The sequence below is a fragment of the Flaviramulus sp. genome (assembly GCF_982512915.1).
On sequence record NZ_CEWOCJ010000003.1, the window covers coordinates 1 to 115,343 of the forward strand.

Annotated in this window: 90 protein-coding genes, 3 tRNA genes and 2 pseudogenes (1 of these 95 running past the window's edge); 35 read left to right on the forward strand and 60 right to left on the reverse strand. The window is 31.4% G+C overall.

Going from position 1 to position 115,343, the window contains the following annotated elements:
• A partial coding sequence (locus AC1XJX_RS02745) for a hypothetical protein (protein WP_482002433.1) occupies window positions 1-313 on the reverse strand: 313 nt, incomplete at its 3' end.
• 95 nt (window positions 314-408) lie between these two features.
• On the opposite strand from AC1XJX_RS02745, the gene AC1XJX_RS02750 reads away from it, so the two are divergent.
• From AC1XJX_RS02750 to AC1XJX_RS02760, 3 genes and pseudogenes are all read left to right on the forward strand, one after another.
• Window positions 409-1,377, forward strand: coding sequence for a hypothetical protein (locus tag AC1XJX_RS02750; RefSeq protein WP_482002434.1), 969 nt, complete (start codon window positions 409-411; stop codon window positions 1,375-1,377).
• A gap of 80 nt (window positions 1,378-1,457) precedes the next feature.
• Window positions 1,458-1,601 carry a hypothetical protein gene (locus tag AC1XJX_RS02755; RefSeq protein ID WP_482002435.1) on the forward strand — a complete coding sequence of 48 codons (144 nt, stop codon included), beginning with the start codon at window positions 1,458-1,460 and terminating at the stop codon, window positions 1,599-1,601.
• Window positions 1,598-2,371, forward strand: a pseudogene (locus tag AC1XJX_RS02760) (recombinase family protein); the annotation flags it as partial. The gene AC1XJX_RS02755 and the pseudogene AC1XJX_RS02760, both read left to right, overlap by 4 nt.
• A 730-nt stretch (window positions 2,372-3,101) precedes the next feature.
• Here the strand turns inward: AC1XJX_RS02760 and AC1XJX_RS02765 are convergent.
• The 3 genes from AC1XJX_RS02765 to mutS form a co-directional block, all read right to left on the reverse strand.
• Window positions 3,102-3,188 (reverse strand) — tRNA-Leu (locus AC1XJX_RS02765).
• A gap of 29 nt (window positions 3,189-3,217) precedes the next feature.
• A tRNA-Gly gene (locus tag AC1XJX_RS02770) sits at window positions 3,218-3,289 on the reverse strand.
• 98 nt (window positions 3,290-3,387) lie between these two features.
• Window positions 3,388-5,967: a DNA mismatch repair protein MutS gene (mutS, locus tag AC1XJX_RS02775; RefSeq protein ID WP_482002436.1), complete on the reverse strand. Its 2,580-nt coding sequence runs from the start codon at window positions 5,965-5,967 to the stop codon at window positions 3,388-3,390.
• Window positions 5,968-6,130: 163 nt separating this feature from the next.
• Between mutS and AC1XJX_RS02780 the strand changes: the two genes are divergently transcribed.
• The 4 genes from AC1XJX_RS02780 to AC1XJX_RS02795 all read left to right on the forward strand — a co-directional run bounded on the left by AC1XJX_RS02780 (window position 6,131) and on the right by AC1XJX_RS02795 (window position 9,211).
• The gene (locus AC1XJX_RS02780) at window positions 6,131-6,661 is read left to right on the forward strand and encodes an RNA methyltransferase (RefSeq protein WP_482002437.1); all 531 of its coding nucleotides are present in this window, start codon (window positions 6,131-6,133) and stop codon (window positions 6,659-6,661) included.
• Window positions 6,662-6,698: 37 nt separating this feature from the next.
• Window positions 6,699-8,237 (forward strand): phospholipase D family protein, encoded by a 1,539-nt coding sequence (locus AC1XJX_RS02785; protein WP_482002438.1) that lies wholly within the window; start codon window positions 6,699-6,701, stop codon window positions 8,235-8,237.
• 78 nt (window positions 8,238-8,315) lie between these two features.
• Window positions 8,316-8,735, forward strand: coding sequence for a hypothetical protein (locus tag AC1XJX_RS02790; protein WP_482002439.1), 420 nt, complete (start codon window positions 8,316-8,318; stop codon window positions 8,733-8,735).
• A 26-nt stretch (window positions 8,736-8,761) separates the two neighbouring features.
• Entirely contained in the window at window positions 8,762-9,211 is a 450-nt protein-coding gene (locus AC1XJX_RS02795; RefSeq protein WP_482002440.1) for a hypothetical protein, read from the forward strand.
• Between the two features lie 84 nt (window positions 9,212-9,295).
• On the opposite strand, the gene folK is transcribed toward AC1XJX_RS02795, so the two are convergent.
• The gene (gene folK, locus AC1XJX_RS02800; RefSeq protein WP_482002441.1) at window positions 9,296-10,426 is read right to left on the reverse strand and encodes a 2-amino-4-hydroxy-6-hydroxymethyldihydropteridine diphosphokinase; all 1,131 of its coding nucleotides are present in this window, start codon (window positions 10,424-10,426) and stop codon (window positions 9,296-9,298) included.
• Between the two features lie 73 nt (window positions 10,427-10,499).
• Between folK and AC1XJX_RS02805 the strand changes: the two genes are divergently transcribed.
• From AC1XJX_RS02805 to rpsU, 4 genes are all read left to right on the forward strand, one after another.
• Entirely contained in the window at window positions 10,500-11,204 is a 705-nt protein-coding gene (locus AC1XJX_RS02805) for a queuosine precursor transporter (protein ID WP_482002442.1), read from the forward strand.
• Between the two features lie 122 nt (window positions 11,205-11,326).
• Complete coding sequence (locus AC1XJX_RS02810; protein WP_482002443.1) at window positions 11,327-14,005, forward strand: AsmA family protein; 2,679 nt, start codon at window positions 11,327-11,329, stop codon at window positions 14,003-14,005.
• Window positions 14,006-14,153: 148 nt separating this feature from the next.
• Window positions 14,154-15,017: a sigma-70 family RNA polymerase sigma factor gene (locus AC1XJX_RS02815; protein ID WP_482002444.1), complete on the forward strand. Its 864-nt coding sequence runs from the start codon at window positions 14,154-14,156 to the stop codon at window positions 15,015-15,017.
• Window positions 15,018-15,051: 34 nt separating this feature from the next.
• The gene (gene rpsU, locus AC1XJX_RS02820) at window positions 15,052-15,246 is read left to right on the forward strand and encodes a 30S ribosomal protein S21 (protein ID WP_482002445.1); all 195 of its coding nucleotides are present in this window, start codon (window positions 15,052-15,054) and stop codon (window positions 15,244-15,246) included.
• A gap of 57 nt (window positions 15,247-15,303) precedes the next feature.
• Here rpsU and AC1XJX_RS02825 read toward each other — a convergent pair whose 3' ends face one another.
• Window positions 15,304-16,098 (reverse strand): DUF2797 domain-containing protein, encoded by a 795-nt coding sequence (locus AC1XJX_RS02825; protein ID WP_482002618.1) that lies wholly within the window; start codon window positions 16,096-16,098, stop codon window positions 15,304-15,306.
• Between the two features lie 43 nt (window positions 16,099-16,141).
• On the opposite strand from AC1XJX_RS02825, the gene AC1XJX_RS02830 reads away from it, so the two are divergent.
• Both AC1XJX_RS02830 and AC1XJX_RS02835 read left to right on the forward strand, forming a co-directional pair.
• A complete protein-coding gene (locus AC1XJX_RS02830; protein WP_482002446.1) occupies window positions 16,142-17,656 on the forward strand; it encodes a GH3 auxin-responsive promoter family protein in 1,515 nt (504 codons plus the stop codon).
• A gap of 212 nt (window positions 17,657-17,868) precedes the next feature.
• On the forward strand, window positions 17,869-19,488 hold the full coding sequence (locus AC1XJX_RS02835) for an OmpA family protein (RefSeq protein ID WP_482002447.1): 1,620 nt from the start codon (window positions 17,869-17,871) through the stop codon (window positions 19,486-19,488).
• 290 nt (window positions 19,489-19,778) lie between these two features.
• Here the strand turns inward: AC1XJX_RS02835 and clpX are convergent, their stop codons facing one another.
• The 6 genes from clpX to AC1XJX_RS02865 form a co-directional block, all read right to left on the reverse strand.
• Entirely contained in the window at window positions 19,779-21,011 is a 1,233-nt protein-coding gene (gene clpX, locus AC1XJX_RS02840; protein ID WP_482002448.1) for an ATP-dependent Clp protease ATP-binding subunit ClpX, read from the reverse strand.
• A gap of 75 nt (window positions 21,012-21,086) precedes the next feature.
• Complete coding sequence (gene clpP, locus AC1XJX_RS02845; RefSeq protein WP_482002449.1) at window positions 21,087-21,761, reverse strand: ATP-dependent Clp endopeptidase proteolytic subunit ClpP; 675 nt, start codon at window positions 21,759-21,761, stop codon at window positions 21,087-21,089.
• Window positions 21,762-21,900: 139 nt separating this feature from the next.
• Window positions 21,901-23,229 carry a trigger factor gene (tig, locus tag AC1XJX_RS02850; protein ID WP_482002450.1) on the reverse strand — a complete coding sequence of 443 codons (1,329 nt, stop codon included), beginning with the start codon at window positions 23,227-23,229 and terminating at the stop codon, window positions 21,901-21,903.
• 196 nt (window positions 23,230-23,425) lie between these two features.
• Entirely contained in the window at window positions 23,426-23,791 is a 366-nt protein-coding gene (locus tag AC1XJX_RS02855) for a phage holin family protein (protein WP_482002451.1), read from the reverse strand.
• 14 nt (window positions 23,792-23,805) lie between these two features.
• Entirely contained in the window at window positions 23,806-24,573 is a 768-nt protein-coding gene (locus tag AC1XJX_RS02860; protein ID WP_482002452.1) for an alpha/beta fold hydrolase, read from the reverse strand.
• Window positions 24,573-25,286, reverse strand: a complete 714-nt coding sequence (locus tag AC1XJX_RS02865; RefSeq protein WP_482002453.1) for a pyridoxine 5'-phosphate synthase — start codon at window positions 25,284-25,286, stop codon at window positions 24,573-24,575. Before AC1XJX_RS02865 ends, AC1XJX_RS02860 begins: the two co-directional genes overlap by 1 nt.
• A gap of 89 nt (window positions 25,287-25,375) precedes the next feature.
• On the opposite strand from AC1XJX_RS02865, the gene AC1XJX_RS02870 reads away from it, so the two are divergent.
• The 8 genes from AC1XJX_RS02870 (at window position 25,376) to murI (ending at window position 33,578) form a co-directional block, all read left to right on the forward strand.
• Window positions 25,376-26,035 carry a CBS domain-containing protein gene (locus AC1XJX_RS02870; RefSeq protein ID WP_482002454.1) on the forward strand — a complete coding sequence of 220 codons (660 nt, stop codon included), beginning with the start codon at window positions 25,376-25,378 and terminating at the stop codon, window positions 26,033-26,035.
• A 3-nt stretch (window positions 26,036-26,038) separates the two neighbouring features.
• A complete protein-coding gene (locus AC1XJX_RS02875) occupies window positions 26,039-26,923 on the forward strand; it encodes an NAD kinase (RefSeq protein ID WP_482002455.1) in 885 nt (294 codons plus the stop codon).
• Between the two features lie 99 nt (window positions 26,924-27,022).
• Window positions 27,023-27,709, forward strand: coding sequence for a type IX secretion system protein PorG (gene porG / locus AC1XJX_RS02880; protein ID WP_482002456.1), 687 nt, complete (start codon window positions 27,023-27,025; stop codon window positions 27,707-27,709).
• A 1-nt stretch (window position 27,710) separates the two neighbouring features.
• Window positions 27,711-28,451, forward strand: a complete 741-nt coding sequence (locus AC1XJX_RS02885; protein ID WP_482002457.1) for an isoprenyl transferase — start codon at window positions 27,711-27,713, stop codon at window positions 28,449-28,451.
• Window positions 28,384-31,038 carry an outer membrane protein assembly factor BamA gene (bamA, locus tag AC1XJX_RS02890; protein WP_482002458.1) on the forward strand — a complete coding sequence of 885 codons (2,655 nt, stop codon included), beginning with the start codon at window positions 28,384-28,386 and terminating at the stop codon, window positions 31,036-31,038. The genes AC1XJX_RS02885 and bamA overlap by 68 nt, the downstream gene beginning before the upstream one ends.
• Window positions 31,039-31,210: 172 nt before the next feature.
• Window positions 31,211-32,206 carry an OmpH/Skp family outer membrane protein gene (locus AC1XJX_RS02895; RefSeq protein WP_482002459.1) on the forward strand — a complete coding sequence of 332 codons (996 nt, stop codon included), beginning with the start codon at window positions 31,211-31,213 and terminating at the stop codon, window positions 32,204-32,206.
• 31 nt (window positions 32,207-32,237) lie between these two features.
• Window positions 32,238-32,738, forward strand: coding sequence for an OmpH/Skp family outer membrane protein (locus AC1XJX_RS02900; protein ID WP_482002460.1), 501 nt, complete (start codon window positions 32,238-32,240; stop codon window positions 32,736-32,738).
• 60 nt (window positions 32,739-32,798) lie between these two features.
• Window positions 32,799-33,578, forward strand: a complete 780-nt coding sequence (gene murI / locus AC1XJX_RS02905; protein ID WP_482002461.1) for a glutamate racemase — start codon at window positions 32,799-32,801, stop codon at window positions 33,576-33,578.
• Between the two features lie 99 nt (window positions 33,579-33,677).
• Here murI and AC1XJX_RS02910 read toward each other — a convergent pair whose 3' ends face one another.
• From AC1XJX_RS02910 to AC1XJX_RS02920, 3 genes are read right to left on the reverse strand one after another with little or no spacing between them, the layout of a single operon-like run.
• Entirely contained in the window at window positions 33,678-34,193 is a 516-nt protein-coding gene (locus AC1XJX_RS02910) for a gamma carbonic anhydrase family protein (protein WP_482002462.1), read from the reverse strand.
• Window positions 34,194-34,241: 48 nt separating this feature from the next.
• Window positions 34,242-34,976: a LytR/AlgR family response regulator transcription factor gene (locus AC1XJX_RS02915; RefSeq protein ID WP_482002463.1), complete on the reverse strand. Its 735-nt coding sequence runs from the start codon at window positions 34,974-34,976 to the stop codon at window positions 34,242-34,244.
• A gap of 22 nt (window positions 34,977-34,998) precedes the next feature.
• A complete protein-coding gene (locus AC1XJX_RS02920) occupies window positions 34,999-37,173 on the reverse strand; it encodes a tetratricopeptide repeat-containing sensor histidine kinase (protein ID WP_482002464.1) in 2,175 nt (724 codons plus the stop codon).
• Between the two features lie 223 nt (window positions 37,174-37,396).
• Here AC1XJX_RS02920 and AC1XJX_RS02925 point away from each other — a divergent pair, with 223 nt between their 5' ends.
• Together AC1XJX_RS02925 and AC1XJX_RS02930 are read left to right on the forward strand one after the other, a co-directional pair.
• Window positions 37,397-38,104 (forward strand): SIMPL domain-containing protein, encoded by a 708-nt coding sequence (locus tag AC1XJX_RS02925; RefSeq protein ID WP_482002465.1) that lies wholly within the window; start codon window positions 37,397-37,399, stop codon window positions 38,102-38,104.
• 12 nt (window positions 38,105-38,116) lie between these two features.
• Complete coding sequence (locus AC1XJX_RS02930; RefSeq protein ID WP_482002466.1) at window positions 38,117-39,274, forward strand: VWA domain-containing protein; 1,158 nt, start codon at window positions 38,117-38,119, stop codon at window positions 39,272-39,274.
• A 37-nt stretch (window positions 39,275-39,311) separates the two neighbouring features.
• On the opposite strand, the gene AC1XJX_RS02935 is transcribed toward AC1XJX_RS02930, so the two are convergent.
• Window positions 39,312-40,316: a PorP/SprF family type IX secretion system membrane protein gene (locus AC1XJX_RS02935; protein ID WP_482002467.1), complete on the reverse strand. Its 1,005-nt coding sequence runs from the start codon at window positions 40,314-40,316 to the stop codon at window positions 39,312-39,314.
• Between the two features lie 174 nt (window positions 40,317-40,490).
• Here AC1XJX_RS02935 and AC1XJX_RS02940 point away from each other — a divergent pair, with 174 nt between their 5' ends.
• The 4 genes from AC1XJX_RS02940 to AC1XJX_RS02955 all read left to right on the forward strand — a co-directional run bounded on the left by AC1XJX_RS02940 (window position 40,491) and on the right by AC1XJX_RS02955 (window position 44,769).
• Window positions 40,491-41,396, forward strand: coding sequence for a NifU family protein (locus tag AC1XJX_RS02940; protein ID WP_482002468.1), 906 nt, complete (start codon window positions 40,491-40,493; stop codon window positions 41,394-41,396).
• Window positions 41,397-41,479: 83 nt separating this feature from the next.
• The gene (locus AC1XJX_RS02945) at window positions 41,480-43,582 is read left to right on the forward strand and encodes a thioredoxin domain-containing protein (RefSeq protein WP_482002469.1); all 2,103 of its coding nucleotides are present in this window, start codon (window positions 41,480-41,482) and stop codon (window positions 43,580-43,582) included.
• On the forward strand, window positions 43,582-43,935 hold the full coding sequence (locus AC1XJX_RS02950) for a DUF1304 domain-containing protein (RefSeq protein WP_482002470.1): 354 nt from the start codon (window positions 43,582-43,584) through the stop codon (window positions 43,933-43,935). The genes AC1XJX_RS02945 and AC1XJX_RS02950 overlap by 1 nt, the downstream gene beginning before the upstream one ends.
• An 18-nt stretch (window positions 43,936-43,953) precedes the next feature.
• Entirely contained in the window at window positions 43,954-44,769 is an 816-nt protein-coding gene (locus tag AC1XJX_RS02955; RefSeq protein WP_482002471.1) for a mechanosensitive ion channel family protein, read from the forward strand.
• On the opposite strand, the gene tsaB is transcribed toward AC1XJX_RS02955, so the two are convergent.
• The 35 genes and pseudogenes from tsaB to AC1XJX_RS03130 all read right to left on the reverse strand — a co-directional run bounded on the left by tsaB (window position 44,766) and on the right by AC1XJX_RS03130 (window position 92,525).
• A complete protein-coding gene (gene tsaB / locus AC1XJX_RS02960) occupies window positions 44,766-45,437 on the reverse strand; it encodes a tRNA (adenosine(37)-N6)-threonylcarbamoyltransferase complex dimerization subunit type 1 TsaB (RefSeq protein ID WP_482002472.1) in 672 nt (223 codons plus the stop codon). The genes AC1XJX_RS02955 and tsaB overlap by 4 nt on opposite strands.
• A 1-nt stretch (window position 45,438) precedes the next feature.
• On the reverse strand, window positions 45,439-46,758 hold the full coding sequence (locus AC1XJX_RS02965; protein ID WP_482002473.1) for a TolC family protein: 1,320 nt from the start codon (window positions 46,756-46,758) through the stop codon (window positions 45,439-45,441).
• A gap of 16 nt (window positions 46,759-46,774) precedes the next feature.
• Entirely contained in the window at window positions 46,775-47,899 is a 1,125-nt protein-coding gene (locus tag AC1XJX_RS02970; RefSeq protein WP_482002474.1) for an efflux RND transporter periplasmic adaptor subunit, read from the reverse strand.
• A 12-nt stretch (window positions 47,900-47,911) separates the two neighbouring features.
• Window positions 47,912-49,156 (reverse strand): ABC transporter permease, encoded by a 1,245-nt coding sequence (locus AC1XJX_RS02975; protein WP_482002475.1) that lies wholly within the window; start codon window positions 49,154-49,156, stop codon window positions 47,912-47,914.
• A 2-nt stretch (window positions 49,157-49,158) separates the two neighbouring features.
• Window positions 49,159-50,388, reverse strand: a complete 1,230-nt coding sequence (locus AC1XJX_RS02980) for an ABC transporter permease (protein ID WP_482002476.1) — start codon at window positions 50,386-50,388, stop codon at window positions 49,159-49,161.
• The gene (locus AC1XJX_RS02985) at window positions 50,381-51,082 is read right to left on the reverse strand and encodes an ABC transporter ATP-binding protein (protein WP_482002477.1); all 702 of its coding nucleotides are present in this window, start codon (window positions 51,080-51,082) and stop codon (window positions 50,381-50,383) included. Before AC1XJX_RS02985 ends, AC1XJX_RS02980 begins: the two co-directional genes overlap by 8 nt.
• Window positions 51,083-51,171: 89 nt before the next feature.
• On the reverse strand, window positions 51,172-51,390 hold the full coding sequence (locus AC1XJX_RS02990; protein ID WP_482002478.1) for a hypothetical protein: 219 nt from the start codon (window positions 51,388-51,390) through the stop codon (window positions 51,172-51,174).
• A 2-nt stretch (window positions 51,391-51,392) separates the two neighbouring features.
• Window positions 51,393-51,920: a DUF420 domain-containing protein gene (locus tag AC1XJX_RS02995; RefSeq protein ID WP_482002479.1), complete on the reverse strand. Its 528-nt coding sequence runs from the start codon at window positions 51,918-51,920 to the stop codon at window positions 51,393-51,395.
• Between the two features lie 44 nt (window positions 51,921-51,964).
• A complete protein-coding gene (locus tag AC1XJX_RS03000) occupies window positions 51,965-52,708 on the reverse strand; it encodes an SCO family protein (RefSeq protein ID WP_482002480.1) in 744 nt (247 codons plus the stop codon).
• Complete coding sequence (locus tag AC1XJX_RS03005; protein WP_482002481.1) at window positions 52,695-53,417, reverse strand: hypothetical protein; 723 nt, start codon at window positions 53,415-53,417, stop codon at window positions 52,695-52,697. Before AC1XJX_RS03005 ends, AC1XJX_RS03000 begins: the two co-directional genes overlap by 14 nt.
• A gap of 97 nt (window positions 53,418-53,514) precedes the next feature.
• Complete coding sequence (locus tag AC1XJX_RS03010; RefSeq protein WP_482002482.1) at window positions 53,515-53,895, reverse strand: cytochrome C oxidase subunit IV family protein; 381 nt, start codon at window positions 53,893-53,895, stop codon at window positions 53,515-53,517.
• Window positions 53,896-53,914: 19 nt separating this feature from the next.
• Window positions 53,915-54,895, reverse strand: coding sequence for a cytochrome c oxidase subunit 3 (locus AC1XJX_RS03015; protein WP_482002483.1), 981 nt, complete (start codon window positions 54,893-54,895; stop codon window positions 53,915-53,917).
• Between the two features lie 139 nt (window positions 54,896-55,034).
• Entirely contained in the window at window positions 55,035-55,616 is a 582-nt protein-coding gene (locus tag AC1XJX_RS03020) for a cytochrome c oxidase subunit 3 (RefSeq protein ID WP_482002484.1), read from the reverse strand.
• 2 nt (window positions 55,617-55,618) lie between these two features.
• A complete protein-coding gene (cyoE, locus tag AC1XJX_RS03025) occupies window positions 55,619-56,473 on the reverse strand; it encodes a heme o synthase (RefSeq protein ID WP_482002619.1) in 855 nt (284 codons plus the stop codon).
• Window positions 56,474-56,630: 157 nt separating this feature from the next.
• A complete protein-coding gene (locus AC1XJX_RS03030) occupies window positions 56,631-58,730 on the reverse strand; it encodes a gliding motility protein RemB (RefSeq protein ID WP_482002485.1) in 2,100 nt (699 codons plus the stop codon).
• Between the two features lie 115 nt (window positions 58,731-58,845).
• Window positions 58,846-59,628, reverse strand: coding sequence for an energy transducer TonB (locus AC1XJX_RS03035; RefSeq protein WP_482002486.1), 783 nt, complete (start codon window positions 59,626-59,628; stop codon window positions 58,846-58,848).
• Window positions 59,629-59,826: 198 nt separating this feature from the next.
• Window positions 59,827-60,546: an energy transducer TonB gene (locus AC1XJX_RS03040; protein ID WP_482002487.1), complete on the reverse strand. Its 720-nt coding sequence runs from the start codon at window positions 60,544-60,546 to the stop codon at window positions 59,827-59,829.
• A gap of 63 nt (window positions 60,547-60,609) precedes the next feature.
• The gene (locus AC1XJX_RS03045) at window positions 60,610-60,984 is read right to left on the reverse strand and encodes a VanZ family protein (RefSeq protein ID WP_482002488.1); all 375 of its coding nucleotides are present in this window, start codon (window positions 60,982-60,984) and stop codon (window positions 60,610-60,612) included.
• Window positions 60,977-61,357 carry a glycine cleavage system protein GcvH gene (gcvH, locus tag AC1XJX_RS03050; RefSeq protein WP_482002489.1) on the reverse strand — a complete coding sequence of 127 codons (381 nt, stop codon included), beginning with the start codon at window positions 61,355-61,357 and terminating at the stop codon, window positions 60,977-60,979. The genes AC1XJX_RS03045 and gcvH overlap by 8 nt, the downstream gene beginning before the upstream one ends.
• 67 nt (window positions 61,358-61,424) lie before the next feature.
• On the reverse strand, window positions 61,425-68,720 hold the full coding sequence (gene sov / locus AC1XJX_RS03055; RefSeq protein WP_482002490.1) for a T9SS outer membrane translocon Sov/SprA: 7,296 nt from the start codon (window positions 68,718-68,720) through the stop codon (window positions 61,425-61,427).
• A 6-nt stretch (window positions 68,721-68,726) separates the two neighbouring features.
• On the reverse strand, window positions 68,727-69,308 hold the full coding sequence (gene ruvA / locus AC1XJX_RS03060) for a Holliday junction branch migration protein RuvA (protein ID WP_482002491.1): 582 nt from the start codon (window positions 69,306-69,308) through the stop codon (window positions 68,727-68,729).
• 58 nt (window positions 69,309-69,366) lie between these two features.
• Window positions 69,367-71,661 carry an NADP-dependent malic enzyme gene (locus AC1XJX_RS03065; RefSeq protein WP_482002492.1) on the reverse strand — a complete coding sequence of 765 codons (2,295 nt, stop codon included), beginning with the start codon at window positions 71,659-71,661 and terminating at the stop codon, window positions 69,367-69,369.
• 55 nt (window positions 71,662-71,716) lie between these two features.
• Window positions 71,717-72,643, reverse strand: a complete 927-nt coding sequence (gene queG, locus AC1XJX_RS03070) for a tRNA epoxyqueuosine(34) reductase QueG (RefSeq protein ID WP_482002493.1) — start codon at window positions 72,641-72,643, stop codon at window positions 71,717-71,719.
• The gene (gene ruvB / locus AC1XJX_RS03075) at window positions 72,640-73,662 is read right to left on the reverse strand and encodes a Holliday junction branch migration DNA helicase RuvB (RefSeq protein ID WP_482002494.1); all 1,023 of its coding nucleotides are present in this window, start codon (window positions 73,660-73,662) and stop codon (window positions 72,640-72,642) included. The genes queG and ruvB overlap by 4 nt, the downstream gene beginning before the upstream one ends.
• A 194-nt stretch (window positions 73,663-73,856) precedes the next feature.
• Window positions 73,857-75,746: an OmpA family protein gene (locus tag AC1XJX_RS03080; protein WP_482002495.1), complete on the reverse strand. Its 1,890-nt coding sequence runs from the start codon at window positions 75,744-75,746 to the stop codon at window positions 73,857-73,859.
• A 19-nt stretch (window positions 75,747-75,765) separates the two neighbouring features.
• The gene (locus AC1XJX_RS03085; protein ID WP_482002496.1) at window positions 75,766-76,722 is read right to left on the reverse strand and encodes a PorP/SprF family type IX secretion system membrane protein; all 957 of its coding nucleotides are present in this window, start codon (window positions 76,720-76,722) and stop codon (window positions 75,766-75,768) included.
• A 114-nt stretch (window positions 76,723-76,836) separates the two neighbouring features.
• Entirely contained in the window at window positions 76,837-81,003 is a 4,167-nt protein-coding gene (locus AC1XJX_RS03090) for an Ig-like domain-containing protein (RefSeq protein WP_482002497.1), read from the reverse strand.
• 231 nt (window positions 81,004-81,234) lie between these two features.
• A complete protein-coding gene (locus AC1XJX_RS03095) occupies window positions 81,235-83,028 on the reverse strand; it encodes a cytochrome c oxidase subunit I (protein ID WP_482002498.1) in 1,794 nt (597 codons plus the stop codon).
• Window positions 83,029-83,052: 24 nt separating this feature from the next.
• Window positions 83,053-84,120 (reverse strand): cytochrome c oxidase subunit II, encoded by a 1,068-nt coding sequence (locus tag AC1XJX_RS03100; protein WP_482002499.1) that lies wholly within the window; start codon window positions 84,118-84,120, stop codon window positions 83,053-83,055.
• Between the two features lie 26 nt (window positions 84,121-84,146).
• Complete coding sequence (locus AC1XJX_RS03105) at window positions 84,147-85,514, reverse strand: quinol:cytochrome C oxidoreductase (protein ID WP_482002500.1); 1,368 nt, start codon at window positions 85,512-85,514, stop codon at window positions 84,147-84,149.
• Between the two features lie 13 nt (window positions 85,515-85,527).
• Complete coding sequence (locus AC1XJX_RS03110) at window positions 85,528-86,079, reverse strand: c-type cytochrome (protein ID WP_482002501.1); 552 nt, start codon at window positions 86,077-86,079, stop codon at window positions 85,528-85,530.
• Window positions 86,080-86,086: 7 nt separating this feature from the next.
• Window positions 86,087-86,617: a DUF3341 domain-containing protein gene (locus AC1XJX_RS03115; RefSeq protein WP_482002502.1), complete on the reverse strand. Its 531-nt coding sequence runs from the start codon at window positions 86,615-86,617 to the stop codon at window positions 86,087-86,089.
• A 21-nt stretch (window positions 86,618-86,638) separates the two neighbouring features.
• A pseudogene (gene nrfD, locus AC1XJX_RS03120) lies at window positions 86,639-88,078 on the reverse strand (NrfD/PsrC family molybdoenzyme membrane anchor subunit); the annotation flags it as partial.
• Window positions 88,079-88,106: 28 nt separating this feature from the next.
• Window positions 88,107-91,199 (reverse strand): TAT-variant-translocated molybdopterin oxidoreductase, encoded by a 3,093-nt coding sequence (locus AC1XJX_RS03125; RefSeq protein WP_482002503.1) that lies wholly within the window; start codon window positions 91,197-91,199, stop codon window positions 88,107-88,109.
• A gap of 33 nt (window positions 91,200-91,232) precedes the next feature.
• Window positions 91,233-92,525: a c-type cytochrome gene (locus tag AC1XJX_RS03130; protein WP_482002620.1), complete on the reverse strand. Its 1,293-nt coding sequence runs from the start codon at window positions 92,523-92,525 to the stop codon at window positions 91,233-91,235.
• 215 nt (window positions 92,526-92,740) lie between these two features.
• On the opposite strand from AC1XJX_RS03130, the gene AC1XJX_RS03135 reads away from it, so the two are divergent.
• Complete coding sequence (locus AC1XJX_RS03135; protein WP_482002504.1) at window positions 92,741-93,133, forward strand: SPOR domain-containing protein; 393 nt, start codon at window positions 92,741-92,743, stop codon at window positions 93,131-93,133.
• Between the two features lie 70 nt (window positions 93,134-93,203).
• Here AC1XJX_RS03135 and infB read toward each other — a convergent pair whose 3' ends face one another.
• Genes infB through rimP form a run of 3 tightly spaced genes read right to left on the reverse strand, consistent with a single transcriptional unit; the run spans window position 93,204 to window position 97,702 of the window.
• Complete coding sequence (infB, locus tag AC1XJX_RS03140; RefSeq protein ID WP_482002505.1) at window positions 93,204-95,966, reverse strand: translation initiation factor IF-2; 2,763 nt, start codon at window positions 95,964-95,966, stop codon at window positions 93,204-93,206.
• Window positions 95,967-95,994: 28 nt separating this feature from the next.
• The gene (gene nusA / locus AC1XJX_RS03145; RefSeq protein WP_482002506.1) at window positions 95,995-97,227 is read right to left on the reverse strand and encodes a transcription termination factor NusA; all 1,233 of its coding nucleotides are present in this window, start codon (window positions 97,225-97,227) and stop codon (window positions 95,995-95,997) included.
• A gap of 13 nt (window positions 97,228-97,240) precedes the next feature.
• Complete coding sequence (gene rimP, locus AC1XJX_RS03150) at window positions 97,241-97,702, reverse strand: ribosome assembly cofactor RimP (RefSeq protein WP_482002507.1); 462 nt, start codon at window positions 97,700-97,702, stop codon at window positions 97,241-97,243.
• A gap of 222 nt (window positions 97,703-97,924) precedes the next feature.
• On the opposite strand from rimP, the gene AC1XJX_RS03155 reads away from it, so the two are divergent.
• On the forward strand, window positions 97,925-98,107 hold the full coding sequence (locus tag AC1XJX_RS03155) for a universal stress protein (protein WP_482002508.1): 183 nt from the start codon (window positions 97,925-97,927) through the stop codon (window positions 98,105-98,107).
• On the forward strand, window positions 98,104-98,748 hold the full coding sequence (locus tag AC1XJX_RS03160; protein WP_482002509.1) for a universal stress protein: 645 nt from the start codon (window positions 98,104-98,106) through the stop codon (window positions 98,746-98,748). The genes AC1XJX_RS03155 and AC1XJX_RS03160 overlap by 4 nt, the downstream gene beginning before the upstream one ends.
• A 132-nt stretch (window positions 98,749-98,880) precedes the next feature.
• Here AC1XJX_RS03160 and AC1XJX_RS03165 read toward each other — a convergent pair.
• A tRNA-Gln gene (locus tag AC1XJX_RS03165) sits at window positions 98,881-98,953 on the reverse strand.
• Window positions 98,954-99,103: 150 nt separating this feature from the next.
• On the opposite strand from AC1XJX_RS03165, the gene AC1XJX_RS03170 reads away from it, so the two are divergent.
• Both AC1XJX_RS03170 and AC1XJX_RS03175 read left to right on the forward strand, forming a co-directional pair.
• Window positions 99,104-102,409 carry a glycosyltransferase family 117 protein gene (locus AC1XJX_RS03170; RefSeq protein ID WP_482002510.1) on the forward strand — a complete coding sequence of 1,102 codons (3,306 nt, stop codon included), beginning with the start codon at window positions 99,104-99,106 and terminating at the stop codon, window positions 102,407-102,409.
• Between the two features lie 12 nt (window positions 102,410-102,421).
• Window positions 102,422-103,060, forward strand: coding sequence for a polysaccharide deacetylase family protein (locus AC1XJX_RS03175; RefSeq protein WP_482002511.1), 639 nt, complete (start codon window positions 102,422-102,424; stop codon window positions 103,058-103,060).
• Here the strand turns inward: AC1XJX_RS03175 and AC1XJX_RS03180 are convergent.
• The 5 genes from AC1XJX_RS03180 to AC1XJX_RS03200 form a co-directional block, all read right to left on the reverse strand.
• Window positions 103,057-103,353, reverse strand: coding sequence for a thioredoxin family protein (locus tag AC1XJX_RS03180; RefSeq protein ID WP_482002512.1), 297 nt, complete (start codon window positions 103,351-103,353; stop codon window positions 103,057-103,059). The genes AC1XJX_RS03175 and AC1XJX_RS03180 overlap by 4 nt on opposite strands.
• Before the next feature lie 54 nt (window positions 103,354-103,407).
• Window positions 103,408-104,643, reverse strand: coding sequence for a metallophosphoesterase (locus tag AC1XJX_RS03185; RefSeq protein WP_482002513.1), 1,236 nt, complete (start codon window positions 104,641-104,643; stop codon window positions 103,408-103,410).
• A gap of 69 nt (window positions 104,644-104,712) precedes the next feature.
• Window positions 104,713-107,190: a beta-mannosidase gene (locus AC1XJX_RS03190; protein WP_482002514.1), complete on the reverse strand. Its 2,478-nt coding sequence runs from the start codon at window positions 107,188-107,190 to the stop codon at window positions 104,713-104,715.
• Complete coding sequence (locus AC1XJX_RS03195; RefSeq protein ID WP_482002515.1) at window positions 107,187-107,891, reverse strand: copper homeostasis protein CutC; 705 nt, start codon at window positions 107,889-107,891, stop codon at window positions 107,187-107,189. The genes AC1XJX_RS03190 and AC1XJX_RS03195 overlap by 4 nt, the downstream gene beginning before the upstream one ends.
• Before the next feature lie 2 nt (window positions 107,892-107,893).
• Window positions 107,894-110,164 (reverse strand): glycoside hydrolase family 20 protein, encoded by a 2,271-nt coding sequence (locus AC1XJX_RS03200; protein ID WP_482002516.1) that lies wholly within the window; start codon window positions 110,162-110,164, stop codon window positions 107,894-107,896.
• Window positions 110,165-110,207: 43 nt separating this feature from the next.
• On the opposite strand from AC1XJX_RS03200, the gene AC1XJX_RS03205 reads away from it, so the two are divergent.
• The 3 genes from AC1XJX_RS03205 to polA all read left to right on the forward strand — a co-directional run.
• On the forward strand, window positions 110,208-113,147 hold the full coding sequence (locus tag AC1XJX_RS03205) for a GH92 family glycosyl hydrolase (RefSeq protein WP_482002517.1): 2,940 nt from the start codon (window positions 110,208-110,210) through the stop codon (window positions 113,145-113,147).
• Window positions 113,148-113,152: 5 nt separating this feature from the next.
• Window positions 113,153-114,154 (forward strand): isoaspartyl peptidase/L-asparaginase family protein, encoded by a 1,002-nt coding sequence (locus AC1XJX_RS03210; protein WP_482002518.1) that lies wholly within the window; start codon window positions 113,153-113,155, stop codon window positions 114,152-114,154.
• A 70-nt stretch (window positions 114,155-114,224) separates the two neighbouring features.
• On the forward strand, window positions 114,225-115,343 hold the beginning of the coding sequence (polA, locus tag AC1XJX_RS03215; RefSeq protein WP_482002519.1) for a DNA polymerase I. 1,731 nt of this gene lie beyond the right edge of the window; the window shows 1,119 of its 2,850 coding nt (coding positions 1-1,119); its start codon is at window positions 114,225-114,227; the stop codon falls past the right edge of the window.

Sequence of the window (115,343 nt, forward strand, 5' to 3'; positions counted from 1 at the left end):
GATTTATTTGTACTTTATTGCCGTTGTCGTCTATTTTAACAACAGCACCATGGTAAGCATCAAAATCAAATCCATGGCTTAAAAGTGTTTGCTCCGAAAGCGGTCCTAGATTAAAATCTCTTAACTTTTTCAGGATTCTATAATTTTTCTTGGTTGCTTTATCCGTTTCCAAAAGGTGCCCTTCTTCAATTGTTCTTTTTAAATAGGCACTTCTATTTTTGCAAGTATCATCACAATACAAGCGTTTAGAACTCTTGTAGTTTCTTAATTCCATCTGGCATTCTGGATTTTTACATTTCTTTATCAATTTCATAAGATGCTTTTTAACTTTTTATCGTAAATAATTTATAATATACCACAAAATTATATATTTATTTTTAATACATTTGTTACTTATAATTAAAATTTATGAATTTATTTGATTTATTTCCCAAACTGGCAGAAAAACGAGTAACACTTAATGACTTAGATGTGCCATATCGCATTTATGTAAATTGGAGTGAAAAGGGGATTATTGATTACCAAGTTAGTGATTCGGCTACAAACAAGGAGGTCACTAGAAGACGCGTAGAACTAAGTTACTTCGAAGCATTATGGGTACTTATAGTGAAAGAACTTCGTATTATAGGATTATCCCTAAAAGACTTAAAAAATCTAAAAGACTATTTATTTGAACCGATAGACCAAAGTTATTTTCACAGCCTAAGCGATCAAACGATATCTGAAATAGTTGAAAAAGGGCTTCCAGAAGAGCTAAACTATATGGCAACTGAAGACGAAGGATTTAATGTAGAAATTATAAAATCAATTTTAGAGAATATCCCTGAAGATTATAAAATATATTTCACTAATCTAGGAGGGTTAGTCAGTTCAGTTCTTCTTTTTGGTCATACACCAGCTCTAATACTTCACAGAAAACCTCTAGAGGTTTCTGAAGAAGCTACTTTCAGTTATAACATATTTAATCCTGTAGCTGAAGATATAGAAGCTAAAATGAATGCCAGAGACTTTAGAGAAGAGCTTGTAACAAATTTAATCCACCATTCTGTAATAAATATCCCCATAGTACCTCTGGTATCAAAGTTTTATCAAGATGAGGCTTTGTATAAATACACAGTGCTATTTGCGCTTTATACTCCAAGTGAATTAGAACTTTTGAAACTGTTAAAGCAAAAAGACTTTAAACAAATAAAAATTTACAGAAGCCACAATAATGAAACTTTTGAAGTAGAAATAACCAATGAGCAAGATTTAAAAAACCATGAGGCTCAAGCGATAAGAACTCTCATTGGTTTAAAGCAATACCAGCGTGCTGAGATTATTTTTAGAAACGACAAGCATTTGGTAATTAAAAATATACTAAAAAAACAAATATAGTCCTAAGAGGCCCTTAGCACTTCATCGCCAAAAGTGAGATGACAATAGTAGCTCTATTTTTATCCACCATATTGGAAATCGTGAATATTAATGAAGCAACAACAATTTTAAACCATCAAAACAAAACACCTTACACAGATCCAGAAATAAAAGAGATTATTAACCTATTGGAAGTTCTTTCAGAAATGATATGCGACAACCTTACAAAAATCGATACATTATGAAACAAGCTATTTTATACGTCAGGGTTTCTACAGACGAACAAGCTGACAAAGGATTTTCATTGCGAGACCAAGAGCAAAAACTGAAAAACTACTGCAAACTTAATAACTATGATATTATAGGTGTATACAGAGAAGATTATTCTGCTAAAACATTTAATAGACCCGAATTCAAAAAGCTTATGCAGTATGCCAAAAAGAATGCTACAACCATTGATGAAATTTTATTTATAAAATGGGATAGGTTTTCTAGAAACACCACCGAATCTTATAATGTTATTAAAACCTTTAATGATTTAGGTATTATCGTCAATGCTATTGAACAACCTTTAGATTTATCTATCCCAGAACAGGGAATCATGCTTGCAGTATATCTGTCTATACCAGAGGTTGAAAATCAAAGACGTTCCCTTAATGTTATATCTGGTATGAGACGTGCTTTTAAAGAAGGGAGGTATGTAGCTAGCGTACCTAAAGGCTATAATATGGGTAGAGACAACCACAAGAAACCCATTCTTAAACCCAATGAAGATGCTAAACATATTCAGAAAGCTTTTGAGCTTATTGCTTCTAAACACTACAATCAAAAAGAGGTGCTGGATATTCTAAGAAAAAATGGATTTAAGACTAGTAAATCTGCTTTTGCTAGAATTATCAGAAACAGCCTCTATTGTGGAGATATTTACATTAAAGCATTCAAAGACGAGCAGGAAATGATTGTAGAGGGCATACATGAACCTATTGTTTCTAAAGCATTATTTCAAGAGGTGCAATCCATTATTGATGGTGGAAAAAAGCAGTTTAAACTAAAACATAAAAAAATAAATCCCATTTTTCCATTAAAAGATTTTGTGCTTTGCCCTAATTGCCATAATCCCTTATTAGCTAGTTCTAGCAAAGGGCGTTCTAAATATTATGACTATTACCATTGTGTGAAACCATGCAATACAAGATATAAAGCTCAGGATGTGGAACTTTGGTTTCAAGACTTCTTACAGAGTATTAGCTTAAATAAAAATGCCCAAACCTTACTCTTTAAAATGATTAAAGATAAGTTTAAACTACAATCTAAAACCCAAGTACTGGGACCAAGTCATTACAAAAAATTGAGCGATATTAACGAGAGACTTGAAAAGCTACAGGACTTGTTTATTGATGGGAAAATAGACTCTAATGACTACCAAAAAGCTAAAATTAGATATGAAACTACTTTCAACGAATTAAAGGATAAAGAAAAACAGCAAACCAATCAAAACGAAATTCTTAACACCTATAGAAACGGATTAAATAAATTAGAAAGCATTGATAATCTGTTTATTAATTCAGATATTGACCGTAAGAGAAAATTAATCGGTTCGATATTCCCTAAAAAATTTCAATTTGAAAAAAATGAAGTTCGAACCGCTGATGTAAACCCAATACTTTTGAAAATTACTAGTGTTAACAAGGGTTTACAAGGGAATAAAAAAAGGGACAAATCAAAAAAAAATGATTTGTCCCACTTGGTACTGAAGACGGGACTTGAACCCGTACAGCCTAATGGCCATTGGATTTTAAGTCCAACGTGTCTACCAATTCCACCACTTCAGCAACTTGGTATATTTTAAAGAAAGTTTCAGAGCGAAAGACGGGATTTGAACCCGCGACCCTCACCTTGGCAAGGTGATGCTCTACCCCTGAGCTACTTTCGCAGTCTTTTTTATGAACGTACAATATCACTATTGCGGATGCAAATTTAAAATATTTCTACTAAAACCAAAGCCTTTTCTTAAAATAAATAAAATTTATTTTAAGCATGCTTTTTCTTGACTAACATTCGCTTAATTTCATTAAGTTTCATGAGTGCTTCAACCGGCGTAAGTGTATCAATATCAATGTTTAATATTTCTTCTTTGATATTTTCTAGTAAAGGATCATCTAAATTAAAAAAACTTAATTGCATGTCATTCTGCATCGATTTCACCTTATCGGTAAGCTCTTCACTGGAATGTGATTGCTCTAATTTCTTCAAAATGATATTAGCTCTATGTAGTACTTGTTGTGGCATACCTGCCATTTTCGCAACATGTATTCCAAAACTATGAGCGCTTCCTCCTTCAATAAGTTTACGAAGAAACAAAACATTATCTTTTAATTCTTTAACAGAAACATTAAAGTTTTTAATTCTATCAAAAGTTTCGGTCATTTCATTTAGTTCATGATAGTGCGTTGCAAATAATGTTTTTGGTTTTGCAGGATGCTCATGTAAATATTCACTAATAGCCCAAGCAATAGAAATACCATCATAAGTACTGGTACCCCTACCAATTTCATCTAAAAGCACTAAACTCCTCTCTGAAATATTATTTAAAATAGAAGCTGTTTCATTCATTTCTACCATAAAAGTAGATTCACCCATTGAAATATTATCACTAGCACCTACTCTAGTAAAAATTTTATCTACTAATCCAATTCGAACTTCTTTTGCCGGAACAAAACTTCCTATTTGTGCCAATAAAACTATTAATGCTGTTTGACGTAAAATAGCTGATTTACCAGACATATTTGGTCCAGTAATCATGATGATTTGCTGCGAAGTCCTATCTAAAAATAAATCGTTTGCTATGTATGCTTCACCAATAGGTAATTGCTTTTCTATAACCGGATGACGCCCCTCTTTGATATCTAAATCAAAAGATTCATCAATTAATGGATACACGTAATTGTTTTCTTTGGCTAATTGAGAAAAGCCACATAAACAATCTAATTGTCCAATTAAATGAGCATTTTGTTGTACGGGTTTTATATACTCGCTTAACCAGATTGCTAGCTCTGAAAATAATTTTTGTTCAATAGATTGAATTTTATCTTCTGCTCCTAAAATTTTGGTTTCGTATTCTTTTAGCTCTTCGGTTATATAGCGCTCTGCACTTACTAAAGTTTGCTTTCTAATCCAATCTTCCGGAACTTTATCTTTATGTGTGTTTCGTACTTCAATATAATATCCAAAAACGTTATTAGATGCTATTTTAAGAGAGGTTATTCCGGTGCGTTCACTTTCCCGCTCTAACATCTTATCGAGATAATCTTTTCCTGATTTTGATAAGCCCCTTAATTCATCTAATTCAGCAGAAAATCCTATAGCAATGGTATGTCCTTTTAAAATATTTACAGGTGCATCCTCATTAAGTGTTTCTTTTATTTTTTCTCGAAGAACATTACAACTTTGAAGGTTATCTCCAATAATTTTAAGCGACTCGTTTTCACAATTTGATGCTATCGATTTTATAGGAACAATAGATTCTATAGAGTTTTTTAATTGTATAACCTCTCTTGGATTTACTTTTCCAGTTGCAACTTTAGAAATCAAGCGTTCTAAATCGCCAATATGTTTTATATGATTTTGAATTTTTTGAAGAACCGAATTTTCTTTTGTTAGATAATTTACAACCTCGTGGCGTTGTTTAATTTTTTCGAAATTCTTTAAAGGCAATGCTAACCATCGCTTTAAAAGCCTTCCTCCCATTGGTGAAATGGTTTTATCGATAATATTTAAAAGCGTTACGGCATTATTATTTTTAGAATTGTAAAGCTCTAAATTTCGGATAGTAAATTTATCCATCCAAACATAATCATTTTCAGCAATTCTAGAAACTACTGTTATATGTTGTAGTTTATGGTGTTGTGTTTCAACTAAATAATGTAAAATAGAACCGGCTGCAATAACACCTTCATACAAATGTTCTATCCCAAAGCCTTTAAGTGTTTTAGTCTTGAAATGCTTTATGAGAGTTGTATGCGCATAATCCGTTTGATAAACCCAATCTTCAAGATAAAAAGTATGAAAATCATCGCCAAAAGTCTCTTTAAAAAGTGCTCTTTTTTGTTTTGAAACTAACACTTCACTTGGGCTGAAATTTTGAAGCAACTTATCAATATACTCGGCATTTCCTTGAGAAGTTAAAAACTCCCCTGTTGAGATATCTAAAAAAGAAATACCTATATTTTTTTTATCGAAATAAACAGAGCATAAAAAATTATTAGATTTTGAAACTAACACCTCATCATTAAGAGCAACTCCAGGAGTAACCAATTCTGTAACACCACGTTTTACGATAGTTTTAGTTGTTTTAGGGTCTTCAAGTTGGTCGCAAATCGCAACACGTTGACCTGCTTTAACTAATTTTGGCAGATAGGTGTTTATGGAGTGGTGTGGGAATCCAGCCAACTCAGTTTCGCTATCGCTTCCAGCCCCTCGTTTAGTTAAAATAATTCCAAGAATACCTGCAGCTTTTACAGCATCTTCACCAAAGGTTTCGTAAAAGTCGCCTACACGAAATAGCAATAATGCATCCGGATACTTTGCCTTAATAGCATTGTACTGTTTCATTAACGGGGTTTCTTTTTTTGCTTTTTTAACCAATTGTAAAGTAATTTTTAAATCCTATTTTTGCTAATATTGTAAGATTGCTAATGTAGCGTTATTTTGTTTTTTTCTGAAGAAGTTACCCCATAAGTTATTTACAATTGAAATTAGATTTTAACAATAAAACATGCGAAAACTAAAAAACATTGAGTTAGATCGATTAAGTATTGAAGCTTTTAAAGAGGTTGATAAAACCCCTATAATTATTGTATTAGACAATATTAGAAGTTTAAATAATATTGGCTCAGTTTTTAGAACAAGTGACGCTTTTTTGATTAAAAAGATTTATTTGTGCGGCATTACTGCAACGCCACCTCACAAAGACATTAATAAAACGGCTTTAGGAAGTACAGAAACTGTTGAATGGGAGTATGCAGATGACACTTTAGATTTAATTAAAAAACTAAAAGCTGAAAACATTGCAATTTGTGCTATTGAACAAGCTGAAAACGCCACTATGCTTGATATGTTTACAACAAAAACAAATACCACTTACGCCTTAGTTTTTGGAAATGAAGTAAAAGGTGTGGCTCAAAATGTGGTTAATGAAAGTGATTTTGTTATTGAAATCCCACAATTTGGCACTAAACATTCTTTAAACATCTCCGTAAGTTGTGGCATTGTTATTTGGGATTTGTTTAATAAATTGAAAGCTTAAAGCACTTATCCTATTAATTTTTAAATTAATAAACTACATGAAAACCCCTGTAAAATATAAAAGCTTTCTTATAGTTGTAATTTTGATTTTATCATCGTGTACAAAAACTAAAAAACTCGAGGCTAAAACAGATTTTTGTTCAAAAATACATAGAAATGACAGCTTAAGTCTTTCAAATGAATTAGAAGATTTAGCTAATCTCATGGAAAACAAAACAGGTGTTTATGTTCTTGAAGATGGAAGTGGCTCAATGGTTGCTCGAGCTTGGTTAAGTGAATACGCAGAAAAAACTATAGATATTCAGTATTTTATTTTTTCAACAGATAATGTTGGCTTAATAGCTTGCGATTATCTTATAAGAGCTGCCGATAGAGGTGTAAAAGTGAGAATTATAGTGGATGATATCATGGTAGACGCAGATATTAAAGATATATTAACTTTTAATTCTCATGAAAACATAACAGTCAAAATATACAATCCAGGAGTAAATTTAGGAAAGAATTTTATTCAAAAAGTTGGAAAATTTGCAACAGATTTCAGATCCGCAAATCAACGGATGCATAACAAAACTTTTATAGTAGATGGTAAAGTAGTAATAACTGGAGGTAGAAATATAGCCGACGAATATTTTGATTACGACCATGAATATAATTTTAGAGATAGAGATATTTTGTTACTAGGAAAAGAAACAAAAAATGCAAATCTATCGTTTAACGAATTCTGGAACAACCCTTTAAGTCAAGATATTAACACCTTAGTTAAAAAACAACACGAAAAGTCAAAATATGAAAATAGGTTTGATAAACTTCATGAATATGCTTGTAATCCAGAAAATTTTTGGCCACAAGTAAGAACACGAATCGAAAAATTACCATCTACATTTCAAACTATTAAAAACTCTGGCGGTTTGGTTTGGTTGGATGATGTCAAATTCATCTCAGATGTTCCAGGTAAAAATGATGGCACTAGTGGCTTGAGAGGTGGTGGAGTTTCAACTGACGCATTGATAGATTTGGTTAAAAACGCAAAGTTTTCAATTGATATTCAAACACCTTATTTAATAACTTCAGAACTCAGTAGGAAGTTATTCAAAGAAGCTATTAGCCGTGGTGTAAAGATTAGAATTCTAACAAATAGCTTAGCCTCAACTGATAATGTAGAGGCATTTAGTAGCTATCAATCAGATAGGGAAAAGCTTCTAAATACTGGTATTAAAATTTTTGAATTTAGACCTGATGCTGCGGAAAGGACAAAAATAATGACTGGTGAATTACAAGAAAAACTAGAACATAAACCTATTTTTGGACTTCATGCAAAATCTATGATTATTGATAACGAAACAACCGTTATTGGCACATTTAATCTAGATCCTAGAAGTGCCAATTTAAACACAGAATGTGTTGTTATTTTGAAATCTTATAAAATTTCTGAAGGCGTATTAAATGGTATGGAAGAAGAATTTAAACCAGAAAACTCTTGGGAAACCACTTTGCAATTTAATCCAGATTCTGAGGTAAGCAATTATAAGCGCATAAAAACCTGGACAAGAAAAATACTTCCGAAAGAGATTCTTTAAATTTAAAAAAACATAAAGACTAGGGTAGGAATTTTATCTTTTTAAATGTTTCATAATAAATCTTAAAAAATTATTATTATGAAAATTTTAAAACCTACAACTGTTTTTTTAGCTATTTTATTAACTGCATTCTTGTTCTTTAGTTGTTCTAAAGACGATTTAATTGCTAATGTTTCTTTAACTGAGGGTATTAATGGCGATATTGGAGGTGATTTTACAGGAAATGGAGGTACTACCTCTGAAACTTTCATGTGGCAAAACAGTCTTTCAACAGCTGATTATAATGCTGATATTACCACATCTAGTACTGGTACGTTTCAAATTATTGTTAAAGATCCTGATGGAACAACTGTTTTAAGCAGAATGCTTAATGGCAGTCAAGAACCTGACACCTTCTCTGGAGTAACTTCTGAAGGGACATCGGGAATGTGGACAGTAACAATCAATATTTCAAATTTTAACGGTGATGGAAGTTTCACTTTAAGCCAAGGAAACTAAAAAAAATTATTCAAAAAAAATAAAATATGAAAAAGATAAATTTAATTACCAACATTTTATTAGCGTTATTAGTTAATTTCTCAATAACATCTTGTAGTACTGATGATGAGAATGATACTACTTTACAAGAAAATATTGAAAACAATACTCAAACTGGAACTTGGAGAATAACTAAATTTATAGATTCTGGAATTGACAAAACTACTGATTTATCAAGTTACACTTTCACTTTTAATAATTCTGGTGCACTAGGTGCTTTTGATGGCACTAATAATTTTAATGGGTTATGGAATATAATAAGTTATGGTTCAGACCTTAATGATATTGAATTAAATATTGTTTTTAATCTTGTAAATAATTTAGATGAATTGACAGATGATTGGGATTTTATATCTCAAACATCAAATAAAATTGAACTAATAGACATAAGTGGTGGAGATGAACCTGACGATTATTTAACTTTTGAAAGAAACTAAAAAATACTGATACATTTTAAAACAATAGCGATTTGAATAAAAACTCAAGACGCTATTGTTTCTCTTAATTGTCGGTAAAAAAAATTAATCAGCACATATTTCTCCTAAAACCCATAAATAATCCGAACGGTTTTCTACAAAATCTCTATCAGAGACATCAATTATTTTTATATTAAAGGCTTCTTGAGTTTTTAAAAAGTCTAAATATCCTAAATTAATTTTTTCTAAATACTCATCAGCTATATTTTGTTCGTAATCACGACCACGTTTTTTTATGTTTTGTTGTAAACGTTCTGTGTTTTGATAGAGATAAACATAAAGTTCTGGCTTTTTTAAATCTTTATACATCAAGTTAAAAAGCTTTCTGTACAACTTAAATTCATCTTCCTGTAAGGTAATTTTTGAAAAAATAAGCGATTTAAACACATCATAATCACTTACAATAAAATCTTTAAATAAATCTAGTTGTGCTAAATCATCACTTATCTGTTGGTATCTATCTGCTAGAAAAGACATTTCTAAAGTAAATGCATATCGATTAGCATCTTCATAAAACTTAGGCAAAAAGGGATTATCTGCAAAACGCTCTAATATGAGTTTAGCATTGTAGTCGTGGGCTATTTTAGTTGCTAAACTGGTTTTTCCTGCACCTATATTACCTTCGATTGCAATGTAGTTATACTTTGAGAAATTAAAGGCTTTACTTGGGTTTTTTAACCAGATATTTATGGGTTCCAAAACCGAAGAATCTTCACATTCATCTAATAAAACAACTACTTCTTTATTAATTTTTGGATGCTTTATTTTTGAAGCAATATCGTTAAGTGGCTGCAAAACAAACTTGCGTTTTTGCATCTCAGGATGGGGCACTATAAGCGTTTCTGTATTGATTACTTCATCTTCAATTAAAACAATATCTAAATCGATTGTTCTAGCTTCATAACTATTTTTTTTATTTCTAACTCGTCCTAAAATCGTTTCTATATTTAATAAATTTTCTAATACTTTTTGAGGTTCTAAAAAACTTTCTAATACCAAACAGCAATTATAAAAATCATCACTTTCAAAACCAAAAGCAGGCGATTTATAAACTTTAGAAATAAGTTTTATATTACCTATACGCACATGTATTAAATCTACAGCGTTTTGAAGATTTTTAAATTTATCGCCTTTATTGCTTCCTAAGGCTATATGAAATAGTCGTGGTAAAATCATAAGTGAAAGCAAAATAATGAAAAGTAAATGGTTTTCCTTTATATTTACACAACCTATTTATTCACAATTATAAATGACATTAAGAGATAAGCTAGCTGCCCAACGTATTTATTTTCTTTTGGGAGCTTTATTTATAACATCCTTAGTAGTTTCAAACTTAATTTTTCAGAAATTTTTTTACTGGTATCCCATAGATATTGAGCTTTTTGGGAGTAAACTTTTTGAAATTTCGGTTGGTATTCTACCTTACCCAATCACTTTTTTAATAACCGATTTGATAAGTGAAATTTATGGCAAAAAACGCGCTAATGATGTCGTGGTGTTTGGCATTTTCGCTTCTTTATTTTCGCTACTAATCATTTTTACAGCTAGTAATGTGCCAGCAACATCGTGGTCTTATGTTGATGATAAAACATTTGAAACTGTTTTTGGAAACTCTATGATTGCTGTTTTTGCAAGCATGTTAACCTATTTGTTTGCACAGTTTGTAGATATTCAAATTTATCATTTCTGGAAACGCCTAACTAAAGGTAAACACTTATGGTTACGGAACAACTTTTCTACATGGTTTTCTCAGTTTATTGACACGTTTACTATTGTTTTATTATTATGCTCTTTCGGAATTATTGATTGGGTTAACTTTAATGGATTACTCATTAGCGGATTTCTTTTTAAGTTGATTATTGCTATGCTTGATACACCGTTTTTATATCTAGGTGTTTTTTTATTCAAAAAACGTTTCAACTTAAAGGTAAACGAAGAGATTGATTTGCTTTAGTTTTCAAATCTTAACAAAATGATAAGATAACTGCTGATCTCATAGCATCATTTTTGCGTATATGTTTGTATAGGATATTTAACCATCCCTTACTTTAATAAAATTCAAACATCAAAATAAAAATGAAGAAAGCTTTAAAAATTACTAGCATCACTTTCCTTATAATTATCACACTTTTAATTGCTATCCCTTTTGCTTTTCGAGGACAAATTAAGGATATGGTAAAGCTTTTTATAAATGAAAACTTAAATGCCAATGTAGAGTTTAGTGATGTTAGTTTAAGTTTCATTAAAAGTTTTCCTCAAGCACACGTCAATGTTACAGACTTAGTAATTATTAATTTTGAACCTTTTAAAGATGAAACTTTCCTTACTGCTAAAGATATTTCTTTCACCATGTCAATTAAAGAATTGTTTAAAAAAACAAACGAAGTACCAATTATTATAAACTCTATTAACATTGACGAGGCGCTTATAACATTGAAAACTGATAAATTTGGCAACAACAACCACGATGTCACAAAAGAAAAAGAAAGCAATGAAGCTAATACTCAGAACACTCAAAGTTTTTCTTTTGATATTGAAAATTATGCTATTAACAAAAGTGCCCTAACATATCTAAATGAAGCATCAAATATAGCAGTTAGTATTACTGAATTAAATCACTCAGGTCGTGGTATTTTTTCTGCTAACAACTCTGAATTAGATACAAAAAGTGACGCTAAAGTTAGTATTAGTATGGATGGTACTAATTATTTAAATAACAATCCAATAAAATTAGATGCCTTAATTGGTTTAGATTTGAATACTAGTAAATACACGTTTAAAGAAAACAAAGGCTTTATAAATGATTTGCCTATTGCTTTAAAAGGTTTTGTGCAACTTCTTGAAAACGGACAAAACATCGATATTTCATTTGAAAATCCAGAATCTGATTTTAAAAATTTCTTAGCAGTTATTCCAAAAGCATATTCAAAAAATATTGAAAGTGTTGAAACAACTGGCGATTTTAAATTAAAAGGCATTATTAAAGGCATGGTTACAGATGAAACTATTCCTAATTTAGATATCAGCATTACCTCAAATAACGCTTCATTTAAATATCCAGATTTACCAAAACGCGTTAGTAACATTACTATTAATACAGAAATAAAAAACACTACTGGTAATGTTGATGACACTTATATTGATATAAAAGCACTAAATTTTAAGATTGATAATGATGTTTTTAAATCGTCTGCTACTTTAAAAAATATAACAAAAAACATGTTGGTGAATGCCAATATTGATGGTGTTTTAAATTTAGCAAACATTACAAAAGCATACCCCGTAGAATTAGAAAAAGCGCTAACTGGTATTTTAAAAGCCAATTTGAATACAGCTTTTGACATGAGTGCTATTGAAACAAATGCTTACGAGCGTATTAAAAATAATGGTTCTGCTAGCATTACAGATTTTGTGTTTTCTTCGAAAGATATAGTAAACCCTATTCACATTTCAGAAGCAAATATGACCTTTGATCCCAGAATCGTTTCATTAAATAATTTTAAAGCTAAAACTGGCGATAGTGATTTAAATGCTACTGGTACTATCCAAAATTTATTAGGATTTTTGCTGAGTAATAATACTTTAAAAGGAAATTTTAATTTAAATTCTAACGTGTTTAAAGTAAGTGATTTTATGACGTCAAGTGAAGATGTTGTTGATAACAATAAAACTATCTCTGAATCTGAGGCCCTTAAAATACCTGCTTTTTTAGATTGTACCATAAATGCCAATGCGAAAACAGTTGTTTATGATAATTTAAATTTAAAAGACGTCACTGGCACATTATTAATAAAAGATCAACAAGCTACGCTTCAAAATATGACTTCTAGTATTTTTGATGGTGCTTTATTAATTTCTGGAGATATATCAACAAAAAACGAAACTCCAACGTTTAATTTAAAGTTAGGAGCCAATGGATTTGACATTGCCAAATCTTTTAAAGGTTTAGAATTACTTCAAAGCTTAGCGCCAATAGCAAAATTACTTGAAGGAAAATTAAGTACAACACTTAATATTTCGGGAGATTTAGATAAAGAATTTTTACCAAATTTAAGTACTATTTCTGGTAATGCTTTAGCCGAATTGATAACCACAAACATCAGCACAAACTATAGTGAATTATTTAATAAACTAGAAGGCACTTTCAGTTTTATTGACTTTAGTAAGCTTGATTTAAAAGATTTACAAACCAATTTAAGCTTTGCTAATGGTAAGGTAAGTGTAAAACCCTTCAACATAAATTATCAAGACATCGCTATTACCGTTTCCGGAAGTCATGGTTTTGATAAATCCTTAGGATATGACGCAGTTTTTAATGTTCCAGCAAAATATTTAGGTAGTGATATTAATCGCTTAATTGGTAAAATTGATACCGAACAAGCAAAAAATATTACCATTCCAGTTACTGTTAACATTGGTGGCACTATTACAAACCCAAATGTAAAAACCGATTTAACAAGTGGTGTTAAAAACCTAACAACTCAGCTTATTGAAATTGAAAAACAAAAACTACTTAATCAAGGAAAAGATAAAGTATCAACCATGCTAGGTAATCTTATTGGTGGAAACAAAACTAAAACAGACTCTATTAAAAAAGAACAAACCAATAGTGTTAAAAATGTTTTAGAGGATATTGTAGGTGGGAATAAAACCAAAAAAGATTCTACTAAAACAAATACAAGCAACAATACCGTAAAAAATGTACTTGGTGGTTTGCTAAATAAAAAGAAAAAAACAAAAGACACTGTGAATTAAAAATATTACAAATTGGCTAAAACCTTAAAAAAAGCCTAATTTTTAATCAACTTTGAGTGTTTTTTTTATAAAAATGACAAAAAATTAGGTTTTCTTGATTTTTAGGTTAAATTATAGAAGGTATAACATTTAAACTTATCTATAATATATGAGGCAACTAAAAATTACGAAGCAAGTTACAAACCGAGAATCTAAATCATTAGATAAATATTTACAAGACATTAGTAAAATACCCTTAATAACAGCCGAAGAAGAAGTAGAATTAGCACAACTTATTAGGGAAGGCGATCAAAAAGCTTTAGACACACTCACAACTGCTAACTTACGTTTTGTGGTTTCTGTTTCAAAACAATATCAAAATCAAGGTTTAACATTACCAGATTTAATTAATGAAGGTAATGCAGGCTTGGTAAAAGCAGCAAAACGATTTGATGAAACTAGAGGTTTTAAATTTATATCTTATGCGGTTTGGTGGATTAGACAAGCAATTCTTCAAGCTTTAGCAGAACAATCTCGAATAGTTAGACTACCTTTGAACAAAATTGGGTCTATTAATAAAATAAATAACGCGTATTCTTTTTTAGAACAAGAACACGAAAGACCACCAAGTGCAGATGAAATTGCCAAAAGATTAGATTTAACACTTAGTGATGTAAAACAATCTATAAAAATTTCAGGTAGGCATGTATCTATGGATGCACCATTTAATGAAGGTGAATCTTCTAATTTATATGATGTTGTAGCATCAGGAGAAGCACCAAGACCAGATGCTAATTTGATGCAAGATTCTTTAAACTTAGAGGTAAACAGAGCATTAAACACATTGTCTGAAAAAGAAGCGGATGTCATTCGCTATTATTATGGCATTAGTAAAAAGCAACCTATGAGCCTGCAAGAAATTGGAGAAGCTTTTGGATTAACACGAGAACGCGTTAGACAAATAAAAGAAAAAGGTATTAGGAGGTTGAGGCACACATCAAAAAGTAAAGTATTAAAAACATATTTAGGATAATCCTAAATTATAATTAAACAATTAAAATATTTTCATGTTAAAAATTATTATAAAGGAAGGTGAAAACATAGAACGTGCTTTAAAACGTTACAAAAGAAAACACCGAAACATTAAAGTAATGCAAAACCTAAGAGACGGCCAATTTTTCACAAAACCATCAGTTAAAAGACGTCGTGAGATACAAAAAGCCGAATACATTCAAAATTTAAGAGATCAGGAAGACATTTAATCTTCACACTCATATTCTAAATATAAATCCCGTTTACATTTTTGTAAGTGGGATTTTTTAATTTATTGAAATATTAACCACCATACCTTCATTACTCCGGATATTAAAAACCGTTTCATCTTCAAAAATGAGGTACTGTCCTTTTATTCCTACCAATTTACCTGAGTAATTTTGCTCTTTTAATATATTTAAACTTTTAGGTTTATTGGGATACTGATATACTGGAAAAAACAAATTGGTTTCTGTGTTATTCTCAATAAAGTAATCCTTCGCTTCTTGTGGTATGTATTGTTTTAATCTATCGCGCCACTCAACAAGATTTACGTCTTCAATATCGTTTTTTAACATAGATCTCCAATTGGTTTTATCACTCACATAATCTTTTAAAGCGACCTCTGTAATACCAGCTAAATAGCGGTTAGGTACCTCAACAATTTCAATAGCTTCATGAGCTCCTTGATCTATCCAACGAGTTGGCACTTGACTTTTTCTTGTAACTCCTACTTTTACATTACTAGAATTAGCTAAGTAAACAATATGTGGTTGCAATTGTACTTTCTTTTCATAAACTAAATCACGATCTTCTTTATCTAAATGAGCTGTACTTAATTCCGGTCGCATAATCCAATCTGCTGCTTGTGGGATATCAAAAAAACAACTTTTACAAAAACCTTGTCTAAAAATTGGCTTATCCATTTTGCAATTCAAACATTCGTATTTAATAAATTTAATGGTTATTATTTTATCAAGAAGCTGATTCATATTTATAAAATCAAAATCAAACACCAAATAGTATTGAATGGGTTGTAAAAATTCAGTTTCCATTTTTGTTAAAACACCTTGGTAGTTCATAAAAAAAAGTCTTATTTTTAAAAATCTTAAAGATAAAATAAATATGCCAATACCTATAGTAAATTCCATTGCTTCTTGGTTTTTAAAAAAACGTTTTCATCAAATAGAATTATTTTTAAAATATCCAAACGAAGTACAAAACGAATTACTATTGAGCCTTTTAGAAATAGCTAAAAATACTCAAATTGGCAAGGAATATGATTTTGCATCAATAAAAAACTATAAAACCTTTACCGAACGAGTTCCAATTAAAAATTATGATGGTTGGCAAGATATTATTGAACGCTCTCGTAAAGGTGAAAATAATTTGTTTTGGCCAACTCCAATAAAATGGTTTGCAAAATCTAGTGGCACTACACGCGCGAAAAGCAAATTCATTCCTGTAAGTCAAGAATCTCTTGAAGATTGCCATTATGCTGCTAGTAAAGATTTATTGTGCATGTATTTAAACAACAATGAAAATTCTCAATTATTTACCGGAAAAAGTTTACGATTAGGTGGTAGTAAAGAATTATATAAAGAAAATGGAACTAGCTTTGGTGATTTATCTGCCATTTTAATTGATAACATGCCTTTTTGGGCTGAATTTAGCAGTACACCGAGTAGCAAAGTATCCTTGATGAGCGACTGGGAATACAAGATGCAAGCTATTGTAAATGAAACTATTAATGAAAATGTTACAAGTTTAGCGGGTGTACCATCTTGGATGCTGGTATTACTTAACAATGTTTTAGAAACTACTGGCAAAGAAAGTTTAAATGAAGTTTGGCCAAATTTAGAGGTCTACTTTCATGGTGGTGTAAGTTTTACTCCTTATGTAAACCAGTACAAAAATTTATTACCAAAAAAAGACTTTAAATACTACGAAATTTATAATGCTTCTGAAGGCTTTTTTGCTATTCAGGATCAAAACAATTCCAACGAGTTATTGTTAATGCTGGATTATGGTATTTTCTACGAGTTTATCCCTATGGAAACATATGAAACACCCGAAGAATATGCCATTTCTTTAAGTGAAGTTGAACTCAATAAAAACTATGCCATTATTATAACCACAAACGCTGGGTTGTGGCGATATAAAATTGGAGATACTATAAGGTTTACCTCATTAAGTCCTTACAGAATAAAAATTTCTGGTAGAACCAAACACCACATCAATGTTTTTGGTGAAGAGCTTATTATTGAAAATGCCGAAGAAGCTCTAAAAAAAGTATGTAAGCGAACAAAAGCTGAAATTAAAGATTTTACTGCAGCTCCAGTTTTTATGGAAGGCAAAGAAAAAGGGGCTCACGAATGGTTAATCGAATTTAAGAAGCTGCCAAAGGATATCGACTATTTTAACGAATTGTTTGATAACGCATTAAAAGCTCTAAACTCTGATTATGAAGCTAAACGATATAACAACCTTACTTTAAACAAACCAAAAATAAATATTGCTCGTGAAAATTTGTTTTATGACTGGTTAAAACTGAATAATAAATTAGGAGGTCAACATAAAATACCAAGACTTTCTAACTCAAGAAAATATTTAGAAGAACTTTTGCTTTTAAATACTTAAAATTGTAACCATTAATAATAAATTTTCCATTAATCTAAACTTTAATGTTACTCACCTACATTATTAAGTGATTCATCTTATCATGTTATTAATTTTTATTACTTTACCCTATGTTTGTTAAGTATTTGATTTTCAGGCAGTTGAAATACTTATTTTTTCGATGAAATGCAATTCTAATAAATATTTACAGTCACAATTCTAAAATCACTAAAATGAAAAATTTATATTTTACAATTCTTTTTTTATCAACAAGTGTTATCATTGCCCAAGGCCCTAACACAATTGAATCTGCAAATTACTATATAATTGATAACCCTTTTTCATCTTCTCCTTCAAATAGAATTGAAGAAAATGGATTTAATTTTGAACTTTTAAAATTAAGTGTTAATAGTGATTATTCAGAAATTGGTTCTGGTTTTTTTAGAAATAAAGCAATAGTTGTTTCTTCTAGAAAATTAGGTGCACTAGCTAAAATTGATCCTAAAACAGGTGAAGCATATAAAGATTTATTTTGTATGGATGTGGATAAAAATGGCCGTTTAAGTAGGCCCTTGTTATTCTCTAGAATACTTAATTCCAAATACAACGAAGGTCAATTATCATTCTCACCAGATCAAAATACAGTATATTTTACAAGAACTATCAAAGATAATTCATCTGAATACAAATTATATAAAGCCATTCTAGAAGAGGACTCTCACGGGAATTGGATTAACCAAGAATTACTTAGCATAAATAAAGAAGGGGTTTCAATTGAAAATCCATTTGTAAATAATACAGGTGATAAATTATATTTTTCTGCAAATATGCCTGATAGTATAGGGAAATTTGATTTATATGTTTCTACAATAAATGAAGATGGAACACTCGGAAATCCTGAAAATTTAGGTGATTTGGTAAATACACCATTTGATGATAAATATCCCTCACTTTCAAAGGATGGAAAATATCTATACTTTTCCTCTAAAGGTCATGATAATATAGGTGGTTTTGATGTATTTGTTAGTAAGATTTTAGAAAATGAATATACAGAACCTAGAAATTTAGGAAGAACTATCAATTCGCCATATAATGAAATTGCTTACTTTTTGGCAGCTAAAAACAAAGGATATGTGTCATCAGATAGACAATCTAAAAATAGCAGACGTAGTTACGACCTTTACACAGCAGTTAACAATGAAGTGATTCAAACTCTAGAGGGTAAAACTTTTGATTTAAAATCGAGAAGTATACTACCTAATTCATTAGTTATTTTAAAAGATGACGAAGGGAATGAAGTATCAAGATATACAACTGGAAACGATGCCGCCTTTAGTTTTAATGTAGAACCATTTGAAACTTATAATATTTCAGTATTAAAAGATGGCTTTATAAACATTGATTATGATTTTACAGCTAATAGAGGTACAGAAACTACTTACTTTAAAAACTTTGAATTATTAAATATTACAACACCTTCAGATGAAAATCTTGAAAGAGAATTAAGACTCGTAGCAGATAATATTTTCTTCGATTCAAATAAATCTAACATTAGAAAAGAATTACATCGTGTATTAAATAAGATTATTTATATACTAAATGAGCACCCAGAAATGAAGTTAGCAATTAATGCTCATACAGATTATATTGGAGATGATGATTTTAACATGACGCTATCGGAAGAACGAGCTGCTTCCGTATTAAATTATTTGGTCATTAATGGTATTTCAAAAGACAGATTACGTTCTAAAGGTTATGGTGAAACACAACCACTAATTGATTGTGGAAATAATTGTACAGAAGAAGACCTACAAACAAATAGACGAGTAGATTTGGTAATTATAAATAGGTAAATTCTAATTATATATAGTTTGATAATATGAATACCTTTGTTATTTAGATTAAAAACAACGATAACTTGTTTTAAAATCGATTAAGTGTTTTTATAAAAGTTTTTAAACGAGTATTTCATCTTATAATCTAAAACTAGCTTTACACTTTTGTTCAATGTTTACTTAAACCATACTTTTGAAAATATTAAAAAGAAAATAAGAGTTTATACATGATGTCCATTATTAATTAAAATCCATAAAACAAAAAACCACGCATAAAGCGTGGTTTTTTTTTACTTTAAAAATACTATTTATGAAACTGCTTTAAGTTTCTTTAAGGTAGTTTTTGTCAATTTATCTTCAGCATAAGATTTAGTTACATTTAAGCTTTTCTCATCACTACTTGGTAATTCAAACATAGCATCTGTTAAAATTTCTTCACAAAGTGAACGTAAACCTCTAGCTCCTAATTTATATTCTATGGCTTTATTTACAATATAATCTAAAGCTCCATCAGTAATATTGAAATCTATTTGATCCATAAAAAACAATTTTTTATACTGTTTAATGATGGCATTTTTAGGCTCAGTTAGAATAGCTCTCAAAGTATCTGCATCTAAAGGATCCATGTATGTAAGCACCGGTAATCGTCCAATAATCTCAGGAATTAATCCAAAATCTTTTAAATCCTTTGGTATAATATATTGCAACAAATGATTTTGATCTATAATATTATCAGACATAGAAGCACTATATCCAACAGCTTGCATATTTAAACGCTTAGAAATAACTCGCTCTATACCATCAAAAGCGCCTCCAGCAATAAATAAAATATTTTCAGTATTTACTTCAATAAATTTTTGATCTGGATGCTTTCTTCCTCCTTTTGGCGGCACGTTTACAACAGTACCTTCTAAAAGTTTTAAAAGTGCTTGTTGAACACCTTCACCAGAAACATCTCTTGTTATAGAAGGATTATCACTTTTACGAGCAATTTTATCAATTTCGTCTATAAAAACAATACCTTTTTCAGCTTTCTCTAAATTGTAATCAGCAGCTTGTAATAATCTCGTTAAAATACTTTCTACATCTTCTCCAACATATCCTGCTTCAGTTAAAACAGTAGCATCAACTATAGCTAATGGAACATTTAACATTTTAGCAATAGTTTTAGCCATTAATGTTTTCCCAGTACCAGTTTGACCAACCATTATGATATTACTTTTTTGAATTTCAATATCATCTTTAGTAGCAGGTTGCAATAAACGTTTATAGTGATTATAAACAGCAACTGACATCACTTTTTTAGTCATATTTTGACCAATAATGTACTCATCAAGAAATGATTTAATCTGTTGTGGTTTACGAAGTTTCAATTCCGCAGATAAGTCACTACTATCAGTCTGTTTAGATTCTTCAATTACAATACCATGAGCTTGCTCAATACATTTATCACATATATGAGCATCTAATCCCGCTATTAATAAATTCGTTTCTGGTTTTTTTCTACCGCAAAACGAACATTCTAATTCCTCTTTTGCCATTAATATTTATATATTTTTGGGAGTAAATAATTATAAATCCCACTATACTAATTAATAAAATTACTAAATTTTTATTTAATTACGGGCTAAAATTTCATCAATCATACCGTATTCCTTCGCTTTATCGGCTTTCATCCAATAATCTCTATCACTATCTTCATATACCTTATCATAATCTTGTCCAGAATGCTTGCTTATAATTTTATAAAGTTCTTCTTTTAAAATCAAAATCTCCCTAGCTGTAATTTCGATGTCGCTTGCTTGCCCTTGAGCACCTCCAAGGGGTTGATGAATCATAACACGAGAATGAGTTAAACCGCTTCGTTTTCCCTTGGCACCCGCACACAACAATACCGCTCCCATAGATGCCGCCATACCAGTACAAATAGTTGCGACATCTGGTTTGATAAACTGCATGGTATCATAAATACCCAAACCTGCATAAACACTTCCTCCTGGAGAATTGATATAAATTTGAATGTCTTTATTAGCATCTGTACTTTCTAAAAACAATAATTGGGCTTGAATAATATTGGCTACCTGATCATTAATACCAGTTCCTAAAAATATAATTCTATCCATCATTAAACGCGAAAACACATCAAAAATAGCAATGTTCATTTGACGCTCTTCAATAATATTTGGAGTTAAATTTGTTGGATACATACTACTAATAATTTTGTTATAGTATATACTACTTATTCCTTGATCTTTTATCGCGAATTTTTCAAATTCTTTTGCGTAATCCATAGTTTGTTTAATATTTTTTAATTAACATATTGACTTTTGTCAAGATATGCTAATACTAGTTAAAGCATTTTTTGTTTTTAATAAAAAGACGTTTAAATCTAATGATTTAAACGTCTAAATATAAGCATTTATTCTTTACTTACTTATCGCCATAAACTTCTTTAACAAAGTTTTCGTAAGTTAATTCTTTTACTTTAAGATTTGCTTTCTCTTTATAAAGCGATAATAATTTTTGACTTATTAATTGCTCTGAAATTCGACGTGCTTCTTCTTGATTAGATAACACACGAGCAGCAATATCATCTAACTCTTTATCTGAAGGATTCATTTGACCAAACTGAGCCATTTGAGATTTTATCATCTCTCTTGCATGATTTCTTATATCATCCATTGTTACCTGGATATTATTATCTGTAATTAACTTCCCCTCGATTAATTGATAACGTAAACTCTTTTCTGATTTTTGATATTCTTCTTTAGCTTGGTCGGAATCCATTTCATTTTCACCTGCAGTTTGCATCCATTTAGTTAAAAATTCAGATGGTAAGTCAAACTTTGTATTTTCAACTAAATACTCAGTAACATCATTTAATAATTTTTGCTCTGCTTGTTGCGTAAATTGTTTCTCAGCATCTTCTTTTATTTTCGCTTTTAACTCTGTAACTGACAAAACAATGCCTTTACCGAAAAGTTTGTCGAACAATTCTTGATCTAAGTCTGCTAATTCTCTTTTATTAATTTCTTTAATAGTAAAATTAACTTCAATATCTAAACCATGTACATCATCATGACTCAATTTTAAAACGTGCATTAACTCATGGTCGTCATCATAAAGACCTTTTGTTTTTAAGGTAATTACATCTCCAACTTTAGCTCCAACAAATTGTTTTTCAGTTGCTTTACCCTTAAATTTATCCAAAGTGATAGAAACTGTATTATCGATTTCTTTTTCTTCATTAGTAAAAGCTCCTCTAATTTCGCTATATTTCTCAACTACATCTTGAGATATTAACTTCCCATACTGTTTTTGGATACGCTCAATTTGCTCATTTATCATTTTATCATCAGCAACAATATTATATTGTGTGATGGCTTTTTTGCTTTTTATTTCTACAGAGAATTCAGGTGCTAAACCTAATTCAAATTCAAAAGAAAATTTATCTGAGTCCCAATCTATTGCATCTTGCTGTTTTGGTAACGGCTGCCCAAGTACATCTAACTTTTCTTCAGTTAAATATTTGTTTAAAGCATCTTGTAAAAGCTTGTTTACCTCATCAACTAAAACGGCTTTTCCGTATTGTTTTTTCACCATTCCCATTGGCACATGCCCTTTTCTAAAACCAGGAATATTAGCTGTTTTGCGGTAATCAGTTAAGATTTTTTCTACTTTATCGCTATAATCTTCTTTAGCGATATCCACTTTTACTACAGCATTTAATGCATCAACGTTTTCTCTTGTAATATTCATTTCAATAATATAAAACCCTAAAAGGGAATTTAACAAATGGTTTTAACCTAAATTTTGTGTTCAAATTCGGGTTGCAAAAATAATATATTTTTACATCCCAACAAAGTTTTTAATTGCTTGATTTTATGCGATTTCTTTATTTATTTTAAGCATTTACACGATAAGGTAAATTAGTGTAAATAGTTGATTAAAAAACTCAGCTAATATTTTGATGTTGATTTTTATCCTTTTTTAAAAAAGATTGCAAAAGCGATTGAAGTATGGATAATAAAACGCTAAATAAAATTGCCCACCAAATACTATCAACAGAAAATCCATCAATAAATTTATCAGCTAAAAGAATAATTAATCCATTTATTACTAATAAAAACAAACCAAAAGTTATTATGGTTACTGGTAGTGTAAAAACTATCAAAATTGGCTTCACTAATAAATTAAGAATAGATAACACAATTGCTACAATTATGGCAGATATGTAACTATCTACACTTACACCTGTTAAAATATTCGCTAAAACAAATACTGCAACAGCGTTTAGTAATAGTTTAATGATTAGTTTCATGATTTTGTTTTATTCTATGAATTTACAAAATTAATTACTGCATTAAAAAAATCTTTTGGATTTTCAGCATGTAACCAATGTCCAGCATTTGAAATGGTTGTAATTGTAGCTTTGGGGTAATGATTTGAGATAATCCTCTGATCTCCAACTCCAATGTATTCTGATCGGTCTCCTCTTAAAAACAAAGTATCTTTTTCAAATAAAGCATAAAAAGGTAAAGGCTCCCCTATTTCTGAGACTTCATGTTTTAAAACTTCAATATTAATTCTTAGTGCTAATTTTCCCTTTTCTAACCAGTAAAGGTTTTTTAATAAAAATTGTCGTGTTCCAAAATCGTGAACATAATTACTTAAAACCTTATCGGCTTCAACCCTACTTTTAATAATGTTAAAATCTAAAGCACTTAAACCGTCTAAAATACTATCATGATGGACTGGATAAAACCGAGGAGAAATATCTGCAATCATTAATTTTGAAACAAAATCAGGATATTCGGTTGCGAATAACATAGCTGTTTTACCACCCATGGAATGACCAAGTAAAATAATATCTTCTAGTTTATAATTGTCGCAATAATTTTTTAAATCCTCAACTAAAACTTCATAACTAAACACATCACTCCAAAAACTGCGCCCATGATTTCTCTGATCAATTAAATGAACTTCAAAACCTTCTGTGCTAAATTGAGCACCAAGTGTTTTCCAATTATCGCTCATTCCTAAAAACCCATGTAAAATAATAAATGGTTTACCTTCTCCTATAATATTTGAATGTAATAGCATTATTTAAGCTTATGTAAATACATTTGAATAACATTCTCTACACCTAAATACAAACTTTCAGAAATAAGGGCATGCCCAATAGAAACTTCCAATAAGTTTGGAATATTATCTTTAAAAAATTTTATATTATCAAGGGACAAATCGTGTCCTGCATTAATTCCTAAACCTAATGTGTTTGCTAATTCAGCACTTTCAGTGTAAGATTTAATAGCATTAAAGTTTCCTATTCCATATTGATATGCAAAAGCTTCGGTGTATAATTCAATTCTATCGCTTCCTGTTTCTTTGGCGCCCTCAATTTGTTTTAAAACAGGATCAACAAAAATGGATGTTCTTATCCCGTTTTGTTTAAACTCTTTAATAACATCAATCAAAAAACTTTTATGTTTTAAGGTATCCCATCCAGCATTACTTGTAATAGCATCAGCAGCATCTGGCACCAAAGTTACTTGAGTTGGTTTTACTTCTAAAACCAATTTCATGAATGAGTCTACTGGATTTCCTTCAATATTATATTCCGTGTAAACTTCAGATTTTAAATCGCGTGCATCTTGATAACGAATATGGCGTTCATCTGGTCGTGGGTGTATAGTTACACCTTCTGATCCAAAACGTTGCACATCCTTAGCAAATTGAACAATATTAGGCATATCGCCTCCACGAGAGTTTCTTAAAGTAGCAATCTTATTGATATTAACACTTAGCTTAGTCATTTAATAAATTTTAAATTACAAAAATACAAAGTAGAACAGGCTTACATAGTATTTTTTTGATTAATTTGCACTTAGATAAAAATAGTAATATGCACCTTTCAGAATTTATTATAAACGATATTAAACCGTTAAATAGTAAAAGTAAAATTAGTGATTTGCAATTGCTATTCAATCAATTAACATTTTCTCATATTCCTGTAAAAGATGACGATAATACGTATTTAGGTAGTTTTTCTGAAACCGATGCTCATTGTTTTGAAAGCGATAAAACTTTGGATGATTACAAATATGCCATTGAAGATTTTTATGTTAGAGACACTACTATATTGTTAGATATATTAGAAGCGTTTGCTTTAAACTCTGCCAATATCATGCCTGTTTTAAGTGAGCAAAATAAGTATTTGGGTTATTACGAACTCAATGACATTATTAACTTATTTGGAGATTCTCCTTTTTTTTCTGAACCAGGTGGTATAATAGTAGTTGAAAAAGGCATAAATGACTATTCTTTTAGTGAGGTAAGTCAAATAGTTGAATCAAACAACGGTAGGCTTTTAGGTGCTTTTATTTCAAAAATGAATAGTGATTTAGTACAAATAACTTTAAAAATAGGTAACACAGGGCTAAACGAAATTATTCAAACCTTCAGAAGGTATAGCTATAATATTATTTCTGGTCATGAAGATGATAGTTATGTAGAAAGCTTAAAAGAGCGTTCTGACTACTTAAATAAATACTTAAATATTTAAAAGATGAAGGTTGCGGTTTTTGGTAGATTTTATAATAAAACAACAAGTGCTTCAGTAGAAACACTTTTCAACTATCTTATAAAAAAAGATGCAGATGCTTATATAGAAACTGAATTTTACAACCTTATTAATAATGAATCTCATAATATTAAAGATTTTAATTCTTTCAAAACCTTTGATCATTTAGACACTTCTTTCGACTTGTTTGTTAGCGTAGGAGGAGATGGAACTATACTAAGAGCCATAACTTTTGTAAAAGATATCGATATCCCAATAATTGGAATAAACACAGGAAGACTCGGTTTTCTAGCCACTATTCAAGTTGATGCCATCGAACTTGCTATTCAAAACATTATAGATGGAAAGTACAAAATTTCTGAACGTAGCCTACTTTCGATTGAAACAACACCAGAAAATGATGGTATTACATCCCTTAATTTTGCTTTAAACGAAATAACAGTTAGTAGAAAAAATACAACTTCTATGATTACTGTTGAAACCTATTTAGATGGTAAATATTTAACGTCTTATTGGAGTGATGGTTTAATAATCTCTACTCCAACAGGCTCTACAGGCTACTCTTTGAGTTGTGGTGGCCCAGTTATAACGCCAGATACAAATAGCTTTGTACTTACTCCTATTGCGCCTCATAATTTAAGCGCGCGACCATTAATTATTCCCGACTCGACAGAAATTAAACTTACAGTTGAAGGTAGAGAAGAACAGCATTTGGTTTCTTTAGATTCTAGAATTGCAACTTTAAATAATGGGACGCTTATTAAAATTAAAAAAGCTGATTTTAAAATTAAAATGATTGACCTTTTAAATGAAAGTTTTTTTGATACCCTTAGAAAAAAACTTCTTTGGGGTGAAGATAAACGTAATTAAACAATAATTTTAAAGAAACCCTGTTTTAATCTCATAGTATTCCGTTCATATTATCACGGACTAATCTTATTTATTATATTTGCAAACTTTTGAATATTTATGAGGCATTTAATCATATTGATATTAAGCATTTTAGGGATCAATCTAGGCCACTCTCAAATCAACGAAATTGGTGTTTTTGCTGGTGGAAGTAATTTTATTGGAGATGTTGGTGCTACCAACTATATTTCACCTAACCAATTAGCCTTAGGTGGTATTTATAAATGGAACAGAAGCAAAAGACATTCTTACAGAGCATCCTTAATTTTTAGCGAGTTAGGAGGTATTGATAATAATTCTGACGATCCAAGACGTATTCAAAGAGGTTATGAGTTTTCCAGTAAAATTATTGAAGCTGCTATCGGAATCGAGTTTACATTTATGGATTTCGATCTGCATTCTGGAGAAAAATTAGGAACCCCTTATTTATATACTGGAATAAGTCTAGCAAACCATGATAATCATTACTTCCTAAATGGAATTCAAACTCAAGAAAATACATCGAGTTGGGCTTATGGCATACCTATGGCCTTAGGTTTTAAAACCAATTTTTTGGGGAATTTTATTTTGGGCATTGAAGTTGGTGCGCGTTATACCTTTTCTGATGAATTAGATGGGAGCATCCCCGATGACGAATTTAGACAACAATATCGGTTTGGAAATATAAATAATAATGATTGGTATGTTTTCTCAGGTATTACTTTAACTTATACCTTTGGAGAAAACCCCTGTTATTGTGTAGATTAAAATGGATTTAAAAAACAGCATACATATCAAATCTTTACCAAAACACCTTGCCATTATTATGGATGGTAATGGTCGTTGGGCAAAACAACAAGGTATGATGCGGGCTTTTGGGCATGAAAATGGCACAAAATCTGTGAGAGAAGTTGTTGAAGCTTCTGCTGAACTTGGAATAGAAAACTTAACGCTTTATGCTTTTTCTACTGAAAATTGGAATCGTCCAAGGCTAGAAGTTCAAACTTTAATGAAACTTTTAGTTTCTTCATTAAAAAAAGAAATTGATACACTTCAAAAAAATAATATAAAACTTTCTGCAATTGGTAATTTAAACACATTACCTAAAAAAGTACATAAAGAACTTACAGAAGTAATAAATAACACAAAACAAAATACTAGAATGACTTTAACTCTTGCTTTAAGCTATGGCTCAAGAGAAGAAATCATAAACACTGTTAAAGAAATTAGTATTAAAGTTAAAAATAATATAATTTCGCCCGAAAATATTGAAGAATCAATTATTAATGAGCATCTTTACACGCAAAATTTACCTGATGTAGATTTGCTTATTAGAACAAGTGGCGAGCAACGTATAAGTAATTTTTTACTATGGCAAATCGCTTATGCCGAATTATATTTTACAGATATATTATGGCCTGATTTTACCAAGCAACATTTGTATGAAGCTATTATTGAATATCAAAAAAGAGAACGACGATTTGGGAAAACAAGTGAACAACTTAGTTAATACTTTACCTGTAATAACATTTTTAAAGTACTGTACAACAATATTATTTTTTGCAATAAGCGTCAGTACTAATGCACAAGAATCTTCATATACTAGCGGTAAAAAATATACATTAGGAGAGATTACTGTCTCTGGTAATTCTTCATTTAGTGAGCAAACTATAATAACCTATTCTGGCTTAAGAAAAGGTAAAGAAATGATAATCCCTGGTGAAGATATTAGTACAGCTATTAAAAAATTATGGGGCTCAAAATTATTTAGTGATATAGAAGTTTTTATAAGTAAAATTGAAGGTGATGTTGCTTTTTTAGAAATCAGACTTTCTGATTTACCTCAACTAAACGAATTAAAAATAAACGGAATAAAAAAAAGTAAACAAGAAGGCATTATTAATGACACTAAGCTTAATAAAGGGGTCAAAGTAACAGAAAACCTTATAACTACAACCAAAAACTTCCTTGAAAAAAAGTACAAAAAAGATGGGTACTTAAATAGTAAAGTTTATATTAACACGATTGATGTTAAAGATTCCATACAAACTGCTAGAGTTAATATGGTAGTAAATATTGATAACGGTGAAAAAGTTAAAATAAAGGATATTGTGTTTAATGGAAATAATATTTTAAGTGACAAATCACTTAGAAAAGCCATGAAAAACACGAAAAAAATTAATCGTTTCAGGATATTAAAACGTTCAAAATTTATTGATTCTGCTTACCAAGCAGATCTAGGTCATGTAATTGATAAATATAAAGAGAATGGCTATCGAGATGCTCGAATTATTTCCGATAGTATAAGTACCAATGAAGACAAAACTATATCACTTCAACTTAATGTTGTTGAAGGTGAAAAATACACTTTTGGAGATATTACATTTATTGGAAATACCGTTTATTCAAATGATCAATTAAGTAGAATTCTAAGAATTAGAAAAGGAGATACTTATAATGGGATAGAATTACAAAAACGAATATCAGATAACACAAAACCTGATGCTTTTGATATTTCAAATCAATATCAAAACAATGGCTATTTGTTTTCAAGTATAAATCCTGTTGAAGTAAGTGCCGATAATAATATTATAGATATTGAAGTGAGAATTTCGGAAGGTAAACCTGCTTATTTCAATAATGTATCCGTTGTTGGAAATGATAAAACTAACGACCACGTAATTTACAGAGAAATACGAACTAGACCTGGGCAACTTTACAGTAAAGCTAATGTGGTTAGAACAGTTAGAGAACTTGGGCAATTAGGATTTTTTGATGCTCAGGAATTATCTCCTAATTTCAATAACCCAAATCCAAACGAAGGCACCATTGATATGGAATATTCTGTTCAAGAAACAGGATCGAGCCAAATTGAGTTACAAGGTGGTTATGGTGGTGGTGGCTTTATAGGAACCTTAGGTTTGTCATTTAACAACTTCTCAATTAAAGATATCTTTAAAAAAGATGCTTACAAACCTATACCAATGGGTGATGGACAAAAATTAGCCTTACGTTTACAAGCAAGCCGTTTTTTCCAGACTTATAGTTTTTCATTTTCAGAACCATGGCTTGGTGGGAAACGCCCTGTTCAATTTTCATCCTCATTATCACATACAAAACAGTTTTTATTCAATCCATTAACAAGAGATGCTGATAAAAGCAGAAGTTTTAATATCACTGGTATTACTTTTGGATTAGCAAAACGTTTATCTGTTCCAGATGACTATTTTACGTTATCTCAAGCCATAAGTTTTCAGCGTTATGATTTAAATAATTACAATACAGGTTTATTTACATTTGGAGACGGATACTCTAATAACCTATCCTACACTATAGGACTAAGTAGAAATAATACAAGTGTAGACCCTATTTATCCAACCGGGGGTTCAAGTTTTACAGCTACCGCAAAATTCTCACTACCCTATTCATTATTTAATGGAGTAGATTATGATGAACTATCTGAAAATTATGATGCAGCTTTACAACGCCGATCAGATGCAGATAGTACTGCAGATTTAGAATATATTGAAGCTAACAGAGAAATAACAGAAATAGACCAAGAACGCTACAAATGGTTAGAGTTCTATAAAGTTAAATTCAAAGGAGACTGGTTTACTCAACTTGCAAAAGATCTTGTTTTAAGACCTAGTGTTGAATTTGGTTTTTTAGGAGCATACAATAACGCACGAGGCGTTGTACCTTTTGAAAGATTTTTCCTTGGTGGTGATGGATTAGGTAATTTTGCATTAGATGGTAGAGAGGTTATTCAATTAAGAGGATATCCAAACCAATCTTTATCAAGTACAGATGGAGGAACAATTTATAATAAATTCTCTTTAGAATTACGTTATCCAATAACACTAAAAGCATCCGCTAAAATTTATGCCTTAGGGTTTTTAGAGGGTGGTGCTTCTTTTGATAATTTTAGAGATTACAACCCTTTTAACATACAACGTTCTGCAGGTTTAGGTATTCGTATTTTTATGCCAGCGTTTGGATTATTAGGTATCGATTTTGGTCATGGCTTCGATCCTTTACCAGGAGAAACTGTTAAACATGGTTGGGAAACTCACTTCATCATTGGACAACAATTTTAACTAAAAAATTATTTTGGCACGATATTTTCTAATAACACTTTAATGATTTGCATGAGAATTAAATTTTTAAGATTAAAATTCGTTAATTTTGAAAACGCGATTCAAAAGGGCAGAAAAAATCACCTGTCATTTTTAGAATTTATTAGTTGATAAATTATAAAATATTAAACAAATGCAAAACAAAGTTCTTTTTTTATTGACAATAGTTCTAACACTAAGCATATCAACTTATGCACAAAGAGGTGTTAGAATTGCATACATAGATACAGAATATATTTTAGAAAATGTTCCTGAATATCAAGAAGCTACAGCTCAATTAAATGATAAAGCTGAAAAATGGAAAAATGAAATTCAACAAAAATTAGCTGTAATTGAACAAAAACGAAAAGATTTAAGTAATGAGAAAGCTCTTTTAACAAAGGACCTTATTGATGAACGTGAAGAAGATATTACTTTTGAAGAACAAGAAATTTTAGATTATCAGCAAAAACGTTTTGGTCCAAATGGAGATTTGTTTATTCAGAAAAAACAATTAATGCAGCCCATACAAGACCAAATTTTTGCCGCTGTGCAAGATATAGGGAAAACCAAAAATTATGACCTCATTCTTGATAAATCAACAACAGGCATCATGCTTTATTCTGTTAATCAGCTTGATTTAAGTGAACAAATTTTAAGAAGTATAACTAGAGCATCAAAACGAACGCAAGCTGATTCAAAAGCTGAGATTAAAGCTGCAAAAGAAGAAGAATTAAACCCTGAGATTAATTATGAACTAGAAGCAAGAGAAAAGGCGTTAGAAGAAAAGAAAGAAGAACGTGAAAGTGTTATTGAAGCAGCGAGACAAGAAAAATTAGATGCAAGAGCTGCTAAAGTGAAAGAAGCCGAAGAAAGACGTTTAAAAATATTAGAAGATCGCGAAAAAGCAAAACAGAAAAAACTTGACGAACGAGTTAACACAACAGAAAAAAATAATAACGGAAGCGAAACAGTAAAAACTACAGAAGTAAAAACAGAAGGTGACACGAAAACAAAAGCGCAACTAATTGAAGAAAATAGACTTAAAAAATTAGCCGAAAGAGAAGCAAGAAAAAAAGCTCTTGAAGATAAAAAGAAAAAGATTATAGAAGATCGAGAAAAAGCAAAAGACAGTACAAATAACAATTAACAATTTATAACACAATTAATACTATTTAAAAATGAAACAATTAAAAACTCTTTTATTAGCAACTGCATTATGCATTGGAACTGTAAGTTTTACACAAGCACAAAGCAAAGTTGCACATATAAATACGCAAGAATTGATTGCTGCAATGCCGGAAGCTAAAGCTGCACAATCAGAACTTGAAACTTTAGGTAAAACTTACCAAACAGATATTCAAGCATCTATTACAGAATATCAAAATACTGTAAAACAATACGAAGCTGAGGCTGCAACAAAAACTGATGAAGAAAACCAAAAAAGAGGTTTAGAGTTACAAGAAAAGCAACAACGTATTCAACAGTTTAGAGCTGATGCTCAAAAAGATTTAGCTCAAAAAGAAGCTGAATTATTTAAGCCTATACAAGATAAAGCTATGAAAGCTATTAATGATGTAGCTAAAGCACAGGGTTTTCAATATGTTTTAGACAGAGCTACTTTAATTGTTGCTGACGGAAAAGATATTTTAGAAGATGTTAAAAAGAAATTAGGTATCTAATTTAGATTTAATTAAATATATTTAAGCTGTCTTTTTAAGGCAGCTTTTTTTTGTTGAAGGATGAACACACAACCGATTGGTATTTTTGATTCTGGAATTGGCGGCACTTCTATTTGGAGTGAAATACACGAACTCTTACCATATGAGAATACATTATATTTGGCGGACAGTGCAAATGCCCCATATGGAACAAAAGGAAAAGATGCCATTATAAAATTAAGTATTAAAAACACTGAATACTTAATACAAAAAGGTTGTAAAATTATTGTAGTAGCTTGCAATACTGCCACTACAAATGCTATTGATTATTTAAGAGCAACTTATAAAATCCGTTTTATTGGTATAGAACCTGCTATTAAACCAGCAGCGCTTCAAAGTAAAACTCAAACCATTGGAATATTAGCAACTAAAGGGACATTAAGTAGCGCTTTGTTTTCTAAAACATCTGTGTTATTTGCTGGTCATATTAAAGTTATAGAGCAACATGGCGATGGTATTGTTGAGCTTATTGAAAGTGGTAAATTATTTTCTGAAGAAATGAAAACACTTTTAATAATGTATTTAAAACCAATGATTGATGCTGAAATTGATTATTTAGTTTTGGGTTGTACCCACTACCCATACTTAATTCCAATACTTATTGATTTGTTACCAAAACATGTAAAAATTTTAGATTCTGGTGAGGCTGTAGCTAAACAAACTAAAGTTGTTTTAGAAAAAAATGATTTATTAAATACTAATTTTATAAATCCTAAAAACGTGTTTTACACTAATGGTAATCCGGAAGTTATGCAATCGCTTTTGGGTAATAAATTTAGTGTTAAAAAAAAAGATTTTTAATTGAAACTATAAACTGCGTTAGGGATTGAAGTGAAAATCCTTTTTTTGAGGTACGAAAAAAAAGATTGCAACGCAAAGCCCGACCCTTGTGGTAACGCCCTACTCTTTAAACCAACTAGAATATTTTATGTAATTATCTGCAATACGATTGATTTCTCCTGAGATTAATTCTTGACTTATATCTTTAACTTTTTTTGCGGGAACACCGGCATAAATACTTCCAGACTCTACGTGTGTATTTTTGGTAAGTACAGCACCTGCAGCTATGATACTGTTACTTTCTACAACACAATCATCCATAATAATACTGCCCATGCCCACCAAAACATTATCGTGAATGGTACACCCGTGCACAATGGCATTATGGCCAATGGATACATTATTGCCAATATTTGTAGGTGATTTTAGATAGGTTGCATGTATAACGGCGCCATCTTGCACATTTACTTTATTGCCCATTTTGATGTAATGCACATCGCCACGAATAACAGCATTGAACCATATACTACACTGTTTTCCTACAATTACATCGCCTACTATAGTAGCATTTTCGGCGATGTAACAATCGTCTGGTAATTGTGGATGCTTTCCGTTTACTGGTTTTATTATGGGCATGTTTTTAAGTTGAATTGATTAATTATTGATTCGTTTAATTGCTGAAAGTTATTTAAAATAGGATAATAATTCTGATTTTTTTGATGCTGAAACCATAATTTCTTTACCGTTACTTAGTACGACACTTCCTCCTTTTCCTTTTACATATTTAGTAATTTCGTTAACGTTTACTATGTATGATTTATGAATCCTGGCAAAACTAGTATCGTTTAAAGCATCTTCAAAATACTTTAAGGTTTTACTTACCAACTTCTTTTTATTATTGTTAAGATAAATTTCGGTATAATTATCATCGGCTTTACAGTATAATATATCGGCAATATTGATAACTTCAAAACCATCTAATTGCGGAATGGTTATTTTTCCATTAACGCTATTTGTTTTTGGAGTAAGCACTTGATCTTGCAGTGCTACTTCTTTTGTTTTAATTTCAGTAACGTAATCTACCGCTTTTATGAGTTCATCAATTGATATAGGCTTCATTAAATAATAACAAGCGTGGGAGTTTAAAGCATCTATCGCGTAATGATTATAAGCTGTTACAAAAACGGTTTCAAAATTAATATTCCCTAATTTTTCCAGCAAATCAAAGGCATTGCCATAAGGCATTTCTACATCTAGAAACACCAAATCTAAATCGTTATTTCTAATTAAAACAAGGGCTTCATCAACGTTAGCAGCTTCTCCTAAAACACTAACACTTGGGCAATATTTTTTTAGATAATTTTTGAGGATGTCTCTACTTCTTTCCTCGTCTTCTACTATAATCGCGGTTAATTTCATACATTATATTTCCAGTAATTTTTTAATCTCTTTTAAGCGTTACTTCAACTTTAGTTCCAGTATCTTCTTGATAAGTAAAATCCTCAATAGCAACATCCACTTTATCTTTGTACATAGCATTCAAAATAGACACCCTTTTTTTGATATTACCCATACCCTTTGAATTTTGTTTTTGTTGATTTTTGGTTTTTAAGGCTTTAGATTTTTCTCTACCAATACCATCATCTGTAATAGAGATTTTAATTTCATCAGGTTTGTTTTGAGTAATATTGATTTCTAAAAGTCCTTTTGTTTTCTTGTATCGTAGCCCATGCCAAACAGCATTTTCGATATAAGGTTGTAATAACATAGGCGGAATTACAAAATCTGTAATTTTAATATTTTCATCAATATGTATCTGATAATCAAATTTATCTTGAAACCTGAAATGCTCTAATTTGGTATATAATTGTAATAGTTCTATTTCTTTTTCTAATGGTATAAAATCTTCTTCACTATTTTCTAAAACAGCTCGCATTAATAGTGAAAAATCTGTTAGATATTTATTAGCAGTACGCTCATCATTTGAAGCTATAAAACTGTTGACCGAATTTAATGCATTAAAAATAAAATGAGGATTCATTTGACTTCTTAAACTTTTTAAAGCCAACAAATTATTAGCTAAACGTTGTTGTTTAATAAACTTGAACATTAAAAAAGCTAGAATCAATAAAAGTAAAACACCACCAACAAGGGAGTAAATAATTAGTTTTTGTCTTTTAGATTGTTCTTCGGTAAATTGGTATTTACTCTCAGATAGTTCTCTATCACTTTCTAAACTTAAAATTCTGTTTTGCTTATTTATAATATCTTTACTAAACCTTGCTGCTTGGGATATTTCTTGTTCCTTTTTCAAGTACAATTTATCAACTAAATCTACATAATCTTGGTATGCTGATAAGGCTTTATCAAACTCACCAGCATCTTTATAAACTTCAGATAATCTTCTAGTTGCATCTTTTTGTACAACTAAATCAGCTTTACTATCAGCCTCTTCTATACTATTTTGTAGATAAGGAATGGCATTGGTATAATCTCTTTGTGACGCATAAGCATTCCCAATTTTATATTTCTGTTTTTGGGAAGTTAAAGCGCTTTCGTTATTAAAAATCGAATCGGTTTGTATAATCTTAATCGTATTTAAAGCTTCTTTCCGTAACTCAATTTCATCTGAAAAGTTATTATTTTCATTTTCGAAATCGGCTACTTTAAGCTTCTCCTCAAGAGCTCTTGTTTGATTTTGAGAACTTGCTAATTTTAAAGACTCATTAAAAAATTCTTTGGCCACTTTAGGCTCTCCTTTAGAGCTATATGATTGTGCTATTTTAGAATTTAAATCAGTTATTTTGGGCGTTATTAAATGTTTTTGTGCCACCTTTAAAGCTCCTTGGTAAGCAATTATAGAAAGTTGATAGGATTTGGTTGAAAAATGTAAATCTCCTAAACCTTCATAAAGTTCTATTAATTGCCAATTTGATAATTGTTTTTTATCAATTGTATTATATAGTTTTAAACTCTCTTGATAGTTTTTATTCTCTTTATAAGCCTTGGCAAGTTTTAATTTTACAGTATTTGTGGCTATATTTTGTAAGCTAATTCTATAATTTGAAACCGCTAAATCAAATTGTTTCCAATACAAATAAATGTCTCCTAAAACCTCATAAGCTTCACTGTTTTCTTTTACTGATTTTCCCTGCGCTAAAGCATCTGCGGCAAATTCAATACTCTTTTTTGCGTCTTTTTTTAGATAAGTTTCGGCAGAATCTATAAGAGACATGAAGGTTTCAAACTTATTAGATCTGGTTATTTTTTCAAACTTTACCTCCGGAACATCTTTATTAGGTTCTACTTGAACTTTGATACGCTCATTACTTTGTATAATGTAATAAACCGTCTCAAAATCTTTGTGCTTTATGGTAAGTTCGTCTCCTTTTTTAGCTTCAATTCTAAATTCACCAAACTTATCCGTAGTTGTATAAGCACCGCCATTAACCTCGATATTAACATCAGCAATTGGTTTTTGCCTATCACTTTCTATAATCAAACCACGCACTGTAAATTTTGCTGCTGTATTTGAAAGTGCTTTCTTGTTTTGAGAAAACAAAACACCACAAAACAAAAAAAATAAAAAACCTATATTTTTTAAAACTAACTGCATGTATTATTTTATCACAGCTAAACTTACGCACTTTACTTGGTATATTAAAATAGTGATTTTATAAAAATGCTTCTTTTTTACGGAAAAATGCCACTTCACGCATTAAAAAGGGTGGTTCACGCAACCAAAAACTCGGCTAACTCAATCTCTGTTTTTTAAGAAATATGTTGCACGTAGATTTATACTGTTAAACATATACATAATTCTTTAAAAATTAATATCTATGAAAATTTTAAACAACATCCTTTTAATCATTCTATTTACTTCAAACATATCATTTGGTCAAAACGGACAAAAAAACTTCATCGATCACCCTTATATAGAAGTTACTGGCAATATTGAAACAGAAATAATCCCCAATGAAATATATCTCACCATAATTATTAATGAAAATGATAAAAAAGGAAAAATAAGTGTAGAGCAGCAAGAAAATAAAATGATTGCTATTTTAAAATCGCTTGCTATAGATTTAGATAAAAACTTTTCAATAATTGATTTTAATGGGTATTACAAAAGAAAATTTTTAGCTGATAATGAAGTCACTAAAACTAAGCGTTATGAATTAATTGTAAATAATGGTGAGACGCTTGGAAAGGTATTTGAAGCTTTAGATAAAATTGATATTTCAAATATTTCGATAACCAAAACAAGCCATACAGACATTGAAAAAATTACTAGAGAAACAAAACTTAAAGCTTTAAAAATAGCTAGAGAAAAAGCAACTGATTATGCAAAAGCCATTGACCAAAGCTTAGGGAAGGCTTTGTTTATTAGAGAAGATAAAAACCCCTTAAACAATAATTTTGGGATGCAAAATGAAGTTGTTATTACAGGTTATACTTATCGAGAAAAAGAAGATAAAATTGAGAATTTAAACTTAAAAAGCATTTTAATATCGGCAACCATTCATGCAAAATTTGAAATAAATTAATTATAAAACATTATGAAAATATCAATTAAAAGAATCTTATTTTGTTGTACTATAATAACGTTTATAGCGTGCAACGCAAAAACTAAAAAACAAGAAATTGCTTATAAACAAACTGAAACTAATCAACCAAAACCAGATAAGCAAATCATTAAAGTGGCTTTATTATTAGATACCAGTAATAGTATGGACGGACTTATAGACCAAACCAAAGCGCAGCTTTGGGATATAGTAAATGAGTTATCTTATGCTAAATGTGATAACATTAAACCAAATTTACAAATTGCAATATATGAGTATGGCAACGATAGATTACATATTGATGAAGGTTTTATTAGACAGGTATTAGCCTTTAGTGATGATTTAGATGAAATTTCAAAAGAATTATTTTCATTAACTACAAATGGTGGAGAGGAATATTGTGGACACGTTATTCAAACGTCATTAAACCAATTAGACTGGGGAAAAAACCAAGATGATTTGAAGCTAATTTTTATTGCAGGAAATGAACCTTTTAATCAGGGAAAGATAAACTATAAGAATGCCTCTTTAAACGCTAAAGAAAAAGATGTAACTATTAATACCATTTTTTGTGGTGATTACATTCAAGGAATCTCTAGTCATTGGAAAGATGGCGCTCAATTAACCTTTGGTGATTATATGGCTATTAACCAAAATCAAAAAACAATACATATAGTATCTCCCTATGATGATACTATTTTAATTTTAAATCAAAAATTAAATAAAACCTATGTAGTATACGGCAATAAAGGAAACCAGAAACTAGCATTACAAGCTGAACAGGACACAAATGCTAATAACTACAGTAAAGCAAATGCTGTAAAAAGAACCGTAAGTAAAAGTTCTCATTTATATAAAAATGAAACATGGGATTTGGTAGATGCCATTGAATTAAAAGAAATTGTTGTTGAAGAACTTAAAGACGATATGTTACCAAATGAGTTAAAAGGAAAAACTAAAGAGGAAGTGAAAATTTATGTAAATAGCAAAAAGAAACAACGTGAAACCATTCAAAAACAAATTCTAGAATTAAACACAAAACGTAAAGCATTCGTTTTAAAACAACAAAAAGAAAATACGAATGGTTTAGAAAATGCCATGATAAAAGCCATAAAAGAACAAGCAAAAAAGAAAAAATTTACTTGGAATTAATTCAAAAAAAATAGGCTCCTATAATAAGCCTCTTTTTTTAGTTTACCGCAGGACAATTACATTCATAACGCTCTCTTTTACAATCAAAATTATAACCTAAAGTTAATTGATGAAAACCACCATTTGTAAATACTACCGAATTTGTTTGATACGTATAATTATATGCAAACATAAACTCATTATAATTAACTCCTAAAATCGGTGAAAGTTGCTGCAACTTTTGGCTACTAACTGTATTCGAAGCTGTTAAAAACTCAGCACCATCTAAGCTTTGTCTGTAAGATAAAGCGCCCCATATTTTACCAAACTCCATTTGCTTATAAACTTTTGCATTAAAGTCCACGGTAGCCTCTTTGGTGCCATCTTTATATTGAAACATAATAGAAGGCTCATAACTCCATTCACTACCATACTTACTAAAAACATTTCCAACTGAGAATAAATAGCGTCTTAAATTACTTGTTATTTCTATATCATTATTAACTCCAGAATTTTTAAGCACATTTTTTATAGTACCATGTGCATAAAAATCAAGGAAATGATAAGAAAATCCAAAATCTATATTAAAATTAGTAGCATTTTGTACAATACCATCAATTATTGGATCTGGACCGTCAAATAAAAAGGTAGTTTCATCTAATTGATATTGAATAAAACCAGCACTTAAACCAAATGAAAGCATATTTAAATCAACTTCACTTCTGGAAAATAAAAGGTGATGTGCATAAGTAACATAGGCCCCTTTTTGTGAGTGATAACCGTTTTCATCAGCATATAAAATACCTCCTATAGCAGATGATGATTCTCCAATTCTTCCATTCATGCTTAAAGTTAAAAGTTTAGGTGCATCTTCTTGTCCAAACCACTGTTGTCTAGCAGTTAACCTAACTTTAGAACAGTTAGCTACTCCAGCCATAGATGGATGTATTAAATAATAATTATCAGTTAAATAATCTGTATATATTGGTAAGCCTTCTTGAGAAGTACTTATCTGCGATATAATTGCTAGTAAAATTACTAAAATGGTATTTTTCAATTTCATAAACTTTTTTGTCAAGTAGTTTTTATTAATACAAACGTCTTGATTCTTAAAAAATTACACATAAAAAAAGACAAAATTCTCATTTATCTTTAAAAGGCTTATAATTGGCAACAAATACCAAATATATGGATAACTAAAGTTTTCTTTTAGTATTTTTGTAAAAAATTAGTTGAAATGAATACTTTCAAGGTTTCTGTGCAAGAAACATCAAATAATGCTATAGTTAAATTTGAAATTAATCAGTTTATTACACAACATCAAAGTTTTGAATTTAATAATATTGATGATGCTAAACCATCCCCTTTAGCGCAACAATTGTTTTACCTTCCTTTCGTAAAAAAGGTATATATCTCAGGAAATTTTATTGCTGTAGAACGTTATAACATTGTTGAATGGCATGATGTACAAGATGAAGTTGCTGAACAAATTGAAGCATATTTAAATGATGGAGGCGTTATAATTGAAAATACTGCAACAGCAAATAAAAAAGTGCCAATTACTATTTATGCAGAGAGCACTCCAAATCCATCTGTGATGAAATTTGTTGCAAATAAAAAAATTGTAACTGCCCTTTTTGAATTCACATCTATAGATGAAGCAAAGCTTTCTCCTCTAGCCACTGAATTGTTTCATTTCCCTTTTGTAAAAAGTGTTTTTATTGACGAAAACTATGTATCTATTACAAAATACGATATTGCTGAATGGCAAGATATTACGATAGAACTTCGGGAATTCATAAGAAATTACATTGAAAACGGAAAAGAGGTTGTATTGCCCAATGCAGCTGAAACTTTAAAAAAATCATCAACACAACTTGACTCACATTACGAAAGTTTAGATGATACTTCCAAAGAAATTATAAATATTCTTGAGGAATATGTAAAACCAGCTGTAGCTAGTGATGGTGGTAATATTCAATTTATTTCATACGATGCTGATAGCAAAAATGTAAGCGTAATGCTACAAGGAGCTTGTAGTGGATGTCCATCATCAACTTATACTCTAAAAAGTGGTATTGAAAACATGCTTAAAGAAATGCTTAATGGCAAAGTAGAAACTGTTGAAGCCATAAACGGTTAATTAAATCTTATATTTCTTTCAAATATTCAAAAGTGTTCATTTAGTGAATACTTTTGAATATTTAATTTTATTAAATTTGATATATGAAGCATATCTCATTACTTGTAATTTCACTACTCATAATCAGTTGTAAAGGTCCAAATTCAAAATCCATGGAACATCAATTCACCAACAAACTTATTAATGAAACAAGCCCTTATTTATTACAGCATGCTCACAACCCTGTTGATTGGAATCCTTGGAATGAAAAAACTCTGAATCAAGCTAAATCAGAAAATAAATTAATACTCATAAGTGTTGGGTATGCTGCTTGCCATTGGTGCCATGTTATGGAACATGAAAGTTTTGAGGATAGCCTTGTAGCTCAAGTAATGAACAAAAACTTTATAAATATAAAAGTTGATAGAGAAGAACGCCCTGATATAGACCAAGTATACATGAATGCAGTTCAATTAATTACAGGACAAGGTGGTTGGCCATTGAATGTTATTACTCTACCTGATGGAAGACCTGTTTGGGGTGGTACTTATTTCAAGAAAGAACAATGGATGAGTGCTCTAGATCAAATTTCTAAATTATACATTGAAAAACCTGAAACTCTCAACGAATATGCTGATAAGCTACAAGAAGGCATCAAAGCATTAGATATTGTACAACTTAATACAAATGAGCCTATTTTTGAAAAAAATTATATTGAAAAAGCTATAGAAAACTGGTCTAAACAATTCGACCATACCTTTGGGGGTATGAATAGAGCTCCAAAATTTATGATGCCAAACAACTATCATTTTTTACTACGTTATGCCTATCAAACGAAAAACAAAGAATTACTAGATTATGTAAACTTAACCTTAACCCAAATGGCTTATGGTGGTGTTTTTGACCAAATTGGCGGTGGTTTCTCAAGATATTCTGTTGATAATAAATGGCATGTACCACATTTTGAAAAAATGTTGTATGATAATGCGCAATTAGTGAGCTTATATGCTGACGCTTATTTAATTACAAAAAATGAATTATATAAGAATGTTATTATAGAAACATTACAATATATAAAACAAGACATGACTAACTCCAAAGGTGTTTTTTACTCATCACTTGATGCAGATAGTAATACCCCAGATGGTAAATTAGAAGAAGGTGCTTTTTATGTTTGGAAAAAAGAAGAACTTAAAACACTTTTAAAAGATGATTTTGAGATTTTTTCAGACTATTTTAATATTAATATTTATGGGCTTTGGGAACATGAAAATTATGTTCTTATAAGAAAAGATGATCATGAAACTATCATAAAAAAATACAACATTGATAGTAAAGTTTTAATTGAGAAGCTTAATAAATGGAAATCTATTTTATTGAAAGAACGAAACAAAAGATCGAAACCCAGTTTAGATGATAAAACTTTAACCTCTTGGAACGCATTAATGTTAAAGGGATATTTAGATGCTTACCGAGTTTTAGGCAATGAAGATTACTTAATCTCTGCTAAGAAAAATGCTAATTTTATTTTAAATACGCAATTACGAGAAGACGGTGGCTTAAATCATAACTTTAAAAATGAGACAAGTTCTATTAACGGTTATTTAGAAGACTACGCATCCACAGTTGATGCTTTTATAAGTCTTTATGAAAGTACTTTAGATGAAAAATGGTTATATAGCGCAAGAGATTTAGCAAACTATACATTCGATCATTTTTTTGATGATACGAGTAAAATGTTCTTTTTCACATCTAATAATGATGCCTCTTTAGTATCAAGAAGCATAGAATATAGAGACAATGTGATTCCTGCTAGTAATTCTATAATGGCAAAAAATCTATACAAATTATCACATTATTTCGATAATGAGTATTTTAGTAAAACTGCTATGACAATGCTTAATAATGTAAAGCCTGAAATGCAAGAATACCCCTCTGGTTTTTCAAATTGGTTTGATTTAATGTTGAATTATTCTATGCCTTTTTATGAAGTAGCTATAGTTGGAGAAGCTGCAAATGAAAAAATTCATGATTTAAACAAAACCTATATTCCCAACAAATTAATTGCTGGTAGTACCTCAGAAAACAACATGCCTTTGTTAGAAAATAGATATAATCCAAACACAACGTTAATATATGTGTGTGTAAATAAAGCATGTAAACTTCCAGTAACAGATGTTAATGAAGCTATAAAACTATTAAAATAATGAATTTAATAACAATTATTTTGATTTTAATAGTAGTAATTGAGCATCTCTATTTTTTAATTTTAGAAATGTTCTTTTGGACAAAACCAAAAGGGATTAAAGCCTTTGGTTTAAAATCAAAACAGTTTGCAGAAGAAACTAAAGTTTTAGCAGCCAATCAAGGTTTATACAACGGTTTTTTAGCTGCCGGATTAGTGTTTTCAATCTTAAAAGATGATATTAAAATAACTGTTTTTTTTCTTGTTTGTGTAATTTTAGCAGGAATTTACGGGGCTTATTCTACAAAGCAATTAAAGTTATTTTATTTTCAAGGTATTCCAGCTTTAATAGCATTAATTGTAAGTTTAATTTAAAATTAACTATTTAAAAATATGGATTTAGAAAATATTAATACCCAAAAGTGGATTGATTTAGCAACAGAATTTAGCCTTAAAATTATTAGTGCTATCATTATTTTTATTATAGGTTCTTGGGTTATTAAAAAAGCACTAAAAGCCTCAAAAAAAATAATGTCTAAAGGAAATTATGATGAAAGTCTTCAAAAGTTTTTATCAAATCTTTTAGGCTGGGCCTTAAAAATAGTATTAATTATAGTAGTACTAGGAACTCTTGGATTAGAAACTACATCATTTGCAGCAATTATTGCTGCTGCAGGTTTAGCTATAGGTTTAGCATTACAAGGTTCGTTAGGTAACTTTGCAGGAGGTGTTTTAATAATGATTTTTAAGCCTTTTAAAATTGGTGATTTAATTGAAGCACAAGGTGAAATTGGAGTTGTTAAACACATTGAAATTTTTACTACTAAGTTAACAGGATTATCTAACAGAGAAATTATTATACCAAATGGCTCTTTATCAAATGGTAATATTATTAATTACACAACTGAAGGAACGCGTCGTGTTGATTTAACTTTTGGCGTAGGATATAATTCAGATATTAAAAAAACAAAAGAGGTTCTAATGCAAGTTTTAACGTCTCATCCAAAGGTGTTGAAAGAACCAGCTCCATCTGTAAATGTATCAGAATTAGCAGATAGTTCTATAAATTTTGCCGTAAGACCTTGGAGTACTGCTGAGGATTATTGGGACGTTTACTTTGGAATTACTGAAAATGTAAAAGAAGCCTTAGATGCAGCTGGCATTGAAATTCCTTACCCACATCAAGTTGAAATTAGAAAAAATGTTTAAGTTTTAGGTTTTAAAGCCACAAAATCTTTTAGATAATAAGGTTCAAAATAAGCAACATCTTCGGTGTCGCTTATTTTGTATTTATTAAAAGCCAATAGACTCATTTCATTTGCTGATGGAAATTTATCATCAACAAAAACAGCATTTGGATGATTAATTACATCTTTGGTTTTTTCTACGCCATTGCCAATAAAATAAACTAGATCTTTTTCCAAATAATCAACGAAAGCATTTTCGTGTAAAATTTGAGCTTCAGTTTCCCTTATTTGATTGTGATTAGAGTCAAAAATTGCAGAATACACTTCCATTCTACGAGCATCTAACATAGCAACAATAACACCTTTTTCACATATTACTTGATGCGATAAAGATTCTAAAGTAGGTATTGAAATTAAAGGCTTATTTAAAGCATAACACAATCCTTTTGCTGAAGAAACGCCAATACGCAAACCTGTGTAAGACCCAGGTCCTTTACTAACTGAAATAGCATCTAAATCCTTTAAATCTAAATTAGCTTCGGTTAAAATAGCATCAATAAAAACATGGAGCTTTTCAGCATGCGAGTAGTTTTTATCAGTATCCTCTTTTAAAACAATTGTTTTTCCTCCTTTAGAGAGTGAAACTGAGCAATTTGTTGTGGCTGTTTCTAAGTTTAAAATTATTGACACACTAATTTGTAATAGATTTACCCATGTAAAAATCTAAGACTTTTGTTTTAAAAACAAAATCATACTTAGCATTTATTAACGATGATTGTGCATTTATTAATTGAACTCTTGCCTGTTCAAGTTCAAAAGTATTTACACTACCAATATCAAATCTTTCCTTGACATTATTAAATGCTAATTCTTGTGAGCTAAGTGACTTTTTAGCAGCCACAAATGCTTTTAATGATGCTTGAGCATCTGTATAAGCACGTTGAATATTAGCTTCTAAATCTAGTTTAGCTTGATTTAAACGTAACTTACTATTTTCTTCTTGAACTTTAGATCTGGCTACAGAAGTTTTATTCTGAAATCTTGAAAAAATCGGGATGTTTACACTTACTCTAAAATTATGTGCTCTTTGCTCATTTAACTGATCTAAAAAAGAAGCTTCAGTATCGGTTAAATTTGTAAAAAAAGCACTCGTACCGTAAGAATAACCAGCAGTTACTGATGGATAAAAACCACCTTTAGAAATTTCAGTTCCTAGTTCAGCGCTTTCTATATTTTTTTTAGCAACTTTTATTTCATTTCTGTTCTCAAAAGCATAATTCAAAATAGGATTAATATCAGAATAAAGTAAAGCTTCAGAAGGTGCTTCTAGATTTATAATTTCAACATCAAAACCTTCATACGGGATTTGTAATAATTGTGATAAACCAAGTAATGCTAAATTATAGTTGTTTTCAGCTATAGTAACCTGTTGCGCATCTCTACTTAAAGTAGCCTCAGCATCATAAATATTTACTTTAGGTTGCACTCCTGCATCCACTAAATCTTGAACTTGTTCTAATCGTGTATTACTAAATTCATATTGAGCTTTTGCTATTTCTAATTGCTCTATGTTGAACAAAACATTTAAATAAGAGTTAGCAACATTTAAAGAAATATCATCCTTTATTCTATTTAACTCGAATTGATTTGCTTCTAAACTTAATTGAGATTGTTTGTACAGATTTGTTAATCTGAAACCGTTAAAAATTGTTTGATTGGTTCCCACAGACATATTGGTACTATTTGCTGTTCTATCAACAAACTGCCCTTGAAATAACTCTGTATTTCCTAAGGATAAACCTTGACTTAAACTACCACTAACTGAAGGTAAAAACTGTCCTTTTGCCTCAATAATATCTTGCTCATTAGATAACAATCTATTTTGAGCTTGTTTGATAGTAATGTTGTTTTCTAAAGCATAATCAACACACTCTTGTAGTGTCCACTTTTTTTGTTGTGCAAAAGCAGATACCACTACCAAAAACAAACATATAACTAAGTTATTTTTCATGAATATTGTTTTTGGATTAATTATTATCATCTTCGTCATCTTCGTTATCTTTTGATGCTTTATTCCAAACTTTTATTTTATCACCTAGTTTAACACCCTCTGTAATTTCAACATTTATCCCATCAGATAACCCTAAAGTAACATTTTCTTTTCTGTACTTATTATCTCCATCCAATATTTCAACAAAAGGTTTTTCAGTAATTCTGTTATATTGAAGTAACGCCTCTCTTATTGCAAGGATACTATCTTTAGCCTCTATATCAATTTCGGCATTTGCACTATAACCTGCTCTAATATTTATAACAGAATCAATTTTAACATCTGCTTTAATGGTGAATTGAACTGCACCATTTTCTTCAACACCTTTTGGTGCCACAAAAGTTAATGTTGCTGGAAACTCTTTATCATTAATTGCACCTAAAAGCACTTTAATTTCCTTTCCTTCTTTTAACTTTCCAACCTCAGCTTCATCAACTTTACCCTCAAAAATCATCATACTCATATCGGCAATAGTTGCAATAGTAGTACCTGCATTAAAGTTATTACTTTGAATAACTTGGTCTCCTTCGCGAATAGGAATTTCTAAAATAGTCCCAGAAATTTGAGCCATTATATTGGTGTTTGCAGAACTTCCTCCTGAGATGGAACCTTGCTTTATAATTTGATAATCATTTTGTGCTTGAGCATAAGACTCTTTGGTTTGATTAAATGACAACTCACTATTTTCAAAATCTTGCTGAGATATAACACCTTTTTCAAAAAGCGCTTTATTTCTATCGTATAATATTTTTGAATTATCATAAGAAAACTTTGACGATGCAATTCTACTTTTTGCGCTTACTAAACTTTGCTCGTTAGGGACCACCCTGATGGTAGCAATTAAATCTCCTTTTTTTACAATATCACCCTCTTCAACAAGTATTTTATCAACGATACCAGAAATTTGAGGTTTTAATTCAATCTCTTCTTCTGGGTTTAATTTACCCGTTGCAACTGCTTTTGTATTTATTGATGTGTAAAAAGGCTCTTCTACTTTAAACTCATCAATAGATTTTGAATTAGAATCTTTAAAGTATTTTAATACGAATACTAATAGTAGTATGACAATTACTGCTAAAATAATTTTTACTGTTTTGTTCATTTTTTTGATTGTTTATTCTTCTCTTAATGCTTGAATTGGTTTTATACTTGTGGCTTTAAATGCAGGAATTAATCCTATTAAAGTTCCTAATATTACTAATATTATTAATGCTATAAATACTACAGCAATTGATACAGATGCATTAACTATAGCTGCATCTGGGCCTTGCCCAAATGCAGCATCTAAGCCTATTAAAATCCATCCACCTGTTATAATTCCAAAAATACCGGCTACTAGTGTTAAAAATACCGCTTCAACGACAATTTGGCGTTTAATTTCAAAAGGTGTTGCACCTAAAGCTCTTCGAACACCTATTTCTTTAGTGCGTTCTTTCACAGTAATTAATAATATATTACCAATAGCAAAAACACCTGCAATTAAGGTAGCTATACCTACAAACCATGTTAGAAACTGCATGCCGGTTAAAAATCCTGTGATTTTAGCAAACTCTTTACCTAAATTAAAACTTCCAAAAGCACGCTTATCCTCAGGATGAATGTTGTTCAAATTTTTTAATAACAATTTTGCATCCTCTTCAATTTGTCTAATATCAAATTCTGGTTTACCAGTAATCATCAACCATCCAATCCTATCACCTCTATTATAAATTTGCTGAAAAGTTGTAAAAGGAATATGCATATCTGTTGAGGGTCCCATGTTTACATTACCATTTTCAAAAAGACCCACAACCTTAAAATTAATACTATTAATTTCAACGTATTCCCCAATTGCTAGTTCATCTTTCACAAACAATTGTTTGTAAGCATCTTCAGAAATAGCCACAACTTTTTTATTGTCGTCTATATCATTTTGATTGATGAAACGTCCGTGAATTAGCTTTTTCTTTTGTAATTGATCTAACAAAGGATAATCTCCAGCCATTTGAAAACTTCCTGATAAAAAGTTTCGAGTTACTGTTGCTCTTGTTTGATTTCTTGGAAGTACAAACTCTATACCTTCTACATTTTCTTCTATCTTTTTTGCGTCAGATAATGTTAATCTTACTTGTTTTCCTTCTTGAAAACCTTTAAAGGGCATACTAGTACTCTGCCCCCAAACAAAAACACTATTAGTAGCAAAACTTCCAAATAATCTATTGAATGAATTTTCTAATCCTCTTGCAGAACCTAATAATCCTATAAGCAATAAAATCCCCCACCAAACACCTACCATAGTAAGAATAGACCTTAATTTATTTTTACTGAGGCTATCAGAAACTTCTTGCCATGTATCTCTATCAAATAAAAATCTAAACATAATTAATCGTTTCTTAAAGCTACTATTGGTTTGATTTGAGATGCTTTCTTTGCAGGTAAATACCCTGCTATGGTTCCTGCAAGAACTAATGTGACTGTTGCACCTACTACCAAACTATTACTTACCCCAGGATCTTTTATAAAATAATCTTTTAAACTAGGCCCTACTAACTCTAAAACTCCAACACCTACCAAAAGTCCAACATAACCTGCAATTGCAGTTATTATTATAGACTCGATTAAAATGATTGAAACTATTGATCTTGGTGAAGAACCCAATGCTTTACGAATTCCAATTTCTTTAGTACGCTCTTTAACAATAAAAATCATGATATTACTTATACCAACTATACCTGCTATTAATGTTCCGAAACCTATAACTAAAATTATTAAAGTTAAACTCGTTGTTAAAATATCTACTTGTTTTGTGCCTTCAGCCATATTCCACATTCTAATAGCCCTCTGGTCACTTCTAGCTACATCAAATTTATCTTTCAAACTATTTTTAATTGAATTGCCAAAAGCCATAGCTTGATCAGAATTCATTTCAGGATCATAAGTTAAATGCATTATATCAACAAAATCATTATTGCCATACACAAATTGTGTTGTAGTAATTGGCATATAAATAACGCTCTCTTCGCTATCACCCTCATCATCTGTAAATACACCTACAATTTTATATTGAATACCACTAAGGTTGATATATTTACCTATGGCACTTTCTTTAAAAAACAAATCTTGCTCCACTACCCTTCCAATAACTACAACTTTCGATTTATTGTTTAAATCGTTTTGATTTATGTAGCGCCCTTCTTTTACAACATTGTTTTCAATAAACATGTATTCTGGGTAAACACCTCTTAGCTCATAGTTATTTTTCTCACCTTTAAAAGAGGCATTAACACTTCTATTTACTTTTGAAGTAATGAACTGCACCTTATCTCCAAATTTCTCTTTTATAAAGTCACGATCTTCATTTTTAAATTGAATTTGTCTTCCAACTTGAAGTCCTTTGTATGCTTTGGTTGTTCTTCCTGGAAAAATAACAATAGAATTATTAGCATCGGTTCCAAAAGCTTCTTGAAACGTGTTTTGTAAACCATTTGCAATACCAAAAAGTATTGCAAATAATAAAATAGCAAAAGCCACCGTAAAACCAGAAAGCAAACTTCTGGTTCTATTCATATTAATACTCTGAAATATTTCTCTCCAAAGACCTAAATCAAACATACTGTTCTGCTCTAACTTGTTCTACTTTTTCGTCTTCTATTATAATACCATCTCTAAGGCGAACAATACGTTTACACATATTTGCTATGTCCTCCTCATGAGTTACCATCAAAATAGTTTTACCTTCATCATTCAAATGCTGAATAAAAGCCATAATTTCATGAGAAGTTTTAGTGTCTAATGCACCTGTAGGCTCATCTGCGAGAAGTAATTTAGGGTTTGCAGCCAATGCCCTAGCGATAGCAACACGCTGATTTTGACCACCTGAAAGCTCTTTTGGTAGATGTGTTGCCCAATCTGCTAAACCAACTTTTTCTAAATGAAACATGGCCTTTTCAAGGCGTTCTTTTCGTTTCATACCCTGGTAATATAGTGGCAATGCAACATTTTCAAGGGCATTCTTATAATTTATTAAATTGAAAGACTGAAAAATAAATCCTAAAAATTTATTTCTATAAACAGCCGCTTTCTTTTCTGTTAAGTCTTTTATTGCCAATCCATCTAAAATATAATCACCAGAATCGGCTTCATCCAACATCCCAATAATATTTAATAGTGTTGATTTACCAGACCCTGATGACCCCATGATAGCTACCATCTCACCTTCTTCTACGGTTAAATCTATTCCTTTTAAAACATGTAAACTTGAGTCACCTATAGGATAGGATTTATGAAGTTGATTTATTTTTAACATTACTTTGATTGATTAGTGAAGCACATAAGCTTTATAGTTAGACTTACTTTGCAAAGAAATGTTACATTAAACGTTAAAAAAAATTTTTGTTATTTATTTAACGTATTGTATTTCTTGTAAATAAAGACCCCTAAACCCGCTACAAGTATATAGGGGATGGCCATCAAATAAACTATACCATCATTTATTCCTTCTGCTACAGTTTGACTTTCTTCGCTCTCTAAAACTGCTCTACACATAGCACACTGAGCATTACTTCCTAGAAGAAAGAGAAAAGAAAATAGAAAAAAAAATATTTTTTGCTTCATTATTATAAGTAAAAAGGTGAAATCATAACATAAACTATAACACCTGTAACAGCAACATATAACCATAAAGGAAATGTTATCTTAGCTATTTTTTTATGCTTTTCAATATTTTTAGTAATAGCTCTAACATATGTAATTAAAACAAATGGAATAACTGTAACTGATAAAAGAATATGACTAATAAGTATAAAATAGTAAATGAGTTTGTAATTGCCCTTATAACTTGTTGAATCACTCGTCATGTGATACAAAACATACATAACTAAAAATAAAACTGAAAGTAAAATGGCAAACTTCATCAGTTTTTCATGTAATTTTCTATTGCCTTTTTTAATTTGAATAACGGAAAAAACTAAAACAAGTGCTGTGATAGCATTTATAGTAGCATAAACTGGGGGTAAAAAAACAGGGAGTTCTAAATCTATTTTAACTCTAAATAAAATAGCTACTACAACAGGTATTGCAATTGATAAAGCAACTATTAATTTGTTATATTTTTTATCGTTTGTAATTTTATTATCTATACTCATATTTTTACTTTAATATTATAATTAGTTAAGTGAAATAAATTTTTCTATTCTTTTAAAAGCTTTGCAATATCTTCTTTTAAAATACTTATCTCTTCATAGACACCATCTTCATCTACTTTTTCTTCCTCTGATATAATACCTCTATAATAAATTAAAGGATTTCCATTTTTATCTTTTCGAGAACGAATAAATCCATTTTTATCTATTAATGCAAAGTTTCCTGAATGCTCAAAACCTCCAATAACATCTTGATTTTCTGCAGCATAAATATAAAAGCCTGCATTGGCTAAATTATAAATTTGTGCTTTATCTCCAGTTAACAAGTTCCAATTAGTATTTGTAATGCCATATTTCCCAGCGTATTCCTTAAGAACTTCGGGTGTATCAAAATCTGGATTTATAGTAAAAGAAGCCACTCCAAAATTTTCAAAATCTTTAAATGTATTTTGAATTTGCACTAAGTTTAAATTCATTCTTGGACAAATGGTAGGACACGTCGAGAAAAAAAATTCTACGACATAAACTTTACCTAAATAATCATTGTTAGTTATTATTTCTCCGTTTTGATTTGTAAAACTAAAAATAGGAACCTTTCTACTTTCTCCATTGTTATCAATAAAAACTAAATCTGAAACTGTGTTATTTTTATTACTAGCATAATCAGTTCTACTTTCATTTCTTATAACATCTCTATTAGAAACTCTATCAACTATTTTGGGAATGAATATGATTCCAAAAACAAGTATAATAAAAGCAATACCTATAAATGAATAATTAGTTTTTTTCATCTTCTTGAATTAAATCGTTAGCTCTTCTGGTATCAGAATTAAACTCTCCTTTTCGCTTTTGACGGTACTCAGTAAATAAAACTCTTAGATCATCACTCATTTTGTTTTTAACCTGAGCTACCTCAATACAATCAAAAGAATATAACCCATAAGTTAATTTCTTTTTTTCAATTTCTTTATCTGTTCTATCATCAATACGACCTCTCTGATTTAAATCCTTGTCTATTACAAATACATGATTTGTTGATAAATCTAGATTGATATTCACTTTACTTTTTAAACTATTAAAAACATTTAGAATATCAATTTCTTCACCAAAGACGAAATGCCAAAAGCGCAAATCTTCATAAGAACTTATTTCAGCTTTAAGTTTATCAACAGATAATTCGGTACCAATTGGCATTAAAATTACTATTTGAAACTTCTTAAAACCTTTAAATTTATCGTAAACTAATTCTTTCAAATTAGAGGCTGCAATGGAGTTTATAATAGGGTTTTTACCCAAAAAGCCTAAAACTGTTATATGATCTTTCAATAAAATTTTATCCTCAGAGATTGAAGTAAACCTATCTAAATCTATAACCCCCTGGTTTACAATATCAAGAGGCTTATAATTATGAGTAGCTGGGTAAAGAAACAATAAAAATATTACTGGAAGAAAGAATAAAATCCCTAAAACAACATATCTACTAACTTTCTTTTTATACATCAAATTACAAATTATTATACTGTTTTTTTTATAGTGCAAAAATAAAAAAAGGCGGTATAAAAAACGCCTAAATATATCTATTTAACTAAAATTTTAATTAAAAATCTCTTTTAATAAAACCATTATCGTAAACTCTAAAAACATAACCTCCTTCTTGCAATAAAATAAAGATTAGATATAAAATTAAGAATACTGCAGTCCAAACAACCATTCTTCTTAATGCTTTTGTTTCATCTCGCATATGCATAAAATCCCAAGTGATGTAATACGCTTTCACAATTGTTAATATGATGAAAATCCAATTAAGTAGTTTCATATACAATACTTTAACCATTAAAGATTCTGGCTTATAAATACCTAAAACTACCTCAACAGCTGTAATTAATGATAATAATATCAATACTCCCCAAATTTTTTGGGTATTAGATTTAAACTTAATTAAGCCTCTTAATATTTCTAATTTATGTGCATGTGCCATTTTCTGTAAAATATAAAAATTAAACTAGGTAAAAGAATGTAAATACAAATACCCAAACTAAATCTACAAAGTGCCAGTATAAACCAACTTTCTCAACCATTTCGTAGTTTTTACGTCTTTCATAAGTTCCTAAAATAACATTAAAGAAGATAATGATGTTTATAACAACTCCAGAAAAAACGTGAAATCCGTGAAACCCTGTTATGAAGAAAAAGAAATCTGCAAACAAAGGCGAACCATATTCGTTTACACGCAAATTAGCACCTTCTACTACCTCTTTCCCGTTATTTTTTAATTGTTTTAACGATTCTTCTCTTGACAATACTGTTTTGTGTCCATGCTCATCAAGCAATTGAGTTCTCACCAAAATATTTTCATGACCCTCTAAACCATGAATAACCTCTTCTACTGTATAAGTTGGAAGTGTACTTTCACTTACAAACCATAAACCATTTTTACGTTCATGCTCAGTTCTTTCTTTATGTTCTGCAACAACAAAATCTCTTAAAGCAACACGATGCCCGTCAGTATCAACAAATTGTAAAATATTCCCTCCTTTAGTTTGAATAGCTCCAAAATCGCCTTTTATAAACGTTGCCCATTCCCAAGCTTGTGAACCAACGAATATTAAACCACCAATAATTGTCAAAAACATGTAAATTGTTACTTTGGATTTGTTTAAATGGTGTCCTGCATCTACAGCTAAAACCATAGTTACAGATGACATAATAAGAACAAATGTCATAAAAGCTACATAAATCATTGGCAACTCTTGACCATGTAAAAATGGCACGTGAGTAAACACTTCATCGGCAATTGGCCAAGCATCAATAAATTTAAATCTTGAAAATCCATAGGCTGCTAAAAACCCCGAAAAGGTTAAAGCATCTGAAACAATGAAAAACCACATCATCATTTTTCCGTAACTTGCATTTAATGGTTCATTTCCACCTCCCCAAGTTTTACCTTCTGTTCCAGTATTTACAACTGTAGTACTCATATAAAATGGTTGTTATTTAAAAGTTGCACAAAAATAATCAATTTATTTATCTAATAAAACATCCTACACTAAATTATGCATACTTTAAATAAAAGCTTCAACAGGATGTATAAAATGACCTTTAAAGAATTTATAAAAATTATCCAACAAAATATAAAAACAAAAAGAGATATACCCAAAGAATATCTATAAAATGCCAGAAAGTTGATGCTAATTCAAAACCTAGCATTTTGTTTGCATTATACTTTTGTTTAAAATGATTATAAATTACTACTATTAAACAAATAAGACCAACTAGTACGTGTAAAATATGGACTACAGCTATTAAATAGATATATGACATGGTTACATTACTAGTTGGTCCAGTAAAATTATAACCTAAATCTATGATCTGTTGAAAACCAGAAAATTGATTAAAAATAAAAATGACACCCAAAATAAGTGTAACAATCAACCACATAGATGTTAATTTGCTATTACCATTTTTTAAAGCTTTTTTTGCCAAAAGAAAAGACAGACTACTTAGTACAATTACAGCTGTACTTATTACAAAAGCATTTGGCAAAACAAAATCTTTTAACCAATCTGGCCTAGAACTACTAACAACAAATGCACTCGTCCAGCCTGCAAAAGACATGATAAGTGATATGATACCAAACCATAGCATCATTTTTTTAGCTCTACTATTTTTTTCCTCTAATGTACCTTGAGTTAAATCCATGGTTATCTTATAAATTTATCTATTACATAAACAATTTGAACTAATGATATGTATGAGACACTCACTAACATCAATTGTTTTGCTGCTTTTTCAGTCATTTTATTAAATAATCTTATTGCATAATACAGCATCCATAATCCTAAAATAAAAACGATGACAGCCGACACTATTGATAATTCTAATCTACCTGTAAAACCAAAAACTGGTATTATTGATACTATCAATGTCCAAATAGTATACATGATAGTTTGCACTGCTGTACCTTTATCTTGTTTTCCAGTTGGCAACATGAAAAACCCACCTTTTTTATAATCATCAAATAAAAACCAGCCTATGGCCCAAAAGTGTGGAAATTGCCAAAAAAACTGTAAAGCAAATAAGGTACCTGGTTCTATCCCAAAATCATCCGTAGCTGCTACCCATCCTAACATAAATGGGATTGCGCCTGGAATTGCGCCAACAAAAACAGCTAAAGGTGTTTTTGTTTTTAAAGGCGTATAAACACAGGTATACAAAAATATAGAAATAGCACCAAACATAGCTGTTTGCCTGTTTATGGTATACAAAATAATAATACCTAACAAAGTAAAAATAGAAGCTATAATAAATGCCTTTGTTACAGACATACGACCAGATGGGATAGGTCTGTTTTTTGTACGATCCATCAAGGCATCTAAATCTTTTTCAATAATTTGATTAAATGCGTTCGAAGCACCTACCATAAAATAACCTCCAAAGGCCAACAAAATCAATGTTTTAAAATCAACCGAATCAGCACCTAACAAATATCCTGCTAATGAAGAAAAAACCACACTTAATGCCAATCGCATTTTAGTGATTTCTTTAAAATCATACATTAATGTAGGGTTTTTTATAGCTGTTTTTGTTTTGCCCAAAATAATAGTTAATAGCACAAAGTTATTTGCGAGTGCAAAGATACTCTATAAAAGCAATTTGAGCAATGGTTTTTTAATTGAAAAATCTTTTTGAAAAATTAAACAAGAAACTAAATTATTAAAAATCAAAATACCAATTAAACAAATCAGTTCTAAGTCCAAAATTAAACCATACCGTGTTGCTTTTATAAGTTGTTGCTGTTATGGCATCTGGATTAAAGTTTCTAACGGTAATATCTGTAAAAATCTTTAAGTTAGAAGCTGGGTTTAATACATATCCTGCTAGTAAATTCCCGTTAAATATATTGCTTTTTATGCCTTGTCCTAATACAACACCCGTATCAAATGGTCTATCGTTATAATTTCTATAAACATCGCCACCATAACTAAAATTATCGGTCCCATCATTAAAATCAAACCCTCTAACTCCAAAAACTAATTTCGCATCGGCAAACCAACGTTTGTAATGATACCTTCCTATTAAAATTGCTTCACTAAAATTGGCTCCCCACAAATGAGCCATAGATTGATTATTGTGCGCATAATTTGTAGCTATGGTATTGTGTGAGTAGGTATATGGCCTTACTCTATTATATTCAAATTGAAGTAATAAATTATCAACTTTAAAAGCATTGAAATACTTAATCCCTATTTGATAACCAAACTTGTTTTTCCAACTTTTGTTTCCGCCTTTAATATCGTTTAATGAAAATTCATCTAAAATAAACTGACTGTACATATTTATATTATCAGTCCACTTATATTTCGCTGAAGCTCCCATAATGGCATTTCCAGCAGCTTGTCCCGTTTCAAACTCTATAGCTCTATAAAAAATTATTGGGTTTAAATAATTGACATCAAAACCACGATTGTTACTATTAGTCCAAATAACAGATTCAAATAAACCTAAATTAAAACGTTTAGAAACATTCCAACTTAAGTAGTGGTTTGCCATATATTTAGTTAAAAAGGCACCATCTTCAGTCACTTCCGGCCTTACGTCTTTTAACCACATCCAAGTATTGGTGTATTTTATTTTCCAAAACTTGGTGTTCAATTTTAAAAATGGATGCGGACTTGCTACATCACTAACTAATAGAGTACGATACCCGTCACCAATAAAATTCTTTCCATGTCCAAATTGAATGTTTAAAAACTTAGCTGGCGAGTACGATAAATAAGCTTCAGCAACAGGATAATCATAAGAATCTGTTTTAAAACGTTTTGCTATACCACGACCAGGAATAATTGCCGGATCTGGACCAAAAGCTCTTAAACTCTCAGCATAATCATTAACATATTGCGCAAATCTGCCCTGACTTTCAAAAACTGATGTATAAAAGTTAAATTTTTTACCAAGACCTCCTTGTACTAAAAAGCCTCTTGTATTATTGTAAGTGGAACTAAAATTTGCTTCGGTATCTTTCCCTACTTGTAAATCGAAAATAGGATCTATAGTAAACCAATAATCTTTACTTTGTACTTCTACTAAATGTTCGTTCCATAGTTTTTTACTTACCCAAGTATCAGCTTCTTTTTTTAGCTTTTCTTTCTCCGTTTTAAAATCGTAGTATTTTGAAACCTCTTCGTAAATAAATGGCTTTGAAGCCGTGTGACTATTTGTACCTATAAGATTCATATTCCTTTCAAATCTAGCATAATCACTATGCGTAAACTGAATATTTAATTGGCTACTGTATGCTTTATTTTCAAAATCAGTTAAACTAGAGTTAACACTTTCGTACTCATTTTGTATGGCATTTTCTATACGAGATATTTCGATAGACTTTTCTGATTCTTGTGAGGCTATATTCTGTTTTACTAATGGAATCCTTATAGGGATTGCATATTGTTTAAATGTTTTCCTGCCATTATATGTCGCTGATTTTACTTTGGGAAAAGTTGAAAAAACACGAGTAACTTCCTCTTTCAATTCATTATAAATAGCTTCAATGTATATTATTTTGAATACCCCAACAGTATCAACCTCAAATATTACACTAACTTCTCCTTTGTAATTTTCTTTGGAAACGATTTCTGGAACCTTAAAATTCTGATAAATATGATCAAAAATGTTTTTGTTGAAACAATTCTGTAAAGAATCAATTGATACGTTTCCGCAATTAGTAAAAATAGGAGGTTTTTCAAATAAAAACTTTTCTTGAGAATAACTATTAAATTGAAATAAAAGTAGGATGAGTACAATGAATTGCTTCATTTTATTGTAAATTGGTTTAAAATTGAAAGATACTATATTTTTAATTATACAATAATATAAAAAACCGTTATCAATAAGATGATAACGGTTTAAAAAGCATTAAATTATATAGACTTTAGTTTTGAACTTGGAATATAATAGGTAAATAATACCTAACTCCTACAGGTTTATTTCTTTGTTTACCAGGTTGCATATTAGGAATTAACTCAATAACGCGTTCTGCCTCATACTTAAGCTTTGGATGTTGCGCTCGTGTTTTAATCTCAGTAATAAAACCCGCTTTATCAATCTTAAACTGTACGTCTATTTTCTGCTTACCTGATAACCCAAGCTCTGAAGCCAAATCAACATCAAACTTTCTTTGGATGAGTTTAGATATTTTATCAGACATACATTTACTTTTATCATCTCTTGTTTTTTCATTTTCACAACCTGGATAAATAGGCACCTCTTCAATACTTATAAAATCTACAAAATTTTCTTCAGGAATTTCTTCAACTGGATCAATATCTCTGGGATTAATATCTGGTGCATTCACAATGGTTTCCTTAAACTCATCTAAAAAAGGAAGCTCTGGTGTCTCGTCAATAACTTCTTTAAAGGTATGAGAAGGCTTTTGTTTTTGTTTAATAGGTTCAACCAATTCTTGAACTTTTGTTTTAATTAAAGGAACATCTACATAAACAGGATCTTCTATTGGTGGCAAACTTCCATAATCTGAAACTTTACTTTCAAACTTCATTTCAAGCAAGCCATAAGCTGCCATTAAACAAACAATTAACCCTATTTGAAAATAAAGGGTAGAGTTTTTTTGTAAATTTGTTTCATGCTTTTGCGATTTTTTCACGATTTGCCCATTTTTCCGAATGGGTTCGTGAGTTTTCATTTGATTTCTCATAATTATTATAGTTAAAATGTTAATATTATGATAAAGTTACAATAAGCATACCAAAAAAGAAATCCCGTTACTTAAATGTAACGGGATTTTATATAGCTATGCCAAAAATATTTTTGTGGTTTCTTCCTCTTCAAACGAGAAACAAAAAAACCCAAAACAAAAGTATCGGGTTTTTATTTATATTCTAAATAACTGAATTTAATCTTGAACTTGAAAAATAATTGGTAACGAATATGGAACGTTTACCGGTTTACCACGTTGTTTTCCTGGTTTCATTTTAGGAAGCAGTCCAATAACTCGAGCTGCTTCTTTTTCTAAACCTGGATGCGGTGCTCTAGCACGAATTCCAGTAATAGCACCGGTTTTATCTATTTTAAAAACAACGTTAATACGCTGTCTTCCAGACAAACCTAAATCACTTGCTAAATCAGTATTGAACTTTTTATTAACAAATTCAGATATTTTTTTTGACATACAATCTCTTTTTTGAGTATTGTTTCCGCTTTCGCAACCAGGGAAAACCGGGACATTTTCAATAACTGAGAATGGCACATCGATATCTTCTTCAACTTCTACAACTTCAACTTCCTCAACCTCAACAATCTGTGTGTCTTGATCTGCTTCTGTTGATTCGATTACAGTTTCTTCAACTTCTTCTTCATCTTCTACAATCTCTATCACTTCAGGTGCAGCTGGAGGTGGCGGAGGTGGTGGAGGTGTTTGTAATTGTTCAGTGATTGGAATTTCTTCTTCGTCTAACTCGTCAAGGTTTAATTGTCCTATGTCTATATTAGACTTATCATATGTTTTGTAATTAATAGCATAATTTGTTAAAAATAACATTAATGCTAAACCAATAGCAAAGTAAAGTGAACTATTACGTCCGACATTAGCTTTAGGATTTTTTTTAAGTTCCATAATTTTAATCGTTTATCAAGATTGCTAAAATAACTATTTATTTATCAAAAAAGCAAGTGTTTATTAGTTTTTAACGTGTGAACTATTTTTAAACCATAATACTATTGCTGCCGTTATTGCTCCAAAAGTATTTGCTAAAACATCATAAACATCCAAGTCTCTATAATCAGTTATAGTCTCTTGTAATACTTCAATAATTATACCAAAAATCACTGATAATATTACAGCATAAATTATAGCTTGTGTTTTTTTTAATTTAAAAGATGATAAAAACGAACCAAACCATAATAAAACCAAAATAGTGTAAGCTAAAAAATGATATATTTTATCTCCAAATGTAATTCCTACATCTGGCAGATTATTTAATCTAATTAAACTAACAAAAGCTAATAAGGCAGAATATATTAAGGTTATTATGAGTGCGTATTTTTTATGCACCAATAAGTGTTTTATAATCATCCGCAGACATCAACAAATCCACTTCTAAAAGATCTGAACATTTTACTTTTATCATCCAACCATCTCCATAAGGATCTTTATTTACTTTTTCTGGTTCATCTTCAAGAGTATCATTAAATTCAATAATTTCACCAGAAAGTGGTAAAAATAAATCTGAAACTGTTTTAACTGCTTCTACGGTTCCAAAAATCTCTTCTGCATTGAGAGTTTCATCCAAAGTTTCAACTTCAACGTAAACTATATCACCCAACTCGCCCTGTGCGAAATCTGTAATACCTATAGTTGCAACGTCGCCTTCAATTTTAACCCACTCGTGGTCTTTGGTGTATTTTAAATCGGTTGGAATATTCATGGTTATATTTTAGTTAATTAAAAGAACAAATGTATTTATTCAAACTCTAAATTCAAACTGTTATTTGCTAATTCCCAAAATTATATCGAATAGTAAATCCTGAACGAATTGTTGTTTGTGGAAAAGCTGTTGAAATAGCGTAATCTGAGAATGTATAATCAAAGTAAAAGATAGCTGTTAGATTTTTACTGAATGCATAATCTGCCGAATATTTTAAACCCCAAATGGTTTGTCCAGATGTAATTTGATTGTTTTCTAAGTCTAAATATCTAATGATTGTTTTATTATCTCTAACAGAAATATCTGCTTTCATATTTAAATCGCTCACGATACGTTTTTGCGGACCTGCTAAATTTGATCGAATTCTTAAATCTTTGATTCTATAACCTAACCCTATTATGTATTCATTTCCTTGAACTTCGGTCATCAAATTATTATCAAAACTTAAAGATAATAATCTATCTTTTTTTATTTCAGCTAAAATTTTAACCGAGTTATTCATTTCAAAATCTAATCGAACTAAAGGACTAAACATTTCAGTTAAATTAATATTACTAAATAAGCGCCCATTCTTGTAATTGCCAGATTGATCTAAAGCTTCCTGTGGTTGTCCTGCATAAGGTGTCCCTGGTATTGGTTGCTCATTAACACTTGTATCTGTATTTAAATTCAAATTAGTTGTGAATTGATTTATAGTGTAAGTTGATCGGTACCCATGTGTTAATGAAAAACGTTTAAAATTCTTTTTAAACCATTTAAACTTCATGAAACCAGTGTATTTTAAATCCCAATTTGGTATCGGTACATCTCGAAAAGCACTTGTTGTAATTTTACTTGCATCCTGGCCAGAATAAGCTGCTAAAAATGCTGGCAAAAGTACTTTTTGGTTATTTTTCCCAAAACCTAAAGGATAACCTTCGTCATCTCTTACAAATGCTGAATTCCCATAAAATTCGTTAGCAAGCCTATCTGCAATTTTTAATCGGTTTGATCTAAAATTATTAAAAGCCTCACTAATATTTTCATCACTTTGGCTAAAAGCGGTTTTAATTAAAATGGTAGATATATTAAAATTACCAAAAGTGTTAGGTGTTAATGATTCATATTCATAAGTACCACCAATATCATTTACTCTATAGTTTTCAGTATAATTTTCATAGTATGCTCTATTACCAACTATATCAATTTTTAAATCTTTTACAGGCTCTAAACTAGCAGATAAATCAAGTTGTTTGGTACTAGATGAATAATATTGCTGATTAAACTCAGGAAAAAATGTTAACCATCCTTGGCGTGCTGCTAAAAAACGAACATCACTTTGGCTACCAAATGTAAAACCAGTTGTTGGCCTAAGTGTTCCTATAAACCCTGGTGTTTGTGTATATCCTGGCAGAAATATACCATTATTTTCAGAGTAATTAGCCTGAATCCTTTTAATAGTAGTTAAAATATCAACACCAGCGTTTAAAAATTTAGTAACCGATTGGTTCTTTGATTTTGGAGTTGATGGTTTATTTTGCCCTGGCCCAGGAGGTCCGCCTCCAGGTGTACCAGGTGTTGTTCTAGCTCTAACTGTTCTAATAGGCTTTTTAACTAAACCTATATATTTATACAACCTATTCATATCCAATGTGGCATTAATATTATGCTGATTAGAATTTTGAATGGTATTTCCTAAATCAAAATTACCAGTAAGTTGGTTGTTTGGATCATTAGGATCTGTATATGAAAGGTCTAAATTGCCATATAAATCTGAACCTTTTTGCCATTGAAAACTCCCAGTATATTGATACGTAGCATCTATAAAACTAAATGTTGGAATTTTGTTTAATGGTAATTGATATGTGACTCCAAGATTTTGATTTTGCCTGTTAGGGTCTCCTACATCAAAAAATCCGTCCCAAACATCTAAATTTTCGTCTTGCTCTCCAGCTATTAAATCATTATCTCTAAAGTAATTTCTAACAATGTTATTGTTGGAGGCTGTAAAATTAAACTGTAAGGATTTTGTTAAATTATAATTGATAGCATATTCAAAATCAAAAGTGTAATTTCTTCGGAACAATTCTTCAATACCAATATTTGAACCTGTTAAATCTACCTCTCTAAACTTTTGTTTGTTGAATTGTCTATTAAAATTTGTATTAACTGTAAAACTTGTTGGGAGTAAATTGAAATTGAAATCTTTCAAGAACTTCCAATACTTTCCAGTAAATAATGAATCATTTTTTTTGAATGGCTCAAACGTAATTGGATTAAAATTATGAGCATAATTAGCGCCAACTCTAACCGTTTTGTTTACAGAATTTTCTATTTCAAAATCTCTATGTTCAACTTTATTATAAGAGTAGTTTAAAGTAACATTTTCAACATCGTAAAAACGTGGTTTAGCATCACCTGTTCTATTTTTTCTAACACCTATAAAATTGATGCTCTGTCGTTTAGTATAATCTTCAGATTGTTGTTTTATTTCATCTCTCTCAGCATTACTATTAGCGGCTTGTAATCTAGACTCTAAGGTTAAATCTTTGTAAAATTGATCGTATTTAGGCGTAATAAGTTCTTCACTTTGCCCATAGTTGAATGGTACTTGAATGCCCCATTTTTTTGGTAATAACTGCCCAACATTTACATTTGTAACTATATCATATTGTTTAACATCCTCCAAACTACGCTGACTTGGACCTTGCTCCAAAGAACCAAAACCCGAAGTACTTTGTCTACCAGTTGCGCTAATATTCATAAAATCGGCAATATTGGTATCCATACTTACTACAGCAGCCCAACCTCCTTCGTTATCTAAATCAGATAAACGTAATTCGTTAAACCAAACTTCCGCACAAACATCATTAGAGCTTGATCTACTTTTCACACCCACCATAAGTGTTCTAATATCACCAAAATTTGGATTACCTTTTATACCAACTCTGTGTTGACTAATTTGATACCCCCTAAATGGGTCGCTCGCCAAAACGATATCGCCATTTACGATATCGTAAAAAGTTGGATTCAAATTACTCAAAGTCATATCTGAGATACCTTGAGCTTTCACTCGTGCTAAAATATCAATGGGTAAATTAATTTCATTGGCTTCTGGCCAAAGCCCTTCTCTTGTAGTAGATGTAGAAATTACAAGTGGCAATTCTATTTGATAGTAGTTTTCATTAAGATCGTTACCCATTCTTATAAATCCAACTAAATCATCATCTGTTAAATTACTAACGCCAGATTCATCATCTTCAGCGTGCATAAACATTCTGATACGTTTATATTGACGCATATCCACATTGATATTTTTAAACACGGCTCTTGAGTCTTCTGATTCTAAATTACAAACTTTAACTACCAATGATTGCTCGTTTTGGCGAACTATGGTGTTATTATTAAATAATTGTTCAGGCTCAATACCTGGTGGTCTATCATAACTCCCTTCATTTTCAAGAGTTCCAATAACACCTACAGAAAAATCTGTACCATCATCATTTGGATCGTCTTGATCAAACTCTAAACTTTGATTATAACGCCTCCAATCACTTCTTACTAAATCTAAAGTTCCAAAACGAAAGATTGTAGGTTGTGTAAATTCTTTTAAATAAATTCTTGTAAATCTGATAGATCTTAAATCTGTAATGCCACCAACTGGTGTTGCAAGATCTCCTTGAACTGGTATTCTAAATTGATACCATCTTACATTGACATTATCGCCATTAGGAAGCACTCGAGCTTGTTCCTTAAAATCTCTTAAATAATCTTTTAGAGGATTACCATTAGGTATGTTATCAAATTCAGCTTGAGAAATTGGCAAATTTTGTCTGGTAACATCTAACTCGTATTCATAATAACTATCAATAGTATTCATGGTGTTATCACGATTAATATCTTCTACATCTGGTTGTGTATTAGCTCCCCTATTGGTGTCTGTAAAAACATCAGGTGTATTACCATCTACACCATTAAATTTTTTGTAACGTTCAAAAATATCACCATCTGTATTTAAAAAATAAGCGTAGTTATCGTTTGAAGGATCATCTCCAAATGCACTTCCAAAAACACTAGCTTCTTCAATATCATCATAACCATCGTAACCAACATCTTGATTGGATCGCTCTTGACCAGTGGTATCAAAAGCATAAATTAACGACTGATTTTGTGGAACAACGGTGCCCCAAGAAGTAGGCTGCAATAAACTTACATCACCATCTTTAGGTAAACCGTTTTCATATAATTTTCTACCATCTTTAACAATATCTTCTGAAATATTACCAAGATTAAACACCAATTTACCACCTGGATTTGCAGGATTATCTTGAAAAGGATCTTGTAACCAAAAATCAATATATTCAACATTTTGTTGTTCAAAATCAGTTGACGTTAATTGACGTGTTATACCTGCCCAGGCGTTTTGAGGATTATCTATAACACCATCTGCAGCGGTAGAATCAAAGTTATAAGGTCCTCTTTCTTGAGGATAATAAGCTAAATCTAAAGTGAATAAAACCGAGTTTTGCCCCTGCACAATATCTCTGTCTGGAAATAACTCGTTAATAAAAACACGACTGGTATACAGGTTTGATAAATCGTCATCTGAGATACCATCTGGACGTTGGCTACTATAAAATATAGGGTCAATACTGTACCAGTTTAAAAGGGCTCTATCATATCCATTTTGTATACCGTTTTCATCTTCTGGACCTTGGGTATAATTTCTTCCTAGTCCAACTGGTCTACTTGACAAAAACCACGACTGCTGTGATTTTAAATCGATTCCATTTTGAGAGCCTTCAAAATCATCAACATAAGATGTTGCCTCACCATTAAAATCTGTGCCTTTTGGAGCACCAGGAGCTAAATAAGCAAATTCTCCTCTAAGTGATAAATTGGATTCTACATCGGTATCAATATTAGGTAACTTATTAGCTAATCGAGTTAAAAAAGGAACCTTAGTAGAATAGTTGCCGTTTACGCCAAAGATAGTATTATTTATGGGTTCAGTTCCGAAGTTAGCTTTTTGAGTTATTGGTCTTTCGTTAAGGTTCAATAGTGTTGCTCCTAAAACAAAATTTTCGTTAAATTTATGTTCTACATTAAGTCCTGTAAAACGTCTGGTTTGCTGACCGAAAACAGCATTATTTTCAGTAGAAACTTCAATGGGAGTATTGGATGCTTTTAAAGCTTCATCTAAGATTTGAACACGACCCAAATTATAGTTTACAGTGTAATCAACACCTTCAACTAAAACTCGCCCTCCAGCTGTTACCCTTACAGAACCTCTAGGTACGTTAAATGCCCCGATAGAAATGCCATCACCGCCACTAGATTTATACCGCCCTTTTAATTTGAATTTATTTTTCTCTACTTCTTCTAAAGCAGCTGTTTTAGTGCTCTTGTATAAAATATCGTAAACATATTTTTGTTGATCTGGGCTATATGAAGCATTGTTATCATAATCACCACCTCCTAAAATATTGAATAAATATTCACCAAATGGCTCTGCACTAGTGAAAACTATTTTTCCGTTTTGTGGAATAACTGTAATACCAGGAACAAAATCAAAAAATCCATCACCACGGTTTTGCGGATCGTTATTAAAATTCAATTTGTCTAAATTAAATACTCTTAATAAAGGCACATTTTGAATTAAGTCTTTATCATCTGTAGCTCCAGTAATAGGGTTTCCATTTATATCAACATCAAAACTTGCGCCAACTGGTGCTATAAAGTTTAATGGTGATGCTTCATTGTAAAAAATATTCAGTTTAAAATCGTCTTGGCTTAAATTATAAGCTCCTGTATCATAAATGTTTTTCATCATCAAATCCCAAACAGGTTGATTAATGTTAGTAACACTACTTTTTAACATCTTTAAAATCAAGTTAGAATTTATAACATTGGTAACCTGACCTGAACCATTTGTTGTAACATTAGTTGCATCAATACCATCATTTGCGAATTCACCAACTTGATAAACTTTTCCTCCCAAAGTATATTGAAAAGCTACAGCTAAAACCTCATCATTATTTAAACGTTGATTTAAAGAAATATATCCTAAATCAGTATTTAATGTATATTCTTGCCCATTAGTTAATTTTCTAGCGTTTTCTAAAGTAGCATAATCAAAACCTTCGTTAATATTTGAAACCAAAATACCAGATTTAACGGTAGCTATATCACGAATTACATCTGTAATTTGAGAACCTCCACCACCAATATTTGTTGGATCAAAAGCATTGTTTTTATTATCTGGAAAAGCTCCAGGCGCACTAAAAACATTAACCGAAGAACCTATTTTATCTGTTTCACCTAAATCTTGAAGGGCTACAATATTTCTAACATTTTCTATTCTGTTGCTTCTATTAGTCATCCAAACTTCTAATCTTGTAATTTGTAACCCTTTATTATTGAAAAATGGATAATTTACAAGGGCATTATCATAGGTATCCCTAAAATATTGTGCTAAAAAAAAGTGCCTATTTTCATCATAGTCTCTTATGAAAAATTCAAATTCCTCAAGTGTTCCTCCTCCTTGAGCTACAACAGTATTAGATTGAGATTTTTGTTCTGAGAATACGCCTGTGAAAGTTGTTTTACCAAATTGTAGTTGAGCTTTTACACCAAATAATGCTTGAGCCCCGGTAATTAAAGAACTATTTAATGGCATACTAACATTACCTACTTCAATTTTTTGAATAATATCATCTTCTGTAGGCGTATATTCTAGTTTAATTAGTTGCTGAAAATCGAAAGTAGATTGGGTATCGTAATTTGCTGTTACTTGCAATCTAGTCCCTACTTTACCTAATAAGCTTAAACTTATACGTTGGTCAAAATCAAAAGTAAAATTACTTCTATTTCTTGGTGAAAATGATGGATTATCTTGTCTTGAAAAAAGCACCCCTAAATCCATTTCAACAGAACCTGTTGGATTTACTGATATAGCATCACTTCCAAAAATAGTTTCAAAAAAATCCGATTTTACATAAAACTCAGGTAATAAGTTTTTCTGCGCATCATCAGCTCCATCTTTTTTACCATCAAAAGCATCTATTTTTTCTTTATAGTATGCACGTAAATTTTCTTTAGCAACTAAATCATAATATTCTTTTGGGGTTAAAATGACGGGGTATTTTATGTTGTAACTACCTATTTTTTCAGAATATATATAGCGATTGGTTAAAGCGTCGTAAGTATACTTAGACTCAATACTATTTGGCTTTGGCTCTTTTATTTTACCTAAACTAAAACCTGTTTTTACAGAATCTTGAACAGGCTCTTGAGACCATGCTAAGAAGGAAAAACTTAACGTAAAAACAAGAAAAAAGAGTTGTTTAGATGTTTGGTAAAAAGTTAGTTTGGTTCTATTCAAAATATATTATAAATTTTTTAGGGCTTGCTTTATAATAGTTTCTACATTGGCGTCTGGTTGTGCTATTATAATTTTTTCCACAACACGTTCAGCTTGTTTTCTTACAAAACCTAGCACTTCTAAAGCAGATAACGCTTCATCTTTACTGGTATTGCCTTTTGATATAGAAACTTCATCAATATCATAAATCTTAAGAACTTTATCTTTTAAATCTATAATAACTCGTTGTGCTGTTTTAGCTCCAATCCCTTTAATAGATTGAATTAGCGCAATATCACTACTGGCTATACCATCTATTACTTGTTTTGGATTTAATGATGATAGCATGGTACGTGCAATACTAGCACCTATGCCACTTACAGATATTAAAAGTCTGAAAATTTCGCGCTCTAATAAAGATGAAAAACCATATAAAGTATGAGAATCTTCTTTTACTTGTAGATGAGTAAACAATTTTAAATACTCGCCATCTGGAATTTTAGAATAGGTATGTAGTGAAATATTAAGCATATAACCAACCCCATTACAATCTATAACTACATCTGTTGGATTTTTCTCAACTAGTTTTCCTTGAATATGTGTTATCATTTATTGCAATTCGTTAAACGACCAAATGTAATAAATTTATTTTTCAATAAAATGATTTCTATTTCACCTTTTCTAATTCTTGTTTTTCTTTTTGCTGAGCATCAATAACGGCAATTGCTGTCATATTTACTATTTCATCAACGCTAGCACCTAACTGAAGTATATGAACAGGCTTACGCATACCCATCATTATAGGCCCAATAGATTCTGCTTCATTTAATTCTTTCAATAATTTATATGTAATGTTTGCAGAATCTAAATTTGGAAAAATAAGTGTATTAACTTTTTTGTCTACTAATTTAGAAAAAGGAAATTTTTCTTTAAGCATTTCTGCATTCAAAGCAAAATCAGTTTGTAGTTCACCATCAACAATCATATCTGGATAATAACGATGTAAATGCGCTACAGCCTCTCTAACTTTTGAGGCTCTTTCATTTGATGAAGACCCAAAATTTGAATAAGAAATCATAGCCATTACAGGATTCATACCAAACATTTTAACTACTTGCGAAGTCATTTGTGCTATTTTAGTAAGTTCTCTCGCGCTAGGGTCAATATTGATTGAGGTATCACTTAAAAATAGAGGTCCTCGTTTAGTCATCATAACATTAGTAGTTGCAACTCTATAAGTCCCTTTTGCCATACCAATTAACTCTAACATAGGTTTTACAACAGAAGGATAGTTACGAGAATATCCAGAAATTAAAGCATCAGCATCCCCTTCGTTAACCATCATTGCTGCAAAATAATTTCGCTCGCGCATTAAACGTTGCGCTGCATACAAAGTTACGCCTCTGCGTTTACGTTGTTCCCAATATACTTTAGCATATTTATTTTTACGCTCGTTTTCTTCCTCCGTTTTTGGATCTATTATTAAAATATCATCTGCATCAAATTCAATTTCCGTCATTAAACTTTTAATTGTTTCTGTTCTTCCCAATAAAATAGGAATAGCCACACCTTCTTCATATACAATTTGAGCTGCTTTAACTACCGAAATTTGATCTGCTTCTGCAAACACAACTCGTTTAGGATTTAACTTTGCTCTGTTAAGAAGTAATCTTACAAGTTTATTATCAGAGCCTAAACGTTCGCGCAATTTATCTTTATACTCCTCCCAATCAGTAATTGGCTCTTTTGCAACACCACTTTCCATAGCCGCTTTTGCAACTGCTGGAGGCACTTCAGCTATCAAACGCGGATCGAAAGGTTTCGGAATTATATATTCTCTACCAAATGTTAGCTTAGTTTCTCCATAGGCTATATTTACTTGTTCCGGAACAGGCTCTTTTGCTAATCTTGCTAAGGCTTCAACAGCTGCCATTTTCATCGCTTCGTTAATTTTTGTAGCACGGACGTCTAAAGCTCCTCTAAATATAAAAGGAAAACCTAAAACGTTATTAACTTGATTAGGATGATCACTTCTTCCTGTTGCCATAATAATGTCCTTTCTGGTAGCAACTGCTATATCATACTTTATTTCAGGATCAGGATTTGCCATTGCAAAAACAATAGGATTATGCGCCATAGTTAACAACATTTCTGGCGACACAATGTTTGCCATTGATAGGCCTATAAAAACATCCGCATCAACCATAGCCTCATCTAGAGTATCTATTTTTCTGTGAGTTGCAAATTCGGCTTTTTCAGAAGTCAGATTATCTCTATCATTTCTAATCACACCCTTACTATCCAACATCACCATATTTTCTCGTTTTGCACCACATGCTTGGTATAAACGTGAACAAGAAATGGCTGCTGCACCTGCACCACTTATAACAATCTTTACGTGTTCAAGTTTTTTATTTGCAAGTTCTACTGCATTTAATAAAGCTGCAGCCGATATGATAGCCGTACCATGTTGGTCATCATGCATTACAGGAATATCAAGTTCTTCTTTCAGCCTTCTTTCAATTTCAAAAGCTTCTGGTGCTTTAATATCTTCCAGATTTATACCTCCAAAAGTGGGTGCAATATTTTTTACAGTTGCAATAAACTCTTCTATATTTTCGGTATCCACTTCAATATCAAAAACATCAATATCTGCGAAAATTTTAAAAAGCAATCCTTTACCTTCCATAACGGGTTTCGAGGCTTCAGGACCTATATTTCCAAGACCTAAAACAGCAGTTCCGTTTGAAATAACAGCTACCAAATTTCCTTTTGCAGTATATTTGTATGCATTATTTTTATCTTTTTCAATCTCTAAACAAGGTTCTGCAACACCGGGAGAATATGCTAAAGACAAATCTCTTTGAGTCGCATATTTTTTAGTTGGTACTACTTGTATTTTTCCTGGAGTTGGTTTTGCATGATATATAAGGGCTTCTCTGCGTTTGCTTTCTTCGCTCATAAAAGTAAATGGTTAACTAATCCAACAAATATAATAATACTGTAATTGGATAACTCTAATCTTTTAAAAAATTAATATTTCTTTTTAATCCTGAAAATTTGGTGCGTTTTACTGCTGATTTTTTAAATACTTTTTTAAACACATCTTCAGTAATTTCTTCCCAATCTTTTTTAGTCATGGATAGTAATTCTGAATGCGCATTAAATAGTGGTTCTCTGTGCGATTTTGAAAATCGATTCCAAGGACAAACATCTTGACAAACATCACACCCAAAAATCCAATCATCCATTTTACCTTTAAATTCTGTCGGAATATTTTCTTTTAACTCAATAGTAAAATAGGAAATACATTTACTACCATCAACTACATAAGGTTCTGTGATTGCTTTAGTTGGACAAGCATCTATACACGCCGTACATGTTCCGCAATGATCTGTAGTTGCAGAATCGTATTCTAAATCTAAATCTATTATCAATTCAGCAATAAAATAAAATGATCCTACTTGCTGGGTTAATAAATTACTGTGTTTACCAATCCACCCTAAACCAGATTTTGCTGCCCAAGCTTTGTCTAAAACTGGTGCAGAATCAACAAAGGCTCGTCCGTTTACATCACCAATTTCTTCTTGAATAAAGTTTAAAAGTTCCTTTAATTTATCTTTAATTACAGAATGATAATCCGTTCCATAAGCATATTTAGAAATTTTAAAACTGTTTTCGTTTTGTTTATCCTCTGGAAAATAATTTAGTAATAGTGAAATAACACTTTTTGAATCTTCAACTAATTTTGTAGGATTTAAACGTTTATCAAAGTGGTTTTCCATGTAACGCATTTCTCCATGCATATTTTTGTTCAACCAATTTTCTAAACGCGGTGCTTCTTCTTCTAAAAACCCAGCTTTACTAATACCACAAGATAAAAAACCGAGGCGTTTGGCTTCGGTTTTTATAAGATTTGTATATTTAACTTTATTGTGTATCAAAATAATCCTCCTTGTATTGGACCTTTTATTTTACCTAAATGTTTATATGCCAATTCTGTTACTTCACGTCCGCGTGGAGTTCTCATAATAAACCCTTGTTGTATTAAAAAAGGCTCGTAAACTTCTTCAATTGTTTCAGAACTTTCACTAACGGCTGTTGCAATGGTGGTAATCCCTACAGGACCACCTTTAAATTTATCAATAATGGTAGATAAAATTTTGTTATCCATTTCATCCAATCCGTGAGCATCAACATTTAAAGCCTCAAGCGCATATTTTGCAATTTTAATATCAATTGAACCATTACCCTTTATTTGAGCAAAATCCCGTACACGTCGCAAAAGCGCGTTTGCAATTCTTGGCGTACCACGACTTCTTCCTGCTATTTCAATAGCAGCTTCCATAGAAATTGGAACATCTAATATATTTGAACTTCTTTGAACAATAGTCGTTAATAAATCAGTTTTATAATATTGCAATCTGCTTTGTATACCAAATCTTGCACGCATTGGAGCTGTTAACAAACCAGATCTTGTTGTTGCTCCTACTAATGTGAATGGATTTAGATTGATTTGAACCGTTCTTGCATTTGGCCCAGTTTCAATCATAATATCTATTTTATAATCTTCCATGGCTGAATATAAATACTCTTCTACGATAGGACTAAGCCGATGAATCTCATCTATAAATAAAACATCACGCTCTTCTAAATTAGTAAGTAAACCTGCTAAATCTCCTGGTTTATCTAAAACTGGCCCTGATGTTACTTTAATACCTACATTTAACTCATTGGCTAAAATATTAGCTAATGTTGTTTTTCCTAGACCTGGAGGTCCGTGAAACAAGGTATGATCTAAAGCTTCATTTCTTAAATTGGCTGCTTGAACAAAAATTTGAAGATTTTCCAACACTTGATCCTGACCCGTAAAATCATCAAATGTTAAAGGCCTTAACTTTTTTTCTACATCTAATTCTTCTGGTGAAAAATTTTCGTCGGTTGGATTTAGGTTTTCGTTCATAATACAAACCCCCTCGACTTTGCTTAGGGTGATATTTCGTTTCAATACAAAATTTAAAAGAAAAAGTGATTTCCTGACTTCTCAGAAAAAACAAAATACCGAGACAAATTCAGTATAAGCAAATATAAACAAAAAGCCTTTCCTAAACGGAAAGGCTTTCTCAAATAATTTTAGTTGATAATATTAGGTTTTGGTTAATTAAGTATTTTAAATTCACAACGACGGTTTACATCATATTCCTCATCTGCACAAATACCTTCTTTTATACACTCATTAAGTGGTTGCATTTCTCCATAACCAATACTTTTTAATCGGTTTCTTTCTATACCTTGACTCACTAAATATTCTAGTGTTGAAGCGGCTCTTCGTTTAGATAAATCTAAGTTATATTGATCCGGACCACGAGCATCTGTATGCGCAGAAACTTCAACTTCCATTGATTGATATTTCTTCATTAAATCTACTAAAACATTTAAAGTGACAGCAGCATCTTCACGGATATCAGACTTATCAAAATCAAAATAAATCTCATCTAACTCCACTTGAACATCACCTTTTTCATTTTCTTTAACACGCTCTTCAGCATCAGCAAAAGACTCTAAACTTAAATAGATGTTATGTTGCACTTTTCCTTTATTATCTGTTGAAAATTCAACATCTTGAGGGATATATGCTTTACGAGTACCCCGAACTTTGTATTTTTTATTAGGTTCAATTTTAAAAATATAATAAGCATCATCGCCTACAATGGTGTCTTGTATTACATTATCTGATTCATCAAACAGTGTAACTAATGATCCTGCTAATAATGCTTTACTATTTAAATCTAAAACTACCCCTTCTACTTGATATTTAGTTAACGGATTTTCTTCTCTTCCAAAACCAAATATTCTATCAAAACCTGTTCGGTTTGATGATACATAACCTTGGTTGTTTTTCTCGCTAACTACATAAGCAAAATCATCTAAATTACTATTTACTGAGCTTCCTAAATTAACTGGTTTATCAAAACTACCGTTTACCAAATTGCTTCTAAATACATCCAAACCTCCAAAACCTTCATGCCCAATTGATGAAAAATATAGCACATTAAACTCGCTAATAAAAGGGAATTGTTCTCTATGTTTGGTGTTAATAGTATTACCTAAATTTTCTGGCTCTCCGTAAGTTCCATCATCATTTATCGAGACTTTATAAATATCGAAACTTCCTAAAGTTCCTGGCATATCGCTAGCAAAATAAAGTGTTTTTTCATCTTTACTCAAAGATGGATGTTCTGTGCTATAACTATTTGATGTAAATGGTAAAGCTGTTACATTTGTCCATATATCATCTACCAATTCTGCTTTATAAATTTTAATGTGAGCAATACGATCTTCATCTGTTTTTTTACGCATTGTATTGGTTCTATTAAAATACATGGTTTTACCATCTTTTGTAAATACAGCATTACTTTCGTGCGATTCTGTATTGATTGCGTCAGAAAATGGCTCAACATCTTTTAAGGTATTCTCATCAGTTAATGTAGCACTATACAAATCTAAATATGGTAAATTATTCCAAGAATAAGCTGGATTTTCAGTGTTTCTTGCAGAAGCAAATGCTACTTTACCATCGCCATAAAAAGACAATCCAAAATCGCTACTAGAACCTTCATTTACAATTTGCTCTAATTTAAAAGTGTGCGGTGTTGTTTTATCTGTTGCTTCAATAAAAGCTAAGGTATTTAATGGTTTGTTATAATATCTACTTAATTGTTTATCAGCTTCTTTATAGTCTTTGACGCCCTTTAATGCCTGTCCATAACGGAAATGATATCCAATATCTATAGAATCTCCGTATTCCACAAACAACTCTCTATAGGTTTTTATAGCCTTTTGAAGATTTGTGTTGTAATAATAACTATCAGCTAAATTTTGAAGTACTTCTTGAGTGCGATTTTTGTTCGTTTCATAAGTTTCGGCAGCTTCTGTATATGCTCTCATCTCAAAAAGCTTGTTAGCTCTTTTAATATTTCCTTTTTGTGCTAATGCTATTCCACTAACTAATAAAAGGCCTGCAAGTATGTGTGTATTTTTTTTCATTTTTTCCTATTATTAAATTTTAGAAGAATCTTGGCGAACGATCGTAACCGCCTCTAAATCCGAATAAATCAACATCAAACAAAATGAATATTTCGTGTGACCCTGAATTAAAATCTCCTAAGTTAGTAGTTGTATAATCGTAGGCATAACCTACTCTAAGTTCTGGTGTAATTCTAAAATTGACCAAAGCACTCATAGCATCACCAACACGGTAGCCTAAACCAGCCTCTAGTTTCTCATTTATTAAAAGGTTAGCAGTAAAATCTAGAGCTAATGGTGCTCCTTTTACAGATCTAGCCATAAACGCTGGTTTTAGTTTTAAGTCTTGATTAATATCAAAAACATATCCACCTGTAAAGAAATAGTGTATATTTTCAACACCTGTAGCCCTTATACCGTTTTGATTTTCGAGATGTTTTGTTGATAACATGTTTGGTGCCGATAATCCTAAATAATAATTATTAGAGAAAAAGAAAGCTCCAATACCCAAATTAGGAAAAGCTCTACTTATGTTTTCATCAAAAGCAAAATCTGTGTTTACACCACCTGATTGAAGGATAAATCCATCAAAATTGGTATCAAAAAGAGTGACCCCGGCTTTTACTCCAAAAGAAATTTTACTTTTTATCCCAACTGGTAATACGTAAGCAAAATCTGCGTAAATATTATTTTCGTTAATTATGTCACCAATATTATCGTTGGTAAAAGAGATTCCCATCTCAATTTTATCATTTACTGGTGTATGAGCAAAAAAGGTTCCTGTTGTTGGTGCACCTTCAATACCAACCCATTGTGTTCTAAAAAGGCCTCCTAAGTTTAATATCCCTTCTTCTGCGGTAGCATAAGCAGGATTAATTACACTCATGTTGTACATATATTGTGTAAATTGAGGATCTTGTTGTGCGATACTTTGTAATGACAAAAGCGTCAAACTTAACAAAGCAGCTATTTTATGATATATATTTAAATGTTTCATCTGTTATTATATATTTTATTAAATCTGTCAGATGTAATTCGCTCTTTAATATTTTAAAAACTTTCAAGATATTGTTTTGGCTCATTTCATCATTTCTAAATTTTGCTTTATAAATTATCTGCCTAAGTATAAGCGACCTTGTTTTGGACTATTCTCTCCATCGTTAAATTTGAAAATGTAGAAGTATACGCCTACAGGTAAATTACCTTGTGAAATTACCCTTGATTGATTTGAAGTTCCATCAAATCTTTGTGAACTGGCATTTCCTTTATAAACTAAATTTCCATTACGATTATATATTTCCATTTCAAAATTTGGATATAAAATTGCTAAGTTATCTACATCAAATGTATCATTTACGCCATCACCATTTGGCGAGAAACCATCAGGGATTTGTAGATCTCCACAAGCTGTAATATCTGCTGTTACAGGTAATCGAACACTGCTTTCACAACCCGTTACAGGATCTATTATCGACGCATAATACGTTGTATTTAAAAGTGTTGATCCGCTAGTTAAACTATTACCTCCTGTCGCAGCATCATACCAAACTATATTGTTTAATAAGCTATCAAACTCAGTGATGTTTAATGATAAATCGTTTATTGTTGGACCATCATTAATACAATATTCTGCAGTTGAATCTAGAAGCGTTGGTTTTGCTGTATCATTTATAGTCACATTTATTTCAACAGCAGTTGAAGACTCACAACCTGAACCGTTTGTTTGAGTTGCATAATAATCTTCACCATCAACCAAAGTATCTGTAACAATTAATGGTAGTGTTAAAGCAGCATCTTCATACCAATTTACTGTTCCTATTGGTCTGATACTATCTGCTAAATCTGCAACTGTAGGATTTTGAACTAAACAAAATTCTGGATTTGCATTATTCACAATTATTGTTGGACTATCGTTTACCGTAACAGTTATTTGAGCACTTGAATCTGGAGAACAAGGAGACACTGCTGTAACTGTATATGTATAAACTCCCGAAGCATCTGAAAATGGATCAAAAACTCCTGTTCCGCTATTTAATGTTGGCAACCAAGTACCGCCACTTTGAGCATCTGAGCCTAATAATGCAAATAAATCAGTTGGTGCATCAATTCTACATAATGCTAATGATGCATCCGTCCCTGCATTTGGAGCTAATGTTACTGTAACAACTACTTCACTTGTTTCTGTTCCACAAGCATTTGTTAGTGTATAAGTATAAGTACCGCCTAAATCTACTAAAGGGTCAAAAACTCCTGTTCCGCTTGTTAAAGCTGGAGACCAAGTTCCGCCTGTATCGGCACTCCCTATAAGAGTAAACAAATCAGTTGTTCCGTTATTAGTACAAACATCTAAAACGTTATCTGTACCAGGATTAAATGGTTCTTGAATGATTACTGTTATTATTGTACTATCATCTATACATGGTGCCGAAGCCGTTACTAAATAAGTAAACTGATACGTTCCTGCTGAAACTAAAGTTGCATCAAAAATATTTGCAGTTAAAGCACCTGAACTATCTGTATCTTGCCAGATTCCACCAGCATCTTGTGTGCCATCTAAACCTAAAAACAAATTAATATTGTTATCATCATTACATACTACAATTGGTGTTGTGTTAGGGTTTCCGGCATTTGGTGATTGATGTATAGTGACTAAAACAGCCGTTCTAACAGAAGATTCACAACCTGTAGTTGCATCAGTTTGGGTTGCATAATATGTTTGTGCATCAACAAGAGCAGTAGTGCTTGCTAATGGCGTACCACCTGAAACAACATCATACCATTGAATACTTGTTCCAATGGCTACTAAATCAGCTACTGTTGCTGTATCACAAAACTCTTGTGGTGAAAAAGCTGAAGGTCCTGGTGCATCGTTTATTATGATACTTATCGTTACGTTAACATCATCACAACTGCCTATGGCTGTAACATCAAAAGTAAAATTATAAGTACCCGTTAGTAATGCATCTAGAGCAAGAATATTACCAGATAAAGCTCCTGTTGAGTCATCATCATTCCAAGTTCCTGTTTGATCTTCGTCAGTTAATAAATCGAATAGATCAAATGTTTGAGCTGAAGTTATTGCTGCTAAACAAAATTCAGCTGGTGCATTAGCTGTACCAGATTCTGGGGCATCTTCAACTATTATTGTAACTGTGCTACTATTAGAACATCCATTAACATCTGTGATACTATAGGTGAAATTGTAAGATCCGATAGTTAATAATGTTAAATCAATATCATTTCCTGTTAAAGATCCTGATGTATTATCGTCTGACCAAGTTCCACCTGCATCTTCACCTGTTAATTGACTAAATAAATCTAAAGGCGAATTTGCAACTAAATCATTTTCACAAAAAGTTGCTGACATTGGTGTGCCAGTTATAGGCAATGCATTAATAATAACACTTACCGTTACTAAAATATCATCACAACTTCCTATAGCATCTACATCATAAGTAAAATTATAGGTAGCTGGAGTTAATACTGATAAATCGACTGGATTAGAAGTTACTGTTCCTGTATTTTCTGAACCAATATACCAAACACCAGTTTGATCTTCATTTTCTAATAAATCAAATAAGTCAAAACTTGATGAGGCAACTCCCTCACAAAATTCTGGGAAATTAGCTACTGGTGTACCAGACTCTGGAGCAGGCTCTACAGTTATAGTTATTGTTTCAGTATCTGAACAAATCCCATTATCAATCGTATAATTAAAACTAAATGGACTTCCTGTTACTGTTAGTGTAGTAAGATCTAAACTATTTGAAATTGTTATATTACTTGAATCTTTCCAAGTTCCACTATTATTATCTTGAGAACCGTCTAAAGCATCAAATAAATTAAAAGGTGAATTTGCAGCTAAATCATTTTTACAAAAAATTTGATTTATTGCAACACCAGCATTAGGATCTTGTAATACAATAACCTGAATCGTGGTAGATTCTTCTGGACAAGCATTTGGCGATAAGTTTTGAGTATATGTAAAATTATATGTTCCTGGCGTTAGAATAGTCAAATCTATCAGAGATGAAACTACTGGATCTGAACTTGTTAATCCCTGTGTCCATTGTCCATTTGGGTCTTCATTTTCTAATAAAGAAAATAAATCAAAAGAAACAGGTAAACTTGCTTGACAAAAAGATGCAGGATTTAAAACAGATGGAATTCCTGATGATAAAGTTTCAAAAACTGTAATAGATACATTTGAAGTTGCATCAGGACAAGCATTATTACTTAATACAGTATAAGTAAAAACATAGGTGCCTGCTATTGTTAAAGATGAGATATCTACAGTTCCTTGATTTCCATTAGTTGTTGTTATTGGGCCAGTCCAAGTTCCATTTGTATTTGGATTACCAGTTAACTCATCAAACAAATTAAAAGGTGCTGGTAAACTATCATTACAGTATTCCAATGTTGCAGATATTCCAGCATCAACAGGATCATCTATTACAACAGTAACTGCGACTGGATTACTTGTACAGAATACATCATTAATTTGTATATAATAAGTATTACCATCGACTAAATTCGATGTTAGATTTAAAGCTGGCAAAACAGGATTTCCTGACCCATCTAAACTATTATACCAACTAAAATTAGTAGCAGAAGTCCCTGGATTTAAATCACCAACAGTAGGATTATTATCAGAACAAAAAACTTGAGGGTCTACGGGTGATGGATCTATAGGTGCGTTAAAAACACCTACCTGGCCAATTTCTAATTGACTTTTACAACCGCCATTATCAACAAATACTATAAAGTAATTTGTTGCACCGTTAGCAATTATGTCTGTTGGATTAGCTTGATTAGTTAAAGCAAAATCATTATAAACTTCAACAGATCCTCCAGAAGGAATACTTGACTGTAATACATCATCAGTATAAGTTTGTACTGTAGCATTTTCGTTACTACAATAAATTTGGTCAAAATTTTGACCGTTATCATTTACTTGAAAATCTACTGTGATAGATACTCTAGAACCACACGTGCCAGTATTATCATCAATATAATAAATACCTTCTTGTACTAACTGTGTATTGTTAAATGGGCTACCTCCACTTGCAATATTATACCATACAATACCGTTACCATTGTCGATAGCGAAATCAATACTTAGATCAGCAAAAGTATAACCTGAGGCATCACAAATGGGTGGCGGAGTAGAAATGGTAACTGTAGGACATTGTGCATTTAATGATAGTGATGCCCACAGAAATACCATTACAAAGGCAACAAAAGTTTTTGCTATCCTTAAAATGAAATTAGTCTTCATAGATTTGGTTAATTTAGTATTTGTTAATAGCGTCTATTTTGTAAAAAATATTCATGTTGATAATTATAAAAAACTAGAAATAAAATTATCGTCGCAATTTAACAGATTTTTTTGTATTTCGCCGATAAATTTGTATTTTTTTGTATTTTGTCGAATAAAAATGCTTTTAAACGATTAAAGCCCACCTTGAAAGGTGGGCTTTTACTATATAAATTTAAATAATATTAAATACTAATGTTGAAGTTCTTCTTCTCCTTCTTTAAGAGGAATACTCTGTGGAACAAAATCTTCATCATGTCCAGGTTTACTATAATCATAAGCCCATCTATGAACATGAGGTATATCTCCAGGCCAATTACCATGAATATGTTCAACAGGTGTTGTCCATTCTAATGTATTAGATTTCCAAGGATTTTGTTCTGCTTTTTTTCCATAAAACATACTATGAAAGAAATTCCAAAGGAACACTAACTGAAAAACGCCACCGATAACAGCAAATATCGTGATAACTACATTTACATTTGCTAGATCATCAAACAAAGGAAAATTACTATTAGTATAATAACGACGTGGTAAACCAGCCATTCCGATAAAATGCATTGGGAAGAAAACACCATAAGCACTTATAGCAGTTACCCAGAAGTGAACATATCCTAAATTTTTGTTTAACATCTTACCAAACATTTTTGGAAACCAATGATAAATACCTGCAAACATACCGTACAACGCAGATATGCCCATTACTAAATGGAAATGAGCTACAACAAAATATGTATCGTGTACATTGATATCTAGTGCACTATCTCCTAAAATAATTCCTGTTAAACCTCCAGTGATGAAGGTAGATACTAAACCTATTGAGAATAACATCGCAGGATTCATCTGTAAATTACCTTTCCATAATGTGGTAATGTAGTTAAAAGCTTTAACTGCAGAAGGAATAGCAATTAATAGTGTTGTGAAGGTAAATACCGAACCTAAAAATGGATTCATTCCAGAAATAAACATGTGATGACCCCAAACAATAGTAGACAAAAATGCAATAGCTAAAATTGACGCTACCATAGCACGGTAACCAAATATTGGTTTCCTTGAATTTGTTGCTATAACTTCTGAAGTTATACCTAAAGCAGGCAATAATACAATGTATACCTCAGGGTGACCTAGAAACCAAAATAAATGTTCAAATAGAACAGGTGATCCACCTTGGTAATGTAAAACTTCACCTTGAATAAATATATCTGATAAGAAGAAAGATGTGCCAAAACTTCTATCCATTATCAATAATAAAGCAGCAGATAATAATACTGGGAACGAAATTACTCCAATTACAGCTGTTACAAAAAATGCCCATATAGTTAGAGGTAATCTTGTCATAGACATACCTTTTGTTCGTAGATTAATTACTGTAACGATATAATTTAGAGAGCCTAAAAGTGACGAAGCTATAAATATAGCCATAGATACTAACCATAAGGTCATTCCCATACCAGAACCTCCTTGAGCCATTGGTAGAGCACTTAATGGTGGGTATATAGTCCAACCTGCAGCTGCAGGTCCAGCCTCAACAAATAAGGAAATAATCATGATAACACTAGATAAAAAGAATAACCAGTAAGATATCATATTTAAAAAACCAGATGCCATATCACGTGCACCTATTTGTAATGGAATTAAAAGGTTACTAAAAGTACCACTTAAACCAGCAGTTAAAACAAAAAACACCATTAAAGTACCATGAATAGTAACTAATGCTAAATATATGTCTGCATCCATAACGCCATCAGGAGCCCATTTACCTAATAAAGCCTCAAAAATAACGTTAGGTTGTTCTGGCCATGCGAGTTGCATACGCATCATCATAGAAATGACTACTGCTATAACACCCATAATTGTGGCAGTAATTAAATACTGCTTAGCAATCATTTTATGGTCTTGACTAAATATATATTTAGTTATAAACGTTTCCTTATGATGATGTCCGTGGTCGTCTTCGTGAACGTGAGTATCTGCATGTGCTGACATAATCTTATTTCGTTTTCTTTTAAATTAGTTAATTAAAGAATTTTTGAATTGTTTTTGCTCTTTCATCCAAGCATCGTATTCTTCTTGAGTCTCTACTATTATTTTCATTTGCATATTGTAGTGAGATTTACCACAAATCTTATTACATAATAATAAATAATCGAACTCATAACGCTCTAATGCTTCTTCTCCTTTAGCTATTAAAGGTTTACTTTTTTCAACTCTTATGTTATTAATGTTTTGAACCTTTTCAGTCATTTCAGGAGTTTGTCTCATTTCAGCAGTTGTTACAGTAGGTGTAAAACCAAACTGAGTTATCATGCCTGGAACGCAGTTCATTTGTGCTCTAAAATGAGGCATATATGCAGAATGTAAAACATCTTGAGACCGCATTTTAAATAATACAGGTCTACCTACTGGTAAATGTAACTCAGTTGTAATAATATCATCTTGTGCATCTGGATCAGATTCATCTAAACCTAAAATATTAGCACGATCAATATCTATTAAACGCACATTAGCTTTACCAAGAGTGTTATCATCACCTCCATATCTTGCTTTCCAGTTAAACTGTTGAGCATATAATTCAATTACTAGTGGATCGTCACTTTCGTCAACACCCATAATGTTAATCCATGTATTTAATCCATATAATATTAAACCAGCTAAGACTATGACTGGAATGATTGTCCAAATAGCTTCAAGTTTATTATTGTCCGCAAAAAACAAAGCTTTTCTCCCTTTTTCACCTTTATATTTATAAGCGAAATAATGTAGTAAAAATTGAGTTATTGTTTGAACTATGAATATGATTATCATTGATATAATCATCAAATTATCTATAGTAGGTCCATGTTCTGATGCCGAATTGGAGGTTAAAGGTAAATCACCCCATTTTACAAAACAGATTATAGTAATGATATAAATGAACGCTAAAAAGCCAATCATCAAATAACCATTAATCGTATTATCTTTATCGCTAGCAACTTGAGAATTATCGCTTTTAGCCTGAGCTAAATCGAAAATCTTTACCATTTGCCAAATGGCAACTGAAATAAATACTAAAATTATAATTGTTAATAAAGCAGTCATTGTTATCGTTCGTCTTTATATCTTAATTAATAATGAAAATCTTCACTTTCTTTTCTAAAAGGGTAGCCTTTGACAAGTAAAGGTGCTTTTGTTAATGCAGTAAATACTACAAAAATGAATAGACCTGCAAAAAGTATTACTGAGCTAATTTCAGGTATTCCTATAAACCATCTCTCTCCAACTGTAGAAGGCATAATCATGTTGAATATATCTATGTAATGTCCAAATAAAATAACTAAACCAGTCATTACTACAAACCAAGGTACACGTTTGTAATCTGCATTCATTAACATTAATATTGGGAAAACAAAGTTTAAAACAACCATACCTAAAAATGGTAATTTATAATCTTGGAAACGGGTTACAAAATAAGTAACCTCTTCTGGTATATTTGAGTACCATATAAGCATAAACTGAGAGAACCAAAGATAAGTCCAGAAAATACTGAAAGCAAACATAAATTTAGCTACATCATGTAAATGATTCTCGTTTACAAATTCTAAATAGTTTCTAGATTTTAAATAAATAGTTATTAATGCAATAACTGTAATTCCGCTTACAAACATACTTGCAAATACGTACCAACCAAATAGTGTTGAAAACCAGTGAGGATCTACACTCATAATCCAATCCCAAGACATCATGGATTCTGTATAAATAAAGAATACTAAAAACCCAGCAGAAATACGGAACAGTTTTTTAAAATTACTTTTATCTTCTGCAGTATCTTGAGCTATTGAAAACTTACGTGAAAAATGACGGTATAAACTCCACCCTGAAATGAAAATAATACCCCGTATAGCAAACCAACTTATGTTTAAGAATCCTGACTTGCCTTGAATTAGTTTATCATGCTCCACAACTTCTGGATCCATCCATATAAATAAGTTGTAGTGACCTCCTAACCAGCTAGTCCCTGAAGCGATAGCAATAGCTAAAACAATTAAAGCACCTGGTAATAAATAAGAGGTTATTCCTTCCATAACTCTGAAGAGTACGGGAGACCAACCAGCCTGTGATGCTATTTGTATAGCATAAAAAGCTAGAACACCCAAAGCAATCATCATAAAGAAAAATGCAGCTACATAGAGTGCAGACCAAGGTCTGTTAGCTATCTGATGCTGTACATGCTCAACATGTTTTTTATGATCATCCACTTCTGAATGTGCTTCTTTCCCATGAGAACCTTGATTAACATGAGCATCATCATGATATGATTCTACATGGGTAGCATCAACTCCGTGTCCTCCTCCATGATGAAATTCTTCTGCAAGTAAGGTTTCAACTTCTTCAAAAGTTTTATGAGAATCTATAAAACCATATCCAACACCTAATAATCCTAATATTACTAGGAAGATAGAGAATATTTTTAGTTTATTTGAAAATGTATACATATCTATAATAATCTTACTTTTCTAAATCTGATTTCAATTTTAGTACAAATGATACTACTTGCCAACGCTCTTCTTCATTTAATTGGTTAGCATAGCTACCCATGGCGTTTTTACCATAATATATTGTATGATAAATACTCCCTTCATTAATAGCCCTTCCAGCATCATCATAACTAGGTATTCCAAGTATTTTTTCACGTTGAACTAATTTACCTTGTCCATTACCTTTGTTTCCATGACATATACCGCAATATATATCATAAAGCACTTTACCTCTTTCTAAATCTACTTGAGTTGAATCTAGTGGACTATGTAAAGTTGCTTTGGCTAAATCGTAACCTTCCGTAGAATTTTCAATATCAAAAGGAATATATCCTCTTGGTATGGAACCCTCAGCTGGTGTTTGGGCTTCTAACCCGTTTGGAAAGGCAGCTTCACCATAGGTTTCATAACCTGCTGATTCATACATATTTGGCATGAATTGATAGTTTGGTTTTGTGTCTTTTTTACAAGACACGGTAACTAAAACTATTGCTATTACTAATATTTTAATTAAGCTTTTCATATTTATATTAATGGGCTTTATCAACTAAATTAATTTCAACTGCTCCGGTCTCTTTAAGCAAGCTCTCTAATTCTTTTTCATTGCCATGTACAGCAATTTCCATCAAAAAATGATCATCGGTTGTTCTAGGGTCTGGATTTTCAGCTTTTTTAAATGGCCACATTCTACTTCTAAGATAAAATGTAATTACCATTAAATGCGCTGCGAAGAAAACAGTTAACTCAAACATAATAGGAACAAAAGCTGGCATGTTTTCAATATAACTGAAACTTGGTTTACCACCAATATTTTGAGGCCAATCTTCAATCATTATAAAATTCATCATAACAATTGCTACAGTTAAACCTACCAAACCATACATAAAAGCAGTAATGGCAATACGTGTTGGCTCTAATCCCATAGCTTTGTCTAAACCATGAACCGGAAATGGTGTATATATTTCTTCAATATGATATCTTTCTGCCTTAACCTTTTTAACAGCTGACATTAATACATCATCATCGTTATAAATAGCGTGAATTACTTTAGATGCTTCCATTGTCTACGCTTCGTTTTTTGTTTCTTTAATGTTATTACCAGAAGTTCTTTCATCAGCACCAGTACCTACCAAACTCTTACCTGATTCTCTTAAATTCTTATATTTTTCTCCAGAAGATTTTAAAATGGTTTTAACCTCTGCTTGAGCTATTACTGGGAATGTTCTTGAGTATAATAAGAATAACACAAAGAAGAAACCAATAGTGCCTATGAAAATTCCAATATCAACAAAAGTAGGTGAGAACATTGTCCATGAAGATGGCAAATAATCTCTATGTAATGAAGTTACTATAATTACAAAACGCTCAAACCACATGCCTATATTTACAATAATAGAGATAAAGAATGAGAACATGATACTTGTTCTTAATTTCTTAAACCACATAAACTGTGGAGAGAATACATTACAAGACATCATAGCCCAGTATGCCCACCAATATGGTCCGGTTGCTCTGTTTAAGAACGCATATTGTTCATATTCTACACCAGAATACCAAGCAATAAATAACTCCGTAATATAAGCCACACCCACAATAGAACCCGTAATCATAATTACAATGTTCATTAACTCGATGTGCTGTACTGTAATATAATCTTCTAGATTACAAACTTTTCTCATAATAATAAGAAGCGTATTTACCATCGCAAAACCTGAAAATACCGCACCAGCAACAAAATAAGGTGGAAAGATGGTAGTGTGCCAACCTGGGATAACTGACGTTGCAAAGTCAAAAGATACTATAGTATGTACAGATAGAACTAGTGGTGTAGCTAAACCAGCTAAAACCAAAGATACTTCTTCAAAACGTTGCCAGTCTTTTGCTCTACCGGACCATCCAAAACTTAATAAAGAATAAATTTTCTTTTGAAAAGGTTTAATCGCTCTATCTCTAAGCATTGCAAAATCAGGTAATAAACCAGTCCACCAGAAAACTAATGAAACTGATAAATATGTAGAAATTGCAAATACGTCCCAAAGTAATGGTGAGTTAAAGTTTACCCACAAAGAACCAAACTGATTTGGAATTGGTAATACCCAATAAGCCAACCAAGGACGACCCATATGAATAATAGGAAATAAACCGGCTTGTACTACTGAGAAGATTGTCATTGCCTCTGCAGATCGGTTAATTGCCATTCTCCATTTTTGACGGAATAATAAAAGTACCGCAGAAATAAGTGTTCCTGCGTGACCAATACCAACCCACCAAACAAAGTTAGTAATATCCCAAGCCCATCCTACGGTTTTATTTAAACCCCAAGTTCCAATACCTGTAGATATTGTATAAATAATACATCCAATACCCCAAAGAAAAGCGGCTAATGCAATGCCAAAAACTATCCACCATTGCTTATTTGCTTTTCCTTCAACAGGTTTCGCCACATCCACTGTAACATCGTGGTAGGACTTTTCTCCTGTAACTAAGGGTCTTCTAATAGGTGCTTCGTAATGAGACGCCATAATTATATAATTGATTCTTTAATTAGATTTATGCTTCAGTTGTATTTCTCACCTTTGTATGGTACTGCACATTAGGCTTAGTACCAACACTTTCCAATAAGTGATACATACGATCATCTTTTAAAAGTTTTGCAACTTTACTTTCTTTATCGTTAATGTCTCCAAAATTCATTGCACCATTACTACAAGCAGCAGAACAAGCTGTTTGGAATTCACCATCTTTAATTTCACGTCCGTCACGCTTAGCATCTAAAATTGTTTTTTGTGTTTTTTGAATACACATAGAACATTTTTCCATAACACCACGAGAACGTACTACAACATCTGGATTTAAAACCATACGTCCTAAATCATCATTCATGTGATAATCAAATTCATCATTACCAGCATATAAGAACCAGTTAAAACGACGCACTTTATATGGACAGTTGTTTGCACAATATCTAGTACCTACACAACGGTTATAAGCCATATGATTTTGACCTTGACGACCATGAGAAGTTGCAGCCACAGGACAAACAGTTTCACAAGGCGCATGGTTGCAATGTTGACACATTACTGGTTGAAAAGCAACTTGTGGATTAACAGAAGCATTTTCCATTTCACCAAATTCACTTAAAGAGCTTCCTAAACCAGAAATATTATCTTTTTTATCATTATCGCCTTCAAATGATTCTTCAGATGAGTAGTATCTATCTATACGTAACCAGTGCATATCACGGCTACGACGAACTTCTGTTTTTCCAACAACTGGTACATTATTTTCAGCATGACAAGCAATCACACAAGCACCACATCCAGTACAAGCATTTAAATCGATTGCTAAGTTAAAATGATGCCCAATTGAACGATCAAACTCTTCCCATAAATCAACTTCAGGAGAAGTAACAGGCACTTCCTCATGATTTAAAGAAACAACAGGTACAGGATTCCAATATTTTTTATCTTTCGTATTAAATATCTCTAAAGTAGTTTCTTTAATGATATCACCTCTACCCATTAACGTATTATGTAATTGCACTGAAGCAAATTCATGCTCACCAATAGCAGGTTCAATAGTTACGTTTTGTACAGTCTTAAATTCTTGGTATAAAGCATAAGCATTTACACCAGTTTGCATTTCTTCTTTAAGACCTTTAGTTTTTCCATATCCGAATGCTAATCCAACTGAACCTTTTGCTTGTCCTGGTTGAATCATTACAGGAACTTTAATAGTTGTTCCGTTTACAGAAACATTAGCATAACTACCATTTAAAGCCCCATTTGCAACGTGCTTATTCATTAAACCAATGGCATCTGCATCAGCTTTAGAAATAGTTAAGTAATTATCCCATGATGTTCTTGTTAATGGATCTGGAAACTCTTGTAACCATGGGTTATTGGCCTGTTGACCGTCTCCCATACCCACTTTAGTATATAATGTCAACTCTAAACCACCATTTGATTTAGCAGAAGCTAATAGAGCAATTACTGCATTAGATGATGGCGTTTCAGTTTCTTCTGTTGATGTACCTTCAGTTTCAACCGCAATTTCTCCAACAAACACACCATCGTGCAATGCTTTATTGAAAGAGCTGCTTCCTAAAATTGTAGTTCCCCAAGCATTTTTAATATAATCATGATAAGAAACATCGTTTCCTGTCCATTTTAATAAAGCTTCTTGAAATTGTCTTGTATCAAATAAAGGACGAATTGCTGGTTGTGTTAAAGCATAATGTCCTTTCTTCAATTCAACATCACCCCAGGATTCTAAATAATGAGGAACTGCTGCTATATATTGGGTTTCTGAAGATGTTTCATCAACTTTCATTGAAAACGATACAGATAATTCAGTATTTTTTAAACCTTCAGCAAATTCTGAAGCATTTGGTAATGTATAAAGTGGATTAACACCACTCATGATGATAGCTCCAACTCTACCAGCTTTCATATCAGCTATTAACTGTACTACCGCTTTATCACTACCCTGTCTAATTTTTATAGGTGTTGCTTTATCTAAAGCTTTAGAGCCTAAAGATTCATTGATTTGTAAAGCTACTATTTGAGCATTTACATCTTGAATGCCAGTAACTAGTAAACCATTACTACCTGCTTTTTTTAATTGTGAAGCAGCATTTTTTATTACATTTTCAATGTTTTCAGGCAAACCATTTACAGTAACATTGTTTCCTGTAACTAAACTATATAATTTAGCTAAAGCTAATTTTTGTTGTGTTGGCGTTAAGGGAACACGTTTATCTGCATTTGCACCAGTTAAAGACATATTAGACTCAAACTGAATGTGACGAGACATTTTACCGTGATCAGGAACTCTATTTTTAGAATAACCTGAATCGAAACCGCCACCTTGCCAATCAGCTAAAAAGTCTGCTCCAACAGAAACGATTGTCATCGCTTTTGAAAAATCATAATTAGCTAATGCACGTTCACCATACATAGCTTGATAAGCATCTAAAGCAGCAGATTCTGAAATGGCATCATAAACTACATGACGAACATTTCCAAATTTCTCACTAAACTCAGATACTAATTTACTAGTAGATGGACTTGCAAAAGTTTGTGTAAATAAAACAATATCTTTATTTTCAGCAGATAAACTTGTTAATTTTTTAGTTGTTTCTGAATCGAAAGCACTCCAAGAAATGGATTCACCACCTTTTTTAGGTCCTTGAACTCTCAAACTATCATATAATCCAAGAACAGAAGCATTCACCCTAGCATTTGCACTACCATTAGTAGTAGCCATGGTATTATTTTCAATTTTTATCGGACGCCCTTCTCGGGTTTTTACTAAAACGCTTGCAAAATCAAAACCATCAGCAATAGTTGTTGCATAATAATTGGCAACACCAGGAATAATTTCTGTTGGTTGCACTATATAAGGAATTGATTTTTTAACAGGTCCTTCACAAGCTGCTAAAGTTGCAGCTGCAGTACTAAAACCAACATATTTTAAGAAATCGCGACGGGTTGTAGAGGTAGATTCTAAGTTTTCTTTATCACCTAAAAATTCATCCGTAGGGATTTCTGCTACAAACTCGTTTTGTTTTAGCGCCTCAACAATAGAGCTATTTTCGTTTAGCTCTTCAACACTTTTCCAGTATTTCTTGTTTGATGACATATTATATAATTGAATTACTTCTTATTAAATTTATTAATAGTGGCATTTTCCACACTCTAAACCACCCATTTGAGCAGCTGTCAATTCTTCTACACCATACTTCTTAGATAACTCTTCGTGTATTTTAGTGTAATAAGCATTGTCTTTAACATTCACATTAGTCTCTCTATGACAATTAATACACCATCCCATTGTTAAAGATGAATACTGATATAAAACTTCCATTTCTTCAACAGGACCATGACAAGTTTGACATTCTACACCTGCAACCGTTACGTGTTGTGAGTGGTTAAAGTAAACAAAGTCTGGTAAGTTATGAATACGAACCCATTTAACAGGTTGTGTTTCTCCTGTGTATTTTTGCTCAGCATCATCCCAACCAACTGCTTTATATAATTTTTTGATTTCGCCATCGTAAAACTCTTTTGAATATTCCGGAGTTGTTTCTCCGTTGTACTCATATATTGATTTATGACAGTTCATACAAACATTAAGAGATGGAATTCCTGAATGCTTACTAACTCTAGCTGAAGAGTGACAGTATTTACAATCAATACCATTATCACCAGCATGAATTTTATGAGAATAATGAATTGGCTGCACTGGTTGATATCCTTGATCTACACCAATTTGAGATAAATAACCATAAACAAAATAAGCACTTGATAGTAAAAAGAAGATTGCAACAACAATCATCAAGAATTGATTTTGAACAAAAGCTTTCCAAATTGGTGTTCTTTTACTCTCTTCAGGTAAATCAATATTTTGAGCCGATGCAAATCGACGTAATGTTTTATTTACTAAATATAATCCAGTTGCTAATAATATAAACAGAATAGCCAAAGCGCCTAAAATAATATCGTTAGAAAACCCATTGTCTATAGGTGTAACCGGAGATAAAGGAACATTTTCACCATCTCCTGCAGGAGGAACCTTTACTTCAGCTGTATAAGCTAAAATATCATCAATATCCTCATTTGAAAATTGAGGAAAAGCAGTCATTGCCGCACCAGAATACTCGTTATAAATTTTATTTGCGTAAGCATCGCCTGATTTAATAACACCTGCGCTATTTTTTATCCAAGCATAAATCCAATCTCTGTCTAAACCTTCAGCTTCAGCTAAACGTGCTTCTACGTTTCGGAGAGCAGGTCCTGTCATTTTTTTATCTAATTGATGACACGCTGCACAATTGGCATTAAACAATGACTTTCCTTTTGCTGGGTCTCCTTCTTGAGCAGAAAGAGCAGTTGAAAACGATAATAAAATAATTAAGCTGAAACGAAGAAGGTTTATACTTAATTTACGGTGAATCACCTGTCTCATATTATTGGTTAAATTAACTTCTAAACTTTGGTATGATTTTTTCATACAATAATCGAAAAAAATACAGTTAAAAAAATCTCTCGCAAAAGTAATACTTAAAGTCGATTTTAGAAATTTTAGAGAAGTGTTAATTGGTAATTTAGAGGGATTCTAAATAATAAAATAGGCTGCAATTAAGTTTATAACGTATACATTTGTATAAATTAAATTAGAATATGAAACCATTGAAATTGAAAATAAGGATTTTAAGTTTATTATTAACAGGATTTTGCATGTCTTTCAGTTTTTCACAAACTGGTAAAGTTAGCATTAATCAAGACCAAAAAATTACTACATTATTAGAACTTAAAAAGGAAATGAATAAAAATGAAGAAGATTCAGAAAGGTATAAGATTCAAATATATTCTGGAAACCGTGTAGGGGCACAAAATGCTGAAAATGAATTTAAAGATGCTTTTAGTGATTGGCATCCAACTATGCAATATGAAACCCCCAACTTTAAAGTATGGACAGGTAATTTTAGAACACGATTAGAAGCTGATAGAGCTTTAGTTCGTATTAAAAAAACATTCCCAAGTGCTTTTATTTTTAAGCCTAAAAAGAAATAAAAAAATTATTTAATCATAAAAAAAGCGACCAATTTGGGTCGCTTTTTTTAGCATTATTTTTTAGTGGTATTTACTTAAGTTTCTTTTTAACTTCAACTTCATGAAAAGCTTCAATAATATCTCCTATGTTGATATCATTGTAATTTTTAATTTGCATACCACAGTCATAACCTTTTGAAACTTCTTTAGCATCATCTTTAAATCGCTTCAAAGAAGCTAATTCTCCAGTATAAACAACAACACCATCTCTAATTAAACGCACTCCAGAATTTCTGAATATTTTACCGTTAGTAACCATACAACCAGCAATACTACCAATTTTTGTTACTTTAAATATTTCTCTAATTTCAGCAGTACCAGTAATTTCTTCTTTAAGCTCTGGAGATAACATACCCTCCATAGCGTCTTTAAGATCATTGATTGCATCGTAAATAATAGAGTACGTTCTGATATCAATTTCTTCTTTATCTGCAATCATTCTTGCATTTCCAACTGGTCTTACATTAAATCCTACTATAATCGCATCAGAAGCCGAAGCTAACAATACATCACTTTCGGTAATTGCACCTACTCCTTTATGTAAAATATTAATTTGAATTTCTTCAGTTGATAATTTTTGGAAAGAATCTGTTAATGCTTCAACGGAACCATCAACATCTCCTTTAAGAATAATATTCAACTCTTGGAAATCACCTAGAGCTATTCGACGACCGATTTCATCAAGTGTAATATGACGTTGGGTACGAACGGATTGCTCACGTTGTAATTGAGCACGTTTAGCAGCTATTTGTTTTGCTTCACGCTCATCTTCAAACACACTGAATTTATCACCTGCTTGAGGTGCACCATCTAAACCTAATATAGACACCGGTGTTGAAGGTCCTGCACTAACAACATCATGTCCGCGTTCATCATGCATAGCTTTAACTTTTCCACTGTGCTGACCCGCTAGTACATAATCACCTACACGTAAAGTTCCTGCCTGGACTAATATTGTAGATACGTAACCACGTCCTTTATCCAAGAATGCTTCAACTACAGTCCCTTTTGCTGGTTTATTTGGATTTGCTTTTAGCTCTAATAATTCGGCTTCAAGCAATACTTTTTCTAATAATTCTTTTACTCCTGTACCAAACTTAGCAGAAATATCATGCGATTGAATTTTTCCTCCCCAATCTTCTACTAACAAATTCATTTGTGCTAATCCTTCTTTAATTTTTTCTGGATTAGCATCTGGTTTATCAATTTTATTGATTGCAAAAACTATTGGTACTCCAGCAGCTTGCGCATGAGAAATTGCCTCTTTTGTTTGTGGCATAATGTCATCGTCAGCCGATGCTACAATAATCGCAATATCAGTAACTTGGGCTCCACGTGCACGCATTGCTGTAAAGGCCTCGTGACCAGGTGTATCTAAAAAAGCTATTTTTTGACCACCTTCTAACTCAACACCATAAGCACCAATGTGCTGTGTAATACCACCTGATTCGCCAGCAATTACATTTTCTTGACGAATGTAATCTAGAAGCGATGTTTTACCATGATCTACATGACCCATAACAGTTACAATCGGAGCTCGAGGCAATAAATCTTCTGGTCTATCTTTTACAATCTCTATTGATTCTTCAATTGATGCTGTTACAAATTCTACTTGATAACCAAATTCATCAGCAACAATAGATAGGGTTTCAGCATCTAAACGTTGGTTCATGGTAACCATCATACCAAGGGACATACAGGCTGAAATAATTTGAGTTACACTAACATCCATCATTGTTGCAACTTCACTTGCTGTTACAAACTCTGTTACTTTAAGTATTTTGCTTTCAGCTGCTTCTATTTGCTGATCTATTTCAGATTGTTCTCTGTGTTGGTCTCGTTTATCCCTTCTATACTTAGCGCCTTTTCCTTTAGCAGATTTTCCTTGAAGTTTCTCAAGAGTTTCACGTACTTGCTTTTTAACATCCTCTTCACTAGGTTCTTCTTTAGGTGTATTTCTGCGCCCTTGACCTGGCGCTCCTGATCCTGCTGGCTTAGCTTTAAACCTGTCATTACCCCCAACCACTGGTCTTTTACCAGCTTCTCTGTTATTATCTTGAGGAGTCCCACCAGCCTTACTAATTCGACGGCGTTTCTTTTTATTTGCAGATGAAGCATCACCAGGTTTAGCTTCTGGTTTTTTGTCTTCTTTCTTTTTCTTAGGCTTATTAAACTGAGATAAATCTATTTTATCACCAGCTATAGTAGGACCAGTTAGCTTTTTGTATTTAGTCTCAACTTTTTCATCTGAAGAAATTAACTCTCCATCTATCAAAATTTGTTCTTCCTTAGATTTTGGTTTTGATACTTCCTTTGGTTTTTCTTCAACTTTAATAGGTTCTGGAGTAACCTCTATTGTCTTAGGAGCTTCTTCAACAAATTTTGGAGCCTCTTCTTTTACAGGTTGTGGTTCAACTTGAATTTTCTTTGGTTCTAAATCAATTTTTCCTACCTGTTTAGGTCCTGTTAATGTTTTAGTTGCTTTCACAACTTCTTCTTGTTGGGCTTTCTCTATAGCTTCTTGAACTTTTTGCTTAGCCTCTATTTCTTGTTCACGTTTTAAACGTAAATCTTCTTTTTCTTTTAGCTTAGCCTCACTTACTTCTTGCGATTTAACTTTTTTATTAGCATCCGTCTCGAACTCATCTGATAGCATTTTATAAGTTGCTTCAGAAATTTTCGTAGTTGGGCGCTTCTCTATTTCTACACCTTTGGAATCTAAAAATTCCACGGCACGATCTAAAGAGATGTTAAGCTCACGTAATACTTTATTTAATCTTATTGTTTCAGCCATAAATTGCCTTTAAAATACTAAATATATGTTATTCTTCGAATTCTTCCCTTAAAATTCTAATAACGTCGTTAATTGTTTCTTCTTCTAAATCAGTTCTTTTAACTAAATCTTCAACCTCTTGTTCTAAAATACTTTTAGCTGTATCTAATCCAGCTTTACTAAATTCATCAATTATCCATGATTCAATTTCATCAGAAAACTCTCTTAATTCAACATCTTCTTCGGCACCTTCTCTAAATACATCTATCTCATAGCCAGTTAATTGACCAGCTAAACGAATGTTATGACCACCTCTGCCAATAGCCTTACTTACTTCTTCTGGTTTTAAAATAACCTCAGCACGTTTAGTTTCCTCATTAATTTTTATTGAAGTTACTCTTGCTGGACTTAAAGCTCTAGTAATGTATAATTGTAAATTATTTGTGTAATTGATAACATCAATATTTTCATTTCCTAATTCACGAACAATACCATGTATTCTTGAACCTTTCATTCCTACACAAGCACCAACCGGATCGATTCTATCATCGTATGAATCAACAGCAACTTTAGCTTTTTCTCCTGGAATTCTAACTACATTTTTAATAGTAATTAAACCATCAAAAACTTCTGGTATCTCTTGTTCAAAAAGCTTTTCTAAAAACTTTGGTGAACTTCTGGACATTATAATTGTTGGTTTAGCGCCTTTAAGCTCTACACTGTCGATAACACCTCTTACATTATCTCCTTTTCTAAAAAAATCAGAAGGTATTTGTTTATCTTTTGGTAAAATAACTTCATTACCTTCATCATCTAGTAAAATAACAGCTCGATGACGAATATGATGCACTTCAGCTGTATAAATTTCACCAACTAGATCTTTAAATTGCTTGTAAATTATAGTATTATCGTGCTCATGGATTTTAGATATTAAATTTTGACGTAATGCTAAAATAGCACGTCTTCCTAAATCTATAAGCTTCACTTCCTCTGAAACATCTTCACCTACCTCAAAATCTGGCTCAATTTTTCTAGCTTCAGATAAAGAAATTTCTTGATTTGGCTCTTCTACTTCACCATCAGCAACTACCACTCTGTTTCTCCATATTTCCAAATCCCCTTTGTCAGGATTTACAATAATGTCAAAATTGTCATCATCACCATATTTCTTTTTTAAGGCACTTCTAAAAACGTCTTCTAAAATAGCCATCAACGTTACTCTGTCAATTAACTTATCGTCTTTGAATTCAGAAAAAGATTCAATTAACGCGATATTTTCCATAACTCTTTTTGAATTAAAATTTAATCATAACTTTTGCTTCTACAATATCTTGGTAAGCGATTTCCGCTTCCTTTTTTATAGTTACTTTACCTTTGCCAACAGCCTTAGGTTCTCTAACTTTCCACTCTAAAATAATATTTTCATCTGTTGCTTTAGTAAGTTTTCCTTCTAATTTATTAGTGGTTGTTTTTACCTCAAGCGTTCTTTCAATATTCTTTTTGTACTGTCTTATATGAATTAATGGAGCTGTAGCTCCGGCAGACATAACTTCTAAAGAAAAATCGTCCTCTTCTCTATCTAAATTGTGCTCAATGGCTCTACTAATAAACATACAATCTTCAACCAAAACTCCATTGTCACCATCAATAACTACTTTAATGTGATTATCAGTTAGTAAAGAAAAATCAATAAGAAATAAGTCTTGTCTTTCTTCTAATGCTGTGTTAAGTAAATTTGTAACCTTGGTTTTAAACATTTTTAGTATAAAAAGAGGGGACTTTTTGTCCCCTCATATCTTTAAATTCGCCTTTCAACGGTGCAAATATATAATATTTTATTGATTTCTAAAGGAATATTTCATAAATTTAGATACGCCTTAGTTTTAAAAAATTAAATAGATTAGGTCAAAAAACAAAGAAAAATTAAAACTTATTCAAACAAATAAGTTATTAACGAAACTATAAATTAAGACAACCCTATGAAAAGAATATTAGTCCCAACAGATTTTTCTGAACAAGCAGAAAATGCTTTAAAAGTAGCCGCTCAATTGGCAAAAAAACATGATTGTGAAATTTATATAATTCATGTGATTGAAATCCCGCTTCAAGAAATTGATGCTCTAAATTCTTACAGCAAAATGCCTGAAGCCGTTTTTTTATGAAACTAGCCCATCAGAAATTTGAAAAACTTAAAAACAAAGAATACCTTAAAGGTATAATTGTTAATGAAACTGTAGATTTTCAAGAAATATTTAAGGGTATTTTTCATGTTTGTAAAAAACATGATATCGACTTAATTGTTATGGGTTCTAATGGCGCAAGTGGCTTAAGAGAAATGCTTATTGGGAGCAACACAGAAAAAGTAGTTCGCACATCTGAAACCCCTGTATTGGTGATTAAAAACGAGCAAAAATTATTTAAGGTAACTGATTTTGTATTTGCCTCTGACTTTAAAGATGAAAGTAAAACAAGCTATTATAAAGCTGTAAAATTTGCTATTGCTTTTGGTGCTAAATTACATTTACTAATGGTTGTTACTCCAGCTAAATTTTTAATTACAAGCGATGCTGAAAAAAGAATTAGAGAGTTTGCTACTTCTTACAATTTTAAAAATTACAGTGTAAACCTATATAACGATATTTCTATTGAAAAAGGAATCATGAACTTTTCTCAATTTATAAATGCAGATTTAATTGGCATGAGCACTCATGGCAGACAAGGAATTTCTCACTTTTTTAATGGCAGTATTAGTGAAGATGTGGTAAACCATTCCAAACGCCCTGTAATTACTTTTAAGATTTAATTGCTTTTGAGTTAACGCTTGCATTAAAAATCCTTTTGTTTTTTCGAAAGATTAAAATGGAAAGACCGATCCAATGGGTAACCCTAAAAATAAAAAACCCTAACTTATATGGTTAGGGTTTATCAATTTAAGTTGGCTTACTAGGGCTCGAACCTAGACTCTTCTGGACCAAAACCAGACGTGTTGCCAGTTACACCATAAGCCAATGTGTAATTGAGGGTGCAAATTTATAACAAAGTTTTATTTTCGCAAGCATTTTTTTAAAAAATAATCTTGAAAACTTAACGTTTACTTAAAAACATTTGAAGTAACGTATTTATTGTTAAATTCGCCAAAGCAAATAAACATAGTTTTTATGGTACAATTCAACTTTAAAAAATGGAATACACTACTGGGTTGGTTCACTTTTTTAATAGCACTTATTACATATAGTTTAACCGTAGAGCCAACGGTAAGTTTTTGGGATGCTGGTGAATACATTTTAACAGCATCAAAATTACAAGTAGGGCATCCTCCTGGAGCTCCTTTATTTCAAATGATGGGTGCGTTTTTCTCAATTTTCACCTTTGGAAATAATGAACTTATTGGATGGATGATGAATATGATGAGTGCTGTTTCTAGTGCCTTTACTATTTTATTCATGTTTTGGACCATTACAATGTTATTAAAAAGACTATCAAATAGTAAAGATTTATCACAATCAAAAGCAATTGCTATTTTAGGAAGTGGTTTAGTTGGTAGTTTAGCATTTGCTTTTACTGATTCGTTTTGGTTTAATGCAGTTGAAACGGAAGTTTATGCTATGGCAACTTTAATAATGTCTGTTTTATTTTGGCTTGGTTTACGTTGGGAACAAGACTTGGATAAACCAAGAGGAAATCGCTGGCTTATTTTAATAGCTTTTGTTATTGGTTTATCATTTGGAGTACACTTTATGGGGCTTTTAACCATTCCTGCTATTGGTCTTATTTATTATTTTAAAAATTATAAAACTGTTACTATAAGAAACTTCATTATAGCTAATCTAGTTTCTGTAGCTGTTTTACTTTTCATTTTTAAACTTTTGGCTCCAAATATTCTGAAAATATTTAGTGTTTTTGAGATATTTTTTGTTAATACTGTTGGCCTTCCTTTTAATTCAGGGTCTATTATAGCTGGTATTGTTTTAATAGCAATTATCAACTTATCACTTAGATATACTAGAAAAAAAGAATATGTGCATTTAAATACTGCTATTCTTTGTGTAACTTTTGTAATTATCGGGTTTTCTACTTGGCTTATGCTACCAATTCGAGCCAATGCCAATGTAGTCATTAATGAAAATAATCCGTCAAGTGCTAGAGAACTATTAGCTTATTATAACTTAGAGCAATACCCTGAAACACATTTGTTTTATGGCCCTCAATTTACTGATCAATATGCGTATTTAGATGAAAACAACCCTTATATAGATGATAAACCTAAATATGAAAAAAATCATGAAAAAGGTGAGTATGTTGTTGTAAACGATTATAAGAACGCTAAACAAAACTACAACTCTAAACATGCATCCATCTTACCACGAATGTGGAGTGCGGAACATGCGGAAAATTATATGATGTTTTCTGGGTTTTTAGATTTTAAACTAAAACCTGACTATCAAATGGAAAATGAACTGCGAACAGCAGTTTCAAATTTTAAAAATGATGTTGCTCAAGGAAATGTTGATTATGAAGATTACAATAACTTTTTAAAGCGTTTTAAACAATACATTGATATTGAAAAACCATCCTTAGCAAGTAACATTGCTTACATGCTTGAATACCAATTAGGATATATGTACTGGCGGTATTTTATGTGGAATTTTGCTGGAAGACAAGATGATATTCAAGGTAGATATGATAATCATGGCAACTGGATAACCGGCATAAAACCATTGGATGAATGGCATCTAGGAATATCTCAGGATAATTTACCAGGAGACGTAAAAAATAACAAAGCTAGAAACAGCTACTACTTGTTACCCCTAATTTTAGGGCTAATTGGCTTCTTTTTCCTTTTCAATAAAGACAAAAAACTATTTTGGATTATGCTTGTGTTTTTCCTTTTTACAGGCATTGCAATACAAGTTTACACCAATGTGCGACCATTTGAACCTCGTGAGCGTGATTACTCAGTAGTTGGCTCATTTTACGTGTTTGCTCTTTGGATTGGTTTTGGCGTTTTTGCCATCTATGAAGTATTAAAAAAATACGTACCAAAAAAATTAGCAGCATCAGCCATCACCTTCGTGTGTTTAATATTAGTACCTACAATTTTGGCAGCAAATAACTGGGATGATCATGATAGATCAGGCAAATACACAGCGAATGCTATGGCCAAAATGTATTTAGATTCTTGCGCAGAAAATGCCATTCTGTTTACCATAGGTGATAATGATACATTTGCCTTATGGTACGCTCAAGAAATTGAGAACTACAGAACAGATGTTCGGGTGGTTAATACTAGCTTATTCCAAACCGATTGGTATATAGACCAAATGAAGCGTAAAGCTTATGAAAGTGATCCTGTGCCATCGCAATTATCTCATGATTTGTATAAATATGGAACAAACGATTACATAATTATACAACCCGTTATTAAAGACACGTTAGAAGTAAAACAGTTTTTAGATTTTGTTGCCAGCGATAATCCAAGAACAAAATACAAATATGTACTACAACAACAAGAGGTAGATTTATCTCAAGTAAGAAGCCAAGATTTAAACGCAACTTACATGCCTACTCCATATTTACGAATTCCAGTAAACAAAGAAAATGCCATAAAATCTAGGATTGTAAAACCTAAAGATGCGGATAAAATAGTTCCATACATTGATATAAAAGTGGATGGTGGTGCTTTATATAAAAATAGATTATTGATGTTGGATATCGTTGCCAACAATGATTGGAAACGCCCTATTTATTTCACAGGTGGAAGCTTTGGCGACGATGATTATATTTGGATGAAAGACTATTTACAATTAGATGGGATGTGTTACAAATTAGTCCCAATAAAAACACCTGTAGATAAAGCAAATCCTTTTGATATGGGGCGTGTGGATAGTGATTTAATGTATGAAAAAGTAAAAAAATGGGATTGGGGAAATAGCGGTAGTCCAGATATTTATCATGATGTTGAAACCCGTAAAAACTCGATTACGTATCGTGGTAATTTAGCGCGTTTAACAGAAAAATTAATAAACGAAGACAAACTAGATAAAGCTGAAGAAATTGCAGACATAGCAATGGATAATATGCCTGTAGAATATTTTGGTTATTACACGCTTCTAGAACCATACATAACTGCTTATTACGAAGTTGGAAATAAAGAAAAGGCGCAAAGTTTATTCAAAGAGGTTGCTAAAAAATATCAAGAAAATTTAACATACTACGGTAGTTTAAAAGTTGAAAATCAAGAGCGTTTATTTGAAGATATTTATACCGATATCCAAAGATATAAAGGGCTAATAGATGTTTTACTTGAATATGATATCGAATTTGCTAAAGTTGAAGGCGATGTTTTCAATAATTATCTTAGAAGTTTTAAACACTTTTATGGTGGCGACCCTGATGAGGATGAAATAAGAACAGAAAAAGATATTCCTGTTGGTTCTAGTATGCAATTAGATACAATTAACTAAAAGGCAAAAGGCATGACCTTTACACCAATAAAAACACCTATAGTTGCTAAAAAATTATTTTCAAACTATATTTGGGATATTCCAACGAACGAAAAAGTGGTTTATCTAACTTTTGATGATGGACCAACACCAGAAATAACAAATTGGGTATTAAATACTTTAAAACAGTACCAAGCAAAAGCTACTTTTTTTTGCATTGGTAATAATATTGAAAATCATCCAGAGATATTTCAAGATATATTTAATGATGGTCATTCAATAGGCAATCACACCAACAACCATATCAGGGGTTGGAAAACTAATTCAAAAGCCTATTTAAATAATGTAAGTGACGCTGAGGAAATAATAAAAAAACAAGCCTCATCAACTAATCTTTTTCGACCACCTTATGGACAAATTACACCTAAACAAGGAAAGAACCTCATCGAATTAGGTTATAAGATTATTATGTGGGATGTATTATCGTTTGATTGGGATAAAAACATAACTCCAGAAACTTGCCTTAATAATGTAATTTCAAAAACAACTAATGGAAGTATTATTGTTTTTCACGATAGCATCAAAGCATCAAAAAATATGCAATACGCATTACCAAAAATTCTTCAATATTTTAGCAACAAAGAATACCAGTTTAAGGCTTTAAGATTTTAAACGTATTGTTGAATAATTCCAATAAGAGTATTCGCATCTTGAGCACCACTTTGTCGCCATTTCATTTCACCATCTTTATAAATAATTAAAGTTGGTAAAGTTTTTACACGCAAAGCTTCCGCTAATTCTTCGTTTTTCTCTACATCAATTTTAATAACCTTAGCTTTATCGCCTAATGCTGCAGCTACGTCTCTTAATATAAGATGCATTGATTCAGATTGATCATTCCATTCTGTGTAGAAATCTAATAAAACTGGAACATCAACATCTATAAGTTCACCAAATTTTGACATACTTAATTATTTTTGAGTCATATTGACTATTACAAATATAGTATTTCTTACTAATTATGCGTTATTTACACCTTTTTTAAGCTCTATTACAGTGATTTCTGGCCAAATACCAACTCGTCCAGGAAATGCTAAATATCCAAAACCTCTATTTACATTTATATATTGACCCATTTCTTTATAAATTCCTGCCCAATATTTATAACGCCATTTTACTGGACTCCATTTAAACCAACCTGGTATTTCAATTCCAAATTGCATCCCGTGGGTATGACCACTTAATGTTAAATGATAATGATAATCATCTTTAATTACTTCTTTTTCCCAATGAGATGGGTCATGACTCATCAAAATTTTAAAATCTTTTTTATCAATATTTTTTGATGCTTTTTTTAAATCTCCAGCTTTTTTAAAACCTCCAGCACCCCAATTTTCGACACCAACTAATGCAATACGTTCGCCATCTTTTTCTAAATAGCGACTTTCATTTAGCAATAAATTAAAACCAATATCCTTTTGTATACTTTTTAAGTGCTTTAAATTTTGATCTTTTTCTTCTTCAGAATCCCAACTCACATAATCTCCATAATCATGGTTTCCTAAAACGGAGTACATCCCATCTTTAGCTTTTAATTTCCCGAAAATAGAGGTGTAGGGAAGTAGCTCATCAGCTTTATTATTAACAATATCACCTGTAAATAGGATAACATCACTAGCCTGTTGGTTAATCAAATCAACAGCATATTTAACTTTATCTATATTATCAAAACTACCTGAATGAATATCACTTATTTGAGTGATTTTATAACCATCAAAAGCTGTAGGTAAATCTTCAAAATGCAATGTGTATTTTAAAACTTTATAGTTGTATTTCCCTTTATAAAGTCCGAAAATAATAGAAGCTAACGGAATAGCTGCTACACCTAAAGCTAGTTTACTAATAAATTGTCGTCTGGAAGCAAAGTAATTTCCTTTAGCCATATCACCTTCTATAAAAAACCTATAAATGGCTAACGGAACACGAACTATATCTTCTGTAAACATGCTTATTAAAAGAACCATTTTTGGTACTAAAATGGCTATCAAAAAACCAAAAGCATACGCATTGGTGTGAGAAAAACCATCTCGCCTATTAAACCCGTAGTAATTAAAAACAAAATTTCCGAGTATTAACGCAGTAACGACCCAGTACCCTATATGAAAGCAATTATTTTTTGTAACTGTTTTAAATGCCTGAAATGCATAAAAATCGCCAACAATAAAAATAACTAGAAAAATGATCCATCTAAGCATGCCTTTTTTTAATCAAAGATAATAGTATTATAGCTTATTCAGTAAAAGTCAATCTTATTTAACGAAACGTTAAGGTTGTTTAAGCAATTGATTTAGTGATTTAATTTTTAAATCGCTTAAACTTAAAGCTTCCGTTTTAAAATTAATAACCTGTTTTTGGTTGGGTAATAAATCAAAAAAATTATCGCTAAAATGCCCTTTGTTGTCTGAAAATAAAAATACATCCTTTTGAAGTGTTTTTGAAAATAATTCAATTGAAAAACCATTTTCGGATTTTGTAATCTTTTGAAGAATGTCTGATTCAATAAGTTTTAAATCTTTTGGTTTTACGAAATAGAAATAACGTATTTCTTTATTAAATTTTGAAATTAATAACACCTCATCTTTATTAAAACTAAGTGTTTTTAGATCTAATTGATATTTAATATTACTAGAATTTTCGTCAACAGAAATCTCTTTAATGTCAGTCCAAATTTGATTACCCGAAAAATCTAAAATTTCTAACGATAATTTACTAGAATAGGTTTGTAAATCATCATTAACAATATATACATTTAAATTATCTCCATTTGTTTTTGGTGATATAAGAACGTCTTTAAAGCTGCGTTTTGCTTTGTAATGTAAGGCTTTCCAATTACCAAAAAAATCAATACTAGACCACGAGACAACTGGCCAACAATCGTTAAGTTGCCAATACACGGTTCCCATGTTATAAGGTTTCGCTCTACGTTGGGATTCAATGCCTTTGGTAATTCCATAAGCTTGAAGTAATTGGCTTACATAAACATAATCTTCTGGATTTGTTGGAACAGGAAAATCGCGTTGCATGTAATCTTCAACTAATTGAAAACCTCTTGAATGTTTTTGGTGTGTTTTAAACACATCTGAAGTAATATTTATAGTATCATTTTGATTGATATATTTGATAGCCTCGTAACTAGGAAATGACTGAAAACCAAACTCACTCATAAAACGCGGTACGTTTTCTTCTAAATACTCAAAAGGGAACGCATCGTGCCAAATCCACCAGTCGTGTGCATCTCCTTCGGTTTTATATTTTGGGTTTCCTCTCCCATATTTTGGAGAACTTTCCCAATAATTAGTATTAGAATATTGATTAACTGTTTTTGGTAAAATAGAATCAAATACTGCTAAATAATCGTTCCAAATAGCTTCTTTCTCTTTCTTACTCCTACCCGATTGCCAACCCCAACGATGCCAACCCTCGCGACTCTCGTTATTGCCACACCACAGCGCAATACTTGCATGGTTTTGTAAGCGTTTCACTTGCTCTTCTGCTTCAATTTTTACATTCTCTAAAAAGGTTTCATCTCCAGGATACATCGCACAGGCAAACATAAAATCTTGCCATACTAGAATTCCTTTTTCATCACATAAATCGTAAAAAATAGTGTTCTCATAAATGCCACCTCCCCAAACTCTTAGCATATTCATGTTAGCATCTGCAACATCGTTTAGTAAATTATCATAATCTGCATCTGAAACTTTGTTTTGCATACTGTTTTGAGGAATGTAATTTGCTCCTTTAACATAAACCGGAATATCGTTGACTTTAAAATAAAAGGATTCTCCGATACTATCTTTTTCTGTAACCAATTCTATGGTTCTAAACCCTTTTTTTATTGAGATACTATCTAAAATAGTATTGCCCTCTTTAATAAGAACTTTGATGTTATACAAATAAGGTTCTCCGATGTTGTGGGGCCACCATTTTTTTGGATTCCTAATTTTAAAATTAAAAGTGTCCCTCTCATTTAAATTGAAATCTCGATATTGATTTGTTAATGTGTCATTTATAAACAACTCTAAATCATATGCTACATTTTCTTCTGAGTTTGTTTCTAAAATCAGACTCATTTCAGCAATTGAATCTGTTAAAGTAATTTGATTTAAGTATAAATTTTCTGTTTTAAAATCATCCCAAACAATTAACTCTAAAGGTTTCCAAATACCAGCTGTATTCAATTTTGGTCCCCAATCCCAACCGTATTGAAATTGGGCTTTTCTGGTGTAAATTCGGTTACCCTCGGGTAAATTATAAAGCGAATTTGCCTTAGCAACTTCTTCATATTTTGAAGTAGATTTAAATATGATTTTCATCTCATTTACTAGTTTTAAAATAGATTTTACATCTATTTTAAATCCCCTAAAAGCATTGTTACTTTTTAAAATAATATTATCATTTAAAATAACTGTTGCGTAAGTATCTAAGCCTTCAAAATTAAGTTCTATGTGCTTTTTTTGAAGTATTTTTTCATCAAGTTTAAAAGTGGTTTTGTATTCCCAATCGACTTCAGAAACCCAATATAAACTATCAATATTATTCCCAATAAATGGATGTTTAATTAAATTGTTGTCTAATAAATCTGAAAATACATCTCCTGGAACAGTTGCTGGATTCCAAAGCGTATCTTCCACTTTTTTAAATTCCCAATTTTGATGAAGTTGAATTGTTTTTGGTCCCTTATATTTTAGCTGACAACTAAATAAAAAAATGATAATAAAAAAACTTAAAATATATCTCATTCTTTCATGCTTTTTAAAATAGATTGTATCGTTGAAACATCAGAAACGGTCTCGTATATAGTTTCAAAAAAAGAGTTTTTGTTTGTAGTTTTTTTGATTTTTGAAGCAGAAGTATGCACCTCATAAAAACCTGAATCTTTAAAAAGTTTTACATTATTTTGATTAATACCACTTCCAGGTAAAATAGTGAGTTTCCCTTTTGCTGATTTTTGTAATTTTTTTAATAAATCGATGCCAGTTTCTGCTTTTAGTTGTTGTCCTGAAGTTAAAATCCTATCAACTCCCAATGTTTTTAATTCCTCTAATGTTGCCATTGGATTTGGCACACAATCAAACGCACGATGAAAGGTGAATTGCAATGGTTTAGACAAATTTACCAATACTTTTGTTCGCTCAATATCTAAAGAATTATCTTCATTTAAAACCCCAGAAACAATACCTGAAACCCCTAAATCTTTACATATTTGAATGTCTTTTTTTATGATTTCAAACGCATCATTTGTGTAATTAAAGTTCCCGCTTCGTGGTCTAATTAAAACAAATATTTCAATAGATAATTCATCAACCACTTTTTTAATTAAACCATAACTTGGTGTAATACCACCAACTGATAATTCAGAACATAATTCAACACGATGTGCCCCTGCTTCTTGTGCATTTTTTGCAGATTGAAATGAATTTGCGCAGATTTCTAACTTCATAATTAATTGATAATTATTTCATCTATGAAGGTCCATGCCTTTTGTCCAGCTCCTTGATTACCTTCTCGTATAATCCCATAACTTGGGATTTTAAACTTAATATATCTTGCTTTAATATTGGTTTCTTCTTTTAAGTTTGTAATTAAATCATTTTGATTTTTGTTGTTATAACTAGAGGTGATTTTATCTGAATCTAGTTCAATTTGGACTTCTTTAGGCGCATAAATCCATTGTCCGTTTCCATTATGAAATCTAGTTTCAATAGAATTTATTTGGATATCCTCACCTAAATCAATTTCAATCTCTAAATCTTCTCCCCAAAAACCTAACCATTCTTTATCACCATATCTGGTGTCGCTACCTGAAACACCATTAATTAATCCCTCTACTCCACTACCAGAATAGGATGTGTGAGGTGCTCTATTAATCGTTATTTTTTTACCAACCGCTTTATGCTTATTGATGGTTTGCTTAAAAACATTACCCAGACGTTCATTTTGATTAAAAACAGCTGCTTTAATAGTAATACTCTCTGATATTGGAATCTTTGATATGTAAATTTCTGAGTTCACATTTGGTTCTGAATCATCAATAGTGTACCTAATAATTTTATCTTTTATTAATGTTTTTAAACTGATGTATTGTTGCTTATTTTCATTAGATAAATCACTTTCAATTTCATACAAATGATTGGCGTAATTGTAATTTAAAATATCTAATCGCTTGTTAAACACTTCTAATCTTGTAGCAAAATTTTCATAGTTTTTGTTTTCGTTACGAGACCAAATCACTTCACTCATCGCTATAACCCTTGGAAGCATCATGTACTCAACCTGATTAGACGTTGACATGTATTCTGTCCATATATTACCTTGAGCACCAATAATGTATTTTGCTTCTTCCTCGTTTAATTCTTCTGGAATCGGATTAAAATGATATACTTTTTCTACTGGTAAATAGCCTCCAATTGCTAATGGTTCATCATCTGAATCTGATTGGTAATAATCAAAATAGCAATGTGATGTTGGCGTCATTATAACATCATGTTTTTGTTTGGCAGCCTGAATCCCACCTTCTATTCCGCGCCAAGACATCACGGTAGCGTTTGGAGCTAATCCACCTTCTAAAATCTCATCCCAACCTATAATTTGTTTGCCATTACTATTTAAATAGGTTTCCATTCTGGTAATAAAATAGTTTTGCAACTCATGGGTATCTTTTATACCTTCTTCTTTTATTTTTTTATGACAAACTTCACAAGCGTTCCATCGTGTTTTTGGAGCTTCATCACCACCGATATGTATGTATTTACTTGGAAACAATGTAATCACTTCATCTAAAACATCTTCCAAAAATTTGAAAACCTCGTCATTTGTACAATAAATATCCTCAAAAACGCCCCACTTTGTGGCGACTTTAACCTGTTCTCCTTTACAACCTAAATATGGATATGCAGCTATTGCTGCTTGTGCATGTCCAGGCATTTCAATTTCTGGAATCACATCAATTGCTCTGCTTTTAGCATAAGCTACTATTTCTTTAACTTCATCTTGCGTGTAAAATCCTCCGTAATGTTTCCCATCAAATTGGTGAGGTTGATCACTGTAATGACCAATTAAAGTTTCGTCTCTAAACGCTGAAACTTCTTGTAGTTTAGGATATTTTTTTATTTCTATACGCCACCCTTGATCATCTGTTAAATGCCAATGAAATGTGTTAAACTTAAGCATCGCGATCACATCTAAATACTTTTTAATAAAATCAACTGAGTAAAAATGTCTTGCTACATCCAGATGCATACCTCTGTAAGCAAATGCAGGTTTATCTTTTATCTCTAAACATTTTATAGCTATTGGTTTATTAAACACCTTTTGCCCTTCTATTTCAGGTGGCAATAACTGTCTTAAAGATTGAATGGCATAAAAAGCACCTGCATCTGTTTTTGCTTTAATTGAAATTTTGGTTGGTTCAATTAATAATGTATAAGACTCATCATTACTGATGGTTTCATCCATAGTAAACCCAATACTATTAGCCTCTGCTTTTCCTTTAATTTTACTGCCTAAAAACCCTTTTAAAAACGTTTCACTAACATCAAAATTGGTTTGATTAAATATTGTTGTATTGATGTTTAAAAGGAAAACACCTTCCGAAATATTTAATGTCTCAGGAAATGGAATTATACTAGGCTCTAATGGTTCTAGCGCTTTTCTATTACAAGAAAAAAAATAAAGGGTAATAAGTACTAGTAATAGAATTTTTTGATGCTTCATTATTTAATTATCTTAGGCGCGTATAAAAATACCACTCTAATTTATGAAATTGAAATTTACAATTATATTTATAGTATTTTCTATTTTAACTTCATGTAAAGACGCCTCAAAAGCAGTAATACCTGCCAAGAAAAATATACCTTTAATTTCTTATGTTAATCCATTTATTGGTACTGGCGGACATGGTCACACATATCCTGGAGCAACTATGCCTTTTGGAATGATGCAACTAAGTCCAGACACACGTTTAGATGGTTGGGATGGCTGTTCGGGCTATCATTATAGTGACGAATATATCTACGGATTTTCACATACACATCTTAGCGGAACAGGTGTTTCAGATTATGGCGATATTTTAATTATGCCAACAAACGAGCAGAACTTCCATAATGGTGCTGATGGAAAAAAAGGGTATCGTGCCCATTTTTCTCATGACAATGAAGTTGTCCAACCTGGTTATTATAAAGTACATTTAGATACTACTAATATTAATGTGGAGTTAACGGTTTCTAAACGAAGTGGCATCCATAAATATGATTTTCCCTCTTCTGAAAACCAATATGCGATTGTAGATTTAATCCATCGCGATAAAGTTTTGAATGCTAAAATTGAAAAGATTTCTGACACTGAAATTGTTGGTTATCGTTTTTCTGAGGCTTGGGCAAAAGACCAGCGGCTGTTTTTTGTTATAAAAACATCTCATAAGTTTAGAGATGTCTTACAATCGCCTATCAAAGATGGAGTAGCTGGCGCACAAAAAATAGCTTTAAAATTTAACAACCCAAACAATGAACCTCTTTACATAAAAATAGGTATTTCTGCTGTAGATATTGAAGGCGCTAGAAAAAATCTTGATGGCGAAATAGGTGAGAAATCTTTTGAAGACATCAAAAAAAATGCTCAAGATTTTTGGGAAAAACAACTTGAAAAAATTGTTGTTGAAAGTAAAAACGAAGATTACAAAACCAACTTTTATACAGCATTATACCACACTACCATAGCACCTAATTTGTATCAAGATGTTGATGGTCGTTATCGTGGTATGGATATGAAAATCTACACTTCTAAAGATTTTGATTATTACACCGTTTTCTCGCTTTGGGACACGTATCGTGCTGCGCATCCATTATACACTATAATTGAACAAGAGAAAACCAATGATTTCATAAACACCTTTATTGCCAAATATAACGAAGGTGGTATCATGCCTATTTGGGATTTAAGCGCCAATTACACAGGGTGTATGATAGGTTATCACGCGGTACCTGTAATTGCTGATGCGTATTTAAAAGGCATTAAAAACTATGATGTTAAAAAAGCTTTTGAAGCCATGAAACACTCTGCAACTAGAGATAAATTAGGGCTTAAAAGCTATAAAGCATTTGGTTTTATTCCTGTTGAAGAAGAAAGTGAATCGGTTTCCAAAATTTTAGAATATGCTTATGATGATTGGACGATTGCGCAAATGGCTAAAAGCTTAAATAAGACTGAAGATTATAAAACATTTACTGAAAGGGCTCAATACTACAAGAATATTTTCGACCCAGAAACCCAATTTATGCGAGGTAGATTCAGAAATACTTGGTTTGCGCCTTTTGATCCTTACGAAGTTAATTTTAATTACACCGAAGCCAACGCATGGCAATACAGTTTTTATGTCCCTCAAGATGTGACAGGATTTATGACCTTATTGGGCGGAAAAAAACAATTAGAAACTAATTTAGATGAATTATTTATTGCCAAAGCGCAAACTTCTGGAAGAGATCAAGCAGATATTACTGGATTAATTGGGCAATATGCTCACGGAAACGAACCAAGTCATCATATGGCATACCTTTACAATTATGCAAATAAACCACACAAAACTCAAGAAAAAGTTCATCAAGTTTTAACCGAATTATATAAAAATCAACCCGATGGAATTTCGGGTAATGAAGATTGTGGACAGATGAGTGCTTGGTATATTTTTAGTTCTTTAGGTTTTTATCCTGTTACACCTGGTTCAAATCAATATATTATTGGGACACCTTTATTTGATAAAGCTACGATCAATCTAGAAAATGGCAAACAGTTTACTATGGATGCTAAAAATTTAAGTGATACTAACATTTATATAGAATCTGCTTCGCTAAACGGAAAACCTTTAAACCATTCTTATATTTCTCATGAAGAAATAATTAATGGTGGAACACTTCTATTTAAAATGACTAATAAACCTTCTGGTTGGGCTACCGAAGAGGGACAAGAACCAAAAACAGAAATAACTGAACATCTTATCACTACAGCTCCTTTTATCTCTAGAGGAGACATCGCTTTCAAAAATAATACAGAGGTTGTTTTAGAAAACGTAGATGAAGAGGCTGCGATTTATTATAATTTAAACGATAACGAATTTATAGAATATAAAGACCCTTTTACTTTATCTGAAACTATAAAATTAAAAGTCTACTCAGAAAAAAATAACACAAAAAGCGCAACTATTGAAACCCAATTTTACAAAATTGACCCAAAAGTTTCTATAAAATTAGAAACAGAATATGCCAACCAATACAATGGTGGTGGTAACAGTGCACTAATTGATGGTATTTATGGCGCTAAAGATTTTAGAACTGGCACATGGCAAGGTTATGATGATAAAGACTTAATTACAACTGTAGATTTAGGGAGTCCAAAAATAGTTAATAAAGTATCTATAAACTTTTTAGAAGACCAACGTTCTTGGATATTTTACCCTACAGAAGTTAGTTGTTTTGGCTCTAATGATGGATTAAATTTTACACCTATTGACTTTAAAAAATCCATTGATGCAACCATTGCTTCTGAAGAAGCTAACATAAAAACTGTATACTTTAAACAATTACCAAAAGCATACAGATTTATTAAAATAATTGCTAAAAAACTTGGGAAACTTCCTAAATGGCATTTAGGCTATGAGTATGATGGAAAGGCTTGGATTTTTACTGATGAAATTACCGTAAAATAAAACTTATGAAACGCAGAAATTTTTTAAAAAATGCATCACTTACAGGTGTTGGATTAGCAGTTGGAACAGCAATTACGAGTTGTGTAAATACAACAGAAGGAAAACCTATAATTTCTAACACTAGTAAACCTTCTAGTTTACCATTAGTTATAGCTACTTGGAATGTTAAAAACGCCACAGCAAAAGCTATGGAAATACTCCAATATGGTGGCAACGCTTTAGATGCTGTAGAACAAGGTTGTATGGTTGAAGAAGCAGATGTAAAAAATTCTTCTGTTGGTAAAGGTGGTTTACCAGACAGAGATGGTAATGTGACGTTAGACGCATGTATTATGGATAAAGATGGTAATTGCGGATCGGTAGTCTATCTTCAAGATATTACGCATGCTGTTTCTGTGGCTCGAAAGGTGATGGAAGACACACCACACATTATGCTTGCTGGGAAAGGCGCAAAAGAGTTTGCTGTTTCAAAAGGATTTAAACCTGAAAACTTATTAACAGAATCTTCAAAAAAAGAATGGGAAGCGTGGAAAATTAAAAGCGAATATAAACCTATTATCAATATCGAAAATCACGATACCATTGGTATACTAGCTATCGATAAAAATGGAGATATTTCTGGAGCTTGTACCACTAGTGGTTTAGCTTATAAAATGGCTGGACGTGTTGGTGATAGTCCTATAATTGGGTCCGGTTTATTTATTGATAATCAAATTGGTGGTTGTGTAGCGACTGGTTTGGGTGAAGAAGTTGTTAAAACAGTAGGAAGCTTTTTAGTAGTAGAACTAATGCGTCAAGGAAAATCACCTCAGGAAGCTTGCGAAGAAGCTATTCGCAGAATTGTAAACAAACCAAATAGCGATTATAAAAATTTTCAAGTGGGTTACATAGCTATTAATAAACAAGGAGAAACCGGAAGTTACTCCATACATCAATGGTTTAGTATGACTAAGTTTCAAGCCGGAAAAAATCAACAAATCCAATCAGATTTTTTCCTGAAAAATTAAGCTTGTTAAAAAAATTACCTCAAACATGGTTTAAGTTTCGTAGTTTTGGTTTTCTATCAAAACTAACAACATGTCTGATCAAAAACGCCTTTTTTTAGTTGATGCTTATGCCCTTATTTTTCGTGGCTATTATGCCTTTATTAAAAATCCAAGAATAAACTCAAAAGGATTAGATACCTCAGCAATTATGGGATTTATGAATTCACTGTTAGATGTTATTAAGCGTGAACGCCCGGACCATCTTGCAGTTTGTTTTGACAAAGGCGGTAGTGCCGACAGAGTAGAAATGTTTGAAGCTTACAAAGCCAATAGAGACGCTACACCTGAAGCTATAAAAATTGCTATTCCTTATATTCAAGACATCTTGAAAGCCATGCACATTCCTATTATGGTAAAAGAGGGTTTTGAGGCTGATGATGTTATTGGAACACTCTCTAAACAAGCGGAAAAAGAAGGCTACAAAACCTTTATGGTTACACCTGATAAAGATTTTGCACAACTAGTTTCTGAAAATATTTTTATGTACCGTCCTGTTTTTGGTGGTGGTTACGAAACTTGGGGAATTCCTGAAGTTCAGAAAAAATTTGAAGTTACCAATCCACTGCAAGTGATTGACTTTTTAGGAATGATGGGAGATTCCAGCGACAATATTCCCGGACTACCCGGTGTTGGAGAAAAAACAGCCAAAAAATTTTTAGCACAATACGGTAGCATGGAAAATTTGTTAGCAAATACGCATGAACTAAAAGGTAAAATGAAAGAGAACATTGAAGGCGCAAAAGAATTGGGTTTGCTTTCAAAAAAACTAGCAACTATCATGTTGGATGTTCCTGTAACTTTTCTTGCTAAAGATTTTGAATTAGACCAACCCGATTTACCTAAAGTTACAGAAATTTTTCAAGAATTAGAATTCCGACAATTACTCGCAAACTTTGAAAAAACATTTGAAGTTAAAGTAGCATCATCTGAAAATAATTCAGCATCAAATACAACTAAATTAAAAGCAACAGCTAAAGAAACAACTTCCGCAGGTGCAGGTCAATTTTCGTTGTTTGGTAGCGATATTTCTTCTTCAAAAGAGACGGAAACTATTTCAGAATTTACTAGAAATACAGCAGAAACCACTTCGCATTTTTACCAAAGTATCACACCTGGTATGGCTACAAAATTGTTTATTCAAAACTTAATG

Bases quoted from the DNA above. Each gene is read 5' to 3' on its own strand.
- AC1XJX_RS02750 (WP_482002434.1), top strand. From the start codon at position 409: ATGAATTTATTTGATTTATTTCCCAAACTGGCAGAAAAACGAGTAACA.
- mutS (WP_482002436.1), bottom strand. From the start codon at position 5,967: ATGAAACAGTACAATGCTATTAAGGCAAAGTATCCGGATGCATTATTG.
- AC1XJX_RS02780 (WP_482002437.1), top strand. From the start codon at position 6,131: ATGCGAAAACTAAAAAACATTGAGTTAGATCGATTAAGTATTGAAGCT.
- AC1XJX_RS02785 (WP_482002438.1), top strand. From the start codon at position 6,699: ATGAAAACCCCTGTAAAATATAAAAGCTTTCTTATAGTTGTAATTTTG.
- AC1XJX_RS02790 (WP_482002439.1), top strand. From the start codon at position 8,316: ATGAAAATTTTAAAACCTACAACTGTTTTTTTAGCTATTTTATTAACT.
- AC1XJX_RS02795 (WP_482002440.1), top strand. From the start codon at position 8,762: ATGAAAAAGATAAATTTAATTACCAACATTTTATTAGCGTTATTAGTT.
- folK (WP_482002441.1), bottom strand. From the start codon at position 10,426: ATGATTTTACCACGACTATTTCATATAGCCTTAGGAAGCAATAAAGGC.
- AC1XJX_RS02805 (WP_482002442.1), top strand. From the start codon at position 10,500: ATGACATTAAGAGATAAGCTAGCTGCCCAACGTATTTATTTTCTTTTG.
- AC1XJX_RS02810 (WP_482002443.1), top strand. From the start codon at position 11,327: ATGAAGAAAGCTTTAAAAATTACTAGCATCACTTTCCTTATAATTATC.
- AC1XJX_RS02815 (WP_482002444.1), top strand. From the start codon at position 14,154: ATGAGGCAACTAAAAATTACGAAGCAAGTTACAAACCGAGAATCTAAA.
- rpsU (WP_482002445.1), top strand. From the start codon at position 15,052: ATGTTAAAAATTATTATAAAGGAAGGTGAAAACATAGAACGTGCTTTA.
- AC1XJX_RS02825 (WP_482002618.1), bottom strand. From the start codon at position 16,098: ATGAACTACCAAGGTGTTTTAACAAAAATGGAAACTGAATTTTTACAA.
- AC1XJX_RS02830 (WP_482002446.1), top strand. From the start codon at position 16,142: ATGCCAATACCTATAGTAAATTCCATTGCTTCTTGGTTTTTAAAAAAA.
- AC1XJX_RS02835 (WP_482002447.1), top strand. From the start codon at position 17,869: ATGAAAAATTTATATTTTACAATTCTTTTTTTATCAACAAGTGTTATC.
- clpX (WP_482002448.1), bottom strand. From the start codon at position 21,011: ATGGCAAAAGAGGAATTAGAATGTTCGTTTTGCGGTAGAAAAAAACCA.
- clpP (WP_482002449.1), bottom strand. From the start codon at position 21,761: ATGGATTACGCAAAAGAATTTGAAAAATTCGCGATAAAAGATCAAGGA.
- tig (WP_482002450.1), bottom strand. From the start codon at position 23,229: ATGAATATTACAAGAGAAAACGTTGATGCATTAAATGCTGTAGTAAAA.
- AC1XJX_RS02855 (WP_482002451.1), bottom strand. From the start codon at position 23,791: ATGAAACTAATCATTAAACTATTACTAAACGCTGTTGCAGTATTTGTT.
- AC1XJX_RS02860 (WP_482002452.1), bottom strand. From the start codon at position 24,573: ATGCTATTACATTCAAATATTATAGGAGAAGGTAAACCATTTATTATT.
- AC1XJX_RS02865 (WP_482002453.1), bottom strand. From the start codon at position 25,286: ATGACTAAGCTAAGTGTTAATATCAATAAGATTGCTACTTTAAGAAAC.
- AC1XJX_RS02870 (WP_482002454.1), top strand. From the start codon at position 25,376: ATGCACCTTTCAGAATTTATTATAAACGATATTAAACCGTTAAATAGT.
- AC1XJX_RS02875 (WP_482002455.1), top strand. From the start codon at position 26,039: ATGAAGGTTGCGGTTTTTGGTAGATTTTATAATAAAACAACAAGTGCT.
- porG (WP_482002456.1), top strand. From the start codon at position 27,023: ATGAGGCATTTAATCATATTGATATTAAGCATTTTAGGGATCAATCTA.
- AC1XJX_RS02885 (WP_482002457.1), top strand. From the start codon at position 27,711: ATGGATTTAAAAAACAGCATACATATCAAATCTTTACCAAAACACCTT.
- bamA (WP_482002458.1), top strand. From the start codon at position 28,384: ATGAAGCTATTATTGAATATCAAAAAAGAGAACGACGATTTGGGAAAA.
- AC1XJX_RS02895 (WP_482002459.1), top strand. From the start codon at position 31,211: ATGCAAAACAAAGTTCTTTTTTTATTGACAATAGTTCTAACACTAAGC.
- AC1XJX_RS02900 (WP_482002460.1), top strand. From the start codon at position 32,238: ATGAAACAATTAAAAACTCTTTTATTAGCAACTGCATTATGCATTGGA.
- murI (WP_482002461.1), top strand. From the start codon at position 32,799: ATGAACACACAACCGATTGGTATTTTTGATTCTGGAATTGGCGGCACT.
- AC1XJX_RS02910 (WP_482002462.1), bottom strand. From the start codon at position 34,193: ATGCCCATAATAAAACCAGTAAACGGAAAGCATCCACAATTACCAGAC.
- AC1XJX_RS02915 (WP_482002463.1), bottom strand. From the start codon at position 34,976: ATGAAATTAACCGCGATTATAGTAGAAGACGAGGAAAGAAGTAGAGAC.
- AC1XJX_RS02920 (WP_482002464.1), bottom strand. From the start codon at position 37,173: ATGCAGTTAGTTTTAAAAAATATAGGTTTTTTATTTTTTTTGTTTTGT.
- AC1XJX_RS02925 (WP_482002465.1), top strand. From the start codon at position 37,397: ATGAAAATTTTAAACAACATCCTTTTAATCATTCTATTTACTTCAAAC.
- AC1XJX_RS02930 (WP_482002466.1), top strand. From the start codon at position 38,117: ATGAAAATATCAATTAAAAGAATCTTATTTTGTTGTACTATAATAACG.
- AC1XJX_RS02935 (WP_482002467.1), bottom strand. From the start codon at position 40,316: ATGAAATTGAAAAATACCATTTTAGTAATTTTACTAGCAATTATATCG.
- AC1XJX_RS02940 (WP_482002468.1), top strand. From the start codon at position 40,491: ATGAATACTTTCAAGGTTTCTGTGCAAGAAACATCAAATAATGCTATA.
- AC1XJX_RS02945 (WP_482002469.1), top strand. From the start codon at position 41,480: ATGAAGCATATCTCATTACTTGTAATTTCACTACTCATAATCAGTTGT.
- AC1XJX_RS02950 (WP_482002470.1), top strand. From the start codon at position 43,582: ATGAATTTAATAACAATTATTTTGATTTTAATAGTAGTAATTGAGCAT.
- AC1XJX_RS02955 (WP_482002471.1), top strand. From the start codon at position 43,954: ATGGATTTAGAAAATATTAATACCCAAAAGTGGATTGATTTAGCAACA.
- AC1XJX_RS02965 (WP_482002473.1), bottom strand. From the start codon at position 46,758: ATGAAAAATAACTTAGTTATATGTTTGTTTTTGGTAGTGGTATCTGCT.
- AC1XJX_RS02970 (WP_482002474.1), bottom strand. From the start codon at position 47,899: ATGAACAAAACAGTAAAAATTATTTTAGCAGTAATTGTCATACTACTA.
- AC1XJX_RS02975 (WP_482002475.1), bottom strand. From the start codon at position 49,156: ATGTTTAGATTTTTATTTGATAGAGATACATGGCAAGAAGTTTCTGAT.
- AC1XJX_RS02980 (WP_482002476.1), bottom strand. From the start codon at position 50,388: ATGTTTGATTTAGGTCTTTGGAGAGAAATATTTCAGAGTATTAATATG.
- AC1XJX_RS02985 (WP_482002477.1), bottom strand. From the start codon at position 51,082: ATGTTAAAAATAAATCAACTTCATAAATCCTATCCTATAGGTGACTCA.
- AC1XJX_RS02990 (WP_482002478.1), bottom strand. From the start codon at position 51,390: ATGAAGCAAAAAATATTTTTTTTTCTATTTTCTTTTCTCTTTCTTCTA.
- AC1XJX_RS02995 (WP_482002479.1), bottom strand. From the start codon at position 51,920: ATGAGTATAGATAATAAAATTACAAACGATAAAAAATATAACAAATTA.
- AC1XJX_RS03000 (WP_482002480.1), bottom strand. From the start codon at position 52,708: ATGAAAAAAACTAATTATTCATTTATAGGTATTGCTTTTATTATACTT.
- AC1XJX_RS03005 (WP_482002481.1), bottom strand. From the start codon at position 53,417: ATGTATAAAAAGAAAGTTAGTAGATATGTTGTTTTAGGGATTTTATTC.
- AC1XJX_RS03010 (WP_482002482.1), bottom strand. From the start codon at position 53,895: ATGGCACATGCACATAAATTAGAAATATTAAGAGGCTTAATTAAGTTT.
- AC1XJX_RS03015 (WP_482002483.1), bottom strand. From the start codon at position 54,895: ATGAGTACTACAGTTGTAAATACTGGAACAGAAGGTAAAACTTGGGGA.
- AC1XJX_RS03020 (WP_482002484.1), bottom strand. From the start codon at position 55,616: ATGGATTTAACTCAAGGTACATTAGAGGAAAAAAATAGTAGAGCTAAA.
- cyoE (WP_482002619.1), bottom strand. From the start codon at position 56,473: ATGTATGATTTTAAAGAAATCACTAAAATGCGATTGGCATTAAGTGTG.
- AC1XJX_RS03030 (WP_482002485.1), bottom strand. From the start codon at position 58,730: ATGAAGCAATTCATTGTACTCATCCTACTTTTATTTCAATTTAATAGT.
- AC1XJX_RS03035 (WP_482002486.1), bottom strand. From the start codon at position 59,628: ATGAGAAATCAAATGAAAACTCACGAACCCATTCGGAAAAATGGGCAA.
- AC1XJX_RS03040 (WP_482002487.1), bottom strand. From the start codon at position 60,546: ATGGAACTTAAAAAAAATCCTAAAGCTAATGTCGGACGTAATAGTTCA.
- gcvH (WP_482002489.1), bottom strand. From the start codon at position 61,357: ATGAATATTCCAACCGATTTAAAATACACCAAAGACCACGAGTGGGTT.
- ruvA (WP_482002491.1), bottom strand. From the start codon at position 69,308: ATGATAACACATATTCAAGGAAAACTAGTTGAGAAAAATCCAACAGAT.
- AC1XJX_RS03065 (WP_482002492.1), bottom strand. From the start codon at position 71,661: ATGAGCGAAGAAAGCAAACGCAGAGAAGCCCTTATATATCATGCAAAA.
- ruvB (WP_482002494.1), bottom strand. From the start codon at position 73,662: ATGAACGAAAACCTAAATCCAACCGACGAAAATTTTTCACCAGAAGAA.
- AC1XJX_RS03080 (WP_482002495.1), bottom strand. From the start codon at position 75,746: ATGAAAAAAAATACACACATACTTGCAGGCCTTTTATTAGTTAGTGGA.
- AC1XJX_RS03085 (WP_482002496.1), bottom strand. From the start codon at position 76,722: ATGAAACATTTAAATATATATCATAAAATAGCTGCTTTGTTAAGTTTG.
- AC1XJX_RS03090 (WP_482002497.1), bottom strand. From the start codon at position 81,003: ATGAAGACTAATTTCATTTTAAGGATAGCAAAAACTTTTGTTGCCTTT.
- AC1XJX_RS03095 (WP_482002498.1), bottom strand. From the start codon at position 83,028: ATGTCAGCACATGCAGATACTCACGTTCACGAAGACGACCACGGACAT.
- AC1XJX_RS03100 (WP_482002499.1), bottom strand. From the start codon at position 84,120: ATGACTGCTTTATTAACAATTATAATTTTAGTATTTATTTCAGTTGCC.
- AC1XJX_RS03105 (WP_482002500.1), bottom strand. From the start codon at position 85,514: ATGTATACATTTTCAAATAAACTAAAAATATTCTCTATCTTCCTAGTA.
- AC1XJX_RS03110 (WP_482002501.1), bottom strand. From the start codon at position 86,079: ATGAAAAGCTTAATTAAAATATTAGTAATAGCAATAGTTTTAGTTACC.
- AC1XJX_RS03115 (WP_482002502.1), bottom strand. From the start codon at position 86,617: ATGGAAGCATCTAAAGTAATTCACGCTATTTATAACGATGATGATGTA.
- AC1XJX_RS03125 (WP_482002503.1), bottom strand. From the start codon at position 91,199: ATGTCATCAAACAAGAAATACTGGAAAAGTGTTGAAGAGCTAAACGAA.
- AC1XJX_RS03130 (WP_482002620.1), bottom strand. From the start codon at position 92,525: ATGAGACAGGTGATTCACCGTAAATTAAGTATAAACCTTCTTCGTTTC.
- AC1XJX_RS03135 (WP_482002504.1), top strand. From the start codon at position 92,741: ATGAAACCATTGAAATTGAAAATAAGGATTTTAAGTTTATTATTAACA.
- infB (WP_482002505.1), bottom strand. From the start codon at position 95,966: ATGGCTGAAACAATAAGATTAAATAAAGTATTACGTGAGCTTAACATC.
- nusA (WP_482002506.1), bottom strand. From the start codon at position 97,227: ATGGAAAATATCGCGTTAATTGAATCTTTTTCTGAATTCAAAGACGAT.
- rimP (WP_482002507.1), bottom strand. From the start codon at position 97,702: ATGTTTAAAACCAAGGTTACAAATTTACTTAACACAGCATTAGAAGAA.
- AC1XJX_RS03155 (WP_482002508.1), top strand. From the start codon at position 97,925: ATGAAAAGAATATTAGTCCCAACAGATTTTTCTGAACAAGCAGAAAAT.
- AC1XJX_RS03160 (WP_482002509.1), top strand. From the start codon at position 98,104: ATGAAACTAGCCCATCAGAAATTTGAAAAACTTAAAAACAAAGAATAC.
- AC1XJX_RS03170 (WP_482002510.1), top strand. From the start codon at position 99,104: ATGGTACAATTCAACTTTAAAAAATGGAATACACTACTGGGTTGGTTC.
- AC1XJX_RS03175 (WP_482002511.1), top strand. From the start codon at position 102,422: ATGACCTTTACACCAATAAAAACACCTATAGTTGCTAAAAAATTATTT.
- AC1XJX_RS03180 (WP_482002512.1), bottom strand. From the start codon at position 103,353: ATGTCAAAATTTGGTGAACTTATAGATGTTGATGTTCCAGTTTTATTA.
- AC1XJX_RS03185 (WP_482002513.1), bottom strand. From the start codon at position 104,643: ATGCTTAGATGGATCATTTTTCTAGTTATTTTTATTGTTGGCGATTTT.
- AC1XJX_RS03190 (WP_482002514.1), bottom strand. From the start codon at position 107,190: ATGAGATATATTTTAAGTTTTTTTATTATCATTTTTTTATTTAGTTGT.
- AC1XJX_RS03195 (WP_482002515.1), bottom strand. From the start codon at position 107,891: ATGAAGTTAGAAATCTGCGCAAATTCATTTCAATCTGCAAAAAATGCA.
- AC1XJX_RS03200 (WP_482002516.1), bottom strand. From the start codon at position 110,164: ATGAAGCATCAAAAAATTCTATTACTAGTACTTATTACCCTTTATTTT.
- AC1XJX_RS03205 (WP_482002517.1), top strand. From the start codon at position 110,208: ATGAAATTGAAATTTACAATTATATTTATAGTATTTTCTATTTTAACT.
- AC1XJX_RS03210 (WP_482002518.1), top strand. From the start codon at position 113,153: ATGAAACGCAGAAATTTTTTAAAAAATGCATCACTTACAGGTGTTGGA.